At 61.5% G+C, this 113,947-nt stretch carries 101 protein-coding genes, 4 tRNA genes and 1 pseudogene (2 of these 106 only partly in view); 68 read left to right on the forward strand and 38 right to left on the reverse strand.

The features are described 5' to 3' along the window. From ACM6IP_RS21985 to ACM6IP_RS22050, 14 genes are all read left to right on the forward strand, one after another. Positions 1-30 carry the 3' portion of an electron transfer flavoprotein subunit beta/FixA family protein gene (locus tag ACM6IP_RS21985; protein ID WP_003226982.1) on the forward strand. It extends 720 nt beyond the left edge of the window, so 30 of the gene's 750 nt are visible here — the last part of the coding sequence; the start codon falls outside the window, past its left edge; it ends in the stop codon at positions 28-30. Between the two features lie 2 nt (positions 31-32). Further along, positions 33-962 (forward strand): electron transfer flavoprotein subunit alpha/FixB family protein, encoded by a 930-nt coding sequence (locus ACM6IP_RS21990; protein WP_401126698.1) that lies wholly within the window; start codon positions 33-35, stop codon positions 960-962. A gap of 81 nt (positions 963-1,043) precedes the next feature. Continuing rightward, positions 1,044-1,868 (forward strand): substrate-binding periplasmic protein, encoded by an 825-nt coding sequence (locus tag ACM6IP_RS21995; RefSeq protein ID WP_414862274.1) that lies wholly within the window; start codon positions 1,044-1,046, stop codon positions 1,866-1,868. 9 nt (positions 1,869-1,877) lie between these two features. After that, positions 1,878-2,234, forward strand: a complete 357-nt coding sequence (locus ACM6IP_RS22000; protein WP_095167678.1) for a DUF4398 domain-containing protein — start codon at positions 1,878-1,880, stop codon at positions 2,232-2,234. Next, positions 2,231-3,034, forward strand: a complete 804-nt coding sequence (locus ACM6IP_RS22005) for an OmpA family protein (RefSeq protein ID WP_095167679.1) — start codon at positions 2,231-2,233, stop codon at positions 3,032-3,034. The genes ACM6IP_RS22000 and ACM6IP_RS22005 overlap by 4 nt, the downstream gene beginning before the upstream one ends. A 201-nt stretch (positions 3,035-3,235) precedes the next feature. Beyond that, entirely contained in the window at positions 3,236-4,675 is a 1,440-nt protein-coding gene (locus ACM6IP_RS22010) for a PLP-dependent aminotransferase family protein (RefSeq protein WP_095167681.1), read from the forward strand. 90 nt (positions 4,676-4,765) lie between these two features. Continuing rightward, the gene (locus ACM6IP_RS22015; protein ID WP_401126779.1) at positions 4,766-5,269 is read left to right on the forward strand and encodes a translation initiation factor 2; all 504 of its coding nucleotides are present in this window, start codon (positions 4,766-4,768) and stop codon (positions 5,267-5,269) included. A 159-nt stretch (positions 5,270-5,428) separates the two neighbouring features. Further along, entirely contained in the window at positions 5,429-5,683 is a 255-nt protein-coding gene (locus tag ACM6IP_RS22020; RefSeq protein WP_095167692.1) for a YkgJ family cysteine cluster protein, read from the forward strand. Positions 5,684-5,724: 41 nt separating this feature from the next. Next, positions 5,725-6,330 (forward strand): START domain-containing protein, encoded by a 606-nt coding sequence (locus tag ACM6IP_RS22025; RefSeq protein ID WP_414862275.1) that lies wholly within the window; start codon positions 5,725-5,727, stop codon positions 6,328-6,330. Between the two features lie 149 nt (positions 6,331-6,479). Beyond that, the gene (locus ACM6IP_RS22030; RefSeq protein ID WP_401126693.1) at positions 6,480-6,716 is read left to right on the forward strand and encodes a hypothetical protein; all 237 of its coding nucleotides are present in this window, start codon (positions 6,480-6,482) and stop codon (positions 6,714-6,716) included. 203 nt (positions 6,717-6,919) lie between these two features. Next, positions 6,920-7,261 carry a ribonuclease E inhibitor RraB gene (locus tag ACM6IP_RS22035; RefSeq protein WP_095167696.1) on the forward strand — a complete coding sequence of 114 codons (342 nt, stop codon included), beginning with the start codon at positions 6,920-6,922 and terminating at the stop codon, positions 7,259-7,261. A 389-nt stretch (positions 7,262-7,650) separates the two neighbouring features. Further along, positions 7,651-9,060: a circularly permuted type 2 ATP-grasp protein gene (locus tag ACM6IP_RS22040; protein ID WP_095167698.1), complete on the forward strand. Its 1,410-nt coding sequence runs from the start codon at positions 7,651-7,653 to the stop codon at positions 9,058-9,060. A 12-nt stretch (positions 9,061-9,072) separates the two neighbouring features. Continuing rightward, on the forward strand, positions 9,073-10,023 hold the full coding sequence (locus tag ACM6IP_RS22045) for an alpha-E domain-containing protein (RefSeq protein WP_095167700.1): 951 nt from the start codon (positions 9,073-9,075) through the stop codon (positions 10,021-10,023). Beyond that, the gene (locus tag ACM6IP_RS22050; protein ID WP_414862276.1) at positions 10,020-10,829 is read left to right on the forward strand and encodes a transglutaminase family protein; all 810 of its coding nucleotides are present in this window, start codon (positions 10,020-10,022) and stop codon (positions 10,827-10,829) included. The genes ACM6IP_RS22045 and ACM6IP_RS22050 overlap by 4 nt, the downstream gene beginning before the upstream one ends. A 113-nt stretch (positions 10,830-10,942) precedes the next feature. Here the strand turns inward: ACM6IP_RS22050 and ACM6IP_RS22055 are convergent, their stop codons facing one another. Next, complete coding sequence (locus ACM6IP_RS22055) at positions 10,943-11,749, reverse strand: c-type cytochrome (protein WP_414862277.1); 807 nt, start codon at positions 11,747-11,749, stop codon at positions 10,943-10,945. A gap of 583 nt (positions 11,750-12,332) precedes the next feature. On the opposite strand from ACM6IP_RS22055, the gene ACM6IP_RS22060 reads away from it, so the two are divergent. From ACM6IP_RS22060 to ACM6IP_RS22105, 10 genes are all read left to right on the forward strand, one after another. Then, positions 12,333-13,538 (forward strand): acetyl-CoA C-acetyltransferase, encoded by a 1,206-nt coding sequence (locus ACM6IP_RS22060; protein WP_095167706.1) that lies wholly within the window; start codon positions 12,333-12,335, stop codon positions 13,536-13,538. Between the two features lie 27 nt (positions 13,539-13,565). Then, positions 13,566-15,710, forward strand: coding sequence for a 3-hydroxyacyl-CoA dehydrogenase NAD-binding domain-containing protein (locus tag ACM6IP_RS22065; protein ID WP_095167707.1), 2,145 nt, complete (start codon positions 13,566-13,568; stop codon positions 15,708-15,710). Positions 15,711-15,806: 96 nt separating this feature from the next. Beyond that, positions 15,807-16,535, forward strand: coding sequence for an amidotransferase (locus tag ACM6IP_RS22070; RefSeq protein WP_095167709.1), 729 nt, complete (start codon positions 15,807-15,809; stop codon positions 16,533-16,535). 489 nt (positions 16,536-17,024) lie between these two features. Then, positions 17,025-17,741, forward strand: coding sequence for an MgtC/SapB family protein (locus ACM6IP_RS22075; RefSeq protein ID WP_095167711.1), 717 nt, complete (start codon positions 17,025-17,027; stop codon positions 17,739-17,741). Positions 17,742-17,823: 82 nt separating this feature from the next. Further along, positions 17,824-18,450, forward strand: coding sequence for a response regulator transcription factor (locus tag ACM6IP_RS22080; protein ID WP_095167712.1), 627 nt, complete (start codon positions 17,824-17,826; stop codon positions 18,448-18,450). Between the two features lie 9 nt (positions 18,451-18,459). Then, positions 18,460-22,086 (forward strand): transporter substrate-binding domain-containing protein, encoded by a 3,627-nt coding sequence (locus tag ACM6IP_RS22085; RefSeq protein ID WP_414862278.1) that lies wholly within the window; start codon positions 18,460-18,462, stop codon positions 22,084-22,086. Positions 22,087-22,226: 140 nt separating this feature from the next. Next, positions 22,227-23,429: an EAL domain-containing protein gene (locus tag ACM6IP_RS22090; protein ID WP_414862279.1), complete on the forward strand. Its 1,203-nt coding sequence runs from the start codon at positions 22,227-22,229 to the stop codon at positions 23,427-23,429. A 125-nt stretch (positions 23,430-23,554) separates the two neighbouring features. Then, entirely contained in the window at positions 23,555-23,989 is a 435-nt protein-coding gene (locus ACM6IP_RS22095; protein WP_401126680.1) for a response regulator, read from the forward strand. 135 nt (positions 23,990-24,124) lie between these two features. Next, a complete protein-coding gene (locus tag ACM6IP_RS22100) occupies positions 24,125-24,772 on the forward strand; it encodes a response regulator transcription factor (protein ID WP_159994541.1) in 648 nt (215 codons plus the stop codon). A 12-nt stretch (positions 24,773-24,784) separates the two neighbouring features. Continuing rightward, positions 24,785-28,021: a transporter substrate-binding domain-containing protein gene (locus tag ACM6IP_RS22105; protein ID WP_414862280.1), complete on the forward strand. Its 3,237-nt coding sequence runs from the start codon at positions 24,785-24,787 to the stop codon at positions 28,019-28,021. 52 nt (positions 28,022-28,073) lie between these two features. Here the strand turns inward: ACM6IP_RS22105 and ACM6IP_RS22110 are convergent, their stop codons facing one another. Next, positions 28,074-28,982 carry a LysR substrate-binding domain-containing protein gene (locus ACM6IP_RS22110; RefSeq protein WP_095167722.1) on the reverse strand — a complete coding sequence of 303 codons (909 nt, stop codon included), beginning with the start codon at positions 28,980-28,982 and terminating at the stop codon, positions 28,074-28,076. Between the two features lie 104 nt (positions 28,983-29,086). Between ACM6IP_RS22110 and ACM6IP_RS22115 the strand changes: the two genes are divergently transcribed. The 5 genes from ACM6IP_RS22115 (at position 29,087) to ACM6IP_RS22135 (ending at position 35,823) form a co-directional block, all read left to right on the forward strand. Then, complete coding sequence (locus ACM6IP_RS22115) at positions 29,087-29,953, forward strand: pirin family protein (protein ID WP_414862281.1); 867 nt, start codon at positions 29,087-29,089, stop codon at positions 29,951-29,953. Between the two features lie 93 nt (positions 29,954-30,046). Next, positions 30,047-30,730, forward strand: coding sequence for an isochorismatase family protein (locus ACM6IP_RS22120; RefSeq protein WP_095078858.1), 684 nt, complete (start codon positions 30,047-30,049; stop codon positions 30,728-30,730). A gap of 57 nt (positions 30,731-30,787) precedes the next feature. Continuing rightward, complete coding sequence (gene ycaC, locus ACM6IP_RS22125) at positions 30,788-31,414, forward strand: isochorismate family cysteine hydrolase YcaC (RefSeq protein WP_095167725.1); 627 nt, start codon at positions 30,788-30,790, stop codon at positions 31,412-31,414. A gap of 170 nt (positions 31,415-31,584) precedes the next feature. Next, the gene (locus tag ACM6IP_RS22130) at positions 31,585-33,027 is read left to right on the forward strand and encodes a mechanosensitive ion channel domain-containing protein (RefSeq protein ID WP_414862282.1); all 1,443 of its coding nucleotides are present in this window, start codon (positions 31,585-31,587) and stop codon (positions 33,025-33,027) included. Positions 33,028-33,222: 195 nt separating this feature from the next. Continuing rightward, positions 33,223-35,823: a putative mucin/carbohydrate-binding domain-containing protein gene (locus tag ACM6IP_RS22135; RefSeq protein ID WP_414862283.1), complete on the forward strand. Its 2,601-nt coding sequence runs from the start codon at positions 33,223-33,225 to the stop codon at positions 35,821-35,823. Positions 35,824-36,183: 360 nt separating this feature from the next. On the opposite strand, the gene ACM6IP_RS22140 is transcribed toward ACM6IP_RS22135, so the two are convergent. Together ACM6IP_RS22140 and ACM6IP_RS22145 are read right to left on the reverse strand one after the other, a co-directional pair. Beyond that, complete coding sequence (locus tag ACM6IP_RS22140; protein ID WP_159998756.1) at positions 36,184-36,573, reverse strand: VOC family protein; 390 nt, start codon at positions 36,571-36,573, stop codon at positions 36,184-36,186. A gap of 138 nt (positions 36,574-36,711) precedes the next feature. Then, the gene (locus ACM6IP_RS22145) at positions 36,712-37,476 is read right to left on the reverse strand and encodes an AraC family transcriptional regulator (protein WP_095167732.1); all 765 of its coding nucleotides are present in this window, start codon (positions 37,474-37,476) and stop codon (positions 36,712-36,714) included. A 98-nt stretch (positions 37,477-37,574) separates the two neighbouring features. Between ACM6IP_RS22145 and ACM6IP_RS22150 the strand changes: the two genes are divergently transcribed. From ACM6IP_RS22150 to ACM6IP_RS22170, 5 genes are all read left to right on the forward strand, one after another. Beyond that, positions 37,575-38,720, forward strand: coding sequence for an MFS transporter (locus tag ACM6IP_RS22150; protein WP_414862284.1), 1,146 nt, complete (start codon positions 37,575-37,577; stop codon positions 38,718-38,720). A gap of 201 nt (positions 38,721-38,921) precedes the next feature. Then, positions 38,922-39,302: a type 1 fimbrial protein gene (locus tag ACM6IP_RS22155; RefSeq protein ID WP_414862285.1), complete on the forward strand. Its 381-nt coding sequence runs from the start codon at positions 38,922-38,924 to the stop codon at positions 39,300-39,302. Between the two features lie 115 nt (positions 39,303-39,417). Next, positions 39,418-39,918 carry a sigma-70 family RNA polymerase sigma factor gene (locus ACM6IP_RS22160; RefSeq protein WP_414862286.1) on the forward strand — a complete coding sequence of 167 codons (501 nt, stop codon included), beginning with the start codon at positions 39,418-39,420 and terminating at the stop codon, positions 39,916-39,918. Positions 39,919-39,958: 40 nt separating this feature from the next. Further along, positions 39,959-40,933 carry a FecR family protein gene (locus tag ACM6IP_RS22165; RefSeq protein ID WP_414862287.1) on the forward strand — a complete coding sequence of 325 codons (975 nt, stop codon included), beginning with the start codon at positions 39,959-39,961 and terminating at the stop codon, positions 40,931-40,933. Between the two features lie 97 nt (positions 40,934-41,030). Beyond that, positions 41,031-43,481 carry a TonB-dependent siderophore receptor gene (locus ACM6IP_RS22170; RefSeq protein WP_414862288.1) on the forward strand — a complete coding sequence of 817 codons (2,451 nt, stop codon included), beginning with the start codon at positions 41,031-41,033 and terminating at the stop codon, positions 43,479-43,481. A gap of 63 nt (positions 43,482-43,544) precedes the next feature. On the opposite strand, the gene ACM6IP_RS22175 is transcribed toward ACM6IP_RS22170, so the two are convergent. After that, positions 43,545-44,696, reverse strand: a complete 1,152-nt coding sequence (locus ACM6IP_RS22175; protein WP_414862289.1) for an MFS transporter — start codon at positions 44,694-44,696, stop codon at positions 43,545-43,547. A 159-nt stretch (positions 44,697-44,855) separates the two neighbouring features. On the opposite strand from ACM6IP_RS22175, the gene ACM6IP_RS22180 reads away from it, so the two are divergent. Beyond that, positions 44,856-45,848 carry a diaminopimelate epimerase gene (locus tag ACM6IP_RS22180; RefSeq protein ID WP_414862290.1) on the forward strand — a complete coding sequence of 331 codons (993 nt, stop codon included), beginning with the start codon at positions 44,856-44,858 and terminating at the stop codon, positions 45,846-45,848. Positions 45,849-45,894: 46 nt separating this feature from the next. Here ACM6IP_RS22180 and codA read toward each other — a convergent pair whose 3' ends face one another. From codA to ACM6IP_RS22200, 4 genes are all read right to left on the reverse strand, one after another. Continuing rightward, on the reverse strand, positions 45,895-47,139 hold the full coding sequence (gene codA, locus ACM6IP_RS22185; protein ID WP_414862291.1) for a cytosine deaminase: 1,245 nt from the start codon (positions 47,137-47,139) through the stop codon (positions 45,895-45,897). Between the two features lie 13 nt (positions 47,140-47,152). Continuing rightward, positions 47,153-48,424, reverse strand: a complete 1,272-nt coding sequence (gene codB, locus ACM6IP_RS22190) for a cytosine permease (RefSeq protein WP_414862292.1) — start codon at positions 48,422-48,424, stop codon at positions 47,153-47,155. A 234-nt stretch (positions 48,425-48,658) separates the two neighbouring features. Beyond that, a complete protein-coding gene (gene queD / locus ACM6IP_RS22195) occupies positions 48,659-49,015 on the reverse strand; it encodes a 6-carboxytetrahydropterin synthase QueD (protein ID WP_007955941.1) in 357 nt (118 codons plus the stop codon). Between the two features lie 94 nt (positions 49,016-49,109). Further along, positions 49,110-50,189, reverse strand: a complete 1,080-nt coding sequence (locus tag ACM6IP_RS22200; RefSeq protein ID WP_414862293.1) for a patatin-like phospholipase family protein — start codon at positions 50,187-50,189, stop codon at positions 49,110-49,112. A 166-nt stretch (positions 50,190-50,355) separates the two neighbouring features. Between ACM6IP_RS22200 and ACM6IP_RS22205 the strand changes: the two genes are divergently transcribed. The 4 genes from ACM6IP_RS22205 to ACM6IP_RS22220 are packed head-to-tail and all read left to right on the forward strand — an operon-like array spanning position 50,356 to position 52,957. Then, entirely contained in the window at positions 50,356-50,664 is a 309-nt protein-coding gene (locus ACM6IP_RS22205; RefSeq protein ID WP_095167752.1) for a PepSY domain-containing protein, read from the forward strand. Beyond that, positions 50,664-50,975: a PepSY domain-containing protein gene (locus tag ACM6IP_RS22210; RefSeq protein WP_095167754.1), complete on the forward strand. Its 312-nt coding sequence runs from the start codon at positions 50,664-50,666 to the stop codon at positions 50,973-50,975. Before ACM6IP_RS22205 ends, ACM6IP_RS22210 begins: the two co-directional genes overlap by 1 nt. 3 nt (positions 50,976-50,978) lie before the next feature. Then, positions 50,979-51,647: a response regulator transcription factor gene (locus ACM6IP_RS22215; RefSeq protein WP_095167756.1), complete on the forward strand. Its 669-nt coding sequence runs from the start codon at positions 50,979-50,981 to the stop codon at positions 51,645-51,647. Continuing rightward, positions 51,644-52,957, forward strand: coding sequence for a sensor histidine kinase (locus ACM6IP_RS22220; RefSeq protein WP_401126652.1), 1,314 nt, complete (start codon positions 51,644-51,646; stop codon positions 52,955-52,957). The genes ACM6IP_RS22215 and ACM6IP_RS22220 overlap by 4 nt, the downstream gene beginning before the upstream one ends. Before the next feature lie 49 nt (positions 52,958-53,006). On the opposite strand, the gene ACM6IP_RS22225 is transcribed toward ACM6IP_RS22220, so the two are convergent. Both ACM6IP_RS22225 and ACM6IP_RS22230 read right to left on the reverse strand, forming a co-directional pair. Continuing rightward, positions 53,007-53,762, reverse strand: coding sequence for a methyl-accepting chemotaxis protein (locus ACM6IP_RS22225; RefSeq protein ID WP_371917584.1), 756 nt, complete (start codon positions 53,760-53,762; stop codon positions 53,007-53,009). A gap of 102 nt (positions 53,763-53,864) precedes the next feature. After that, positions 53,865-55,340, reverse strand: a pseudogene (locus tag ACM6IP_RS22230) (HAMP domain-containing protein); the annotation flags it as partial. 47 nt (positions 55,341-55,387) lie between these two features. Here ACM6IP_RS22230 and ACM6IP_RS22235 point away from each other — a divergent pair. Continuing rightward, positions 55,388-56,704 (forward strand): Na+/H+ antiporter family protein, encoded by a 1,317-nt coding sequence (locus tag ACM6IP_RS22235; RefSeq protein WP_162530224.1) that lies wholly within the window; start codon positions 55,388-55,390, stop codon positions 56,702-56,704. A gap of 183 nt (positions 56,705-56,887) precedes the next feature. On the opposite strand, the gene yegQ is transcribed toward ACM6IP_RS22235, so the two are convergent. After that, a complete protein-coding gene (gene yegQ / locus ACM6IP_RS22240; protein ID WP_159994571.1) occupies positions 56,888-58,213 on the reverse strand; it encodes a tRNA 5-hydroxyuridine modification protein YegQ in 1,326 nt (441 codons plus the stop codon). Between the two features lie 156 nt (positions 58,214-58,369). Between yegQ and ACM6IP_RS22245 the strand changes: the two genes are divergently transcribed. Next, positions 58,370-59,431, forward strand: coding sequence for an AI-2E family transporter (locus tag ACM6IP_RS22245; protein WP_159994573.1), 1,062 nt, complete (start codon positions 58,370-58,372; stop codon positions 59,429-59,431). Here the strand turns inward: ACM6IP_RS22245 and ACM6IP_RS22250 are convergent. The 3 genes from ACM6IP_RS22250 to ACM6IP_RS22260 form a co-directional block, all read right to left on the reverse strand. Next, positions 59,428-59,610, reverse strand: coding sequence for a hypothetical protein (locus tag ACM6IP_RS22250; RefSeq protein ID WP_095167766.1), 183 nt, complete (start codon positions 59,608-59,610; stop codon positions 59,428-59,430). The genes ACM6IP_RS22245 and ACM6IP_RS22250 overlap by 4 nt on opposite strands. A gap of 96 nt (positions 59,611-59,706) precedes the next feature. After that, a complete protein-coding gene (locus ACM6IP_RS22255) occupies positions 59,707-59,901 on the reverse strand; it encodes a hypothetical protein (RefSeq protein ID WP_095167768.1) in 195 nt (64 codons plus the stop codon). A 247-nt stretch (positions 59,902-60,148) separates the two neighbouring features. Next, positions 60,149-60,502, reverse strand: coding sequence for a hypothetical protein (locus tag ACM6IP_RS22260; protein ID WP_159994577.1), 354 nt, complete (start codon positions 60,500-60,502; stop codon positions 60,149-60,151). Positions 60,503-60,747: 245 nt separating this feature from the next. Here ACM6IP_RS22260 and ACM6IP_RS22265 point away from each other — a divergent pair, with 245 nt between their 5' ends. After that, a complete protein-coding gene (locus ACM6IP_RS22265) occupies positions 60,748-61,566 on the forward strand; it encodes a shikimate 5-dehydrogenase (RefSeq protein WP_095167771.1) in 819 nt (272 codons plus the stop codon). Positions 61,567-61,602: 36 nt separating this feature from the next. Here ACM6IP_RS22265 and ACM6IP_RS22270 read toward each other — a convergent pair whose 3' ends face one another. Then, positions 61,603-62,250, reverse strand: a complete 648-nt coding sequence (locus tag ACM6IP_RS22270; protein ID WP_095167773.1) for a YceH family protein — start codon at positions 62,248-62,250, stop codon at positions 61,603-61,605. Positions 62,251-62,379: 129 nt separating this feature from the next. Between ACM6IP_RS22270 and ACM6IP_RS22275 the strand changes: the two genes are divergently transcribed. Further along, complete coding sequence (locus ACM6IP_RS22275; RefSeq protein ID WP_159994581.1) at positions 62,380-62,889, forward strand: DUF1993 family protein; 510 nt, start codon at positions 62,380-62,382, stop codon at positions 62,887-62,889. 65 nt (positions 62,890-62,954) lie between these two features. Here ACM6IP_RS22275 and sstT read toward each other — a convergent pair whose 3' ends face one another. Continuing rightward, positions 62,955-64,187 carry a serine/threonine transporter SstT gene (gene sstT / locus ACM6IP_RS22280; protein WP_159994583.1) on the reverse strand — a complete coding sequence of 411 codons (1,233 nt, stop codon included), beginning with the start codon at positions 64,185-64,187 and terminating at the stop codon, positions 62,955-62,957. 301 nt (positions 64,188-64,488) lie between these two features. On the opposite strand from sstT, the gene ACM6IP_RS22285 reads away from it, so the two are divergent. Then, entirely contained in the window at positions 64,489-65,643 is a 1,155-nt protein-coding gene (locus ACM6IP_RS22285) for an MFS transporter (RefSeq protein ID WP_414862294.1), read from the forward strand. Between the two features lie 4 nt (positions 65,644-65,647). On the opposite strand, the gene nhaR is transcribed toward ACM6IP_RS22285, so the two are convergent. Beyond that, a complete protein-coding gene (gene nhaR, locus ACM6IP_RS22290) occupies positions 65,648-66,544 on the reverse strand; it encodes a transcriptional activator NhaR (protein ID WP_095167780.1) in 897 nt (298 codons plus the stop codon). Between the two features lie 133 nt (positions 66,545-66,677). Here nhaR and ACM6IP_RS22295 point away from each other — a divergent pair, with 133 nt between their 5' ends. Then, positions 66,678-66,929, forward strand: coding sequence for a hypothetical protein (locus tag ACM6IP_RS22295; RefSeq protein WP_095167782.1), 252 nt, complete (start codon positions 66,678-66,680; stop codon positions 66,927-66,929). Between the two features lie 29 nt (positions 66,930-66,958). Further along, entirely contained in the window at positions 66,959-67,708 is a 750-nt protein-coding gene (locus ACM6IP_RS22300) for a TerC family protein (RefSeq protein ID WP_159994587.1), read from the forward strand. A gap of 73 nt (positions 67,709-67,781) precedes the next feature. Here ACM6IP_RS22300 and ACM6IP_RS22305 read toward each other — a convergent pair whose 3' ends face one another. Continuing rightward, a complete protein-coding gene (locus ACM6IP_RS22305) occupies positions 67,782-67,985 on the reverse strand; it encodes a hypothetical protein (protein WP_095167786.1) in 204 nt (67 codons plus the stop codon). Positions 67,986-68,160: 175 nt separating this feature from the next. Here ACM6IP_RS22305 and ACM6IP_RS22310 point away from each other — a divergent pair, with 175 nt between their 5' ends. Next, on the forward strand, positions 68,161-68,838 hold the full coding sequence (locus ACM6IP_RS22310) for a hypothetical protein (RefSeq protein WP_095167788.1): 678 nt from the start codon (positions 68,161-68,163) through the stop codon (positions 68,836-68,838). Between the two features lie 39 nt (positions 68,839-68,877). On the opposite strand, the gene pbpG is transcribed toward ACM6IP_RS22310, so the two are convergent. Next, a complete protein-coding gene (gene pbpG / locus ACM6IP_RS22315; protein ID WP_095167790.1) occupies positions 68,878-69,816 on the reverse strand; it encodes a D-alanyl-D-alanine endopeptidase in 939 nt (312 codons plus the stop codon). A 238-nt stretch (positions 69,817-70,054) separates the two neighbouring features. Then, positions 70,055-70,909 carry a bifunctional methylenetetrahydrofolate dehydrogenase/methenyltetrahydrofolate cyclohydrolase FolD gene (gene folD, locus ACM6IP_RS22320; protein ID WP_095167791.1) on the reverse strand — a complete coding sequence of 285 codons (855 nt, stop codon included), beginning with the start codon at positions 70,907-70,909 and terminating at the stop codon, positions 70,055-70,057. Positions 70,910-71,185: 276 nt separating this feature from the next. Between folD and ACM6IP_RS22325 the strand changes: the two genes are divergently transcribed. From ACM6IP_RS22325 to ACM6IP_RS22370, 10 genes are all read left to right on the forward strand, one after another. Then, positions 71,186-71,262 (forward strand) — tRNA-Arg (locus tag ACM6IP_RS22325). A 32-nt stretch (positions 71,263-71,294) separates the two neighbouring features. Further along, positions 71,295-71,370: transfer RNA gene (locus ACM6IP_RS22330), tRNA-His, on the forward strand. 57 nt (positions 71,371-71,427) lie between these two features. After that, positions 71,428-71,512: transfer RNA gene (locus ACM6IP_RS22335), tRNA-Leu, on the forward strand. Positions 71,513-71,590: 78 nt separating this feature from the next. Further along, positions 71,591-71,666 (forward strand) — tRNA-His (locus ACM6IP_RS22340). A gap of 404 nt (positions 71,667-72,070) precedes the next feature. Then, the gene (gene tig / locus ACM6IP_RS22345) at positions 72,071-73,381 is read left to right on the forward strand and encodes a trigger factor (RefSeq protein ID WP_095167793.1); all 1,311 of its coding nucleotides are present in this window, start codon (positions 72,071-72,073) and stop codon (positions 73,379-73,381) included. A 91-nt stretch (positions 73,382-73,472) separates the two neighbouring features. Beyond that, positions 73,473-74,108, forward strand: a complete 636-nt coding sequence (clpP, locus tag ACM6IP_RS22350; RefSeq protein WP_095167796.1) for an ATP-dependent Clp endopeptidase proteolytic subunit ClpP — start codon at positions 73,473-73,475, stop codon at positions 74,106-74,108. A 113-nt stretch (positions 74,109-74,221) separates the two neighbouring features. Next, positions 74,222-75,505: an ATP-dependent Clp protease ATP-binding subunit ClpX gene (gene clpX, locus ACM6IP_RS22355; RefSeq protein ID WP_095167797.1), complete on the forward strand. Its 1,284-nt coding sequence runs from the start codon at positions 74,222-74,224 to the stop codon at positions 75,503-75,505. A gap of 182 nt (positions 75,506-75,687) precedes the next feature. Further along, positions 75,688-78,084 (forward strand): endopeptidase La, encoded by a 2,397-nt coding sequence (gene lon, locus ACM6IP_RS22360; protein WP_095167799.1) that lies wholly within the window; start codon positions 75,688-75,690, stop codon positions 78,082-78,084. Positions 78,085-78,231: 147 nt separating this feature from the next. Further along, on the forward strand, positions 78,232-78,504 hold the full coding sequence (locus ACM6IP_RS22365; protein ID WP_002552737.1) for an HU family DNA-binding protein: 273 nt from the start codon (positions 78,232-78,234) through the stop codon (positions 78,502-78,504). 231 nt (positions 78,505-78,735) lie between these two features. After that, positions 78,736-80,595 (forward strand): SurA N-terminal domain-containing protein, encoded by a 1,860-nt coding sequence (locus tag ACM6IP_RS22370; protein WP_320334032.1) that lies wholly within the window; start codon positions 78,736-78,738, stop codon positions 80,593-80,595. Between the two features lie 71 nt (positions 80,596-80,666). On the opposite strand, the gene ACM6IP_RS22375 is transcribed toward ACM6IP_RS22370, so the two are convergent. Beyond that, the gene (locus ACM6IP_RS22375; RefSeq protein WP_320334033.1) at positions 80,667-81,872 is read right to left on the reverse strand and encodes an MFS transporter; all 1,206 of its coding nucleotides are present in this window, start codon (positions 81,870-81,872) and stop codon (positions 80,667-80,669) included. Positions 81,873-81,997: 125 nt separating this feature from the next. On the opposite strand from ACM6IP_RS22375, the gene ACM6IP_RS22380 reads away from it, so the two are divergent. Together ACM6IP_RS22380 and ACM6IP_RS22385 are read left to right on the forward strand one after the other, a co-directional pair. Beyond that, complete coding sequence (locus ACM6IP_RS22380) at positions 81,998-82,897, forward strand: LysR substrate-binding domain-containing protein (protein WP_095167804.1); 900 nt, start codon at positions 81,998-82,000, stop codon at positions 82,895-82,897. Positions 82,898-82,988: 91 nt separating this feature from the next. Then, positions 82,989-83,912 (forward strand): DUF2242 domain-containing protein, encoded by a 924-nt coding sequence (locus ACM6IP_RS22385; RefSeq protein ID WP_414862295.1) that lies wholly within the window; start codon positions 82,989-82,991, stop codon positions 83,910-83,912. Between the two features lie 338 nt (positions 83,913-84,250). On the opposite strand, the gene ACM6IP_RS22390 is transcribed toward ACM6IP_RS22385, so the two are convergent. Then, entirely contained in the window at positions 84,251-85,291 is a 1,041-nt protein-coding gene (locus tag ACM6IP_RS22390; protein ID WP_095167808.1) for an AraC family transcriptional regulator, read from the reverse strand. A 3-nt stretch (positions 85,292-85,294) separates the two neighbouring features. Next, entirely contained in the window at positions 85,295-86,425 is a 1,131-nt protein-coding gene (locus ACM6IP_RS22395; protein ID WP_401126631.1) for a carbon-nitrogen hydrolase family protein, read from the reverse strand. A 211-nt stretch (positions 86,426-86,636) separates the two neighbouring features. Here ACM6IP_RS22395 and ACM6IP_RS22400 point away from each other — a divergent pair, with 211 nt between their 5' ends. Together ACM6IP_RS22400 and ACM6IP_RS22405 are read left to right on the forward strand one after the other, a co-directional pair. Further along, on the forward strand, positions 86,637-88,676 hold the full coding sequence (locus ACM6IP_RS22400) for an NADPH-dependent 2,4-dienoyl-CoA reductase (RefSeq protein WP_320334037.1): 2,040 nt from the start codon (positions 86,637-86,639) through the stop codon (positions 88,674-88,676). A 189-nt stretch (positions 88,677-88,865) separates the two neighbouring features. Then, positions 88,866-89,798 (forward strand): 1-aminocyclopropane-1-carboxylate deaminase/D-cysteine desulfhydrase, encoded by a 933-nt coding sequence (locus ACM6IP_RS22405; protein ID WP_414862296.1) that lies wholly within the window; start codon positions 88,866-88,868, stop codon positions 89,796-89,798. Here the strand turns inward: ACM6IP_RS22405 and ACM6IP_RS22410 are convergent. From ACM6IP_RS22410 to ACM6IP_RS22420, 3 genes are all read right to left on the reverse strand, one after another. Beyond that, positions 89,795-90,343, reverse strand: coding sequence for a cytochrome b (locus tag ACM6IP_RS22410; protein ID WP_159994605.1), 549 nt, complete (start codon positions 90,341-90,343; stop codon positions 89,795-89,797). The two genes, ACM6IP_RS22405 and ACM6IP_RS22410, sit on opposite strands and share 4 nt — an antisense overlap. A 198-nt stretch (positions 90,344-90,541) precedes the next feature. After that, a complete protein-coding gene (phnX, locus tag ACM6IP_RS22415; RefSeq protein ID WP_095167817.1) occupies positions 90,542-91,369 on the reverse strand; it encodes a phosphonoacetaldehyde hydrolase in 828 nt (275 codons plus the stop codon). A 79-nt stretch (positions 91,370-91,448) separates the two neighbouring features. Next, positions 91,449-92,558 carry a 2-aminoethylphosphonate--pyruvate transaminase gene (locus tag ACM6IP_RS22420; protein WP_414862297.1) on the reverse strand — a complete coding sequence of 370 codons (1,110 nt, stop codon included), beginning with the start codon at positions 92,556-92,558 and terminating at the stop codon, positions 91,449-91,451. Between the two features lie 109 nt (positions 92,559-92,667). On the opposite strand from ACM6IP_RS22420, the gene ACM6IP_RS22425 reads away from it, so the two are divergent. After that, positions 92,668-93,528 carry a LysR substrate-binding domain-containing protein gene (locus tag ACM6IP_RS22425; RefSeq protein ID WP_159994607.1) on the forward strand — a complete coding sequence of 287 codons (861 nt, stop codon included), beginning with the start codon at positions 92,668-92,670 and terminating at the stop codon, positions 93,526-93,528. 282 nt (positions 93,529-93,810) lie between these two features. Here ACM6IP_RS22425 and ACM6IP_RS22430 read toward each other — a convergent pair whose 3' ends face one another. Continuing rightward, positions 93,811-94,683: a LysR family transcriptional regulator gene (locus tag ACM6IP_RS22430; protein WP_095167822.1), complete on the reverse strand. Its 873-nt coding sequence runs from the start codon at positions 94,681-94,683 to the stop codon at positions 93,811-93,813. Positions 94,684-94,974: 291 nt separating this feature from the next. On the opposite strand from ACM6IP_RS22430, the gene ACM6IP_RS22435 reads away from it, so the two are divergent. Then, a complete protein-coding gene (locus ACM6IP_RS22435) occupies positions 94,975-96,285 on the forward strand; it encodes an MFS transporter (protein ID WP_159994609.1) in 1,311 nt (436 codons plus the stop codon). Positions 96,286-96,319: 34 nt separating this feature from the next. On the opposite strand, the gene ACM6IP_RS22440 is transcribed toward ACM6IP_RS22435, so the two are convergent. Next, the gene (locus tag ACM6IP_RS22440) at positions 96,320-98,176 is read right to left on the reverse strand and encodes a type VI secretion system Vgr family protein (protein ID WP_414862298.1); all 1,857 of its coding nucleotides are present in this window, start codon (positions 98,174-98,176) and stop codon (positions 96,320-96,322) included. 219 nt (positions 98,177-98,395) lie between these two features. Between ACM6IP_RS22440 and ACM6IP_RS22445 the strand changes: the two genes are divergently transcribed. Beyond that, entirely contained in the window at positions 98,396-99,100 is a 705-nt protein-coding gene (locus tag ACM6IP_RS22445; RefSeq protein ID WP_095167828.1) for a YebC/PmpR family DNA-binding transcriptional regulator, read from the forward strand. 118 nt (positions 99,101-99,218) lie between these two features. On the opposite strand, the gene ACM6IP_RS22450 is transcribed toward ACM6IP_RS22445, so the two are convergent. The 3 genes from ACM6IP_RS22450 to ACM6IP_RS22460 form a co-directional block, all read right to left on the reverse strand. After that, complete coding sequence (locus tag ACM6IP_RS22450) at positions 99,219-100,532, reverse strand: leucine-rich repeat-containing protein kinase family protein (protein WP_414862299.1); 1,314 nt, start codon at positions 100,530-100,532, stop codon at positions 99,219-99,221. 83 nt (positions 100,533-100,615) lie between these two features. Continuing rightward, a complete protein-coding gene (locus tag ACM6IP_RS22455; RefSeq protein WP_414862300.1) occupies positions 100,616-101,368 on the reverse strand; it encodes an anti-sigma factor family protein in 753 nt (250 codons plus the stop codon). Next, a complete protein-coding gene (locus tag ACM6IP_RS22460; RefSeq protein WP_401126618.1) occupies positions 101,365-101,871 on the reverse strand; it encodes a sigma-70 family RNA polymerase sigma factor in 507 nt (168 codons plus the stop codon). The genes ACM6IP_RS22455 and ACM6IP_RS22460 overlap by 4 nt, the downstream gene beginning before the upstream one ends. A gap of 158 nt (positions 101,872-102,029) precedes the next feature. On the opposite strand from ACM6IP_RS22460, the gene ACM6IP_RS22465 reads away from it, so the two are divergent. After that, entirely contained in the window at positions 102,030-103,115 is a 1,086-nt protein-coding gene (locus ACM6IP_RS22465) for a catalase family peroxidase (RefSeq protein WP_414862301.1), read from the forward strand. Next, entirely contained in the window at positions 103,112-103,654 is a 543-nt protein-coding gene (locus ACM6IP_RS22470) for a cytochrome b (protein WP_414862302.1), read from the forward strand. The genes ACM6IP_RS22465 and ACM6IP_RS22470 overlap by 4 nt, the downstream gene beginning before the upstream one ends. 66 nt (positions 103,655-103,720) lie before the next feature. Here ACM6IP_RS22470 and ACM6IP_RS22475 read toward each other — a convergent pair whose 3' ends face one another. Next, complete coding sequence (locus tag ACM6IP_RS22475) at positions 103,721-104,872, reverse strand: M14-type cytosolic carboxypeptidase (protein ID WP_095167837.1); 1,152 nt, start codon at positions 104,870-104,872, stop codon at positions 103,721-103,723. Between the two features lie 523 nt (positions 104,873-105,395). Continuing rightward, entirely contained in the window at positions 105,396-105,737 is a 342-nt protein-coding gene (locus tag ACM6IP_RS22480; RefSeq protein ID WP_095167838.1) for a DUF6124 family protein, read from the reverse strand. A gap of 130 nt (positions 105,738-105,867) precedes the next feature. On the opposite strand from ACM6IP_RS22480, the gene ACM6IP_RS22485 reads away from it, so the two are divergent. Next, complete coding sequence (locus tag ACM6IP_RS22485) at positions 105,868-106,524, forward strand: LexA family transcriptional regulator (protein WP_095167840.1); 657 nt, start codon at positions 105,868-105,870, stop codon at positions 106,522-106,524. A gap of 42 nt (positions 106,525-106,566) precedes the next feature. On the opposite strand, the gene ACM6IP_RS22490 is transcribed toward ACM6IP_RS22485, so the two are convergent. The 4 genes from ACM6IP_RS22490 to ACM6IP_RS22505 all read right to left on the reverse strand — a co-directional run bounded on the left by ACM6IP_RS22490 (position 106,567) and on the right by ACM6IP_RS22505 (position 112,219). Next, on the reverse strand, positions 106,567-108,516 hold the full coding sequence (locus tag ACM6IP_RS22490) for an acetyl/propionyl/methylcrotonyl-CoA carboxylase subunit alpha (protein ID WP_095167842.1): 1,950 nt from the start codon (positions 108,514-108,516) through the stop codon (positions 106,567-106,569). Next, positions 108,516-109,331 carry a gamma-carboxygeranoyl-CoA hydratase gene (locus tag ACM6IP_RS22495; protein ID WP_095167844.1) on the reverse strand — a complete coding sequence of 272 codons (816 nt, stop codon included), beginning with the start codon at positions 109,329-109,331 and terminating at the stop codon, positions 108,516-108,518. Before ACM6IP_RS22495 ends, ACM6IP_RS22490 begins: the two co-directional genes overlap by 1 nt. Before the next feature lie 105 nt (positions 109,332-109,436). After that, the gene (locus tag ACM6IP_RS22500; protein ID WP_320334048.1) at positions 109,437-111,044 is read right to left on the reverse strand and encodes a carboxyl transferase domain-containing protein; all 1,608 of its coding nucleotides are present in this window, start codon (positions 111,042-111,044) and stop codon (positions 109,437-109,439) included. An 11-nt stretch (positions 111,045-111,055) separates the two neighbouring features. After that, on the reverse strand, positions 111,056-112,219 hold the full coding sequence (locus ACM6IP_RS22505) for an isovaleryl-CoA dehydrogenase (protein ID WP_095167847.1): 1,164 nt from the start codon (positions 112,217-112,219) through the stop codon (positions 111,056-111,058). A gap of 218 nt (positions 112,220-112,437) precedes the next feature. Here ACM6IP_RS22505 and ACM6IP_RS22510 point away from each other — a divergent pair, with 218 nt between their 5' ends. Further along, positions 112,438-113,947, forward strand: partial view of an AMP-binding protein gene (locus tag ACM6IP_RS22510; RefSeq protein ID WP_159994632.1) — the 5' portion only. Its footprint extends 188 nt past the window's final position; the window shows 1,510 of its 1,698 coding nt (coding positions 1-1,510); the start codon lies at positions 112,438-112,440; its stop codon lies beyond the right edge, outside the window.

Genomic DNA, 113,947 nt, shown 5'->3' on the forward strand with positions numbered 1-113,947 from the left:
AAACTGAAAAACGAAGCGAAGGTAATCTAATCATGACTATCTTGGTAATCGCTGAACACGACAACAAGGTTGTGGCCCCGGCCACCCTGAACACCGTGGCTGCCGCTGCGAAGATCGGTGGCGACATCCACGTCCTGGTCGCTGGCCAGAACGTTGGCGCGGTGGCTGAAGCCGCTGCGAAAATCGCTGGCGTGGCAAAAGTGTTGGTGGCCGACAACGCCGCCTACGCACACCAACTACCGGAAAACGTAGCGCCATTGGTTGCCGAGCTGGGCGCTGGCTACAGCCACATCCTGGCTGCCGCCACTTCCAACGGTAAAAACATCCTGCCGCGCGTTGCCGCGCAGCTGGACGTTGACCAGATCTCCGAGATCATCTCGGTAGAAAGCGCTGACACCTTCAAGCGCCCGATCTACGCCGGTAACGCGATCGCCACCGTGCAATCGAACGCCGCCGTAAAAGTGATCACCGTGCGGGCCACCGGTTTCGACCCGGTTGCAGCTGAAGGTGGTTCGGCTGCTGTTGAAGCGGTTGCTGCTGCTCACGATGCTGGCACCTCCAGCTTCGTTGGCGAAGAGCTGGCCAAATCCGATCGTCCGGAACTGACCGCTGCCAAGATCGTCGTTTCTGGCGGTCGCGGCATGCAGAACGGCGACAACTTCAAACACCTGTACGCCCTGGCCGACAAGCTGGGCGCTGCTGTCGGCGCTTCCCGTGCCGCGGTTGACGCAGGTTTTGTACCCAACGACATGCAGGTCGGCCAGACCGGCAAGATCGTTGCTCCACAGCTGTACATCGCCGTCGGTATTTCCGGCGCGATCCAGCACTTGGCCGGCATGAAAGACTCCAAAGTGATCGTTGCGATCAACAAGGACGAAGAAGCGCCGATCTTCCAGGTGGCTGATTACGGCCTGGTGGCGGACTTGTTCGAAGCCATCCCTGAGCTGGAGAAGCTGGTCTAATCCAGCGGCTTCACTTATAAAGAGCCCGGCCTTTTGGCCGGGCTTTTTATTGTCCGCGAGTTGAGAGTGGAGACATACGCCATGGATTTGCGTCGCTTGAGCGGTTGGTCGATGTTCCTCGGCCTGACCCTATTGCCCCTTGTATCGAACGCTGCCGGCAAATGCGAACGCCTGGTGGTGACCGGCAGCCCCGATGCGCCGCCCTATCTGTGGCAAGACCCGCAGGACCCTGTGCACCTGATCGGCGCCAATGCCGACTTGCTGCAGCAGGTGGTGGCGGAGTTGGGGCTCAAGGTCGAGTTGCGTTTTGCCGGCAAGCGCTCCCAGGCGCTGGAGGAGGTGCGCAGCGGGCGCATCGACATGCTGGCGGACGCTCCGCTGGCGACCGGGCAACTGGAGGCGCTGGACTACATACACCCGGCACTGGCCAGCAATGACTACCTGGTATGGACCCGCAATGGTTCGACGCTGGACTACAGCGAGGCCAAGGATTTGAGTGGGCATCTAGGCGCAGTGTCGCAGCAGGCACGGCTGACCCAGGATTTCGCAGCGTTCGCGCAATCGCAACTGACCCTGGTCAGTACGCCGAACCTGACCCAGGCGTTTCAGAAATTGCTGCTGGGCGAAGTGGAGTTTGTGTTGGCGGGGCGGTACGCCGGGATGGCCATGACACAGACCCTGAGTATCGCCAACGACGTGCAGGCTTACGCCCAACCGGTGGATAAACCCGGGCTGTTTCTGGCTATTTCCCACAACTCGGCGTGCAACGATCCATGGTTGCGCGGACAGTTAGCCAAAAAGATGACAGAATTGCCCGCGTCCGGTCTGACTGAGGCCGTGCTACAGCGCAATCTGGAGCGCTGGAAAGCACAATTGAAACAGCCCGTCAGCACCCCAAAACAGTAGGGATTTTTAGTGACTATTCGACCTCTTTTCGCTGCCCTGGCCGTCACGGCTCTGGCGGGTTGTGCAGCCGATCCGGCGCCGAATGAACAAATGCGTTTGACCGGGCAGGCCCTGGAACAGGCGACCGCGGTGGGGGCCACCGCCGAGGAAGTGCCGGAGCTGAAGCTGGCAGAAGGCAAGTACACCCAGGCCAAGGCCGATATGGCCGACCAGTCATTCAAGGATGCCCGTGTGCAGGCCGAGCAGGCCGAACTGGATGCACGCCTGGCCGAGGCCAAGGTCCTGACGCTTAAAAGCCAGGAGCAACTGAACGTTCTCAACACCCGCATCGCGCGCTTGCGCAAGCAGTTGGGAGACGCCCAATGAAGCTTGCGAATGGCGTCCTCGGCGGCCTGCTGCTGGCCAGCCTGTACGGGTGTGCGGGCCAGCACAGCGATGTGGCATTGCAACAAGCCTATAACGACTTCCAGAAGGTCAAGGAAGACTCCAACGTATTGCGCATCGCGCCCAAGGACGTGATCCGGGCCGGTGAATCCCTGGCCCGGGCCGATCGCCTGTCCAGCTATTGGGGCAGTGGCGCCGATGTGCAGCACTATTCCTACCTGAGTCAGCGTTACAGTGAGATTGCCCGGCAACACAGCGAGAAAGTGCTCAACGAAGAGCGCGCAGCCAAGCTCGAGCTGGAGCGCCAACGCCTGCAACTGGCATTGCGCGAGGCCAAGTTGCTCAGCGTGCAGCAGCAGGGCAAATGGCTGGAAGAGCAGATCATCAGCCTGGCAACTACCCAGACCGATCGCGGGCTGGTGATGACCCTTGGCGATGTGCTGTTCGACACTGGTGAGGCGGAGCTCAAGAGTTCGGCCAATCGCACGGTGCTGAAAATTGTCCAGTTCCTGCAGCTCAACCCCAAGCGTGTCGTGCGCATCGAGGGTTACACCGACAGCACGGGCGGCAAACAGGAAAACCGCAAACTGTCCCGGGACCGCGCCCAGGCGGTGGCCGACATGCTGATGGACCTGGGTGTTGACGATAAACGTATTCAAGTCGAAGGTTATGGCGATGAATACCCGGTAGAGGCCAACGCTTCCGAGCGGGGCCGGGCGCAGAATCGCCGGGTGGAAATTGTGTTCTCCGACGAAAAAGGCCAGCTCGGCGCTGCCCGCTAAGGTCAGCGTTACTGGAAAGCCCGGCACCTGTAGAGGTGCCGGGTTTTTTTTGGCCTGCCAATCGGCGCACAAAACAGTACAGTTTTTACTGACACTGGGCTGTACGGTCGACTATTGTGGCAACTGTCCCCGTACACTTCTAAACTGTGCCGGTATAGTTCTCTACAAAAATAAAATGCCCGTGAAATCGAGTGCTGCGTCATGACCAATCTTTTGCTCTATCAACGTATCGCTCAGCAGCTGGCTGAGGATATCCGGCGCGGCGTGTATCAGCCTGGCGAGCGTGTGCCTTCGGTGCGCAAGATGAGCTCGCAGCTCAATGTCAGCCATGCGACGGTGCTCCAGGCCTATGCCAACCTGGAAGACCAGGGCCTGATTCGCGCACGTCCGCAGTCGGGTTACTACGTTCACCAGACCCCGGCCCTGACCGCGCCGACCCCGGATATCGCCCGGGTCGAGCGCCCGGGCCTCGTGACCCGCAGCAGCATCATCCAGCAAGTGTTGGTGGAGTCACGCCGCGAAGGGGTGTTCCCACTGGGCGCCGCTGTGCCCAGTGTCGACTATCTGCCGGTGCGGGCGCTGCATCAGCAACTGGCCAAGGTCACGCGTTTTCACAGTCCGCGGGCGTTCAGCTACATGTTCAGTCCCGGTTTCGAGCCCTTGCGCCGCCAGGTGGCGATTCGCATGCGCGACGCCGGGGTGGTGGTCGACCCATCCGAAGTAGTGATCACCCACGGTTGCGTCGACGCCCTGCAGATGTCCTTGCGCGTGCTGACCCGCCCCGGTGACCTGATTGCCGCAGAGTCGCCGACCTATTACGGCCTGTTGCAACTGGCCGATCTGCTCGGCCTCAAAGTCATCGAGATTCCCAGTGATCCGTCCACCGGCATGAGCCTGGAAGCCCTGCAACTAGCCGCCAACCAGTGGTCGATCAAGGCCCTGGTGCTGACCACCCGCCTGAGCAACCCCCTGGGTGGCACTATGCCGGAAGAGCGGCAGAAACAACTGCTGCGCCTGGCCTCGGACTTTGATATCCAGGTGGTCGAAGACGATATCTACGGCGAGTTGATGTTCGAGCAGGGGCGCACCAAGTCCCTCAAGGCCTATGACCGCCTGGATCGGGTGATCTACTGCTCGAGCTTTTCCAAGACCCTGTCCCCCGGGGTGCGCATCGGCTGGATGATCGCCGGCAAGTACCAGCAAGAAATCCAGCGCCTGCAGACCTTCAGTACCCATTCGGCCTGCAGCGTCACGCAGATGGGCATCGCGGCCTACCTGGAGAACGGCGGTTACGATCGACACCTGCGCTACATTCGCCAGGAATATCGCAAGAACCTCAGTGCGTTCCAGCTGGCAGTGCAGCAGTATTTCCCCGAAGGCACCCAGATGACCCGACCCACTGGCGGTTTCATCCTGTGGGTCAGTTTGCCGGGACGGGTCAATACCCAGGAATTGCACGTGCGGGCTTTGCAGCAGGGGATCAGCATCGCCCCAGGACTGATTTTCAGTAACACCGAGCAGTTCAACCACTGCATTCGCTTGAATTGCGGCATCCCCTGGAACCGTGAAGCCGAGCGAGCCTTGATGACACTGGGCATGCTCGCGACCCAGCTGTGTCAGGAAACCGCCAGCGGTTTTTGAGGCATCGCCGGGGCTGATCGAGATGGGCGCTTGTCAGCGCCCTTGCAACAGGCGAGCATATGGCCCTCTGCCGTTAGTGCTGTAGGGGTTATGAAAGCGATTTTTCCTGTTGGTCTGGTGTTGGTCTGCTTGCTGAGTGTGTTCAATTGGGGGAGCGCGATGGCGGCGGCGACCCCGGATAAAGCGGTTTCCAGTACGTCAACGACTAAGGTGGCCCCCACCACGCCGGTCAAAAAAGTCGCGCCCGTGAAAAAAACGGACGCTGCGAACAAACCCGTTGCGCACAAGCCACGCCCGCCGATTGCCTCAAAATCCAAGGCCGCCAGCGAAGTGGTGCGCACCACTGAGTTACCGTCCACCAATATCGACCTGAGCCTGCCTCCGGAAATGGTCCGCCAGTTGCAACCCATTGGCACCGTCCCGATCGTCAAGCGCGCACCCTTGTTGCCGCCACTGTTCGAGGAAAAACCCAAGGAAGAAAGCAAGTTCCAGCTTAACGGCCGGCTGATTTCCAACGAAATGCAATTGCAACTGCGCAACGAAGAGCGCCGGGAAATCGAAGGCGCGGCCCTGGAATTCCAGTTCAATCAGTAAAACCCGACGGCAGGTGTGACCTGGCGAGCCGACGCTTTGTCGCAAGACTGATCAGTCACGCGTATTTGCGCGAAAAACCCCTGGGCGGCCAATTTCAAACGGCTGTTTAAGCGGGTACTCTAGTCTCCGTCATTCCACACTCCCGAGGAGCTTGTCGTCATGAAATGCCGAGAAGGCTGTGGCGCCTGCTGCATTGCCCCTTCCATCAGTACACCGATTCCCGGCATGCCCCATGGCAAGCCCGCGGGCGAACGTTGTGTGCAACTGTCTGTCGATAATCTGTGCAGTATCTTCGGCCAGCCCGAGCGTCCTGCCGTCTGTGGTGCGTTCCAGGCGGATATCGAGGTCTGCGGCAGCAGCCAGGAACAAGCCATCACACTGATCGGCTGGTGGGAACAAATGACCGCGGCGTAGTGTGTTCAACGAACGGAACTTCAACAATAAGGAACAAGACTATGGGTTCGCTGCATCGTATCGCTGTGCTGTGTGGGTTGAGCGCTGTTCTGGCCTCCACCGTGGTTCAGGCCGAAGACTGGAAAGTTGCCAAGAACGAAGACGGGATCAAGATCTCCCTGAGTGAAGTGCCGGGCTCCGACTACAAGTCCTATCAGGGCGTTACCCTGATGAAGACCACTGTTGCCAAGCTGCGGGCGCTGCAGGAAGACGTGGCCGGGGCCTGTGCCTGGATCCACGAGTGCAAGAGCCAGAAACTGCTCAAGCACGAAGGTGACCAGAGCTGGACCTACACCCAGTTCAATACCCCTTGGCCGGTGACTGCGCGTGACTCGGTGCTGCATATCACCACCGTCGATGGCGCCGATGGCAGCCTGACCCGCAACCTGGAAGGCGTGCCGAAATACATTCCGGAGGAAAAGGGTTTTGTCCGGGTAACCGAGGTCAAGGGCTTCTGGAAGTTCGTGCCCAAGGGCGATCAGGTCGAAGTGACCTATCAAGTGCACACAGAGCCAGGTGGTAGCGTGCCGGCGATGGTCGCCAACAAGTTTGTGGTCGATGCACCTTTCGAGACCCTCAAGACCCTCAAGGAACGTGCCGAGAAGTAAGCACGCCTGTTCCAGGCCATCGGAACAACAGGGTTGGTGATAGCAACCCTGTTGCCAGGGCAGTTCTTCGAGGGGCAGGGAACGAATGCCCGGCGACCCGGGTCGAGATGGAAGTAAGCCCATCTACGGGTTTTATCGAGGAGGCACCGATGCAAAAGTGGGAAATCACCTTTGTGGATGATCATGGTGTGCAAAGCGTCGAACGCTTCGACTGCGAGCAGCAACCTGACATGGAAAAGGCCGCGCAACTGATTCGCGCCAAACTTCTCCCGGTCCCGGCCGAGCTGGATCTCAATGACCTGGAAGGTCGCACCGACGACCCGACGCTCAAGAGCCTCAAAGATCAGAACAGCATTCAAATCCTCAGCATCTCCCCGATTCCATAATCCCTTCTGTAACCAGGCCTTGGCACGCGCTCCGAGTTGGAGCTACTCTGCAAGCGAGATCAGCGAATGGATCGCTAAGGTCTGGTCTTGTCAGCTACATGCTTGTGTCCCGGCGGCAATCTGATTGCCGTAGCGCTTGCACCATTCGGTTGCCGGCGCGTGGAGTACGGAAAGTCTATCCATTGGAAGTAGGAGGACGTTTCATGAGCACAGCCTATCAAGAAGACATCAGCAGCAGCGTGCTGCGCCGCATGAAAGAAGGCGGTTTTGATTTTTCACGGTTCCATCCCATCGAGTTCTACGCCATTTTCCCCGACGAGGAGGGGGCACGCAGGGCGGCAGGACAATTTCGCGGTGAATCCTTGAATGCACAGATCAGTGTGCGCGACGACGGTGCCTGGTACCTGGAACTGAGCAAGGTGATGTACGCCACCTACGGCGGCATTGGCGATTTTGAACAGGACTTCGAGGCGGTGGTCGAGCCTTTGGGGGGAATCATCGAAGGTTGGGGCGTCAAGCAGGAGGTACGAGGGCAACTCGCATAACACTATGAATAGCGACATCACTCAGCGACGGCTGACCTTTTGGGTCGGCCGTTTTCATTTGGGTTGGGGCAAACGCCAGGCAAAAAAAAGCCACCTGAGCAGGTGGCCAAAAGGGAAGAGGGGTAGCCAGCAAGCGAGCGGTGCCGCTTGCTGCGTGATGGGCCAATTATCCGCGTGCCTGGGCGGGCAGTGAAATGAACTATGGCTATGCTGCTAATAGCCATAAGCATTGCTTCGCAATGAAGCGCGGGCGATCAGGTGGGGGCGTTTGCTGCACGGGATTGGTGCGAAGCCTTCGGGGTGAAAATCCAACTGATTGATACTAAAGGGTTTATGCCGCTGGCACGGGCCTTGCGATGCCAAGGTGTCCGGGTGACAAGGAGTACGGCATGATCCGCACCTATTTTGATGAGATGTACGATGCCAGCGGCCAGGTCCGCGCGCATTATCGAGAATTCGCCCGTTGGTTGGCCCAAACGCCTGACGAGCTGCTGGCTCAACGCCGACGCGAGGCCGATCTGTTGTTTCATCGCGCCGGGATTACCTTCACTCTCTATGGCGACGAGCAGGGCACCGAGCGCCTGATTCCCTTCGACACCATTCCGCGCAGCATCCCCGCCAGCGAGTGGCGGATTGTCGAGCGTGGCTGCATCCAGCGGGTCAAGGCGCTGAACATGTTCCTCGCCGACCTCTATCACGAACAACGCATTATCAAGGCAGGCATCATCCCGGCCGAGCAGGTGCTGGCCAACGAACAGTACCAACTGGCCATGCAGGGCCTGGACCTGCACCGCGACATCTACTCGCACATCTCCGGGGTCGACCTGGTGCGCGATGGCGACGGCAGCTACTACGTGCTGGAAGACAACCTGCGCACCCCCAGCGGTGTGAGCTACATGCTCGAAGACCGCAAGATGATGATGCGCCTGTTCCCTGAGCTGTTCGCGGCCCAGCGTATTGCGCCCATCGACCACTACCCGAACCTGCTGCTCGACACCCTGAAAAGCTCCAGCCCCATCGATAACCCGAGCGTGGTGGTACTGACCCCGGGACGCTTCAACAGTGCGTTTTTCGAGCACGCCTTCCTGGCCCGGGAAATGGGCGTGGAACTGGTGGAAGGCGCGGACCTGTTTGTGCGTGACGACAAAGTCTTCATGCGCACCACCGATGGCCCCAAGGCCGTCGATGTGATCTACCGGCGGCTCGACGACGCCTTCCTCGATCCGCTGGCATTCAACCCGGACTCGATGCTCGGGGTTCCCGGCCTGCTGGCGTCCTATCGCAGCGGCAATGTGGTGTTGGCCAACGCCATCGGCACGGGTGTGGCGGATGACAAGTCGGTGTATCCGTTCGTCACCGAGATGATCCGTTTCTACCTCGATGAGGAGCCGATCCTGAAAAACGTGCCGACCTGGCAGTGTCGCAACCCGGCGGAACTGTCCCACGTGCTGGCCAACCTGCCCGAGCTGGTGGTCAAGGAAACCCAGGGCTCCGGCGGCTACGGCATGTTGGTCGGACCGGCAGCGACGGCGGCCGAGATCGAACAGTTCCGCGCACGGATCAAGGCCAAGCCCCATGCCTATATCGCCCAGCCGACGTTGTCCCTGTCGACCTGTCCGACCTTCGTCGAGAACGGCATCGCCCCGCGGCATATCGATCTGCGCCCGTTCGTCTTGTCGGGCCGTGAAACCCGGGTGGTGCCTGGGGGCCTGACCCGCGTCGCCCTGCGCGAGGGCTCTTTGGTGGTCAACTCCTCCCAGGGTGGCGGTACCAAGGACACCTGGGTTGTCGAGGATTAAAGGAAGCTTGCCATGTTGAGTAGAACTGCCTCGGATCTGTACTGGATGTCGCGCTACCTGGAGCGGGCGGAAAACCTCGCGCGGATGCTCGACATCAGTTATTCGCTGTCGTTGATGCCGCAGGACGGCCGCGGCGATGGCTTGCATGAACTGGCGATGCCCTTGTTGATCACCGGCACGCTGGACGACTACCTGGAGCGCCATGGCGCGTTGCACGCCGAGCGTTTGCTGCACTTCTTCGCCCTGGACGCCGCCAACCCGGCCAGCATCTATAGCTGTCTCGGGGCCGCGCGGGCTAGCGCCCATGCGGTGCGTGGGCGGATTACCGCCGACATGTGGGAAAACATCAACGCCACCTGGCTGGAAATTCGCGGGATAGCCGAACAGGGCCTTGGGCGTTATGGCATGAGCCGGTTCTGCGAGTGGATCAAGGAACGTTCCCATCTGTTCCGCGGGGCTTCCTACGGCACCATCATGCGCAATGATGCGTTTCGCTTCATTCGCCTGGGCACCTTCATCGAGCGGGCCGACAACACCTTGCGCCTGCTGGATGCGCGCTACGAAATGGCCGGCGATCAGGGCGAGGCGGTCAGCGATGGCACCGCCCACGCCTACTACCAGTGGAGTGCGTTGCTGCGGGCCTTGTCGTCATTCGAGGCCTACACCGAAATCTATCGTGACGCGCCCGGCGCCCAGCAGGTCGCCGAGTTGTTGTTGCTGCGAGCCGATGTCCCCCGTTCGTTGCGTGCCTGCACCGAGGAAATCGACCAGATCCTTGCCCAGTTACCAGGCGCCAACGGCCGTCCAGCCCAGCGCCTGGCGGCGGAAATGGACGCGCGCCTGCGCTACACCGGCATCCAGGAAATCCTCGACGAAGGCCTGCATGCCTGGTTGACCGAGTTCATCCCGCTGGTACGCCAGTTGGGCAATGCCATACACAGTTCCTACCTGGAGGCTGCATGAGACTTTCCATTAGCCACGAGACCACCTATCACTACGAGGACCAGGTGCGGGCGAGCATCCAGTATGTGCGGTTGACCCCCCACGACAGCGAGCGCCAGCACGTGCTCAGCTGGCAACTGGAGTTACCGCGACCGGTGCGTGCGCAGCTCGACCCGTTCGGCAACATCCTGCATGTGCTGACCCTGGACGAGCCCCACGAAGCCATCATCATCGGGGCGCGCGGGCAGGTGGACATCGATGAGTTGCGCGAGGCCGAACACGAGAGCCAATCGGCCCTGCCATTCCTGCGCTTCACCCGCCTGACCGAGGCCGACGAGGCCCTGCAGGCCTTTGCGACACAACAGTGTCGGCAACGGCGCGACCGCAGCGCGTTGATCGACCTGATGCATGGCCTGAACCAGTACATCACCTACACCCCAGGCGCCACCGAAGTGCAAACCAGCGCCGCGCAAGCCTTCGCCGGCCGTGCCGGGGTCTGTCAGGACCATGCCCACACCTTCATCGCCTGTGCCCGCAGCCTGGGGATCCCGGCGCGTTATGTGTCGGGCTACCTGTACAGCGAAAGCAGCGAACACCTGGCCAGCCATGCCTGGGCCGAAGCCTGGCTGGAAGACGCCTGGTACAGCTTTGACGTGACCAACCAACTGGCCCGTCCCGAGCGCCACCTGAAGCTGGCAGTGGGCCTGGACTACCTCGACGCCTGCCCGGTACGCGGCATGCGCCGCGGTGGCGGTTTTGAACAGATGCACGCCAAGGTCTTCGTCTCGCCGCTGCCGGCGCCGGTGATGTCGGTGCAACAGCAGTAGGCGGCGTGCCTGCATCGCGAGCAGGCTCGCTCCCACAGTGGCTCTTGCGGTGATCAACAGACCTTGTGGGAGACATCCGCGCGCGCTCCGCCTGCTCGCGATGGGGCCACCCGTCAGGGCTTCACCTTGCGCCCCGCCATATGCCGCAAGTACGCCACCAACTGTGCCAACTCTTCATCCTTCAACACCGCCTGGGAGAACCCCGGCATCTTCGCCTGGGGCCATTGGCGCAGGCTTTGCGGGTCGCGGATGTAGCGTTCGAGAAACTGCGCGCCAAAATATTCGGTGGGGCTGAAGGGGATGTTCAGGTCGGGTCCGAACTGCGCGTCACCCGCGCCGTTGAGGCGATGACAGGCCAGGCAGTTTTTCTGGAACAGGGCAAAGCCCAGGTTGATCGGGTCACGGGTGGGGAGGGCAGGGTCCGGCAGCAGGGCCGGGAAACGCTCGGCGACGGCGGCCAGGCGCTTGATGGTCGCGACCTGGAACGGCCATTGCTCCGGGCTGATCCCCGCAGCCTGGGGCTGAGTCCAGACCAGGTAGAACGGACCCGCGCTGGGTTTGCCAGGCGCCAGTGCCGGCCACGGATGCGCCGGGTCTTCAATGGCCAGCCAGGCCTGGGCGCCCTGTGTCGCAAGCAAGGGGGCCGCCGCCAGTTCGGCGGCGAAACCATCCAGGGCCACGGCCTGCAAGTGATGGTCGGCCTTGACGCCCGTCAGCAGCGCTGCCAGTGGCACCGCTCGGTAGTCCATGTCGCGCTTGTAGGAAACGTCGTCAACAACACGGATGGTCTGTGCCAACGGATGGTGCAGCAGCTCCTCGGTCTGCCAGGTGCGGCTGTCGGCACCCAGGTCGAGCACCAGTTGTGCGGCATGCAAGTGCGTGCCGAGGAGCAAGGCTGCAAGCAGAATCAAAGCTTTCACGTGATAGCCATCCGGTCGTGGTCATGCCGCCAAGGTTGGCACAAGCACACGAGGGCGAACAGCAAGGTGTCGCAACACTTGGCGTTGGATCAGCCAATCACCTTGGTCAGGTTCGGCAGAATCAACAGCAGGGTGGTGGCGAAGAGAATGAGCCCGGCTTGACGCACTTTCGATTGTTTGAACATGGCTGACCGCCTTTTTTGTTATTTCCTGAGCGTCGAATGCTTGCCTGCAAATCTCCATCGGCAAAGCGCTGTAGGGTCCAGCTACCGGGTGCCTCGGCAAAACCCGACGACAACCTCGTAAGCTTTACCTTAGGGGCCACGCGGGCTGTGGCTTAGATCCATTTCATATCAGCTAAGCGCAAAAGGCAGCTAAAAAGGCATGAGGCCTATTGCCACCTGCTTGGTCGACCTTTTGCTAGACAGTTCGCTGACCTGAAACGGTTAACCCAAATGCTGACGACCGTTCGTCTGAGCATGAGCGTCAAGGGCATTGAGCGTATCGGTCATTGAATCCCTCACCCGTCGGCCTAAGGTGGACACTCATTGATCTTTTACCTGCCCGCCAGTACGAGGATGTCATGACCCAAGCTTTGATTTTCGATGCGATACGCACGCCCCGTGGTCGTGGCAAGGCCGATGGTGCCTTGCACAGCGTCAAGCCGGTGAACCTGCTGGCGGGCCTGCTGGGGGCGCTGCAACAACGTAGCCAGCTCGATACCAGCCAGGTTGATGACATCGTGCTCGGGTGTGTGACGCCGGTCGGCGACCAGGGCGCCGACATCGCCAAGACGGCCGCCCTGGTAGCCGACTGGGATGTCAGCGTCGCTGGCGTGCAGATCAATCGCTTCTGCGCCTCGGGTCTGGAGGCGGTGAACCTGGGGGCCATGAAAGTGCGCTCCGGGTTCGAGGACCTGGTGGTGGTCGGTGGTGTCGAGTCGATGTCGCGCGTGCCGATGGGCAGCGATGGCGGCGCCTGGGCGCTGGACCCGCAAACCAACCTGCACACTCACTTCACGCCACAGGGCGTGGGCGCCGACCTGATTGCCACGCTCGAAGGCTTCAGTCGCGAGGATGTCGACACGTTTGCCTTGCAGTCACAACTCAAGGCCGCCCGGGCGCGCGCAGCGGGGGCGTTCAACAAGTCGCTGATACCGGTGCAGGACCAGAATGGCATCGTGCTGCTCGAGCAGGATGAATTCATCCGCGCCGACACCACCCTTGAAGGCCTGGGCAAACTCAAGCCGAGCTTCGAGATGATCGGGCAGATGGGCTTCGACGCGACTGCGTTGCGGGTCTACAGCCATGTCGAGCGGATCCGTCACGTGCACACCCCGGGCAACAGTTCCGGCATCGTCGACGGGGCGGCGCTGATGCTGATCGGCTCCGAAGCCAAGGGTAAGGCGCTGGGCCTGCAGCCACGGGCGCGGATCGTCGCCACCGCAGTCACCAGCACCGACCCGACCATCATGCTCACCGGCCCCGCACCGGCGACCCGCAAGGCCCTGGCCAAGGCCGGGTTGCGGGTCGAAGACATCGACCTGTTCGAGGTCAACGAAGCGTTTGCCTCGGTGGTGCTCAAGTTCATCAAGGACATGGCCATCGATCCGGGCAGGGTCAACGTCAATGGCGGCTCGATTGCCATGGGGCATCCGCTGGGCGCTACCGGCTGCGCGATTCTCGGCACCTTGCTTGATGAGCTGGAAGCGCGCCAGCAGCGTTATGGCCTGGCCACGCTCTGTGTCGGTGGCGGCATGGGTATCGCCACCATCATCGAACGCCTCTGAGCCCCCTGACTTCAAGGAAACATGTTCATGACTGATGCCATTCGTTACGAAAAAGGTCAGGACCAGATCGTGGTCCTGACCATCGATATGCCGGGCCAGAGCGCCAACACCATGAATGCGCTGTACCGCGAGGCCATGGCTGGCTGTGTCGCGCGGCTGCTCGCCGAGCAGGACAGCATCGCCGGGGTGATCATCACCTCGGCCAAGAAAACCTTTTTTGCCGGCGGCGACCTCAATGAATTAATCAAGGTCGGCAAACCCGAGGCCAAGGCGTTCTACGCCATGGTCCTGGAACTCAAAAGCCAGCTGCGCAGCCTGGAGACTCTGGGTAAACCAGTGGTCGCGGCGATCAATGGCGCGGCGCTGGGCGGTGGCTGGGAAATCTGCCTGGCCTGCCATTACCGGGTCGCCCTGGACCACAGTGCGGTGCAGATCGGCCTGCCGGAAGTGACCCTCGGCCTGTTGCCAGGCGGTGGCGGAGTGGTGCGCATGGTGCGCCTGCTGGGCCTGGAGAAAGCCCTGCCATACCTGCTCGAAGGCAAGAAAGTCCGCGCCCAGCAAGCATTGCAGGCCGGGCTGATCGATGAGTTGGCGCTGGATCACGCTGACATGCTGGCCAAGGCCCGCGCCTGGATCCTGGCCAATCCGGCGGCGGTGCAACGCTGGGACGTCAAGGGTTACCAGATCCCTGGTGGCACGCCGGCCCATCCCAAGGTCGCGCAGATGCTGGCCATCGCCCCGTCGATCCTGCGCAGCAAGACCCAGGGTTGCCTGCCGGCACCGGAGAAAATCCTCTGCGCGGCCGTCGAGGGCGCCCAGGTGGATTTCGCCACGGCACAGTTGATCGAAACCCGCTACTTCACCGAGCTCACCACCGGCCAGGTGGCGAAGAACATGATTGGTACCTTCTGGTTCCAGCTCAATCAGATCAATGCCGGCGGTTCGCGGCCGGCGGGTTTTGCGCCGTACCAGACACGCAAGGTCGGGGTGCTCGGTGCGGGCATGATGGGCGCCGGCATTGCCTACGTCAGCGCGGTGGCGGGCATCGAGGTGGTGCTCAAGGACATCAACCTGGCGGCAGCCGAGAAGGGCAAGGCGCATTCGGCGACATTGCTCGAGCAGAAAGTCGCCCGCGGCCAGTTGAGCGCCGAGCAGCGCGACGCCACGCTGGCGCGGATCACGCCCACCGAGCAGGATGCCGACCTGGCCGGTTGCGACCTGGTAATCGAAGCGGTGTTCGAAGACCGCGAACTCAAGGCCCGAGTTTCGGCGGCCGCCCAGGCGGTGGTCGGTGCCGACGCGGTGATCGCCTCCAACACCTCGACCCTGCCCATCGGCGGCCTGGCCCGGGCAGTGCCGGACCAGGGCAAATTCATTGGCCTGCACTTCTTCAGCCCGGTGGAAAAAATGCCCCTGGTGGAAATCATCAAGGGTGCTCACACCAGCGATGAAACCCTGGCCAGGGGCTTCGATTTTGTCCTGCAAATCAACAAGACCCCGATTGTGGTCAACGACAGCCGGGGGTTCTTCACTTCGCGGGTATTTGGCACCTTCACCAACGAAGGCATTGCCATGCTCGGCGAGGGTATCGCCGCGCCCATGATCGAAACCGAGGCCCGCAAGGCCGGGATGCCGATTGGCCCCCTGGCGATCTCCGACGAGGTCTCCCTGAGCCTGATGAGCCACATCCGCCAGCAGACCGCCAAGGACCTGCAAGCCGAAGGCAAGCCATTGCCAGAGCATCCGGCGTTTGCCGTGATCGATCTGCTGCTCAATGAGTACAAACGGGCGGGCAAGGCTGCTGGCGGTGGTTTCTACGACTACCCGGCCGGCGCGCCAAAACATCTGTGGGCGCAATTGAAAACCCGCTTCGAGCAGACGGATGGGCAGATTTCGCCACAGGATGTGCGCGATCGCCTGTTGTTCGTGCAGGCCATCGAGACCGTGCGCTGTGTGGAAGAGGGCGTGTTGATGTCGACGGCCGACGCCAACATCGGTTCGATCTTCGGTATCGGCTTTGCCCCGTGGACGGGCGGGGCACTGCAGTTCATCAACCAGTATGGGCTCAAGGATTTTGTCGCCCGTGCCCGCTACCTGGCCGAGCAGTACGGTGAGCGCTTTGCGCCGCCGGCGCTGTTGCTGGAAAAAGCAGCCAAGGGCGAGCTGTTCTGAGGCGGTGAGGGCGCATCTCGGGGCTTGCCTTGCCAGGGTGTTTCAAGGCAGGCTCTGGGGTGTCAATTATTCCCATCATCGTGTCAGGTATTTTTTATGTCGCTACGCATCTGCATTCTGGAAACCGACATCCTGCGTCCAGAACTGGTCGATCAATACCAGGGTTACGGGCAGATGTTCCAGCGCCTGTTTTCCCAGCAACCGATCGCCGCCGAGTTCACCGTGTACAACGTAATGCAGGGCGAGTATCCGAGCGATGACCTGACATTCGACGCCTACCTGGTTACCGGCAGCAAGGCCGATTCGTTCGGTACCGACCCCTGGATCGAAACCCTCAGGACTTACCTGCTGGCGCGCTATGAGCGCGGCGACAAGTTGCTGGGCGTGTGCTTCGGCCATCAACTGCTGGCACTGTTGCTGGGTGGCAAGAGCGAGCGTGCGAGCCAGGGTTGGGGCGTGGGTATCCACAACTACAAAATGGCGGCCAAGGCCCCCTGGATGAGCCCGGTGCGCGAGGAGCTGACGCTGCTGATCAGCCACCAGGACCAGGTCACCGCGCTGCCGGAGAACGCCACGGTGATTGCTTCCAGCGATTTCTGCCCCTTTGCGGCGTATCACATCAACGATCAGGTGTTGTGTTTCCAGGGGCATCCCGAGTTCATCCACGACTACTCGCGGGCGTTGCTGGACATTCGCCAGCAGTTTCTCGGCGAACAGATCTACCAGCAAGGCGTTGCCAGCCTGGACCAGGACCACCATGGCAGCACCGTGGCCGAGTGGATGATGCGGTTTGTCGCGCACAAGCCTGACGCCCAGGCGTCCTGAGTACGACGTTAGTGCGGGGGTGGTTTAGTCCCACCCTCAGCCTGAATCGGTACTGAACGGCTGGGGAATCGCCCCGCATAATCGGCCATCAAGGTTTACCCTGCGCAACGCGAGGCGTAAGCTGCGCGCGTTTTCAACCTTTACGGAGACCCACAGTGGGTACTTGTTCGAGCGACAGTCGTCGGCCGGTTACGCTAACCGGCACCTTCTCGGCAAGATAACGCGCAGCCCGCTTGTGCCGTTGTCTCGCCGATAAACAGCGAGCAGCGGTTTCCTCCGGTCAAGGCCAGTCCTGGCCGACGTGTGACACCCCTCTCATCGACACTGAACAGCCTGTGTTGGCCACCTTGGGTGGACCAGACCCGCTGTCGACACGCCAGTCTTTTGCCCGGCGCGTCACCCCTGTCCCGGTTGGTTTGCGGGGCAGCGCTCGGTCGTACCGGCTTGAGGGTCTTCCTGCACTTGGCAACCCAGTCAGGAAATCTACCTATGCAAGCACTCAACAACATCAATCTCGACTCACTGGTCGACACCTTGGTCAGCCTCAGCGCCGCCTTCATCCTGGGTGGGCTGATCGGCTTCGAGCGCCAGTACCGCCAACGCACGGCGGGCCTGCGCACCAACGTACTGGTGGCCGTTGGCGCGGCGATATTTGTCGACATGGCCAACCGCCTGGCCGGCGCCGAGGGGGCCGTGCGGGTGGTGGCCTATGTGGTTTCCGGGATCGGCTTTCTCGGCGCCGGGGTGATCATGCGCGAGGAGGGCAATGTCCGCGGCTTGAACACCGCCGCTACCCTCTGGGCCTCGGCAGCAGTCGGCGCCTGTGCCGGCGCTGACCTGGTGCTCGAGGCGCTGCTGGGCACCTTGTTCGTGTTGGCGGCGAACACGTTGCTTCGGCCGATCGTCAATAACATCAACCGCCAGCCGCTGGATGTGGTCTCGGCCGAAGTGACCAATATCGTCTATGTCATCGCCCAACGCTCTCGGCAAAAAGCCGTGCTGGCCCTGCTCGAAGCTGAGCTGGAACGCAGCAACTACCCGGCCAGCGACGTCGACGTGCACGCCTTTGGCAGCGATGAAGTGGAGATCGAAGCGACCCTGGCCACCACCTCGGTGGACGGCGACGAACTGGACGCCCTGGTGGCGCGCTTGAGCCTGTCGCCGCTGGTGCAACAAGCCTTCTGGAGCCCGAGCACCACCGAGTGATGGCGCCACCGCGTGCACTGGGCGGGGAATGTTGCGGCCAGACGGGATATCATGGCGTTTTGCTTGGTCTGCAGGGGTCCCCATGTACAAGGCACTGATCGTGGACGATCACCCGTTCATTCGGTCTTCAGTGAGGGTGCTGCTGGAGCAGGAACAATTTGCCGTGGTGGCCGAGGCGGGCAACGGTGCCGATGCCGTGCAACTGGCGCGCGAGCACGTGCCCGACCTGGTGTTGCTGGACATCGCCATGCCCAAGCTGGACGGCCTGGAGGTCATCAGCCGGATCAGCGCCCTGCGCCTGCCGATCAGAATCCTGGTGCTGACCTCCCAGGCCCCGCAGTTCTATGCCATGCGCTGCATGAAGGCCGGCGCTGCCGGCTACCTGTGCAAGACCGATGACGTCGGCGAACTGCGCAAGGCCATCGCCGCGGTGATGCACGGCTACACGTTTTTCCCCAACCTGGCCGACAGCTCGGTACGCCGCAGCGACGGCCAGACCAGCGAGCTGGAGCTGATCCAGAGCCTGACCGACCGAGAACTGAGCATCCTCCAGCAACTGTCCAACGGCTTGAGCAACAAGCAGATCGCCGAGGCAATGCTGCTGAGCAGCAAGACTGTGAGCACCTACAAGACCCGCCTGATCGAGAAGCTCAACGTCAAGTCGGTGGTGTACCTGGCGGACTTCGCCAAACGTAACAACCTGCTGTAGATGAGATCCATGGGAAGGTACCTGGGCGCGCTCGGCGTCGTGCTCCTGTCGCTCGCGAGCAGTCTGCTGGCGGCCGAGCCCTTGACCTACAAACTGCTGGGGCGCTCCACGGTCGAGGGTTATCAGGTCGAACTCGACGACAGCGACCGGCAGTGGTTGCACAAGCAGGGCACGCTGGTGCTCGGGGCATCGGAGCCGGAGTACCCACCGTTCGGAATCACCAGCAATGGCCGCGATTATGAAGGCATCACCGCCGACTATGCGCACCTGCTCGGGCAATTGCTGGGAGTCGAGGTCAAGGTCCGCAGCTACGGCTCGCGGGGCGAAGTGATCGCGGCACTCAAGGCGCGCCAGATCGATTTTCTTGGCACCTCCAACGGCTTCGAGGTCGCCGACCCGCAGGTGGTGCTGTCCAACGCCTATGCCGATGACCAGCCGACCCTGGTCAGCCGGATCGATGCTCCCCGGGAAGTCACCCCGGACCTGGCGGGCAAGCGCCTGGCCATGGTCTATTACTACCTGCCTCCCGACCAGGTGCAGGCCTTCTACCCCAAGGCGCAGTTGCAACTGTACCCCTCGACCCTGAGTGCGATAGGCGCGGTCGCGTTTGGCCAGGCGGATGTCTACATCGGCGACGCCATCGGCGCCAACTACCTGATTCTGAAAAACTACCTGAACAACGTGCAGTTGGTCGATTTCTCGCGCATGGAGGTCAACGATTTTTCCTTCGCCCTGGCCCGGAACAACCCGCGCTTGCTACGCCTGATCAATGCCGCATTGGCCGCTATACCCGCGGAAGAACGGCAGACCATCCTGCGGCGTTGGAATGCCGGCAGCGCCAGTCTCTCGGGGAAAAATCGCGTGCAATTCACGGCCAGCGAACAGCGCTGGATGGACGCTCATCCCCGGGTGCGGGTGGCCGTCGACAGTAGCTTTGTACCGCTGTCGTTCTACAGCAGCGAGGGTGAGTTTCGTGGGGTAACGGCTGATCTGCTGGCCAAGATCAGCCTGCGCAGCGGCTTGAAATTCGACATTCAACGAGGCTTTGCCGTGCCTGAGCTGGTCCAGCGGATCGAATCGGGCCAGGCCGATCTGCTGGTGTCCCTGACCGCGAGTGCCGAGCGAGAAGGCAAGCTGCGCTTCACCCGCCCTTATCTCAATACCCCCTACGTGCTGGTCAGCCGCGCGACCGACAACGCGGCGGCGACCCTGGATGAACTGGACGGTCGGCGCTTGGTCCTGACCCAGGGCAGCGCCGTCAAGGACATGATCGCCGCGCGTTATCCGGGCATTCAGCTGCTCGAGGCAGACAACGCCCTGAAGGCCATGGCGATGGTGGCCAGCGGCGAAGTGGATGCTGCGGTCAGTGCGTTGATTACCGCGCGCTACATGATTTCCTGGCAGTACCGCGACCAATTGCAGATCACCAGTACCGTCGGCACGTCTGCGGCTTATATGGCCTTTGCCACGGGGCGCGAGGCGCGGGAGCTGCATTCGATCCTGGACAAGACCATGTTCAGCATCCCCCCGGAAGAAATGGACGAACTGACCAATCGCTGGCGCAGCGAGGTGGTGGTCGATGACAGTTACTGGCTGCGCTACCGTTCGACGATCATCCAGGGTTTTGCCATTGCCGGCCTGCTGTTGGTGGTGGCGCTGGTATGGATCGGCTACCTGCGCCGCCTGATTCACAAACGCGAGCAGGCCGAACAGGCGCTCGGCGATCAACTGGAGTTTATGCGCGTGTTGATCGACGGTACGCCGCACCCGATCTATGTGCGCGATCGCCAGGGCTGCCTGATGGTCTGTAACAACGCCTATTTGCAGGTATTCGGGGTTGAACGCGAGTCGGTCATCGGCAAGACCGTGATCACCGGCAAGCTCAAGAGCGTGGTCGAAGCCAGGGTTTTCCACGAAGAGTATCTGCAGGTGATGGCGCAGGGGTTGCCGCGAGTGCTCGATCGGCAGTTGACCCTGTCGGCCACGGATGTGCGCACCATCTATCACTGGATGCTGCCCTACCGGGGCAGCGCCGGTCAGGTCAAAGGCATTATCGGTGGCTGGATCGACGTCAGCGAGCGCCAGCAGTTGCTGGAACAGTTGCGCGAAGCCAAGGACGAGGCCGACGCGGCCAATCGGGCCAAGACCACCTTCCTGGCGACCATGAGCCACGAGATCCGCACCCCGATGAACGCGGTGATCGGCATGCTCGAGCTGGCGATGAAAAAGGCCGAGCAAGGGATCATGGACCGCTTTGCCGTCGAGGTGGCCTCAGGCGCGGCGCGAGGCCTGCTGGAGTTGATCGGCGACATCCTCGACATCTCGCGTATCGAGTCCGGGCACCTGTCGCTGGCGCCCGAGCGCGCCAATCTGCGCGCCCTGGTGGAGTCGGGTGCACGGATTTTCGAAGGGCTGGCCCGTCAGAAGCAGTTGCACCTGCACCTGGAGGTGGATGCCGCCGCCAACCAGGATGTGCTGGTCGACCCGCTGCGCTTCAAGCAAATCATTTCCAACCTGCTGAGCAATGCCATCAAGTTCACTGAAAAGGGCCAGGTGCGCCTGCGGGTGCAGGTCACGCCGGGCGATGACGGCCAGGGGCTGACGGTGCTCGTACGGGTGGAAGATTCCGGCAGCGGGATTTGCCTGGCAGACCAGCAACGCCTGTTCAGTCCCTTCAGCCAGGCCAGCAACAACCTGCAGTCGGCGCGCAGCGGCTCCGGCCTGGGCTTGATGATCAGTCGCACGCTGTGCGAGATGATGGGCGGCACGCTGCAACTGTCCAGTGTGCTGGGCCAAGGCACACAGATTGAGGTGGGCCTGCACTTGCCAGTTCTCGAGCCCCTGGCTACCGCCCTTGAGGACAAGGAAGCGCCCGCAGCGCAGGGCCAGGAGCTGAATATCCTGGTGATTGATGACTACCCGGCCAATCGCCTGTTGTTGTCCCAGCAACTGACTTACCTGGGGCATCGGGTCAAGGAAGCGCAGGACGGCGCCCACGGCCTGTGTGTCTGGCGCAGTCAGCATTTCGATGTGGTCATCACCGACTGCAACATGCCACTGATGAACGGCTATGAACTGACCCAGGCGATTCGTGCCGAAGAGCGCGCCAGGGGCATTGAGCCCGGTCTGATCCTGGGCTTCACGGCCAACGCGCAGCCGGAGGAAAAAGTCCGTTGCCGCGAGGCCGGGATGGATGGCTGCCTGTTCAAGCCCATCAGCCTGCGGGACTTGAGTGCGTGCCTGGCGTCCGTGGCCCCGGATACCTTGCCGGTCCCGACCCTCGAGGAGCGTCGCGAGCCCACCGATGCCATCGACCTGGACAACCTCGAACAGCTGACCCGGGGTGACCGCACGGTTATCCGCAACCTGCTCGGGGACCTGGCCAGCAGCAACGAAGAGGACATGTCGCGGCTACTGAAGTTGTTCAGCCGTCATGATGTCAACGGTTTGGCAGACCTGGCGCACCGGGTAAAGGGCGGGGCGCGGATCATCAAGGCGCAAGGGCTGATTCTCTGTTGTGAACGTCTGGAGGCGGCCTGCGAGGGGTTCGATGAAGCGCAACTGACGGCTGCGGTAGATGCATTGCAGCAGGCCATGGAGCGCCTGGGCGAAACCCTGGAGCAACAGGTGGGCTGAGCGGCAAGGGGGGCAGCGCGATTGCGAGGGCAAATGGGTAACTCTGGGAAATTTCCTACAAGTTTTAGGACGTTTCCTAATTAAGTTCAGGAAGCGGGCGGTGATAATCAGGTGTCTTTTTTACGCAGCGGGCCGCCCAAATGATACTGCCGATCAGGGTTCTGGTACTTGAGGATCACCCCTTTGTCCTCGCTGTAGCGGTCAAGATGCTCACGCAATTGGGCTGCGAGGCGGTATTCCAGGCCAGTGATGGCGAGCAGGCGCTGGCGGTCCTGGATGAAGTAGGTGCCGTGGACATTGCCCTGTGCGACCTGTGCATGGAGGGCATGGATGGCCTGGAGTTCTTCCGCCAAGTCGGGCAATCCGGGTTAGTCGGCTCGATCATCATCAGCAGCTCGCTGTCGGCGGACCTGCGCCGCGCGGTGCGGCAGATCGTGGCGTTGTCGGGGCTCAGGCTGCTGGGGGATGTCGGTAAACCCTTGCATCCGCAGGCGCTGGGCCAGTTGCTGGAAAAACACCTGATCAGTCCCCGCGAAGAGCGAGTGCCGCCGCCAGCACCGCCGCCAGTCTGTGCCAACGAAGTGCGCCACGCCCTGCACGATGGTCAGTTCCAACCCTACTACCAGCCTAAAGTCGACCTGTTGAGCGGCGCGGTCTGTGGCGTGGAAGTGCTGGTGCGCTGGAATCACCCGTTTCGTGGGCTGCTGTCGCCCGTAGCGTTCCTGCCGGAGCTTGAGCGTGCCGGCTTGCTGGATTCGCTGTTGTTCACCCAGATCGACCAGGCCCTGACCCTGCAACGCCAGGCGCGTGAGCAGGGCTTTGCGGTCAACGTTGCGTTCAACCTGCACGCCCAGCAATTGGCCAATCCACAACTGGTCCCCACCATCCGCGGCATTCTTGCGCTGCAGGGCACGCCAGGCTCGAGCCTGACCTTCGAACTGACCGAAAGCGGCCTGCTGGAAGCCCCGGCTACCAGCCTTGAGAGTCTGGTGCGCTTGCGCATGATGGGCTGCCAGCTGTCGATCGATGACTTCGGTGCCGGCTTTTCCTCGTTGCAGCGCCTGTGCCAGCTGCCGTTCAACGAGATCAAGCTGGATGCCGAGTTCGTCCGCACCTTTGAGGATCAGCCGCGTTGCCGGGCAGTGATCAGCAGCACCCTGGCCCTGGGGGAGGCCTTGGGCATGTCGGTGGTGATCGAAGGGGTCGAGACCGAGCAGCAGCGTCAGCAGTTGCTTGATTTGGGCTGTACCCAGGCCCAGGGCTATCTGTTTGCCCGCCCCATGAACGGCCCCGATCTGTTGCGCTGGCTGCAGGCGTCTGCGCTCGGGCAACAAAAAACCTGATCGAGAATGGAACTGTTTCTTTAGGAATAGTCCTACAGAAACGTCGCGATGTTGCGCTTAGTCTTGCAGCCTCTTGAAAGGGCTGGTTAAAGACCGGTCGCATTGTCTTTGCAGAGTTAGTCACCATGCCAAATAAAGCCTTACGCATCCTGATCGCCGATGAGCAGCATTTTCATCGCATGAAAATCGAACGTGGCCTGAACCAGCTCGGTTACTACCGGATTGCTCCCGTGCACTCGCTCGAAGAACTGCTGATTGTGGTGGAGTACGGCTGCGAGCCCTTTGACCTGGTCATCCTCAATGCCAACCTGACCACCAGCGGCGGGCTGGACCCGTTGGGTTTGTGCCAGGACAACCTGCAGATCCGCCATGCCTTGATCTACGATGCCGAGCAGGCCGGGCTGCCCGCCCTGTATGCCGTTGCACAGCGCAAGGTGCGGCTCCACCAGGCCCGTCTACCCGACCAGGAAACCCTGGAGAGCCTGATGCGGCGGGTCGATACACCTATTCCACTGTCCGAGCGTGGACATGGCTGGCCGCGTGACAGTTTGCGCGCCTGAACAGCCTTGAACTGGACTACCGTTCGTCGGAACTGTCAGATCTGACAGGTAGTCCGGGCGTCATCCCCCGTGCAATAGTCTTGGCGCAGCCGTAGCGCCTGCGTTGGCGCACGCCGTGTACATCAGGAACTATCCATGAGCTCACTGTTGATCATCGATGATCATCCGGTAATTCGTGCCGCTCTGAAAATGATGCTTGGAGCCCTCAAGGACGCCCGCGACCGGCCGGTCTTCACGACCATCCTGGAGGCTTCCAGCGGGATTGAGGCCCTGCAGATGATTCATCAGCACGCGCCCTCGCTGCTGGTGCTCGACCTCAATATGCCAGGGCTCAGCGGGCTGGACTTTCTCAGCCGCCTGCAGCGTGAACAGATCCCTACGCGGGCGGTGGTGTTCACCGCCAACGAACCGCGGTTTTACATGGAGCGCTGCACCCGGGTCGGTGCCATGGGCTTCGTCGAAAAAACCAACGACCTGCAGGAGCTGCGCAAAGCTGTTCAAGCGCTGCTCAGTGGCTACACCTATTTCCCCCGGCTGGATACCAGCACGGTCAATCTCAGCAGCGTGCAACTCGACGAGCAGAAGATGATCGACACGCTCTCGGACCGCGAGCTGAGCATTTTCCAGGCGCTCGCCCGGGGTGTTAGCAACAAGGAAATCGCCGAGCGCCTGCACCTGAGCCACAAGACAGTCAGCACCTACAAGACCCGCCTGATCGATAAACTCAACGTGAAATCCCTGGTCCACTTGAGGGATTTTGCCCAGCGCAATCATCTGATCTGAAGGGCTATCGACATGCGCGCCTGGCTGCTGCTGTTGACGTTGCTCAACCTGTGGTGGTCGGCGAACAGCCCTGCCGCCGGACCGCAACCCTTGCAGTTGTTGGGGCGCTCGAGTGTCGAAGGTTATCGGGTCGAGCTCGCGGCAACCGACTGGCGCTGGCTGAGGACCCAGGGCCGTTTGCGGTTGGGCGCTTCGGCGCCGGATTACCCACCTTTCGAAAACACGATCAATGGGGATAATTTCGAGGGTATCACCGCCGATTTTGCCGGGTTGATCGGCCAGTTGCTGCATATCCGGGTGGAAGTCCAACGCTACGATTCGCGTCAGGCGGTGATTGCCGCGCTCAAACGGGGCGAGGTCGATCTGCTGGGGGCGGCCAATGGTTTTGAAGCGGCCGACCCGCAGTTGGTGATGTCCCGCGCCTATGCCGAGGATGCGCCCATCCTGGTGACCCGCCGGGGCGACAATGCGCGCCTGGCCCCCGATCTGGCAAACCTGCGGGTGGCGATGCTCGACCATTACCTGCCGCCGCAGACTATCCGGGCCGCTTATCCCAAGGCGCACCTGGAGTTGTATCAGTCGACCTTGAACGCAGTCGGCGCGGTGGCGTTTGGCGGAGCGGATGTGTACCTGGGAGACTCCATCAGCGCCAGTTACCTGATCAACAACCACTACCTGAGCAACGTGCAACTGGCTCAATTCGCGCGGCTGGAAGTCAACCCGTTCGGCTTTGCCCTGAGTGTCGACAACCCGCGGTTGCGGCGCATCATCGACGCCGCGCTGGCGGCGATTCCCGAGCAGGAGCGCACCAGCATCCTGCGCCGCTGGAGCGCCGGCAGCAGTTTTGGCGACAACCAACAGGTGCAGTTGAGCGCGAGCGAGCAGCGATGGCTGGAGCAACACCCCCAGGTCAAGGTTGGCTTCCTGCGCAACTTCGCACCGCTATCGTATGAGGACGAAAATGCACAGTTTGCGGGGCTCGGCGCCCAGGTCCTGGACCGTATCAGCCTGCGCACCGGGCTGAAGTTCCAGGCGCTGGCGGGTGACTCCCTCGGTGGCCAGATCGCCCGGCTCCAGGCCGGCGAGCTGGACGTACTGGCCGGAATCACCCCGACCCTCGAACGCCAGGCCTTGCTGCGGTTCACTCGACCCTATCTGATCAACCCTTATGTACTGGTCTGCGCGATCGGCAACCAGCCCCCGGTCACGCTCAAGGATCTGGCGGGCAAGCGGGTGGCGGTGGTCAGCCGCAACCCGCAACGCGAGCTGATCCGCAGCCAGGCCGCCAACGTGCGCTTCATCGAGGTCGACAGTCCCGCCCAGGCGATGGCGCTGGTGGCCAGCGGCGGGGCGGAGGCGGCGTTGAATACCTTGATCAGCGCACGCTACATCATTGCCCGGCAATACCGTGACCAGCTCCAGGTGGCCAGTACCGTGGGCGCCGAACCGGTGCACATCAGCTTTGCCACGCAGCGTGGGGCGGTTGAGCTGCAGTCGATCCTGAACAAGGCGTTGCTCAGTATTGCGCCGGAAGAAATGGACGAGTTGGCAAACCGCTGGCGCACTGGACAACCGGTCAACGACAGCTATTGGGCGCGCTATCGCACCTCGATCATCCAAGGCTTTGTAGCCGCCAGCCTGCTGTTGCTGCTGGCGCTGGGCTGGATCACTTATCAGCGGCAGTTGATCCGCAAGCGGCAACTGTTGCTGGATCAAGTGCAGCAGGCCCGGGCCGACGCCGACGACGCCAACCGCGCCAAGAGCACCTTCCTGGCAACCATGAGCCATGAAATCCGCACGCCGATGAATGCGCTGATCGGCATGTTGGAGCTGGCGAGCAAAAGTGCCGAACAGGGGGTGACCGACCGCGTCGCGATCGAGGTCGCATCGAATGCCGCGCAGCACCTGCTGGAGCTGATTGGCGACATCCTCGACATCTCGCGGATCGAGTCCGGGCATTTGACCCTGGTGCCGGAGCGGACCAACCTGCGGTTGCTGGTGACATCGTTGGGTGCAGTTTTCGAAGGCCTGGCGCGGCAGAAAAACCTGGAGTGGCAGGTGGAACTGGACGTGCACTGCCAGCGTGATGTGTTGATCGACCCGATGCGTTTCAAACAGGTTCTGTCCAACCTGTTGAGCAACGCTATCAAGTTTACCCACGCCGGCTACATTCGCCTGAGGTTGCGGGTGGTACCAGGCAACATTGCCGGGCATGTGGCGGTCAAGGTGCTGATCGAGGACAGCGGAATCGGCATCAGCGCCACTGACCAACAACGCCTGTTCAGCCCCTTCGTGCAGGCAGCCCAGGGCTCGCAGCACGGGCGCAGTGGCTCGGGCCTGGGCCTGGTGATCAGCCGCTCCTTGTGCGAAATGATGGCGGGGCAACTGCACCTGAGCAGTGTGCTGGGCAGTGGTACCCGGGTCGAAGTCACCCTCAACCTACCGACGCTGCCATCCTTGAGCGAGTTGCCGCCCGGCAGCGACGTGACGACAGCGGAACCAGGGCGTTCGTTGAATGTGCTGGTGGTGGATGACTACCCGGCCAATCGCCAGTTGCTCGCCCAACAACTGCGCCACCTGGGGCATCAGGTGCAGGTCGCCAACGATGGCGCGCAAGGGCTGCAAGCCTGGCGTGACCAGGCGTTCGACGTGGTCATCAGCGACTGCCACATGCCCGCGCTCAACGGTTATGAATTGGCGGCCGCGATCCGCGACGAAGAGCGCCGCCTGGGCTTGCCTTGCTGCCTGATCCTGGGCTTTACCGCCAACGCGCAGCCCGAGGAAAAGATCCGTTGCCTTGAGGCCGGGATGGATGATTGCCTGTTCAAGCCCATTGGCCTGCGCGACCTCGGTGCCGCCCTTGCGCGGGGCACACTCAACACCGACGGGCCGTTGTCGCCTGTGTCAGTCGGTGATGCCGCGGCTGGTATCGACCTTAGTGGGCTGCGGCAGATGAGCGGGGATGATCCAGCGATGATCGACGCTCTGCTGGTGCAATTGGCGGCCAGCAATGCCGAGGACATGGCGCGCCTGCAGGAACTGCATGCACGAGGCGATGTGCCAGGCTTGCTGGAGCTGGCTCACCGCATCAAGGGCGGGGCAAACATGGTCAGGGCTTGGCAACTGATTCACGGTTGCGAGCTGCTCGAGTCCGCCTGCCAGGAATCCGCCGGCAGTGCGGCCCTGGAGCAGGCGGTGCAAGATCTAGGGTCCGCTATGCGGCGTCTGGACCAGTCCCTCAAAGGCTGAGCCGCGCGAGTTAATCCCAGTCCGGAGCAATGCCTTTGGGCCAGCCTTGCTCCTACGCGATGTCGCTGTGGCTGAATTCTTCTCCCAGGAAGTCGATCAGGGCGCGCACCGACGGCAACAAACCGCGACGCGACGGGAAGATCGCATGGACAATCCCGCACTTGGGCGCCCAGCCCGGCACCAGTTCGATCAGGCGCCCGGCGGCCAGGTCGTCGCGCACCACCACGGCCGGCAGATGAGCAATTCCCAGGCCTTGCAGGACGGCCGTGCGCAGGGCGATCAAGTCGTCGGTTACCAGGCGCGGATGATGGCGGATCAGCGCAGTGGCGCCTTCCGGGCCGAACAGCTCCCACTGGTATTCCCGTTGCGCCGCGCCCCAGTGCAGGCTGGGCAGTCCGCTCAGGTCGGCGGGCAGGGCGGGCGCCGACAAGCGCTGGGCAAACGCCGGGCTGCCCACCAGCACCTGGGTGCTGTTGCCTAGCACTTTCATCACCAGGTCGGTGTTTTCCAAGGGCGGAAAACGCACGCGCAGGGCGATATCAAACCCCTCGTGGATCAAGTCGACGCGGCGGTTGGTGCTCTCGATGAACAACTCCACCAACGGGTACTTGAGCATGTAGCGAGTCAGCATTGGCCCGACCCAGGAGTTGAGCAGCGCGGTCGGGCAACTGATGCGCACCAGGCCCTGGGGTTCGGAGCGATTGCGCTCGATCAGTTCGGCGGCGCTTTCTGCTTCCACGCGCATCGCCAGGCAGCGCTGGTAATAGGCCTGGCCGATTTCGGTGAGCGAGCAATGCCGGCTGGAGCGGTGGATCAGGCGCACGCCCAGGCGCTCTTCGAGCTGGGCGATACGCCGGCTGAGCTTGGATTTCGGCATGTCCAAGGCACGCCCGGCCGCGGCAAATCCGCCGTGTTCAACCACCTCGGTGAAGTAATACAGGGTGTTCAGGTCTTCCACTATCGTTCCTCAAATAGAACGCTAAGAGCGATTTTTGCAGTCTATCCCATCAAAGGTGGCGGATTTAAGCTTTGTCCATGTTCTGACTCAACCCATTCGGAGGCACCATGAAAAACATCATCGGTATCTACACCAGCCCCAAAACGCACTGGGTGGGCGATGGTTTCCCGGTTCGCACACTGTTTTCCTACGACAACCTGGGCAAGCACATCAGCCCATTCCTGTTGCTCGACCATGCCGGTCCTGCGCAATTCACCCCCACCAGTGCCCGGCGCGGCGTTGGCCAGCACCCGCACCGCGGTTTCGAAACCGTGACCATCGTCTACGACGGCGAAGTGGAGCACCGCGACTCCACCGGCAGCGGCGGCAAGATCGGCCCTGGCGACGTGCAATGGATGACCGCAGCGTCCGGGATCCTGCACGAGGAGTACCACTCCGAGGCGTTCGCCAAGAAGGGCGGCACCCTGGAGATGGTCCAGCTGTGGGTCAACTTGCCCGCCAAGGACAAAATGGCCGAGGCCGGCTACCAGACGATCCTCGATGCAGACATCCCCAGCATCGCCCTGAAGAACAAGGCCGGCAGCCTGCGTCTGATTGCCGGTGAGTTCGACGGTCACAAGGGGCCGGCGCGCACTTTCACCCCGATCGACGTCTGGGACATCCGCCTGAATGCCGGCAAGGTGCTCAACCTGGACCTGCACGAAGGTCGCAACACCGCCCTGGTGGTGCTGCGCGGCACGGTTCAGGTCAATGGCCTGGAGCTGGTGCGTCAAGGGCAGTTGGCGCTGTTCGAACGCAATGGCGACCAACTTAGCCTGGAAGCCAACGGCGATGCCGTGGTGCTGCTGCTCAGCGGTGAGCCGATCGACGAGCCGATCGTCGGTCACGGCCCGTTCGTGATGAACACCGAACAAGAGATTCACCAGGCGTTCGCCGACTTCCAGTCCGGACGCTTCGGCCAGATGCAGGGTTAAGCAGTACCGGTTCAACCACCCGCTCTACACAGGATGCGTAGGCCGGTTCCTGGGCCAGGGATGGCTATTGCCTAAACGAAAGAGGAAACGCACATGAGTACCCACAACGCGGCCAACTTCAACGGCCTGAAACCGACCATCGACCCCAACGACAGCGCGCTGCTGTTGATCGACCACCAAAGTGGCCTGTTCCAGATCGTCAAGGACATGGACGTGCCGCAACTGCGTGCCAACGCCATTGCCCTGGCCAAGGCGGCGACCTTGTTGAAGATGCCGGTGATCACCACTGCCTCGGTACCTCAGGGGCCGAACGGGCCGCTGATTCCGGAAATTCATCAAGAGGCACCGCACGCCCGGTACGTGGCGCGCAAAGGTGAAATCAACGCCTGGGACAATCCTGAATTTCGCGCGGCGGTCGAAGCTACCGGCAAGAAAACCCTGGTCATCGCGGGCACCTTGACCAGCGTCTGCCTGGCGTTCCCGTCGATCGCGGCGGTGCATGAAGGCTACAAGGTGTTTGCGGTGGTCGACGCTTCCGGTAACCACTCGAAACTGGCCACTGATCTGACCATTGCTCGCTTGGCGCAAGCCGGGGTGGTGCCGATCGACATCATGGCTACGCTATCTGAGCTGCAAGGCTCGTGGAACCGTCCAGATGCCGAGCAGTGGGCGGCTGTCTACGCCCAGGCCATGCCGCATTATCAATTGCTGATCGAGAGCTACATCAAGGCTCAACAAGTGGCGAACGAACACGAAGTGCTGGACTCCCAGCGCTAACCGGGTACCCCCACGCCGACATTCACTCGGCATCGATAACACGCGAGGACTACTGCAATGACTACTTCTTACAAGCGTCTGGACAAGGATAACGCCGCCGTTCTGTTGGTGGATCACCAGGCAGGCCTGCTGTCGCTGGTACGCGACATCGACCCCGATCGTTTCAAGAACAACGTGCTGGCCCTGGCCGACCTGGCCAAGTACTTCAAGCTGCCGACCATCCTGACCACCAGCTTTGAAACCGGCCCCAACGGTCCGCTGGTGCCCGAGCTCAAGGCACTGTTCCCGGATGCGCCGTACATTGCCCGTCCTGGCCAGATCAACGCCTGGGACAACGAAGACTTCGTCAAGGCAATCAAGGCCACTGGCAAGAAGCAACTGATCATCGCCGGTGTGGTGACTGAAGTCTGTGTGGCGTTCCCGGCTCTCTCGGCCCTGGCCGAAGGTTTTGAGGTGTTCGTGGTGACGGACGCGTCCGGCACCTTCAACGAATTGACCCGGCAATCGGCCTGGGATCGCATGTCGTCCTCAGGCGCCCAACTGATGACCTGGTTCGGCCTGGCGTGCGAGCTGCATCGCGACTGGCGCAACGATGTGGAAGGGCTGGGCACCTTGTTCTCCAACCACATCCCGGACTACCGCAACCTGATGACCAGCTACAACACCCTGACCAACAGCAAGTAACCTTGCCCGGGTGGCGTACCCCGATTCCGTACGCCATCCCTCACCCCCTGTAGGAGCACGCTTGCTCCTACAGGTTTTTCTGCGGTCGCTTCTTTGCCTGCCCTCAATAGCTCCTACACTGTGCCCAATCCGTGCAGTCGTCACGGCATTGGCTTGGCTGGAGTGGTTCGATGCTGTCCTTTTTTACTGATCATCCGCTGATCTGCGCCTTGGCCCTGATTCTTCTCGACATGCTGTTGTGGCGGTTGCTCAGCGCCAGTAGCAGCTATTGGAAGCTGTTGGTGCGGGTGCTGATTTTCTCGCTGTTCAGCATGGTGCTGTTCAACGAAGGCCTGAACCCGCTGCAGACCGCGCCCTGGCCGGACAATGTGCCGTTGCACCTGGCGGCGACCGGCCTGCAGATCGGCTGGTGGCTGTTCGCTGCGAGAACCCTGACGGTGCTGATCGGCGCGCTGATGATGCAGCGCGTCGGGCATACCGGGCGATTGTTGCAGGACCTGCTGGGCGCGGTGATTTTCCTGATTGCGGTGATTGCCGCGCTGGCCTATGTCCTCGACCTGCCGGTCAAGGGGGTGCTGGCCACCTCCGGGGCGGTGGCGATCATTGTCGGCCTGGCGCTGCAAAGTACCCTCAGTGATGTGTTCTCGGGGATCGTGCTCAACACCACCAAACCCTATCAACTCGATGACTGGATCTCCATCGACGGCATGGAAGGCCGGGTCATCGACATCGATTGGCGTGCCACGCGCCTGCAGACCTCCCAGGGCAGCATGGCGGTGATTCCCAACTCCCTGGCGGCCAAGGCCAAGATCATCAACTTCAGCCGCCCGAGCGACATTTTCGGCATTGCGGTCAGCGTGCAGGTCAGCCCCCATGCCCGCCCGCAAACAGTGATCGAAGCATTGGAGCGGGCGATGCAGGGCTGCCGGCAATTGCTCGCGAAACCCGCCCCCAGCGTGGCATTGAAAAGTGCCAGCAGCAGCGGCGTGGAGTACGAGATCAGCGCTTTTGTCAGCTCCATGCTGCACAAGCGTGAAGCGCGCAATGCCTTGTTCGACCTAGCCTTCCGGCACTTGCAGGCTTCGGGTGTGAGTCTTTTGTCCAGCGCGGAAAACCAGGCACCAGAAGGCTACTCGCGGCCGCGGGCACTGCTGGAAAGCTCGAGCATATTCTCCACCCTGCGCCCGGACGAAAAAGACACCTTCAGCCAGAACATGCAGCTCGTAACCTTGCGTGCCGGCGAGATGATCCTGCCCGCGGGCGAGGTCAGCGATCATTTGTTCATCATCGAATCGGGCGTGGTCTCGGTGAGCCTCACTCGCGACGGCAGCCCGTTCGAAGCCGGACGCATGGGGCCGGGGGAAGTGATTGGCGAAGCCGGCATCCTTTCCGATGCCTCGCTGCCGGCAGACTTTTCGGCCAAGACCTTCTGCACCCTGTACCGCATCGAGAAGGCCTACCTCAAACCCTGCCTCGACGCCCGCCATGACATCAGCGAAGCAATCCAAGCTTTGCTCGACTACCGCCTGCACAGCGCCCAGGCCCTGAGCCGCGAAGTGCCGCCGGTCGCGGTGAAAAAGGGCTTCTTACAGTGGCTGCGTCGCCGCGCATAGCCGGATGCGGCCCCATCGATACCGCCGTCCTGCTGACGGCCTTGTATTGATCGTTTTCACGTACTTGAAATAGTCCGAATAGCGTGCATGTTTATGAGGTTTTCTACTATAGAACTGTCAGTTCTGTCAGTAGTAGGCTTTATCGACTTCACGTAACTTCTACTCTTGCTGTCTTTCTGGGCAGGAGACGTGGAAATGGCTGTTGAAGAAATCCAAAGATCGACTCATCGCTTCTACAGCCTGGAGCGCCCTGAGTGGATGTTCAGGGCAGGTCTCGATAAAGGTATTCATCATGATCGAATAGACCTGGGGACAATACTTTTAGCAGGAACAAAGATACGGGTTAGGCAAATTACCCCGACCTCGAATGTGGGGGTGACACTGAGCTTATTGAATAATGATCAAAAAACCGAAACCCACACCGAAATAAAAACGCAATGGCGCGAATTGATTGCGGGCGTTGCTTCGGTGCCTTTTGTTTCTACGCGCTACACGGCTCAGGCGGGAGAGTTACTTGAGATTGAAGTCGAGATTTGGGGGGGGGCGAAGTCCCTGCCGATTTATCGGCAAGGGCTAAACATTGATTTGTTTTTTTCTGATTGGGATTCTTGGAATGCAGAGTACGCATTGTTCAGTTCTACCTATGCTAATGTCCTGATTCCGGCAAAGGATAAAGGCGTTGTCAAAACATTGCATCAGGCAAGCGGGCTGCAAAATCTGACGAGCTACTATAATCGCGTTTTTGAGTACTTTAATTACCTTGCCGGGCTTTCATTTGAACCGGCAGTGCCCACGGATAAGAATATTCCCAATCGTTACTTCATGAAGGCTGACAAGTCTGGTGTTGGTGCTGCCTACTATGGCGGAGGGTGGACCGCTGAAACTTCGGACTCGGTTGCTGCCTTCTGGCTGGATATACGGGCGGAAAATTGGGGGAGCCTGCATGAGATAAGTCATGGCTATCAAGGGGGGTTCTTCAGTGATGATATTATTCAGGTGAGTGAGATTTGGAATAATATATTCTGTCAGTTGTATCAGGAGAAGTGGTTGGGGCAGGATGTTTACAAGGTAGGGTGGTTGTATGGTGCAGGTGAGGACGTACTTTATGCGGATGCTCGACGGGTATTTGATTTGGGGCTGAGTAGCGCAGGTGCTGCCGGCCACCTCATAATGTTCTTTTATATGCTCATATTGTGGAAGACTGGAGAGCGTGGCCTTGTCGAGTTCTATCAACGTTATCGCCGGATAAGCAACAGTGTCGGGTTTAAGGTCGCCGATTATCCAGCAATGGATTTGTTGAGCCATGTCTCTATTGATGTTGCAAATGTTGATGTGTCTGCATTCATGGATTATGTGAAGGTAGCGCTTACCGGACGTCAGGCGATGGCGAATGCCTATAGCAATGCCCTGCTGGTTTATCCGTTGTATCGACTCGTTCGACAGAGCGAACTGGCCCAGGCCCAGGCGTTGTTGGGGGTGAGAAGTCCATTGCATCTGGTCAGTGCTGATCAACTTGCGGTGACGGGGTTGACGGGCGGCATTACCTTCTCATTCGATGAAGACACCTACCCCATGATCGCCGGCAAGGTCCTGCTGATAAAAGATGCTATTGGCCAAGCCAGGATTATAAGGATTACCAGTAAATTGGTTCAGGCTGGGAGGTTACCCATTGGCGCCTACAGGTTGCAATTGCCCTGCGCAATGGACGGTGAATATCAGGGTGTCAATTGCTATGTGGCGAATCATAGTGATGAGACTCGCTTGAATTGTACTTATGTCAGGAAGTACGCAAGCGTACTCGCGGATCAACGGATATATTTAGGGGGGCTGTCCGGAGTTTTTTGTACGCTGACTGTGGATGTGTCGACAGGGCGCTTGCTGATTCAGTTGGTTCAAGAAGATCCACATGTGTACTTCGAAGATCAGGTCTACGCGCAGGTGTTGGTGAGAAATGCATCGGGGTTCCACGTTTTTGACCGACAAATACGGGGTAGAAACAACGTGCGGTTTCGGCATGAGCTCCCAATCGAACAGGGCTATACTATCGAAATCCTGCACAGGGAGCCCTCACGCTTGAAAGTGTCTAATAGTTCAGCTTCGCCCGTGATAGATGAAAGTGCGCAAATCAACCCAATGAAGGTGACGGCACAAGGGCTGGTTAATCCGATCCTGGGCACCTTGGCGAATATAAATCTGATTGAAGAAATGCAGCGAACTGCTGAGCTGCTTGAACGTTCACCTCACTGGGCTCTGCACGATGAGTTCCCTTTGAAACAGGACTTCAGGCGGGCAATCAATACCTTTTCCGGATCCATACGCGCTTATCTGTTCGAGCGTTTTCGCACCCTTGAATTCACCCCTCCCATCAATGGACGGGCCATCGCTGGCAACCGTATGAAATGGTCATTGCAGGGGAATGGCGCGAGAGGGCTTGGAGACATCACATTTGACCTCAATGAACGGACTGTGAGGTTGGCGTTCGCAGAGGCGGTCCCTCACGAATACTTTGCCTCGGTGTACATGTCAGTGGTGTTGAAGTCCAGTACGGGGGAGGTGCGCTATCTTCGAGAGTTTCGCGGAGATGCGTTAGCGAAAGCGCAAATTTCGGTATTACCGTTGAGCCTTGGCGATACCCTGAGTGTCATGCACAGGGAACCCACTCGCACTGGCATCGAGGTCAACAGTGACGGTCGGAAAATTCCGCTCGGTCTTGTGCAGCATGCAACTTATAGTGCACCAGGCATCCTGCAACTGAGCAGTTATTGGCCGGCTTCGATAGTGGAGGACAGCGAATAACGATAAGGCGATTCACTAAAAATCCACTGTCGTTGACGCTTCCACGGCATGTACTACAAAACGATATCCAGTGGCCCGGCCAGCAGCGACAAACCCAGGCGGCTAGCCCGCTGCCTGGTCATAGTCTGTTCGACACGGCGGCAAGCGCCGAATTGGCTTGCGCAACTGCGCAACTATTGGTCATTGGTGGTCGACCCAAGGGGGGCTAACGCGCCGGATGAAGATCAAGCGCAGTTTGGTGTCGCCAAGGTTCAACTGCGTCAGGTTACGTTCGGCGCGCGTCTAGCGAATCCAGCCGCACAGGCAGCCGCCGTTATAAGTCGTCTCGCTCATTGCCAGTCTCCGTGATGGGGGTGTTCGTCAGGCAATCGGCGAGCAGAGTTCCACCAGCGTGCCGTCCGGGCAGCGCACGTAGGACACGGTTTGTCCCCAGGGTTTGTGCACCGGCACGGCGATTTCCCGGGCGCCGGCCTGCAATGCACGAGCATGGGCCGCCAGCACGTCGTCGGTGACCAGGGCCACTTCCATGCCCAGTGGTTTGGCGCTGGCGTGGGCCGAGACGTGGCCAGCGCTGAAATTCATCCCGGCCAGTTCATCGGCGGCGAAGGCCAGGGCGGTCTCGCCGGTTTCCAGTTCGCCGTAGGTGCCCGACTCATGGATGAATCGTGTGGCCAGGCCGAAGGCCGAGGAGAAGAACTCGAGGGACGCGCGAACGTCGGGGACGTAGATAATCAGGTAGCCGAACTTCATCGGTGAACACTCCTTGTTGTCGTGCCGGTTGAAGCGCGAATCTAGCATGTTGCTCTGCGGACCTGCGAGGTTCTTGCTGACGCCGTAGCGCTGCGGCAGGTCGCTACCGGTATTTGCCGTTCTAGTGTGCAACTCCCGTTATCGGAAGTAGACGCCGGGTGTCGTGCCGGTCATGGCTTTGAAAAATGCGATGAACGCGCTGTCGCTGGCAAACCCCAACTCGAAGGCGCTGTAGCTGATGTTGCGACCGGTGGCGAGCAATTCGATGGCGCGCATCAGACGCCACTGTTGGCGCCATTGCTGATAGCCCATGCCCGTTTCCCGCTGGAATATCCGTCCAATGGTTTTGCTACTGGCACCCACTCTTGTGGCCAATACGTCTAACTGTGGCGGCAGGTCCTCGAGCGTGGTCAGCAAGGGCGCCAAACGATGATCCCAAGGCAGGGGCAATAGCATCGGCTGGAGGCTGGCCTCACGGATTTCACCCAGACACAATTGCAGCAGATGCATGAACTTGCCCTGTTGCCAGTCGGTGTCGAACGGGGCCATGGCAATCGGTTCCAGCACCGCCTGCAGCAACGGGCTGACCTCGATCACGCAGACCTTGCGGGGTAACGATGCAGACAGCTGCGCAGTCAGGTAAACGGATCGGTAATCGACGCTGTGTTGCATGACTGCGCGATGGCTGACCCTTGGCGGGATCCATGCCGCGCGCGATGGGGGCAACAGGCACAACTGTCCGGCCAGGGTGATCCGGGTGCAGCCCTGGCGGGTGAACAACAACTGCCCGCGTTCGTGCTCATGCAGGCCTGAGTCATGGTTGCCCAGGCAGGCTGCAATGCCAATGACCTCGGCGGGATATACGTCCGGGTCGAAAGATGCCTGGGCTTCAAGCCATGCCATACATTGTCCGATCTTAGTGGTTTTTTGTCCTGATCAAGATAATACGTCAACAACGCTACTTTAAAATCACCACCATTCCTTTAGGTGAGTGAGCCGTCATGGACACCAGTAATTTGCTACGCCTGGCCATTGCCCTGTTGATGTTTGGGCAGGTCGCACAAACCCTCTACAGTCCGGCGTTAACCGATATCGGACAAGTATTTCGGGTGACGCCTGCCGTCGCCGCCCAACTTCTATCAGTGTACTTTCTGGCATTCGCCGCCGGCGTGGTGGTGTGGGGGCGAGCCTGTGACCAGATCGGTCGACGACCCACGATGCTCGCGGGCCTGGCAGTGTATGCCGTCGCCTCGGTCATGGCCCTGGTGGCCAACACCTTCAGTGTTCTGCTGGCGGTGCAAGCACTGGCAGCCTTCGGTGCTGCGGTCGGTTCGGTGGGGACACAAACAGTGTTGCGGGACCTTTTCGAGGGGGCGGCGTTGGCGCGCGTGTTCTCTCTGGTCGGCATGGCCCTGGCAATCAGTCCGGCGCTGGGTCTCTTTGCCGGTATGACGCTGGTTAGCGAATTTGGCTATCGAGGTGTGCAGGTTTGTCTTTTGGTGTTGGCATTGGCCCTGGTCGCCTGGTGTGCCTGGACTTTGCCCGAGACGCGACCTGAGCGCCGTTGCGCACCCCCCCTGTTCGCAACCTTGTGGCTGATGCTCAAGGACATCGCGATCTGGCGTTCAGCATTGTTGGTGGCGGTATTCAACATTGCGCTTTTGAGCTACTACAGCCTCGCGCCCTTCGAGTTTCAACGCCTGGGACTGAGTCCGGAACTGTTTGGCTATAGCGGAGTGATTCTTGCCCTTGGATCGGGACTGGGGGCGGTGTTGAACACGCAGTTGCTCAAACGCTCAGTTAAGGGACCACGCCTGATCGCGATGGCTGGGATGGTGGCGTTGCTGGGGGCGATAGGGGTACAAGGACTGCACGCCAGTGTCTGGTTCCTAGCGCCGATGTTGTTGGTGGTTATGGCGTTTGGCATGGCGATCCCCAATATCCTGGGTTCAGCACTGGCGGCTTATCGCGATCGCTTGGGGACTGCCGGCGCCTTGTTTGGCTTGATGTATTACATGTTGATAGGCAGTGGCCTGATGCTCGCGGGTTGGAGTCAGAACCTGGGCGGCACGCTGCTGGCCTGCGCTGGGGTGGCGGTACTGTTGAGCTGGCAGGCCCAGCCGCTTGACCTGATCTACGACCGATAGCAGCTGTTTTTACTGGTTCGTGGGGGGATAGAAGCTGGAGGCACGCGAATGATCGTGATTGTCATATTTGTCGTGGACCTGGCTGGCAAGCACCGTGAAATCTTCCCCCCCGACCCTCCACAAAAAACGCTGTGGCTTTAAAACTCAAGATTTGAGCCAGACTTGCCGATGCAGTCCTTAACCCCCTAAGGAGTGTTGACCATGAACGGCAAGCAGCTATTGCTCGGAATCAGTTTGTACGCTGTATTCAATGGCTCGTGTGTGGCGGCCAGCGCGCCTTTGCAGGGCGTTATCCACTTTCAGGGTGCGATTGTCGAACCCGCCTGCACCTCGAGCATGGGCGCGGGTGCCGTAGTGGCACTGACGGGGTGCCCGGCGCAGAGCCGGGGTACGACTATCGAGGCACGACGGGTGATGCCGGTGAGTCATGTCACGGCGCGTGACGCTTCGGCGGTCAAGGCCAAGTTGCTGTCCGATACTGGGCGGGACAGTCGGTATTTCGATCAGCAGTATCAGTTAGTGGACGAAACCGGCAAGCCGCTACGCTCGGGCAATTACCTGATCACCCTGATCATGCCTTGAGAGCGGGTACAACGAATGCAGGCAAGGGTTGAGAGGATGAGTGGTCTGGGCGGTGCATTGCCGGCATTAATAGGAAGCATTACTATTCACGCCCTCGCCACCACAGCGCACCGTGATGACCTCCAAGCTGCCCCGCAGACCCGGATTTTTCGAGCACTACGAAGAGTTGGTCGGAACCTGGACGCGCCGGTTGAGAAATCGCCAGCAAGCCGAGGACCTGGCCCACGACACCTTCGTGCGGGTGCTGGAATCCGACTCGAGCCAGGTGCAGCAGCCGCGGGCCTATTTGCACCAGACTGCGCGCAACATCGCGGTGGATGGTTATCGGCGTGAGGACCGGCGGGGCGCCATGGAGTCCGAGGCGCTGGATCCTCGTGGGTCGTCGAGCGATGACCCGGAGCACTACATGCACGCGATCCAGCTGGCAGACTGCATCGAGCGGGCGCTGTCCGAGTTGCCCGCCAACTGTCGCAAGGTGTTCATCTGGCAGAAGCTCGAAGGGCTGACCCAGGCGGAAATCGCCGAACGCCTGGGACTGTCTAAAAACATGGTGGAAAAGTATATGATCCGCACCCTGCGGCATCTACGTGAGCGCCTCGACGGGGCTGCGCCATGAACAGCCAGCCATTTCCAGCCACCGCCCGACAGGACCTTGCATGATGGATAACCGGGATTGCGCGTGCGGACAGACCACGGTTCGCGACGAGGCGGCGCTGTGGTTTTCCCGTGTGCAGGATGCACCGCTGAACCCAGGCGACCAGCAACGGTTCAACGCCTGGCTGGAGCAACACCCGCAGCACCGCGACGAATATCAACTGCTGCAAGGCCTGTGGCGTGCCACCGAGCTGGTGCCCAAGGCGCGCTTGCAAGCCCTGTGCGCAACCCCACCCACGCAGCTCAAGCGCCGACCACTGCTGCAGTATGCGGTGGCAGCCAGTGTGCTGGTGGTGGCGGTGGGTTTCGGCCTGTTCAATGGCCTGGGTGGTCCGGCCAGTTACCGTGCAGAGTTTTCCACCGCCTTGGGCGAGCGACGCCAGGTGAGCTTGCCGGACGGCTCGCTGATCGAGCTGAACAGTCGCAGCCAGGTCCGGGTGAATTTCCAGGGCGACCAGCGGGGCATCGAACTGACCCAGGGCGAAGCCATGTTCAACGTCGAACACGACAGCAGCCGGCCCTTTGTGGTGGCGGCGGGCACGGGCAAGGTGACGGTCACGGGCACTCGCTTCGATGTACGCCGCGACGCTCAGGAAACGCGGGTCGTGGTGGAGCAGGGCAGGGTCAAGGTGCAGGGACACGACAGTGACTTCGTCAGCCTCTCGGCGGGACTGGCGACCCGGGTGGACGCTCAGGGTCGGGTCGCTCCGGCCGAGGCGGTCGATGCCCAGGCGCTGACCGCCTGGCGCAGCGGCAAGCTGGTATTCAACGATGCCAGCCTCAGTGAAGTGGCAGCAGAAGTCTCGCGCTATCGGCAGCGGCCGTTGACCGTGGGCAGCGCAGCGGTGGGCAATCTACGCCTGAGCAGCGTGTTCAAGACTGACAACACCGAGGCCTTGCTCAAGGCCTTGCCGAGCATCCTGCCGGTGGCGATCCGGACCCGCGATGACGGCAGCCAGGAAATAATTGCGCGATAGATTCAGGTTTTTTTCGAGTTCTTCGTCTTCTTGTCCAACTGCAACTGGTTTGCATTAACAGCCGCACCTATTTGCGATCAACAGGACAAGGTTCGACGTGAAAAACCCCCGCGCGAAAAACAACAAACCCGCCACGCTTTCTTCCCGTTGGCTGCCCCTGGCGCTGGCACTGGCCGTCAATGCGGGCCTGCCGCTGGCGTATGCCGAGGCGGCTGGCGGCAACATCCAGATTCAAGCGCAACCCCTGGGGGCGGCCCTCAGCCAACTGGGTCAGCAGACCTCCCTGCAGGTGTTTTTCGATCCGCAACTGGTGGCCGGCAAGCAGGCGCCGGCGGTGGACGGCAACTTGTCGCCGGAGCAGGCCTTGCGCCAGTTGCTGCAGGGCAGCGGCCTGGAGTATTCGATCGACCAGGGTTCGGTGACCCTGAGCCCGGCCGCCACTTCGACATCCGCAGCGGGTCCGCTGGAACTGGGGGTGACCGACATCACCGTGGTCGGCGACTGGCTGGCTGACGCCAATGCGGCGGTGGTGCAGAACCACCCTGGTGCACGCACGGTGATCCGTCGTGAGGCCATGGTCGAGCAGGGCGCGATGACCGTCGGCGACGTGCTCAAGCGTGTACCCGGGGTGCAGGTCCAGGACGCCAACGGCACGGGCGGCAGTGACATCTCCCTGAACGTCGGTGTGCGTGGCCTGACCTCGCGCCTGTCACCGCGCTCCACGGTGTTGATCGATGGTGTCCCGGCTGCCTTCGCCCCTTACGGCCAGCCGCAGCTGTCGATGGCGCCGATCTCCTCCGGCAACCTCGACAGCATCGACGTGGTACGGGGCGCAGGGTCGGTTCGTTATGGCCCGCAGAACGTCGGTGGGGTGATCAACTTCGTGACCCGGGCCATCCCGGAGAAAGCCACCGGGGAAATCGGCAGCACCCTGGAAACCTCCCAGCGCGGTGGCTGGAAGCACATCGACACGGCGTTTCTCGGCGGCACCGCGGACAACGGCATGGGCGTGGCACTGTTGTACTCCGGGGTCAACGGCAACGGCTATCGGGAAAGCAATAACGACAACGACATCGACGACGTGATCCTCAAGACTCACTGGGCGCCCACCGATGTCGACGATTTTTCGCTGAACTTCCACTACTACGACGCCAAGGCTGATATGCCCGGCGGGCTGACCCAGCAACAGTACGACGAAGATCCCTACCAGTCGGTGCGCGACCACGACAACTTCGCCGGCCGGCGCAAGGACGTGTCCTTCAAGTGGGCGCGGCTGATCGGCGATCGTACCCAGGCCGAAGTGCTGACCTACTACTCCGACAGTTTTCGCGGCAGCACCATCGCCGCCCGCGACCAGAAAACCCTGAGTTCCTACCCGCGCACCTACTACACCTTCGGCATCGAGCCACGGGTGTCCCATGTGTTCGATGTCGGTCCGACTTCCCAGGAAGTCAGCGTCGGTTATCGCTACCTCAAGGAGGGCATGCACGAACAGGCCAGCCGCCTGGCGCTGGTGAACAACCAGCCGGTGCAGACCCCGACCTCCGACGGCCACGTGTACCAGGACCGCACCGGCGGCACCGAAGCCAACGCGTTCTACGTCGACAACAAAATTGATGTCGGCAACTGGACCGTGACCCCGGGCATTCGTTTTGAAGACATCCGCACCGAGTGGCACGACCGCCCGGTGCTCGATACGTCGGGCAAACCGGTGCAGGAGAAACGCCGCAGCATCGACAGCCATGAACCGCTGCCGGCCTTGAGCGTGATGTATCACCTGTCCGATGCCTGGAAGCTGTTCGCCAACTACGAAACCTCGTTCGGCGCCTTGCAGTATTTCCAGCTGGGCCAGGGCGGTTCGGGTGACGAGACCGCCAGCGGCCTCAACCCGGAAAAGGCCAAGACCTACGAAATCGGTACGCGCTACAACGATGATGTGTGGGGCGCTGAAGTGACGCTGTTCTACATCGACTTCGACGAAGAGCTGCAATACATCAGCAACGATGCCGGCTGGACCAACCTGGGCGCCACCACCCACCAGGGCATTGAAGCCTCGGTGCACTACGACATGGCCGCGCTCGACCCACGGCTCGATGGCCTGACCGCCAATGCCGGGGTCACCTACACCCGCGCCGTATATGAAGGCGAGATCCCGGGTTTCAAGGGCCGTGACCTGCCGTTCTACTCCCGTCAGGTAGCCACCGTCGGCCTGCGTTACGACGTCAACCGCTGGACCTACAACGTCGATGCGTTCGCCCAGTCCAAGCAGCACTCACCGGGCACTGCGGTGAATGCCGATGGCAGTTTCAGCGGCGACTACATCACCGAAGGCACTGCCGACGGACAGTACGGCGACATCCCGGGTTATGTGACCTGGAACGTGCGTGGCGGCTATGACTTTGGCGCGCAACTGTCGAACCTGAAGCTCGGCGCCGGGGTGAAAAACCTCTTCGACAAGCAGTACTTCACCCGCTCCAGCGACAACAATGCGGGGATGTACGTGGGTGCGCCAAGGACCTTCTTCGTCCAGGCCAGCGTCGGTTTCTGATAGGCCGCAGTGCTTTCATCGCGAGCAGGCTCGCTCCCACAAACGAGCCAGCTCGCGATGCTGTCACACCTTCAACACTTTCCCGCCAATGGCCACTGCCACCAGCAACAGCGCCATCAAGCCAAAGGCAAAACTCAGGCTGCTGGCGTGGGCGACAAAACCGATCACTGCGGGCCCGGCGAGAATGCCGGCATAACCCAGGGTGGTGATAGCCGGCACGGCAATGCTTTCGGGCATCACCGTCTGTTTGCCGACCGCGGTGTACAGCACCGGCACGATGTTCGAACAGCCCACGCCCAGTAGCGCATAGCCCACCAGGGCCGCTTCCCAGCTCGGGGCAAAGGTCGCCAGGAACAAGCCCGCGGCGGCGGTCAGGCCACCGAACACGATCACCCGGGTAGCGCCCAGTCGGCGGACAATCCGGTCGCCGGTCAGGCGTCCGATGGTCATGGTCAGGGCGAACGCCGCATACCCCAATCCCGCATACGCCGTGTCGATCCCACGCTCCTGGGCGAGGAATACCGCGCTCCAGTCCAGTGCCGCGCCTTCAGCCAGGAACACGATGAAGCACATGCCACCGATGAACAGCACGATCCCGTGGGGCACCGCAAACGCCGGCCCGGTGCTTTCGCTGCCGTAGGTCAGCAGATGGGGCGCGGCCTTGAACAGGGCCGCAAGGAGCATCAGGATCACCACGGCCATCGCCCCCAGCGGAGAAATGCCCAGGCCCAGCAGGGCGCTGACCCCCGCCGCGCCGACAATCCCACCGAGGCTGAACATGCCATGAAAACCCGACATCATGGTCTTGCCGCTGGCGCGCTCGACAATCACCGCCTGCAGGTTGGTCGTCGAGTCCACCGTACCCAGGCCGGCACCGAACAGGAACAGTGCAGCAATCAGCAGGGGCACCGTGGACACCGTCGCCAGCAACGGCAGCGCCAGGCAGATCAGCAGCGTGCCGCCGGTCAGCACGCGCCGACAGCCGAAGCGCGTCGCCAGCACGCCGGCCAGCGGCATCGCCAGGATCGAGCCGACCCCCAGGCTCAGTAGCAGCAGGCCGAGGGTGCCTTCATCCAGCCCGGCCCGTGCCTTGGCGTAGGGCACCAGCGGCGCCCACGCGGCAATGCCAAAGCCGGCGATGAAGAATGCGATGCGGGTCGACATCTGCTCGAGGCGCCCAGGGATTACCTGGGCGGGTGACGTGATGGCGGTCATGGAAAATCCTTGGTCTTTCAATGGAAGCGACAAACAGGGGCACATCCTTGCACATCAGTGACCGTCAGACGACCTCGGGGTTCGTCACCAGGCGGTTCGTTGATCCGAGGAAATCGCCTACAGTGGGCAATCACTCCAGACTCAACCCAGGATCTGTTCATGACCTCGTTGTTTGATGCACGCGGGAACATCTATGCGGTGGTCAGCCCCCAGCAATTGCGCGAACTGGGGATCGACCTGCCTGACACCGCCGCCGAGGCGGCGCAACAACGAATGGCCTGGACTTCACGGGCGATCCTGGCCTGCTGCAGTTGGGCGCCGGGCACGCAGCCAGACGGGGCCAAGGCGCATTGCAGCGATGGTTTGCTGGTCGGCCCATTTCAACAGGCCGCGCCCTTTGACCTGTTGATCGTCAACACCGACGGGACCCTGGCCGAGCGCAGCGGCAATGGCTTGACCATCTTCGCCCAGGCGTTGACCGAGCAGGGCTTGATGCTGGCCGAGGGCTGCAGTCTGCTCAAGGTCCATCATGACCAGGGCAACGCCCGGTCGCCCGTGCAAACCTCGGTACACGCGGCCGAAGTCGAGGCTGTGCAAGGGTTTTGGCTGGACCTGGGCAAGCCTCAGTTCGGCCCGCCGGCGGTGGCGGCTCAGGGAGTGTCAGCGGCGCAGTTGAATCAGCGACCATTGAGCCATGTGCCGCAGCTGGCCCGGGTCAATCCTCAGTGGCAACACAGTCAATTCGTGCGCATCGGCAACCCCCATTGCGTGACGTTGGTGACCCAGGCGGACGGGCTGCCGAGCAACCTGCAGATGGCCGCTCCCGGCCTGGCGGACGACCTGACTCGCATTGCATTCGCCCCACCCAGCGGCGGGGGGCAGCCCTGTGCCGCCGGGGTCAATCTGCAATGGGCAATGCGCGAATCGGCCAACCGCCTCAGTGCCCGGGTGTTCGAACGCGGTGAAGGCCCGACCGCGTCCTCGGGCACCAGCGCCAGCGCGGTAGCCTGTGCCGCGTGGAGTGTCGGCTGGGTGACCGCGGGCAGGGTAGCGGTGGTGATGCCCGGCGGCACGGCCCCAGTGTTGCTCGAAGAGCAGGACGGTGAGTTGAACCGGGTCAGCTTGTTCGGGACGGCGCGCTTGATCCGGTGAATTCAGATCCGCCATCGCGAGCCTGCTCGCGATGAGGCCGATCGGATCAAGCCGAGCCAAACATCTCGACCACTGGCATCTGGCGTTTCATCAACACCTTGCCGCCGCGGATCGAGTACAGCGGCAGTCCCTGGCTGCGGATCACTTCGTAGTCACTGTCGGCCGAGAGGATCAGCAGGTTGGCTGGCCGCCCCGGTTCCAGCCCGTAGCGGTCGCCCAGGGCCATGGCCTTGGCGCTGTTGTCGGTCACCAGGTCCAGCGAGCTTTGCAGGTTGCGGTAGCCGAGCATGTGGCAGATGTGCAGGCCGGCTTCCAGGACCCGCAAGATGTTGCCATTGCCCAGTGGGTACCACGGGTCGACGATCGAGTCCTGGCCAAAACACACGTTCATGCCGGCTTCGAGCAACTCGTTGACCCGGGTCACGCCCCGGCGTTTCGGGAAATTGTCGAAGCGCCCTTGCAAGTGAATGCTCTCGGTCGGGCAGGAGACAAAACTGATCCCCGAGTGCCCCAGCAGGCGAAACAGCTTGGCGCAGTAGGCGTTGTCGTAGGAGCCCATGGCCGTGGTGTGGCTGGCGGTCACCCGCGCACCCATGTCGCGGCTGCGGGCTTCTTCGGCCAGCACTTCGAGAAAGCGTGAGTGCGGGTCGTCGGTTTCGTCGCAATGCACGTCCACCAGGCAGCCGGTGCGCTCGGCCAGGTCCATCAGGAACTTCACCGAGCTGACACCCTGGTCGCGGGTGTATTCAAAATGCGGAATGCCCCCCACCACGTCGGCGCCCAGGCGAATCGCTTCCGCCATCAGCTCGCGGCCATTGCGGTAGGACTCGATGCCTTCCTGGGGAAAGGCGACGATCTGCAGGTCGATCAGGTGCCGGCTCTCTTCGCGCACTTCGAGCATGGCCTTGAGCGCGGTCAGTTGCGGGTCGGTGACATCGACGTGGGTGCGCACATGCTGGATGCCATGGGCGGCGAGGGTGTCAATGGTCTTTTTCGCCCGGGTCTTGGTGTCTTCCTGGGTAATGGTCGCCTTGCGCTCGCCCCAGCATTCGATGCCTTCGAACAGCGTGCCGCTCATGTTCCAGCGCGGCTCACCGGCGGTCAGCGTGGCGTCGAGGTGAATGTGCGGCTCGACGAAAGGCGGCACCACCAGGTTGCCGTTCGCGTCGAGGTCGTCGGGGCCCAGGGTCGGTGCCTCGGTCTGGCGGGCGATCCCGCTGATCAGGCCGTTTTCCAGGTGCAGCTCATGCAAGCCTTCACGGTTGCGCAGGCGGGCGTTGATGATGTGCATCAGGCGAATCCCTTTATAGATCTGGTAGTGCTGCGCTGGAGGTACGGGTCCCCAGGACGCAGGTCAATGCCACATACGTTAGCGCGGCAGCGCCGATCCCTACCAGCGGCGCGACCCACGGCGAGCCGAACGCGGCGACGGTGCCGACTGCATAGGCGCCGAGTCCGGCCCAGTTGAAGGCCGGCAGCCGGGCATCGGCCAGGCGCGGATAGTGGCCACGATAACGGTAGAAGAAGTCCGCCATGATCACTCCACCAATCGGCGGAATCACCGTGCCCAACAGGATCAGGTAAGGGACCAGCATGTCGTACATGCCCAGCAGCGCCAGCAGAGTGCCGATCACGGCGCCGGCCAGGGTCACGGTTTTGCGCCGCCGGGTGCGCAACAGGTTGCAGCCGGCCACGGCGAAGTTGTAGATGGTGTTGTCCTGGGTGCTCCAGATGTTGAGCAGCAGCATGGCCATCGCAGCGATGGCGAACCCTTGCAACAGCAGGACCTCGACCACATCCGGTTGCTGATAGACGATGGCCCCATAGGCACCGATCAGGACCATCAGGCCGTTGCCAAGGAAAAACCCGATCAGGCTCGCCAGCACCGCGACCCGGGCGGAACGGGAAAAGCGGGTCCAGTTGGTGGCCTGGGTCGCACCGCTGACAAAGGTGCCGAACACCAGGGTGATGGCGGTCGACCAGTCCATGTGGCTGCTCGGCACCACTGCCAGCAGCGCGTCGAGGCCACCGATCTGCAGCGTGGAAACCCACATCGACAGCATCAGCAGCATCATCATCGCCGGCACCGCGATGTAGGAGAGGATTTCCAGGCCGCGATAGCCGACATAGGCCGTGGCGCAGAACACCAGGCCGAACAGCACCATCAGCCCCAGCACCGTACCGTCGCTCAACTGCAAATATTTGCCCAGCACCACGGCAGCCGTGGCCGTGCCCCAGGCATACCAGCCAATCTGGGTGAAACCGAGGATCAGGTCGCTGAGCTTGCTGCCCAGTTCACCAAAGCAGAAACGTCCCATCAGCACCGAGTTGAGGCCGCTCTTGAAGGCGATGTAGCCCAGGCCTGCGGCATACATGCCCAGCAGCAGGTTGCCGAGGACAATCACCGTCATCATTTCGGCAAAACTGAATGCCACCCCGAGTTTGCCGCCGGCAAACATGGTCGCCGTAAAAAAAGTAAAGCCCAGCAGCACCATGGCCGTCGACATCAGGCCCTTGCGGGCATGCATCGGCACTTCACTGAGAGGGTAGTCGTTGCCCGGATCGTTCTGCGTCATGTGGCGTTCCTTGCGAGAGAGGAGGACGCGGGGGTGTTGCAGTGCTCATGCCAAAGCCGGTGATGGCCCTATTACTTATAGTCGAGCGCGGGTATTTGGCCCAAGACGGGCTCGAAAGCGGTGCGCCTGACCAAACACCGGACCCAAGTGGGAGCGCGTCTTCAGTCACAAGGAGCGCCAAACTACAGGCATAAAAAAACCACCGGGGACGGTGGTTTTTTTCGACTGCCTGGCTCACTCGCCGCGATAGATGCAACCGCTGGTGCAAGTCTCGTGGATGCGGATTGCACTGAGTTCCGGCAGCAGTGGCTTGAGTTCATTCCAGATGAACTTGGCCAGCACTTCACTGGTCGGGTTTTCCAGGCCAGGGATGTCGTTCAGGTAGTTGTGGTCCAGGCGCTCGTACAGCGGCTTGAAGATCGCCTTGATTTCCGAGAAGTCACGGATCCAGCCAGTGTGCGGGTCGAGGTCACCGCTCAGGTGGATCGCCACTTTGAACGAGTGGCCGTGCAGGCGCCCGCACTTGTGGCCGTCCGGAACGTGGGGCAGGCGGTGGGCGGACTCGAAGGTGAATTCTTTGAAAATTTCCACAGTGGTTTGAGCTCTGTCAGGTGGCTATCGCCCGCGGCGATGGGGCAGGCCGCGAGTTTAACAGCTTGAAATAACGCTTGCGGGAAAACACTGACTAAAGGGTCAGCAAGTGCTCGCCCAGGCGGCCGCTGGCGGCCAGTTCGAGGAACTCGTCGCCCAGGCGCTGGCTTTCCTGCATGGTGGTGCGCCAGTATTTCTGGCGGCCGGGGGCATCATCCATGAATCGCTTGAAGTCGTTGCGGTCCGGGAGTTTGCCGTAGGGCAGGCGGGCCAGGTAGTCCTTGGACGGTGCCAGCAACAGTACATCCTGCAAGCGCTGGGGGCAGGCGCGACGCCAGGGCAGGGTCTTGTCGAACCAGCCAGGAATTACCCGGTCGGTAAAGTGCGGATAAAGCACGATGTCGTCGCCGCTGTAGGGCAAATCGAGGTGGTAGTCCAGCAGGCCACCGTCGCGAAAGGTCCCGGCTCCGGCCCCCGGCAAGTCACGCACGCCCTCCATGACCATCGGGATCGAACCCGACGCGAGCAAGGCCTGGCGCAAGTTGCCGGCATTCAACGCGACATAACGCGAAGGGAAGTCGTGCAGGGCATTGAGCGGCGGCGCGAGGCGCGGATCATGGATGATCAGCCGTTCGAAATGTCGCGACAAGCGTGCGCGTCCCCGCAGGTTATCGGCGATCACCGACGACAGCCCCAGGCCGAGGCGGCCGCGGTGATCGTCCGCCAGCAGGCCGTGGCTCCTGACCACCATGATGTTCAAACGGTAGTGGGGGTTGTCGAGGATCCGCGCATCGCGGCCATCGAGCAGTTCATCGAGCATGCGCCGCGAGCTCTGGCTGATCTGCGCCATGCTTACGCCTTTGCTGAAATGCTGTTCGGTGTAGAGCTGGCCCAGGCGCTGGATACCTTCGGCGGCGTCCGGCAAGCAAGCACTGGCGAAGCGCCAGGAACCCACCGAGGCGCCAATCAGCGAGCGCTCACGGGGCGCGGCCGGCAACCACTCGCCGAACAGCGCCAGGTCCAGGCCCTGGATGCCCAGGGCTTTGGGCCCACCGGCGGCACCGGGCAGCGTGCCCACTTGCATCGCGTTCAGGCCCTGTTGCCGAATCCGCGTGAAAGCCCGCGGTCCGGCCTTGAGGGTCAGGGCCGGGAATTTGATATGGATAGCGCTCATACAGCTCTCGCTTAGTGCAGCCAGGCTTGCGGGGCATCCTGGGGACGCCATCGCCGGCAAGCCGCGCTCCTGCTGGGTTGGTGTACGTCGTCCATCAATGATGGCGATTCAGTTTGAATTAAGTTGCTGCCGTTAGTCTGGGCCCATACCGATCTGGAGACCGCCCATGAAAACCCTGACCACCCTGTTCACCGCCAGCCTGATCGCCCTGACGGCCAGCCTGGCCCACGCCCGTGACCTGGGACCGGATGAGGCCCTGAGATTGCGTGACGCTGGTACCATTGTGTCTTTCGAGAAGCTCAATGCCAGCGCACTGGCCAAACACCCCGGCGCGACCATCACTGAAACCGAACTGGAAGAAGAGTACGGCAAGTACATCTACCAGATCGAGTTGCGTGATCAACAAGGCATTCAGTGGGACCTGGAATTGGACGCTGTCAGCGGGCAGCTACTCAAGGATCATCAGGATACGTAATGAAGGTTAATCTGCGCGCTTATGGGCTTGGTGCCCTGGCGCTACTGGCGGTCTGCTCACTGGCAGTGGCCCGCGATCTCGATCAGGACGAAGCCCTGCGCCTGCGCCAGCAAGGGGTGATCCTGCCGCTGGAGCAACTGCTGCAGCAGGCGCTGGACCGCTACCCTGGCGCCAAGCTCCTGGAAGCGGAGCTGGAAGAGAAGCATGACGTCTACATTTATGAAGTCGAACTGCTGACCCCGCAGGGCGTGGTGCGTGAGCTGGACCTGGACGCCAGGACCGGCCGTTTACTCAAAGACAAGGAAGATTGATCGATGCGTTTGCTTCTGGTGGAAGACCACGTGCCGCTGGCCGACGAGTTGTTGGCCGGACTCAATCGCCAGGGTTACGCGGTGGACTGGCTGGCCGATGGACGCGATGCCGTGTACCAGGGCAGCAGCGAGCCCTATGACCTGATCGTCCTCGACCTCGGCTTGCCGGGCCTGCCGGGTCTGGAAGTGCTCAGCCAATGGCGCGCGGGTGGCCTGGCCACGCCGGTGCTGGTGCTGACCGCGCGCGACTCCTGGGCCGAACGCATCGAGGGGCTCAAGGCGGGCGCCGACGACTACCTGACTAAACCTTTTCACCCCGAAGAGCTGCACCTGCGGATTCAGGCGCTGCTGCGCCGTTCCCACGGCCAGGCCAATCAGCCGACGCTCAAGTCCGCCGGCCTGCACCTGGACGAGGGCCGGCAGTGCGTGGTTCGCGATGGCGCCGATATCCAGTTGACCGCCGCCGAATTCCGCCTGTTGCGCTACTTCATGCTGCACCCGCAGCAGATCCTGTCCAAAAGCCACCTGGCCGAACACCTCTACGACGGTGAAACCGAGCGCGACTCCAATGTCCTCGAAGTCCACGTCAACCACCTGCGGCGCAAGCTGGGGCGCAGCGTGATCGAAACCCGTCGAGGCCAGGGCTACCTGTTCGGTGGGCAGGCGCAGTGAGGTCGATCCAGCGGCGCTTGAGCCTGGGCCTGATCAGCGTGTTGCTGATCGTCGGCCTGGTGCTGGTGCAGACCAGCCTGTGGTTGTTCGAACAGGGGCTGCAACGCTACCTCGAAGCGGGCCTGCGCAACGACAGTGAAAACCTGCTGGTGGCCCTGGTGCGCGGCCCGCAAGGCGTGCAATTGGACGAGCGTCGCCTGTCGCCGGCCTATCAGCGGCCATTCTCCGGGCATTATTTCCGCATCGACTTTGCCGACACACACTGGCGTTCGCGTTCGTTGTGGGACCAGGAACTGCCGTTGCTCGAGCAGCCGGGCCTGCACAGCAACCTGCAATTAGGGCCTGAGGGTCAGCAACTGCTGGTGTTGCGTTCGGACTACCGGCGCCTGGGCCAGTCGATCTCCATCAGCGTGGCCCAGGACTACACCCCGGTGCAGGAGAGCTTCCGGCGCATGCGTCAGATCGGCCTCGGCCTCGGCCTGGCCTGCCTGCTGCTGATTCTGCTATTGCAGCGGATCACCGTGCGCCGCGCGCTGCGCCCGCTGGAAAGCGCGCGCGAGCAGATCGCCCAATTGCAACAGGGGCAACGCTCGCAACTGGACGCCCAGGTCCCCGAAGAACTGGAACCCCTGGTGGCGCAGATCAACCATCTGCTGGCGCACACCGAGGACAGCCTCAAGCGCTCGCGCAATGCCCTGGGCAACCTCGGCCATGCGCTGAAGACCCCGTTGGCGGTGTTGCTGAGCCTGGCTTCCAGCGACAAGCTGGATGCCCATCCCGAGCTGCGTAAAGTCCTGCAAACGCAACTGGAGCAGGTGCAGCAGCGCTTGAACCGTGAACTGAACCGTGCGCGGCTGGCCGGTGACGCCTTGCCCGGCGCGTTGTTTGATTGCGATGCCGAGCTGCCGGGGTTACTGGCTACCTTGAACATGATTCACGGGGAGCACCTGGACCTCAGTTACGTCGCGCCGGCCGGTCTGCACCTGCCGTGGGATCGCGAGGACTTGCTGGAATTGCTCGGCAACTTGCTGGACAACGCCTGCAAATGGGCCGACGCCGAGGTGCGCCTGAGCGTGGCGCTGGCGCCAGAGGGCTTTGTGCTGGCGGTCGAAGACGATGGCCCGGGGATTCCCGAAGCCCAGCGCGACCAGGTATTCAGCCGCGGTACACGCCTGGATGAACAGACCAACGGGCATGGCCTGGGCTTGGGCATCGTGCGCGATATCGTCGAGGCGTGGGGCGGGATATTGCGCTTGGAAGAAAGCCAGTGGGGCGGATTGCGGGTAGTGATCGAGTTACCCAGGATCTGATAGCTGATCAGGCCAGTGGGGCGCGTCTGTTCGCCCCACTGGCGCTGGATTACACCCGGAACTGATCCATCAGGCTCTGCTGCTGGTTGGCCAGAGTGTTGAGCGACTGGCTGACCCGGGCAGATTCATTGGCCTGGCCCGATAGCGACTCGGTCACGTCGCGGATGGTTGCCACGTTGTTGTTGATCTCTTCGGCCACCGCGCTCTGTTCTTCGGCGGCACTGGCAATCTGCAGATTCATGTCGGTAATCACCGTCACCGCGTCGCCGATCTGGCGCAGTGCGGTCACGGCCTGGCCAACCTGCTCGACGCTGCCCTGGGCTTGGCGGTGGCTGTTGCCCATGGCGCCGACCACTTGCTGGGTGCCACTTTGCAGTTGCTCGATCACCTGGCGGGTTTCCTCCACCGACTCTTGCGTGCGGCGGGCGAGGTTGCGCACCTCGTCGGCCACCACCGCAAAACCGCGCCCGGCTTCCCCGGCGCGCGCGGCTTCAATGGCGGCGTTGAGCGCCAGCAGGTTGGTCTGCTCGGCGATGGCGCGAATCACTTCCAGCACCGAACCGATTTTCTCGCTGTTGGCCGCCAGGCCTTCGACCTGGACCATGGCCGTGCTCATGTCGGCGGCCAGGCTGTCGATGCTGGCGGTGGTACGGTCGATCACGGTCAGGCCCTGGCGGGTAGCCTGGTCCGCGTCGCGCGCCGCTTGTGCCGCCTGCGCTGCACTGCGGGCGACGTCCTGGGCGGTGGCGCTCATTTCGTGGGAGGCGGTGGCCACCTGATCGACCTGGCGGTACTGCTGCTCCATCCCGGCGCTGGTCTGGGTGGCGATGGCCGAGGACTGGTCGGCGGTGCTGCGGGCGTCCTGCACCGAACGTTTGACCTCGGCGATGATCGGTTGCAGCTTGTCGAGGAAGCGGTTGAACCAGCCGGCCAGTTGCCCGAGTTCGTCCTGCTTGTCGTAGGCCAGGCGCCGGGTCAAGTCGCCTTCGCCGCTGGCGATGTCTTCGAGCATCTGGGCCACGCCGAGAATCGGCCGGGTCACGCTGCGGGCCATCAGCCACACCAGCAGCAGGCCGATGACCGCGGCTATCAGGCCCAGGCCCAACTCGATCAGGGTGCCGGTGGTGTTGGTGGCGTCGAGTTCGGCCTGCAGGGCCTGTGCCGGGCCGACCACGACCTGTTGCGGCACGTCGAGCAACACCCCCCAGGCCTTGCCGCCGGGAATCGGTTCGAACGGCGAGAGCACCTTGAGTTGCTGCTGGCTACGCAGGCTCTGGGTCTGGTTACTGGTGCCCAGCATGCGCAGCAGTTCGCTGCCGTCCTGGTCCACCGTGCCCAGGCGCTGGCTGAGTTTGCTGGCGTCCGGGCTGTAGCCGGCGAGCAGGCCGACGGGGCTGAGGATGCTGACGCTCGTCTGGCCGTCGTAGAGTTCGCGGCTCGCCTGCTGGCTGACGGCCTGCAGGCTGTTGAGGTTGATGTCCACCGACAGCGAGGCGATGACTTTGCCATCCGCCAGCAAGGGGAAGACGATGCTGGTCATCAGCACGTTCTGGCCATCGATCACATAGAAGTAGGGTTCGATCACGCAGGGCTTGAGGGTTGCGCGCGGGCAAGTGAACCAGGCATTGGCCGGTTCGCCGCTGGGGCCGGTGCTGGTGTCGGCCATGTCGCTTTCGGGCAGCGCCATCGAGTTCAACTTGCCGGCGGTCGGCTGCGACCAGTACAGGGCAAAGCGGCCCTTGTCGTTGCTGCCCAGTTCTTCCTGGCCGGCAAACAACTCGTCCTTGCCATCCAGGGCGTTGGCTTCGAATACCAGCGACAGTCCGAGTAGTTGCGGGTTGGCCTGCAGCGCCGACTTGACCTGGCGGGTCAGGTCTTCGCGCAGATCGAAGGCGTCGAGGAAACGCTTCTCGGCCTGTTCGCGCAGGAACAGTACCTGGCGCGAGAAGCCATGGCCATATTGATAGGCGTCCATGAACTGCTGGCGAATACCCAGCGCCTGGACTTCGCCCTGGGCTTCGATGCGCGACTGGGCCGCTTCATTGAGCATGCTCATGCTCGACGCCTTGACCAGTTCGGAACTGTGCTCCATGCGATACAACGACAGGCCCACCAGCAAGGTCACGATGCCGGCCAGGCACAGCCCGGCCAGCAGGGTGATTTTCCATTGAATCGACAGCTGTCTGAGTGACATGGAGGCGCCCTTAATCGATAAATATCCAAGACCTGGACCTGTAACGGCCTCATCAGCGCTTTCTTGAGTCCTGTACCAACTGCCGCGTAGTTTTTGACAAGCGCGGCGGGCTGCGGCACAGTGCGCGCCCTCTAATAAAACCTCTATTTCATCCGGTGTCGGCCCTTGCAGCTGGCAGGCCGGACTCATCCCGTTTGCGCCGCGTTCGGCGGCGACTGTGCCTTGAGGTAACGATGATTAATGCAGTAATTGCCGCGGTCGGCATCATGCTGGTACTCAGCCTGTCCCGCGTGCATGTGGTGATCGCGCTGATCATTGGCGCCCTGGTGGGTGGCCTGACCGGCGGCCTGGGTATGCAAGCGACGCTCAAGGCCTTCAACAGTGGCCTGGGCGGCGGCGCGACCGTGGCGTTGTCCTACGCCTTGCTCGGCGCCTTTGCGGTGGCGATTGCCAAGTCTGGCCTGGCCCATGCCTTGGCAGACAAGGCCCTGGCCCTGGTGGATCGGCAGGACGCCAATGGCGGCGGCCAGGTCAAGTGGTTACTGATCGGTTTGCTCTGGGTGGTGGCAATCGCCTCGCAGAACATCCTGCCGATTCACATTGCCTTTATCCCGCTGCTGGTGCCGCCGCTGCTGTATGTGTTGACCAAGTTGCAACTGGATCGCCGCTTGATCGCCTGCGTCATGACCTTCGGCTTGATCACGCCGTACATGTTCCTGCCGGTGGGTTTCGGCAATATCTTCCTTAATGAGATTCTGCTGGCCAACGTGGCCAAGAGCGGCGTCGACATCAGTGGCGTCAACGTCACCCACGCCATGGGTATTCCGGCGTTGGGCATGGTGTTCGGGTTGTTGCTGGCGTTTGTCAGCTACCGCAAGAAACGCGTGTATGACCTGGAGAAAATCGAGCGGGTCGAGCAGGTGGCAGTCCAGTACAACCCGCTGACCTTGATGGTGGCAGGGCTGGCGATTGCCGCCGCCTTCATCATCCAGTTGCTGCTGGATTCGATGATTATCGGCGCTTTGGCCGGGTTCCTGATCTTCTCGGTATCGGGGGTGGTGCGCTGGCGCGAGACCGACGATCTGTTCACCGAAGGCATGAAGATGATGGCGATGATTGGTTTCATCATGATCGCCGCCTCTGGGTTCGCCGAGGTCATGAAGGCCACCGGCGAGGTGCAGACCCTGGTTGAGACGTCGGCGGCGTGGATCGGCCACAGCAAGGGCGTCGGTGCGTTGCTGATGCTGCTGGTCGGGCTGCTGGTGACCATGGGTATCGGCTCGTCCTTTTCCACGGTGCCGATCCTGGCGGCGATCTTTGTGCCGCTGTGCGTGCAACTGGGCTTCAGTCCGTTGGCCATCGTCTGCATCGTCGGCACCGCCGGCGCCTTGGGTGACGCCGGTTCACCAGCCTCGGACTCGACCCTGGGCCCAACCTCGGGCCTGAACATCGACGGCCAGCATCACCATATCTGGGACACCGTGGTCCCGACGTTCCTGCACTACAACCTGCCGTTGCTGGCGTTTGGTTGGGTGGCGGCGATGGTGTTGTAACCCGGCAATCACGCTTGTTGCAGGGGCGGCGCTCGCTTGCGGCGCCCGCTTGCGGTGCTTGTATTCATCCTGGATGGGCGCGTTATCGTTGACGTTCTTCGCGAGCAAGCCGCAAGCGGGCACCCGCTCCTACAGGGGGCTGGGTGTGTGCCTAGAGGGATTGTGTAGGTGCGAGGGCCACGATCAGCCCTTGTTCACGTCTCGCATCAACAGCCCATATTGCAAGTCCACCGCATCCGGAATCGGCAGGTAGACGATGTGGCCGTCCCCCGGTGCCACTTCCAGCGGCTCGCCCTTGGCGTTCTGCAACTGCTGCAGGTCGAAGTGGAAATTGCCTTTGGGGGTCATCAGTTCCATGTGGTCGCCCAGGGCAAAGCGGTTTTTCACTTTGACCTCGGCCAGGCGCTCACGGCGCTCGCCGGTCAGCTCGCCGACGAACTGCTGGCGGTCGCAGACCGAACTGCCGTTCTGGTAGTTCTGGTATTCGTCATGGACGTGGCGGCGCAGGAAACCTTCGGTGTAGCCGCGCTGGGCCAGGGATTCCAGGTCAGTCATCAGGCTGCGGTCGAACGGGCGGCCGGCGACGGCGTCGTCGATTGCACGGCGGTAGACCTGGGTGGTGCGTGCGCAATAGAAGTGCGACTTGGTCCGGCCTTCGATCTTCAGCGAATGCACGCCCATGTGCGTCAGACGCTCCACGTGCTGCACGGCGCGCAGGTCCTTGGCGTTCATGATGTAGGTGCCGTGCTCATCTTCAAAGGCCGGCAGCAGTTCGTCCGGGCGATTGGCTTCCTGCAACAGGAACACCTGGTCGGTCGGTGTGCCGAGGCCCAGGGTCGGTTGCGGCGCAAACTGCTGGACGATCTGGCCCACGTGGTTTTCCGTCGCCGGCTGGGCTGCGTACTTCCAGCGGCAGGCGTTGGTGCAGGATCCCTGGTTGGCATCGCGCTTGTTCATGTAGCCCGACAGCAGGCAGCGCCCGGAATAGGCCATGCACAGTGCGCCGTGGACAAACACTTCCAGCTCCATGGCCGGTACCTGCTGGCGGATCTCGGCGATTTCCTCCAGGGATAACTCGCGCGAGAGGATGATCCGGCTCAGCCCTTGCTGTTGCCAGAACTCGACACTGGCCCAGTTGACGGTATTGGCTTGCACCGAGAGGTGGATCGGCATCTGCGGGAAATGCCGGCGCACCAGCATGATCAAGCCCGGGTCGGACATGATCAGCGCGTCCGGGGCCATGGCAATCACCGGTTCGAGGTCCTTGAGAAAGGTCTTGAGCTTGGCGTTGTGCGGGGCGATGTTGATCACCACGTAAAAGCGCTTGCCCTGGGCCTGGGCCTCGCTGATCCCGAGGGCCAGGTTGGCGTGATCGAACTCATTGTTGCGCACCCGCAGGCTGTAGCGCGGCTGGCCGGCATACACCGCATCGGCACCATAGGCGAAGGCATAACGCATGTTTTTCAGGGTGCCGGCAGGGGCAAGCAGTTCGGGCGTGGCGAGAGTCATGGCAGCGTCGATCGCAAAAGGGCGCGAGGGTAGGGCAGGTGCGCCGGACGTTTATTGATCTGGATCTATGCTCGATGAAGAAATCACGGCACTCGCGCGTTGCGTGGCTGACTAACCTGTAAGGCGCAGTCGGCGTTTTTCAGACATGGATCGGACATGAACCACTCCTCGATACAGAACAAATCACTGATGGTCCTGCTGGTCCTGGTCACCCTGGCGTTTATCTGGATTCTCCTGCCGTTCTACGGTGCGGTGTTCTGGGCGGTGATCCTGGGCATCGTGTTTGCCCCGTTGCAGCATCGGCTGCAATTGAAGTTTGGCTGGCAACGTAACCTGGTCTCGCTGTTTACCCTTAGCGTGTGCCTGGTGATCGCGATCTTGCCGGTGATCATCATCAGCGCCTTGCTGGTGCAGGAGGGAGCCACGCTCTACAAGAACATCGAGAGCGGCGAACTGGACATTGCCGGCTACCTGGCGCAGTTCAAACACAGCCTGCCGCCGTATTTCCAGCACCTGCTGGATCGTTTCGGCATGGGCGACTTGAGTGGCTTGCGGGAAAAAATCGTCAAGGGGGCGATGCAGGGCAGCGAGTTTTTTGCCACCCAGGCGTTCAGCTTCGGTCAGGGCACGTTCGAGTTCCTGGTGAGTTTTTTCATCATGCTGTACCTGCTGTTCTTCTTTTTACGCGACGGCCCGGAGCTGGCGCGCAAGCTGCGCACGGCGGTGCCTTTGGAAGAGCATCAAAAACGCCGCCTGCAGCTCAAGTTCAACCGCGTGGTGCGGGCCACGGTCAAAGGCAACCTGCTGGTGGCCGTCACGCAGGGCGCGCTGGGTGGGCTGATCTTCTGGTTCCTGGACATTCCCAGTGCGCTGCTCTGGGCGGTGTTGATGGCGTTTCTGTCGCTGTTGCCGGCGGTGGGGGCGGGGATTGTCTGGGCGCCCGTCGCAGCCTGGTTCCTGCTCAGTGGTGCGGTCTGGCAGGGGGTGGTCCTGGGGTTGTACGGGGTGTTCGTGATCGGCCTGGTGGATAACGTGTTGCGCCCGATCCTGGTAGGCAAGGACACCAAGATGCCGGATTACCTGATCCTGATCTCGACCCTGGGCGGCCTGGCGGTTTTCGGGCTCAATGGTTTTGTCATTGGTCCGTTGATCGCCGCACTGTTCATCTCCAGCTGGGCGCTGTACGTCGAAACCAAGCCGCGGGTGCAGTTGCCTTAAGCGCTCAGGGTAAAACTGCCGATGCGTTGCGACAGGGCCTGGGCGGCGGGCAGCGAGGTCAGCGGGCCACTGATGGCCTCGCCGTCCTGCACCACATACCAACAGGCGAGCAATCCCAGCTCTCTGAGGGGCGCGGGGACGGCGCTACCAATCACGGACATGATCTGAACCTTGGGCATAAGTACCTCCATCAATCGATGGAGCTACCTTACCGGCGCGCTGATTCCTGGGACAATCAACGCGCTCGATAGTGGACATTGACGGCGTTGGGGCGGTCAGTCGACGACCTGGTCGAGCATGTTCATGACTTCGTGTTCATTGAGCAGGCCTTTGCGCACCAGGTTCTCGGCCAGTAGCGAAAGAAACTTGGCACTGCGATGGCCCTCAAGGTGCTTGAGTTCGGTCAGTGCGCTATAGACCTTGCTGGAGGTGCAGAGTCCGACAATGCGGTGCGGGTTTTGCGTGGGCATAGAGGGTCGTCCTTGTTTTTATTAACCGTTTGTGACGGACAGAATAGAGATTGCGGTCCTGTCATGACATAAATATGACACCTGGGCGACGCAAGCCAGGCTATTCGTCGGATCCATCATGCGCCATCTTGCCGCAGGCATTGTCCCGGCAGCGACCTTGGCGAGATTTATTCAGACATGCAATCGGCTGCAAAACGGCAACAGGCCCCGCAGCGATGCAAGGCCTGGGGTTTTTTTCGGCCAGCGCTTACCAGCGTGGACCGTAGTAGCGGGGTGGGCCGTAATAACCATGGGGCGGGCCGTAGTACACCGGTGCCGGGCGGTAGTAGACCGGTTGTTGCACATACACCGGCTGCGGCTGGTAGTAGACCGGCGGCGGTTGCTGGATGTACACCGGTTGCGGCTGGAGGTAGACCGGTTGCTGGACATACACGGGGCGTTGCGAGTTGGCGATCACCGAGCCTGCGACCACGGCACCGACAACCGCGCCGACTGCCGCCGGCGCACCCCATCCGTAGTAACCACCACCGTGGGCCTGGGCCTGTCCTGCGACAGCGAAGGCTCCGATCAGCAAGGCAATTGCAGGGAGTTTACGGAGCATGATGGTTCCTCGTTGTGTCTCCCCGGCGCCTGGTTCTGCGATAGAGCCAGCAAGTGTCGCGGGGATATCTCTCAGACAGCGTTTTTTGGCGATTTCACGAGGCGCCTGGGTAAATTTTGTGTAAGGTCTGTAGCGCCGTCCGGACCCGGCTACGCCAACAGGGCCGGGCACCTTGTCATGATTGATCAACGTTTGCGGGCTGGCTAATCCCGTTGGTCTGAAAGTGCTTAGCGAAGGAGTTCCACATGCTGATGAACCCGAACAAAGACACCCAACTGTGCATGTCGTTGTCGGGGCGCCCCGGAAATTTCGGCCTGCGTTTCCACAACCATCTGTACGAGCAACTGGGCCTGAACTTCTACTACAAAGCGTTCAGCAGCCAGGACCTGCCGGGGGCGGTGGCGGGGATTCGCGCCCTGGGTATCCGCGGTTGTGGGGTGTCGATGCCGTTCAAGGAAGCCTGCATCGCCCTGGTCGATGAGCTGGACGCATCGGCGGCGGCCATCGCCTCGATCAACACCATCGTCAACACCAACGGTCATCTCAAGGCCTACAACACCGACTACATCGCGATCGCGCAATTACTCAAGAGCCACGCCGTGCCGCAGGCTTCAAGCTTCGCCTTGCGCGGCAGCGGTGGCATGGCCAAGGCGGTTGCCAGTGCCCTGCGCGATGGCGGCTACAGCAACGGCCTGATCGTGGCCCGCAATGCAAGTGCCGGGCGCGCCCTGGCCGACTCGCTGGGGTATCGCTGGCAAGCGGAACTGGGCGAGGAGCGCCCGCAGATGCTGATCAACGTCACGCCCATTGGCATGGCCGGTGGCAGCGAGGCCGAGCAACTGGCGTTCCCGGCCGAGGTGATCGATCAGGCGCAGATCGTCTTCGATGTGGTGGCGATTCCCTCGCAAACTCCGCTGATCGTGCAGGCCCAGGCGGCTGGCAAGCAGGTGATCACCGGCCTTGAAGTCATCGCCATCCAGGCGCTGGAGCAGTTTGTGTTGTACACCGGCGTGCGCCCCAGCGAAGCGCAATTCCAGCAAGCGGTGGCGTTTGCCCGCGCCTGATCAGGCGGCGGGGCAGGGTAGACGGGCCTGGCAGGGTTACTCGAGTCGGGCCAGGCGCTCTTCAAGCGCGGCAATTCGCGCTTCCAGCTCTTCAATGCGCTCCAGAGACACACCGCTGGCGCTGCCGCGCTCCACTGGGTTCTGGCGCGCCGCGAGGATCGCTTCGATATCCGCCGGGTCGCCCAAGGCGTGCATGTAGCGGTCTTCGCGCTGGCCCGCCTGGCGCGGGATGAGCAGCGCCAGGTTACGGGCGATCAGGCGTTCCAGTTGATGCACGACTTGCTCGGCATCTTCGAAGTCGTGCATGCGGCCGCTGCGGGTCAGCAGTTCGTTGACCGTCTGCGGACCTCTTAAAAACAACAGCCCGGTCAGGATCACCTGCGCCGGCACCAACTCCAGCGCCTTGTCCAGGCGATGCTCCCAGCGATCGGCGCGGCTGCCCATCACCAATCGGGTAAAACCGCGCCCTTCAAGTGCGCGCAGGCTTTGCCCGACCTGACCCTGGCTCAGGTTCATCACCGGTTCGCGGCTGGTTTTCTGGTTGCAGGCGATAACCACGGCATTGAGGGTCAGCGGGTAGGTTTCCGGGCTGGTGGCCTGCTTCTCGATCAAGCAACCGAGGATGCGCAGCTCGGTGCTGCTCAGGCGCAAGTCTTCGGTGGAGGTCTCTTGTTCTGTGCTCATCGCGCTTTCCCTATGCAGTCGAAGCCGTCTAGCCTAATCCTTGCACAGTAAAAGACAAGCCGCACGGCGCCTCAGGCATGGCTATAATCGCGCCATCCTTCACAGCCCCCACTCTCCAGCGAGACTGCCATGACTATTTCTCTGTACGCTGCATCCGTTCCTGTCTTCAAGCAAATGCTCAACGCCCTGAGCGATGTGCTGAACAAGGCCGAGGCCCATGCCACGGCCAAGAACATCGACCCTAATGCCCTGCTGCAGGCGCGCCTGTTCCCGGACATGTTCCCGTTGGTACGTCAGGTGCAGATCGCCGTCGATTTCGCCAAGGGCGTTTCGGCCCGCCTGGCTGAAGTCGAGCTGCCGAAGTACGACGACAGCGAAGTGACCTTCGCCGAGCTGCAAGCGTTGATCGCCAAGGTCCTGGCCTTCATCGACGGCATCCAGCCTGCGCAGATCGATGGCAAGGAAGGTATCGAGATCGTTACCCGTCCAGGCACGCCTAAAGAGAAGCGCTTCAGCGGCCAGTCCTACCTGCTGACCTACGGTCTGCCGCAGTTCTTCTTCCATGTCACCACCACCTACGCGATTCTGCGTCACAACGGTGTGGAAGTCGGCAAGCGCGATTACATGGGCGCGTTCTAAACCCCAGCGCAACAAAAAAGCCCGCCCCGGTGTGAACCTGGGCGGGCTTTTTGTTGAGGCGGATTTTACACGGTCTGCTCGCTGTTGGTTTCCTCGGCCATACAGGCCGCAGCGGTGAAGAGCACGTCGGTGGAGGAGTTCAGTGCGGTTTCCGCCGAGTCCTGCAACACACCGATGATGAAACCGACCGCTACCACTTGCATGGCGATTTCGCTGGGGATGCCGAACAGGCTGCAGGCCAGGGGAATCAGCAGCAGCGAGCCGCCGGCGACACCCGAGGCGCCACAGGCGCAAATGGCCGCGACAATGCTCAGCAGGATGGCGGTGGGGATGTCCACGGCAATGCCCAGGGTGTGCACAGCCGCCAGGGTCAGCACGGTGATGGTGATTGCCGCGCCGGCCATGTTGATGGTGGCGCCCAGCGGGATGGAGACCGAGTAGGTGTCTTCATGCAGGCCCAGGCGCTTGCTCAACTCCAGGTTGACTGGAATGTTGGCCGCCGAGCTGCGGGTAAAGAAGGCGGTGATCCCGCTTTCACGCAGGCAGGTCAATACCAGCGGGTAAGGGTTGCGGCGCAGTTTCCAGTAGACGATGGCTGGGTTCATCACCAGTGCCACGAACAGCATGCAGCCTAGCAGCACGGCCAGCAGGTGCAGGTAGCCGACCAGCGCGCCGAAGCCTGAGGTGGCCAGGGTCGAGGCCACCAGGCCAAAAATCCCCAGCGGCGCAAAGCGGATCACCAGGCGCACGATCAGGGTCACCCCGTTGGACAGGTCGCCCAGCACGGTGCGGGTGGTTTCGCCGGCGTGGCGGATAGCCACGCCCATGCCGATGGCCCAGGCCAGGATGCCGATGAAGTTGGCGTTCATCAGGGCGCTGACCGGGTTATCGACCACGCTCAGCAGCAGGCTTTGCAGGACCTCGGTGATCCCGCCGGGGGCGGTGATCGCCACATCATGGGTCGCCAGTACCAAGTTCGACGGGAACAGGGTGCTGGCCACCACCGCAACCACGGCCGCGGCAAAGGTGCCCAGCAGGTAGAGGAAGAGGATCGGGCGGATGTGGGTTTCCTGGCCGTGCTTGTGGTTGGCAATCGAGGCCATGACCAGCACGAACACCAGGATTGGGGCGACGGCCTTGAGCGCCGAGACAAACACCTTGCCGATGAACGCGGTGGACTTCGCCGCATCAGGCGCAAGCAGGGCCAGGGCAATCCCGGCGATCAGGCCGATGACAATCTGGGTGACCAGGCTGGTGCGTTTGAGTCTTTGCAAAAGAGTAGGCGGGGCAGCAGTCATAGCGGTATCTCTGATTTTTTTAGGGTGCCGTGAATCCATGTGGGGCCGCCAGCAACAAACGGGCAGGCTGGCGGAACCGGCAGGCAACGCGAACTGTCCAGTCTTTCGCGGGCGCGGACTTTAGCACAGCGTAGGCCGTATCCCGCAGACCTGTGACGATCTGACGCCAGCCTGGAAGGCGGTTCTGCACGTGTTGCTGCGGTACGGGGACGCATTCTGTTAAGATTCGCCATCCTTTTTTTCATCTCTGTGCAGTGAGCCCCCGGGCTATCGCTGGCGTTGTCGTTTTCTGGAGTTTTCCATGCTGTTGCCCATCCTGCTGTTGTCAGCCGCCGGATTTACCGTGCTGACCACGGAATTTGTCATTGTCGGGCTGTTGCCCTCGATTGCCCGCGACCTTGAGGTCAGTGTGTCCCAGGCGGGGCTGCTGGTGACCCTGTTCGCATTTACCGTCGCCGCCTTTGGTCCGTTCCTGACCGCGTACTGCGCGCGGTTCGAGCGTCGTCGACTGTTTATCAGCGTGCTGATTCTGTTCGGCCTGGCCAACACCCTGGCGGCCTTGGCGCCCAACATCGGGGTGATGGCCCTGGCACGGCTGATACCGGCCCTGGGGTTGCCGGTGTTCTGGGCGCTGGCCAGCGAAACGGCGGTGGACATTGTCGGGCCGCAGTACGCCGGCCGGGCGATTGCCAAGATCGGCTTCGGGATCGTCTGCGCCACGGTGTTCGGCATCCCCGTGGGCACGCTGATCTCGGATGCATTTGGCTGGCGCAGTGCGTTCGCTATCCTCGCGGTGATTGCCTTCGCCAAGGCCTTGCTGCTGTTTATCTACTTGCCCCGCACCGATCTGCACCAGCAACAGGTGAGCTTGCGCGCGCAGTTCAAGATCCTGCGCAGCCCGTTGATGCAAGGCCATGTGCTGTTGTCGATCCTGGTGTTCAGCGGCATGTTCACTGCTTACACCTACCTGGCGGATATTCTTGAGCGCCTGGCCGGCTTCAACGGCACGCTGGTGGGCTGGTGCTTGATGGGCTTCGGTGCAGTTGGCCTGATCGGCAATTCGCTGGGTGGGCGCATGGTCGACCGCCATCCGTTGATCGCTTCCATGGTGTTTTGTGGCTTCATGATCGGCGGCATGGTGGCGCTGGTGCCGAGTATCCACTCGACACTCGGGCTGGCGGCGGCGATGGGCGTGTGGGGCGTGACCCAGGCGGCGTTGTTCCTGGTCAGCCATGTGCGCCTGATGAAGGCCGCACCCCAGGCCCCAGCCTTCGCTGCGTCACTGAACATCGCCGGGGCCAACCTGGGGATCGGCCTGGGTGCGCTGGTGGGCGGGCGGGTGATCGATACCCTGGGCCTGGGTAGCCTGGGCTTTGCCGCAGCCGGGTTCATTGTGCTGTCGATCGTGCTGGCCCTGCTGCTGATGAAGTTCAAGGCGCCGGTGGCCTGCGCCTGAAGCCCTAGAGACTGGTGAACAGCTCGCGCCCCCCTTCGGTGATGGCGACGATGCCCGGGTGCTTGACCTTGCGCTCCACTGAAATGGCGTAAAACGACTCCGTCACCGCATCGGTCTGGCCGATCAACTGCACACCGTACTGGCGCCGGACCTCATCGGCGATCACGCTGGGGCCGATAAAAATCCCGCTGCCGGATTGGCCAAACGCCTGCATCAGGGCGCTGTCATCAAACTCGCCGACAATCCGCGGCTGGATTTTCTGCTCGGCGAACCAGCGTTGCAAACGACTGCGCACCACGGTTTCCTGGCCGGGAATCAGCAACGGGGCGCCGTGCAGGCAATGGGGGAAGTCGCTGCCGTAGCGTTGCGCCAGCTCCCGGGTGGCAAAAAAACTGATGCCACATTCACCGAGTTTCTGGCTGTAGCCCTTGATGTCCAGGTGCGAGGGCATGGGGCTGTCGGAAATCACCAGGTCCAGGCGCTGGATCGCCAGGTCGGCCAGCAGACGCTCCAGCTTGTCCTCACGGCAAGTAATGCGCAGCGGCTCGGTCAACTCCATGGTGGGCGCGATCAGGCGATAGACGATGGACTTGGGCACCACGTCCGCGACGCCGACTCGAAACACGATCTGCTGTTCATTGGGCTGGGCCCGCAGCAGGGCTTCCAGTTCACCTCCCAACTGAAACATCTGCTCGGCGTAGGGCAGGGCCTGGCGGCCGGCCTCGGTCAACTCCAGTTGACGCCCGACCCGACGAAACAGCTCGATGCCATAGGTCTGTTCGAGCAGGCTGATCTGGCCGCTGATGGTCTGTGGCGTGAGGTTCAGTTGCTCGCACGCACGCACGATGCTGCCGGTCTTGGCCACGACCCAGAAGTAATGCAATTGCCGATAATTGAGCATGACGAGCGCCGATTCGTAAAAACCGAAGTATAGACGCTAAAAATACGAATTTTCCTGAAGTGTCAGTCTCCTTAGAATGCCTCGCTATCGACGGGCCGCTGTGACGGCCGTCTCTGTTCTAACGAGGAAAACCATGAAGACCTTCAAGACCCTGACGGCAGCGTCCGTACTGGCCGTTTCCGCACTGCTGTTGACGGGCTGTGACCAGGCTGAAAAAAGTGCCCAGCAATTGATGGGCAAGGCGGCCGAGTCGGCCAAGCTGGCGATCGACGAGACCCACAAGGCGGCGGAACAGGCGCTGAGCGATGCCACCGGCAATATCATCGGCAAAAAAGACAGCCCGGCCGATAGCGATAAAGAACAAAGTTCGTCGCAGGAAATCTAATCCGTTTAACACCGAGTCAGGACTGACCCATGGAATACCTTTTACAACTTGCTGCAAGCCCCACTGCCTGGGTCGCCCTGGCTACCCTGATCGTCATGGAAATCGTGCTCGGCATCGATAACCTGATCTTCATCTCGATCCTGACCAACAAACTGCCCGAGCAACATCGGGCCAAGGCGCGCCGGATCGGTATCAGCATGGCCTTGGTGCTGCGCCTGGGTCTGTTGAGCACCATCGCCTTCATTGTGCAGTTGACTGCGCCGGTGATCGAGGTGCTAGGCCACGCGTTCTCCTGGAAAGACATGATCCTGATCGCCGGTGGCCTGTTCCTGTTGTGGAAGGCCACCACGGAAATCCACCACAGCATGGACCCGGCGCCGGATGATCCGACGTCGAAAACCTCGGGTGTGACCTTGGGGTTTGCCGCGGCTATCGGCCAGATCCTGATGCTCGACCTGGTGTTCTCTATCGACAGCATCATCACCGCCGTCGGCATGACCGAGCATTTGCCGATCATGATCATCGCGGTGCTGGTGTCGGTGTTGGTGATGTTGTTGGCGGCTGAGCCTCTGGCCAAGTTCATCAATGACAACCCGACCGTGGTAATGCTGGCCCTGGGCTTCCTGATCATGATCGGCATGACCCTGATCGCCGAAGGTTTTGGCGCCCACGTACCAAAAGGCTACGTCTATGCGGCAATGGCGTTCTCGGCGGCAATCGAGGTGCTGAACATGCTGTCGCGTAAAGCTCGGCAGAAGAAGCTGGCCCAACAGGCGTAACGTCTGAAGGCAACAATCAACGGTCGTCTGCACCCAGGGTGCAGGCGGCCGTTTTGTTTTATGGGGGGGGCGCTCAATGGGCAGAGGCGTGGGGTTGCTCGGGTTTGTGCTCTGGCGTCGGGGTTTGCGGCGCACGGTAGGCGTGGTGATGCCGGCGGGTTATGCGCAATACGCCCCACAGCATGGCCGCCGCTACGGCTAGCCAGCCAATGATCAGCAGCGCAACGGTGGTGATCAGGCTCATCAGTGCCTCCTCTTTGCCCTGCATCGGGCACATGCTTCTCGCAGGTGTCAGTCTAGCCGCTGTGATGTTGCAGGCTATTGACCAATGGTCGTGAGTCACCAACCAGTTTGCTCTATCAGCCGCAGCCGACTGCCGTTTAAGGCTATACCGCTGCTATGATCAGGGGCGAAGCCGGGACGCTGACGCCTGGCACCTGAACAAGTGAGTGATGATGTTGCCGGTACTTCCTCGATTTCGCTTTGCCTTGCTGGCTACCGCCTGCGTCTTGAGCCTGGCCGGGTGTGCCGGGAGTGTGCAGCCGGAAATCAAACGCCTGCCCGAGCGTGTCGAGCTCAGTGGCCGCTTCTATCGGGGCGACGCCTATCAGGGCGGCCCGCAGACCCTGGCCAGCCTGCTGTCGCAGCAGGGCGTGACGATTACCCCGGGATTGCTGGAAAAACCCTTGCGATTGCCCGGCGCCGAGGCGCAGTTGCAGCACAATATGCAGAAACTGGCCCGTGAATACGGGATGGTGGTCTATCCGCTGGACAGCAACCTGCCGGCACTGTTGACCCAGGTGGCCGCGGGTTATCCGGTGTGGCTGCGCTACACCGAGGGTTCGGCATTCTGGAAAGAGCCGAGGTATGCCTTGCTTGCCGGCTACAACCAACAGAAACAAACGGTGTTGCTGCGCTCGGGCCTGGAAAAGCGCCTGTTGATGGACTTCAAGTCCTTTGAGTCGGCTTTCCAAAGTGCAGGTGGCTGGGCGGTGCTGGTACAGGCACCGACGCAGATACCGGCCAAGGTTGATCGCCAGCGCTGGCTGCAGGCGGCCAATGAGCTAAGCCAGGCAGGGCGCGAAGAGGCGGCCGCCCAGGCGACCCAGGCATTGAATAGCCAGAAATGAAAAACGGCGCCCTTGGGCGCCGTTTGACTGTGGGGCGGATCAATCCGCCGTTTGTGCCACACCGCTCTGGCGGCTCTTGAGGTTCTTGTCGGCTTTGTACTGCAAGGCCACTGCCGGTACCGTGCTGCTCTTGCCGGTTTCGACCCATTGGCGGATCCGGCTGGCGTCGGCGAAGTGCGTGTACTTGCCGAAGGCATCGAGGATCACCAGCGAAACCGGGCGACCACCCATTCGGGTAATCAGTACCAGGCAATGGCCGGCCTGGTTGGTAAACCCGGTCTTGGTCAGTTGGATGTCCCAATTATCCTTGCGCACCAGGTGATCGGTGTTGTGAAAGCCCAGGGTGTAGTTGGGCTTGCGGAACGCCACGGTTTTTTCCTTGGTGGTGCTCAGTTCGCTCAGTAGTGGGTACTTGCGTGCCGCCTGCACCAGTTTGCTCAGGTCGCGGGCGGTGGAGACGTTGCTGGTCGACAGGCCGGTGGGCTCGACATAGTGGGTGCTGGTCATGCCCAGCGCCTTGGCCTTGGCGTTCATGGCTGCGATAAAGGCCACGTAGCCGCCCGGGTAGTGGTGAGCCAGGCTCGCGGCGGCGCGGTTTTCCGAGGACATCAGGGTAATCAGCAGCATTTCCCTGCGTGGCAGCTCACTACCAATCTTGACCCGCGAGAACACGCCTTTCATTTCCGGGGTGTCGCTGATCGACACGGAAATGTATTCCTCCATGTTCTGTTTGGCTTCCAGCACCACCAGGCCGGTCATCAACTTGGTGACCGAGGCGATGGGTACCACCACGTCCGGGTTGCTGGCGTAGATCAGCTTGTTGGTCTGCAGGTCGATCAGCATCGCGCTGCCGGAGGCAATATGCAGTTTCGAGGTGTCGCGAGGTACTGCGGTGGTTTCTGCCGCGTTGACGCTCGGCGTCAAGACGGTGCCTGAAAATGCCAAAAAGAGACTCAGGATAGAAAGACGGATTTTCACGCGAGTGGACTCGATAAATGTGGGTATGCCGTTGTGCAACGGGCTTTTTCCAGAAAAACGTTACATTTTATGAGCGTAGCTGAGGAACTGTCGAATGTTCTTCGCTGGGCAGCGCAAAGCCCTTGTTTTCGAGTAAAAAACAGGGCTTTTCGACGAGTAGCCGCTGGCGGTGCCCAGAAACGACAAACCCCGCCAAGGGACGGGGTTTGCATTTTGAAACACCAGCTCGAGCCCAGAGTTACCCGTGCAGGGTTTCCGCGGCATACAGGGTGTTTTCCAGCAGGCAGGCACGGGTCATCGGGCCGACGCCGCCTGGCACCGGGGTGATCCAGCCAGCGCGGGGCAGGGCGGTTTCGTAGATCACGTCGCCGACCAGCTTGCCGTCGTCCTGGCGGTTGATGCCGACGTCGATCACGATCGCGCCTTCCTTGATCCACTCGCCCTTGACCAGGCCCGGCTTGCCGGCGGCCACTACCACCAGGTCGGCGCGGCCGACGTGGCCGGCCAGGTCCTTGGTGAAGCGGTGGGTCACGGTCACGGTGCAGCCGGCCAGCAGCAGTTCCATCGCCATCGGGCGACCGACAATGTTGGATGCGCCGACAATCACCGCGTCCATCCCGTAGAGATCGGCCCCGGTGCTTTCCAGCAGGGTCATGATGCCTTTAGGGGTGCACGGGCGCAGCAGGGGGATGCGCTGGGCCAGGCGGCCGACGTTATAAGGGTGGAAACCGTCGACGTCTTTGTCCGGGCGAATGCGCTCCAGCAGTTTGGAGGCGTCCAAGTGTTCCGGCAGGGGCAGTTGCAGCAGCACGCCGTCGATGTTCGGGTCTTCATTGAGACGGTCGATCAGGTCGGTCAGGGCTTGCTGGGTGGTGTCAGCGGGCAGGTCGTAGGCTTGGGAGAGGAAGCCGACCTCTTCACAGTCTTTACGCTTGTGCGAGACATAAACCTGAGAGGCGGGATCGCTGCCGACCAGGATCACCGCGAGGCCTGGCGTGCGCAGACCTTGCTGGCGACGCTCGGCAACACGTTTGGCGATCTGCTGGCGCAGGCTGGCGGCGATCGATTTGCCGTCGATTAGTTGTGCAGTCATTGCGCGTGATTAACCATCGAGAGGGGGAAGAAAAGAGAGCGCATTCTCGCATGCCAGGACGTGAGGGCAAAGGCGCTTGGTCTGCAAATTCCCCTAAGCCCTTTAATTAAATGAATTTTTCTCAAAAATCATTTGACGACCTGTAGGTGGCTCTATACTATTCGTCGCACTTGTCGGGCACAGCCTAGCACTGGTTAGGAAGGTCGAGCGGAATCAACATTCTGCAAGACTGGAAAGCACTTAGTTTGTAGTCCTCCAAGAGTACAGATTAATAAGGCGCCCGTAGCTCAGCTGGATAGAGCATCCGCCTTCTAAGCGGATGGTCGCAGGTTCGAGTCCTGCCGGGTGCGCCATTAGGCAGCTTTGGCACAAGTAACGCGATATGGTGGGCGTAGCTCAGTTGGTAGAGCACGGGATTGTGACTCCCGTTGTCGTGGGTTCGATCCCCATCGTCCACCCCATATTTCGAAAGGCGCCCGATTAACAGTCTGGCGCCTTTGCTTTAAAGGCTTCAACTCGCGGATGTGGTGGAATTGGTAGACACACTGGATTTAGGTTCCAGCGCCGCGAGGCGTAAGAGTTCGAGTCTCTTCATCCGCACCAAATAAAGCTTCATTCATGTCGGTTGGCATGGGCGGGGTTCAACGAAGAAGTGATTTGGCTTCTTTGTTACGCAATATGGTGGGCGTAGCTCAGTTGGTAGAGCACGGGATTGTGACTCCCGTTGTCGTGGGTTCGATCCCCATCGTCCACCCCATATTTCGAAAGGCGCCAGATTTAACAGTCTGGCGCCTTTTTTGTTTTTGCTGGCTAGAAAGTTCAGCGGCTGCAGGTACTGGGCCGTAGGGGCAGGGCGTTTCGTCGTATTTGTGTTTCTCGATGATGCTGCGCTGCCCGCTGTTCCTGCTCGCAGGATCGGCTGTCGGGGTCATGCCCAGTCGCCTCTTCTATATAAAGGAAGGGTTGGCGCAGAGCCCTGGCGTGATTGGCTGTATTTGCCATGGGGGCGAGGTGCTTTGGTGTATCCGCCCTTATAAATTGCCTGCTGCTTTTTTACCCGTTCTCAGTAGGGTGACTTCTTGAGTTTGACCCACTAGAATGCATGCCCTTGATTCTGGGGTCGGAAACGGCCGGCTAACGTCTGTGCAACGAGGAATATCCATGCAAGTTTCTGTTGAAAATACTTCTGCTCTTGAGCGCCGCATGAGCGTCACCGTGCCGGCTGAGCGCATCGAGACTCAGGTCAACAAGCGTCTGCAGCAGACTGCCCAAAAGGCCAAGATTGCTGGCTTCCGTCCAGGCAAAGTGCCAATGAGCGAAATCAAGCGCCGTTTCGGTGCTGATGCTCGCCAGGAAGCTGTAGGCGACGTGATCCAGTCCTCCTTCTACGAAGCTGTGGTTGAGCAGAAGCTGAACCCGGCAGGTTCGCCATCGATCGAGCCAAAATCGCTCGAAGCTGGCAAGGACCTGGAATACGTTGCTGTGTTCGAAGTGTTCCCTGAGTTCACCGTTGCCGGTTTCGAATCCATCGCAGTCGAGCGCTTGAGCGCTGACGTGGCGGACGCTGATCTGGACAAGATGCTGGACATCCTGCGCAAGCAGAACGTGCGTTACGAAGCAGTCGATCGCGCTGCCCAGAACGATGACCAACTGAACATCGATTTCGTTGGCAAGGTTGACGGCGAAGTGTTTGCCGGTGGTTCCGCCAAGGGTACTCAGCTGGTGCTGGGCTCTGGCCGCATGATCCCGGGCTTCGAAGAAGGCCTGGTAGGCGCCAAGGCGGGCGAAGAGCGCGTTCTGAACCTGACCTTCCCGGAAAACTACCAGAACCTGGACTTGGCTAACAAAGCAGCCGAGTTCACCGTAACCGTGAACACTGTTTCCGAGCCGAAACTGCCTGAATTGACCGAAGAATTCTTCGCCCAGTTCGGTATCAAAGAGTCTGGCATCGACGGTTTCCGCGCCGAAGTTCGTAAGAACATGGAGCGCGAGCTGCGTCAGGCGATCAAATCCAAGGTCAAGAATCAGGTAATGGACGGTCTGCTGGCCGCCAACCCGATCGAAGTGCCTAAGGCCCTGCTGGAGAACGAAGTGAACCGTCTGCGCGTGCAGGCTGTTCAGCAGTTCGGTGGCAACATCAAGCCTGATCAACTGCCTGCCGAGCTGTTCGAAGAACAAGCCAAGCGTCGCGTTGTGCTGGGTCTGGTCGTGGCTGAAGTGGTCAAGCAATTCGACCTCAAGCCTGACGAAAACCGCGTACGTGAACTGATCCAGGAAATGGCTTCGGCCTACCAGGAGCCAGAAGCAGTAGTGTCCTGGTACTACAAAAACGACGAGCAGCTGAACGAAGTTCGTTCGGTTGTGCTGGAAGAGCAAGTTGTGGATACTGTTCTGCAGAAAGCTAGCGTGACCGACAAATCGGTCTCTTACGAAGAAGCGGTCAAGCCGGTAGAAGCTCCACAAGCCGACTGATTGTTTTTGCGTTAGAAGCACACACATAAGCCAGCCTTCGAGCTGGCTTATGCGTATTCAAGACATAACTATTTGGGAGTGACTGCAGAGCATGTTCCGTAATTCGTATATTCAGCAGAACTCTGATATCCAGGCCGCAGGCGGCCTGGTCCCGATGGTTGTCGAGCAGTCTGCTCGTGGCGAACGCGCCTATGACATCTACTCGCGCCTCCTCAAGGAGCGGGTGATTTTTCTGGTTGGTCCGGTAGAGGACTACATGGCCAACCTGATCTGTGCGCAGCTGCTGTTCCTTGAAGCGGAAAACCCGGACAAGGACATCCATCTCTATATCAACTCCCCGGGCGGTTCGGTGACAGCGGGCATGTCGATCTACGACACCATGCAGTTCATCAAGCCAAACGTGTCGACTACCTGTATCGGTCAAGCGTGCAGCATGGGTGCATTCCTGCTGACGGCCGGTGCTGCCGGCAAGCGTTATTGCCTGCCGAACTCGCGTGTGATGATTCACCAGCCACTGGGTGGTTTCCAGGGCCAGGCCTCGGATATCGAAATCCATGCCAAGGAAATCCTCTTCATCCGTGAGCGTCTCAATACGCTGATGGCCAAGCATAGCGGGCACACGCTGGAAGAAATCGAGCGTGACACCAACCGCGATAACTTCATGAGTGCAGAAGCCGCGCGTGAGTACGGCCTGATCGACGAAGTGATCGCCCAGCGCCCAGCTTAAAAATAAGCAGCTCAAAATAGGCTTGGTGGGCTGGTCTGATCACCGGCGGGCTTGAAAAAGCCCGCAATAGCCTTCATCTTGTGTTGCAAGCCTATCGGATTTGGATCGAACGAATGACTGACACCCGCAACGGCGAGGACAACGGCAAGCTGCTCTATTGCTCCTTCTGTGGCAAAAGCCAGCATGAAGTGCGCAAATTGATTGCCGGCCCCTCGGTCTTTATCTGCGACGAGTGCGTCGACCTGTGCAATGACATCATCCGTGAGGAGGTGCAGGAAGCCCAGGCCGAGAGCAGCGCGCATAAATTGCCTTCGCCTAAAGAAATCAGCGGCATCCTTGATCAATATGTGATTGGTCAAGAACGTGCGAAAAAGGTTCTGGCCGTAGCGGTATACAACCACTACAAGCGCCTGAACCAGCGTGACAAGAAGAATGACGACGTCGAACTCGGCAAGAGCAACATCTTGCTGATCGGCCCGACAGGCTCGGGTAAAACCCTGCTTGCCGAAACCCTGGCTCGTCTGCTGAATGTACCGTTCACCATCGCTGACGCGACCACCCTCACCGAGGCGGGTTACGTAGGCGAAGATGTCGAGAACATCATTCAGAAGTTGCTGCAGAAGTGCGATTACGACGTAGAGAAAGCTCAAATGGGCATCGTCTACATCGATGAAATCGACAAGATTTCGCGCAAGTCTGACAACCCGTCCATCACCCGGGATGTTTCCGGTGAAGGCGTGCAGCAAGCCTTGCTCAAGTTGATCGAAGGCACGGTCGCTTCCGTTCCACCACAAGGTGGTCGCAAGCATCCGCAGCAGGAATTCCTGCAGGTCGACACTCGTAACATCCTGTTCATCTGCGGTGGTGCGTTCTCCGGTCTGGAAAAGGTTATTCAAAACCGTTCCACCAAGGGCGGCATCGGTTTCAACGCAGAAGTTCGCAGCAAGGAAGAAGGCAAGAAGGTGGGTGAGTCCCTGCGTGAAGTCGAGCCTGACGATCTGGTCAAGTTCGGTCTGATCCCGGAATTCGTTGGCCGTCTGCCGGTGCTGGCGACGCTGGACGAGCTCGACGAGGCTGCTTTGATGCAGATTCTCACCGAGCCGAAAAATGCTCTGACCAAACAGTATGCCAAGCTGTTCGAGATGGAAGGCGTTGATCTGGAGTTCCGCTCCGACGCCCTGAAATCGGTCGCCAAACGTGCCCTGGAGCGCAAGACCGGTGCCCGTGGATTGCGCTCGATCCTCGAAGGTGTACTGCTCGACACTATGTACGAAATCCCCTCGCAGTCCGAGGTGAGTAAAGTAGTGATCGATGAAAGCGTTATAGAAGGCAAGTCCAAGCCACTGTATATCTATGAAAACAGTGAGCCGGCTGCCAAGGCAGCGCCAGACGCGTAAGCGTCGCACTGCTGGATAAAGAAGGGGCCTTCGGGCCCCTTTGCTTTTGTACAGGCTGTTGCCGGCTGCGATCTTTATCGAGCGCTGCTAATCAGCTTGTTTTTTTGCAAGGCAGCCCCCATCTTGGTTTCAAGCTTACTTCCATCTGTTTACGGCCTTATGGCCGCCGTAGAGGCGAAATCATGAAGACAACCATCGAATTGCCTCTCCTGCCATTGCGTGATGTCGTGGTTTATCCGCACATGGTTATCCCGCTGTTCGTGGGGCGCGAGAAATCTATCGAAGCCCTCGAGGCCGCGATGACGGGCGACAAGCAGATCCTGCTGCTGGCCCAGAGAAACCCTGCCGACGACGATCCCGGAGAAGACGCGCTGTATCGCGTCGGGACCATCGCCACCGTGCTGCAATTGCTCAAGCTGCCTGATGGCACCGTCAAGGTGTTGGTCGAGGGTGAGCAACGTGGTGCTGTCGAGCGTTTCATTGAAGTGGACGGCCACTGCCGTGCCGAAGTTTCCCTGATCGACGAAGTCGACGCGCCAGAGCGCGAGTCGGAAGTGTTCGTTCGCAGTTTGCTGTCGCAGTTCGAACAGTACGTTCAACTGGGCAAGAAAGTCCCTGCCGAAGTCCTGTCGTCGCTCAACAGCATCGACGAGCCAGGTCGCCTGGTCGATACCATGGCCGCGCACATGGCGCTGAAAATCGAGCAGAAGCAGGAAATCCTCGAGATTCTCGACCTGTCGGCCCGTGTCGAACACGTGCTGGCGTTGCTGGATGCGGAAATCGACCTGCTGCAAGTCGAAAAACGCATTCGTGGCCGGGTCAAGAAACAAATGGAGCGCAGTCAGCGCGAGTACTACCTGAATGAGCAGATGAAGGCCATTCAGAAAGAGCTCGGCGACAGCGAAGAAGGCCACAACGAAGTCGAAGAGCTGAAAAAGCGCATCGATGCCGCCGGCCTGCCAAAAGATGCACTGGCCAAGGCCCTGGCTGAGCTGAACAAGCTCAAGCAAATGTCGCCGATGTCGGCCGAAGCGACCGTAGTGCGCACCTACATCGACTGGCTGGTCCAGGTGCCATGGAAGGCGCAGAGCAAGGTCCGCCTGGACCTGGCGCGTGCCGAAGACATTCTCGACGCCGACCACTATGGTCTGGAAGAAGTCAAAGAGCGGATCCTCGAATACCTCGCCGTGCAAAAGCGCGTGAAGAAAATTCGTGGTCCGGTGTTGTGTCTGGTCGGTCCTCCTGGGGTCGGTAAAACTTCCCTGGCCGAGTCGATTGCCCACGCCACCAACCGTAAATTTGTCCGTATGGCCCTGGGTGGCGTGCGTGACGAAGCGGAAATCCGTGGTCATCGCCGTACTTACATCGGTTCGATGCCAGGAAGATTGATTCAAAAGATGACCAAAGTAGGGGTGCGCAACCCGCTGTTCCTGCTCGATGAAATCGACAAGATGGGCAGCGACATGCGAGGCGATCCGGCATCGGCCTTGCTGGAAGTGCTCGACCCCGAGCAGAACCACAATTTCAACGATCACTATCTGGAAGTCGACTACGACCTGTCCGATGTGATGTTCCTGTGCACCTCGAACTCGATGAACATTCCCGCGGCGCTGCTCGACCGTATGGAAGTGATCCGCCTGCCGGGTTACACCGAAGACGAGAAGATCAACATTGCGGTCAAATACCTGTCGCCCAAGCAGATCCAGGCCAACGGCCTGAAGAAGGGCGAGTTGGAATTCGAAGCCGAAGCGATCCGCGACATCATCCGCTACTACACCCGCGAAGCCGGTGTGCGTGGGCTGGAGCGCCAGATTGCCAAGGTCTGCCGCAAGACTGTCAAAGAGCACGCGTTGGAAAAACGCTTCTCGGTGAAAGTCACGGCCGACATGCTCGAGCACTTCCTGGGCGTGCGCAAATTCCGCTACGGCCTGGCCGAGCAGCAGGACCAGGTGGGCCAAGTGACGGGTCTGGCATGGACCCAGGTGGGCGGTGAATTGCTGACCATCGAAGCGGCCGTGGTCCCGGGCAAGGGGCAATTGATCAAGACCGGTTCGCTGGGCGATGTGATGGTCGAATCGATCACCGCAGCCCTGACGGTTGTACGCAGTCGGGCCAAGAGCCTGGGGATCCCCCTGGACTTCCATGAGAAGCGCGACACCCACATCCACATGCCGGAAGGGGCTACGCCCAAAGACGGTCCTAGTGCGGGTGTAGGCATGTGCACGGCACTGGTGTCGGCACTGACCGGGATCCCGGTACGGGCGGATGTCGCCATGACCGGCGAAATCACCCTGCGCGGTCAGGTCCTGGCCATCGGTGGCCTGAAGGAAAAACTGCTGGCGGCACATCGCGGCGGGATCAAGACGGTGATCATTCCTGAAGAGAACGTACGCGATCTGAAGGAAATTCCCGACAACATCAAGCAAGATCTTCAGATTAAACCGGTTAAATGGATTGACGAGGTCCTGCAAATTGCGCTGCAATACGCGCCGGAGCCCTTGCCCGATGTGGCTCCCGAGATAGTTGCAAAGGATGAAAAACGCGAGTCTGACTCTAAGGAAAGAATTAGCACGCATTAGTACGTATTAGCCTGGGGGGCTTCCTTGACAGTTTTTTAGAGCCCTTGATATAAAGCGGCTCTTAAGTGTCTGTAGGCCATTCAGCACTCGTTTTTGCTTTCACCAAAAAACTTAGAATCATCTCAAATAGATATAAGGGGACTTAGAGTGAACAAGTCGGAACTGATTGATGCTATCGCTGCATCCGCTGATATCCCGAAAGCTGCTGCTGGCCGTGCGCTGGACGCTGTAATCGAATCCGTCACTGGTGCCCTCAAGGCCGGCGACTCTGTAGTTCTGGTAGGTTTCGGTACTTTCTCCGTGACTGACCGTCCAGCTCGTATCGGTCGTAACCCACAGACCGGTAAGACTCTGGAAATCGCTGCTGCCAAAAAGCCAGGCTTCAAAGCCGGTAAAGCACTGAAAGAAGCTGTCAACTAAGCCTCACTCGGTTTTTTGCCTATCCGGGTCGGGGTCATGCCTGACCTGGCAGCGGGGCGGTAGTACAGACGATTGGAATATTGCCTGGTACGCCGGGGATCGCGGGTTCGAGCCCCGTCCGCTCCGCCAGTTACGAGAAGGCGCATCCTCGGATGCGCCTTTCTTCTATCCGGATTCTACCCACGCTCCACGGTTGCCTAATTTTGAAGTTCAACCGTTTCTGGGGGACGCATGCTGCAAAATATCAGGGACAATTCACAAGGCTGGATTGCCAAGACTATTATCGGGGTCATCGTTGCACTGATGGCCTTGACCGGTGTCGATGCCATTTTCCAGGTCTCCAGTTCGAAAAACGAAGTGGCCAAGGTCAACGGTGAAGAAATCAGCCAGAACGAGCTGAGCCAGGCGGTTGATATGCAACGCCGCCAACTCATGCAACAGCTGGGCAAGGACTTCGACGCGTCCTTGCTGGATGAAAAAATGCTGCGCGAATCGGCCCTCAAAGGCCTGATCGATCGCAAACTGTTGCTGCAAGGCGCCCATGATTCGAAGTTCGCTTTCTCCGAAGCGGCTCTGGACCAAGTGATCCTGCTGACACCTGAATTCCAGGTCGATGGCAAGTTCAGTGCCGAGCGTTTTGACCAGGTGGTTCGTCAGCTGGGCTACAGCCGCCTGCAGTTCCGCGAGATGCTGGCTCAGGAAATGCTGATCGGCCAATTGCGTGCCGGCCTGGCGGGCAGCGGTTTTGTCACCGATGCCCAAGTGCTTGCCTTCGCCCGTCTGGAAAAACAGACCCGTGATTTCGCGACCCTGAACGTCAAGACTGATCCTGCATCGGTCAAGCTGACCGATGCCGAGGTCAAGGCTTACTACGACGAGCACGCCAAGGAATTCATGACACCTGATCAGGTAGTCATCGACTATCTGGAATTGAAGAAGTCGTCCTTCTTCGACCAGGTCACCGTGAAAGACGAAGCGCTGCAGGATGCGTATCAGAAAGAAATCGCCAACCTGGCCGAACAACGCCGGGCTGCGCATATTCTGATCGAAGTCAACGACAAGGTGACCGAGGCGCAAGCCAAGGCCAAGATTGAAGAGGTGCAAGCGCGCCTGGCCAAGGGTGAAAGCTTCGAGGCCGCGGCCAAAGAGTTCTCCCAGGATCCGGGTTCGGCTGCCAATGGCGGTGACCTCGGTTACGCAGGCCCAGGTGTCTATGACCCGGACTTTGAAACAGCGCTGTACGCGTTGAACAAAGACCAGGTCTCGGCGCCGGTTCGCTCCAGCTTTGGTTACCACCTGATCAAGTTGCTGGGTGTTGAAGCGCCGCAAGTTCCGAGCTTCGCCAGCCTCAAGGACAAGTTGACCCGCGACCTGAAAACCCAACAGGTCGAACAACTGTTCGTCGAGGCGACCAAGCAACTGGAGGACTCCTCGTTCGAAGCCTCCGACCTGGCCCAGCCAGCAGCTGATCTGAAGCTGACCGTACACACTTCCGCGCCGTTTGGCCGTGAAGGTGGCGAAGGCGTTGCGGCCAACCGTGCCGTGATCGCTGCAGCGTTCAGTCCAGAAGTGTTGGATGAGGGTGCCAACAGCACCGCCATCGAACTGGATCCGGAAACCGTGATCGTGCTGCGCGCCAAAGAGCATCGCAAACCTGAGCAAATGCCTCTGGCCAGCGTTGATACCGTGATTCGTGCGCAATTGGTCAAGGAGCACGCCAGTGCTGCGGCCAAGACCAAGGCCGAGGAGCTGGTTACCGGCCTGCGCGACGGCAAGACCGCGATTGACAGCCTGGGCTGGAAAGTTACCGAAGCGGCCACCCGTGGTCAGGAAGGTATCGAACCTGCTGTGCTACAAGCCTTGTTCCGCATGCCCAAGCCTGCTGCCAAGGATAAGCCGAGCTTCGACAGCGTGACCCTGGCTGATGGTAGCCTGGTGATCGTGCGCCTCAATGGGGTGAACGAAGCTGCTGCGCCTACTGACGAGGAGAAGGCTGAGTACCGCCGCTTCCTCGCGTCCCGCGTCGGCCAGCAAGACTTTGCCGCCTACCGCAAGCAGTTGGAAAGCGAGGCCGACGTCAAGCGTTACTGATGCCTGACTGACGCGTAAAGCTGCAAACAAAAACCCCGGCCACCAGGCCGGGGTTTTTTGTTGGCCGTCAATCAGCTCCGGGCGGGAAACCCATGCTGGCGGGCGTTGAAAACCACCAGCAGGCACAACAGCAGTAAGGCGCTGACCAGCCAGGGGAATGTCACTGCGCCCAGGTGCTCGAGCACCACGCCGCCGGCCAGGCCACCACCGGCCATCCCCAGGTTCCACATGGTCACCAGCATCGACTGTGCGGTATCCGCCGAGTCGCCGGCCGCTTTCGCCAGGGCGGTTTGCAGCAGGGTGCCCAGAGCGCCAAAGCCCAGGCCCCAGATGGCCACCGCGGCATAGATCAGCGGCGCCGACTCGCTGGCCGTCGCCATCAGCAGCGCCGCCACGATAAACAGCAAGCAACTGAGCAGCATCAGGGGGCGCAGCCAGCGGTCGATCAGCAGGCCAGCGATCCAGATACTCAAAAGCGCCGCGAGGCCAAACACTAGCAGCACCTGATCAGTTTGCCCGGTGAGGCCGGCGGGCTCGAGGAATGGCGCAATGTACGTGTACAGGATCGTGTGGGCCAGCACGTAGGCCAAGGTCACGAACAGCACCGCCTTCAAGCCGGGCAGGGCGATGACCTGGCGGAGCGGCAGGCGCTTGTCGGCGCTTTGTCCGGGGAAGTCCGGGACCTGCCAGCGGACCCAGGCGATCAGCGCCACGGTGATGACACTGATCAGGGCGAAGCTCGTGCGCCAACCCAGCATATTTCCCACATAGGTGCCCGCTGGAACGCCTAGGGACAGGGCCAGCGGTGCCCCCAACATGGCCACGGCGATTGCCCGTCCCTGCAGGTGAGGCGCCACCATGCGGCTGGCGTAACCGGCCAGCAGCGCCCAGAGCAACCCGGCGAAGACCCCGGCAAAAAAGCGCGCTACCAGGGTCAACCCGTAACTTTCGGACAGGGCGGTGACGCTGTTGACGATGCTGAACCCGGCAATGGCGATCAGCAGCAACGGACGGCGGCGCCAGCCGCGTGTGGCGATCACCAGCGGAATGGCTGCCAGCAACGAACCCACGGCATACAGCGTGACCAGTTGTCCGATCAGTCCGTGCGAGACATTCAGGCCCTCGCTCATGGGCAGCAGTAGACCAGCGGGCAGGGCTTCGGTCATCACGGTGATGAAGCCGGCGATGGCCAGCGCCAGCAATCCCCCTAAGGGCAGGCGTTCGGCGCGCTCCGGCGCCACCGAGGGCAAGGGCGCGAGCAGTTCGGGTTCGTTCATGGGCATGAGGTCCGTTTCAGAGGGTGTGTAGATGGCGCCAAGGGTAGTGCGCTGCACGCTCTGGAAAAACAGGCTAAGGTTCCGAACTTATCGGACCTGGATGTCCGCAATGGGGGGATGGAAGAATGGATAGCCTGGGCAGTATCTCGGTGTTTGTGCAGGTCGCCGATGTTCGCAGCTTCACTGAAGCGGGGCGGGTACTGGGGATTTCGTCATCGGCGGTGGGCAAAAGCATCGCCCGCCTCGAAGAGCGGCTGACGGTACGCCTGTTTCATCGCAGCACCCGCAGCATCACCCTGACCGCCGAAGGCGCGTTGTACCTGGAGCGCTGCCGGCGCATCCTGGCGGAAGTCGAGGCGGCCGAGTTCGAGTTGTGCAGCGCCGCCAGCGCGCCGAAGGGCAAGCTCCGTATCAGCGTGCCCCAGGTGCACAGCCTGGTGATGCCGGTGCTTACCGAATTCATGCAGCGCTACCCCGAGATCGAACTCGACATCGACCTCACGGACCGCATGGTGGACGTGGTCGAGGAGGGCTTCGACGCGGTGGTGCGCACCGGCAATCCCAAGGATTCACGCCTGATGGCCCGGGCCCTGGGGCGGTTTCGCCAGGTGCTGGTCGGTACGCCGGAGTACTTTGCCGAGCATGGCACCCCGCATGTGCCCCAGGACCTGGCGACCCATGGCTGTCTGCGCCATACCTTTCATGCCAGCGGCAAACTCGAACCCTGGCCGTTGCACGGCGAGGAGGATGGCAGCGACCCGGTATTGACCACCCGCTTCATCAGCACCTCCATCGAAGCCTTGTTCCACGTCGTGCAGCAAGGCCTGGGGATTGCCTGCCTGCCGGACTTCATGGTGCGCGAGGCGGTGGCGCAGGGGCGTTTGGTGCGCGTGCTGGACACGCACCTGGAGCACCAGGGCACTTTCTGGATCCTCTGGCCGTCCAGCCGTTATGCGGCCGCCAAGGTCCGGGTGTTCATCGATCACCTGGGTGCGCGACTTTTTCCGCTAAACGATGGTCAGTAGAGGGGTCAGGTGTGCAACTCACTAATCCATGCGCCGTCACGGGGTGAACTGTTGCACAATACGCCCCGTACCGATTTCCTCAGGATGTTCAATGTTCACATCATTCCCTATGCGTACCGCGGGACTGGCGCTGGTGCTGGCTGCCGCAGCTGGTTGCGCGAAGGACCAGGCCATTTATGAGCATGAGAACTTCGACGACTCCGGAACCTTCTCGCGCAAGTATCCGGTGACCGACACCGCTTCCTGTGAAGCTGCTCGCCGGGCCTTGTTGAGCCAGGGCTACATCATCACCAGTTCCGATCCGAAACTGATCAGTGGCCACAAGAGCTTCCAGCAGACCGGCGACACCCACATGGAGATTAGTTTCAGCGTGGTCTGCGCCGAAGACAGCAGCCATCACGCGACCATGTTTGCCAACGCCTTGCAGGACCGCTACGCGTTGAAGAAGACCAACAACTCCGCCAGCCTCGGGGTAGGGGTGCTGGGGTCGGTATCGATGCCTATCGGCTCCTCCGATGATTCGATGGTCAAGGTTGCGAGTGAAACCGTCACGTCGGGTAAGTTTTATGAGCGCTTTTTTGCCCTGGTGGAATTGTTCCTGCCACCGGATGTAAAAAAGGCCGCCCATATCACCGAAAAACCCAAGACGGACCTCGGCGTACCAGAAGCCAAGCCCGCGCCAGTCACACCGACGCCTGCCGCACAACCTGCGCCAGAACCTGCGCCAGAACCTGTGCCAGTGCCTGCCGCCGAACCCGTTGCCCCTGCGACGCCTGAGCCAACGCCCACTGCGCCGGCGGCATCCGAACCGGTAGCACCACCGCCCGAAGCCGCACCGATCACGCCTGCGAATGTCATCGAGCCCGCCCCGCAGACCGCCCCGCAACCAGCGCTGGAGCCAACACTGGAATCCATGCCGCAAGCCGTGCCGCCAGTGATCTCACCCCCGGCCAACCCAGATTCGCTGCCCGCCCCGAGCGAGCCGATCACACCTATGCCGTCCTCCGGCCAGTAACCTGTCAGCCAGCGCTGCGGCCCCTGTGGGGTAGCGCAGCCGGGCGCTTGACCTGCATCAAACTGCGCTATCCGGCGCCCATGATAAATTCTTCAGGGTCTGCTACGTTTTATTGGCAGGAGCCACCGTGTACCCGCGTCATTTTTCTTTCATGCGGGCACTTTATGCTGATGGCGTAGGTCATTGGTGCAACGGTTTTCGACACGACTAAAAGGGAATTCGCAATGGACGATTATCAAGAAGAGCTGCTGGAATATCAGGCATTCGAACTCGACCCGCTAGAGCCTGCGGACGACGCTACCGAGTTGTAGAGGAGCAACTGCAAGTTTGCAGGCGCTTCAGGCCGATTGCCGATGGCTGCGGCGAAACTCGCCGGGCGTCTGGCCGTTCCAGCGTTTGAAGGCGCGTTGAAAGGCTTCGGCCGAGGCAAACCCCAGCAAGTAGGCGATTTCGCCAAAGGCCAGTTCCGTGTCGCGGATATAGGTCATGGCCAGGTCGCGACGCGTGTCGTTGAGAATCGCGCGAAACTGCGTGCCCTCTTCAGCGAGCTTGCGGCGCAAGGTCCAGGTCGGCAACTTCAAGCGTGCCGCCACTTCTTCCAGGTCGGGTTCACGACCGCCATTGAGCAACGGCCCCAGTAGCTGCGTGATGCGTTCGCGCAGGCTCCGGGTGCGGGTCAATTGCTCCAGCTCCCGCTCACACAGCTGGAGCAGCAGGCGCCAGGTGCTGGGGCAGTGCTCGGGGTTGCGTTGCGCCAGGCTGGCCTGGCTCAGGCGCAACTGGTTATGCTCGGCGCCAAACTGCAAGGCGCAGTCCCCCAGCACGGCATAGCGCTCGGCGTAGTCGGGTGCCAGGAATTCGATCTCGATGCGCTCGGCCCGCAGTGGTTGGGGGCAGAGACTGGAGAGTTGCTGCAACCAGCCGGCGATGATCGAGTCCACCACAAAACGGTTGTAGGCGTTGTACGGGCTGATGGAGTAGAACCGCAGCCAGGCCCCTTGGGTATCCTCATGGAAGCTCGACTGGCCGCGATAGTTGGAGCCATACAAGGCCTCGAAGCGAATCAGGCAGCGCGCCGCTTCGCGCACCGTCGGTGCCTGGGCGGCAGTGACCCCGGCCAGCCCCGCCTGACCCAACCGACTGAGCTGGCCCATGCGCAGGCCCAGGGCTGGATCTCCCGTCATCTGGATGGCCGCGTGGCCCAGGCGCATGTAGCGCGGAATCGACAGCCGAGCGCCGGCCTCGGCCAGGCGCGCAGGGTCCAGGCCGTATTGCTCCAGCAGCGGTTGTGGGTCGCAGCCGTGACTGCGCACGGCATCCGCCAGGCTATGGACAAAGCCGACGGACAGGTCCCCCAGGCGCATCGGCAGCGGTTTCATGGGTTACAACCAGATATTCAGCAAACGGGCACCGCGGGCTTCGCCATCGGCGAAGTGCTGGCCGTTGCTGCTGAGGAAACTCTGGCCGGCGCTGCCCTGGTTCCAGAACTGGCCACGCAGGAACACGCTGACCCCGGCATTGGCCAGGCTGCTAGGTGGCTGTGCGGTAAGGGTCAGGCGGTGCCAGGCCTGGCCTTCGCTGAGTTCGCCGGGCTTGAGGCTGATTTCACTGGGAGTGGAGGGCCCCTGGTAACCGCGCCAGGGTTGATCCCAGGTACTGCGGCCGGTGACGAACGCCGGTACCGCGATCAATTCGGCACCTTGGTCGTTGAGCTTGCGGTAGTTGTCCGGGTACCAGCTGTCGTTGCCGATCAGCACTCCCAGGCGTCCGGCGGGCGTCTGGATCACGTTGACGGCCCGGTCGCCACTGGGCCGGATAAACTCTTGCTCGGTGAGGGTCGGGCTCAACTGCCGTTGCGGCTGGCCGATGGGCGCACCGTCCCGGCCAAACACCAGGCTGGTGTTGTACAGCGGACCCCGGCCAATGCTCAGGGCGCCGTCTTTGACCGTCGGCTCCGGCAGCACGATGCTGCCCGCGACCAGGGTAATGTCGAATTCCCGGGCCAGGCCGCCGAACAGCGCCTGGTACTGGCGGGCCATGCTCTTGGCCTTCATGCGCAGGTGGGCATCCTCCAGGCGGCTCTCACCCTGGGCGCCGATCAGCGCCCGCAGGAACGGCAGGGGGTTGCTCACCGCCAGCCAGTTCATGGCTTCCTCGAACGTGCTGGCCTGGTACAGCTCGTCCTTCTCGCCGCTGACCATCAACCAGGTGCCGATGTGCTCAGGCAGCACGACGATGGTCTTGGCGTTGAGCAGGCCTTGATCGCGCGCTTGCTGCAAGTAGGCCGCGAGCTTGCGGTGCAGGCGTTCGGGACTTTGATAGTCGGTGGGGAACAGCTCTGGCTGGATCCCCAGCAGGTTGCCCCGGTCACCGGGTACGCCCTGATCCACTGCGAGCTGGATGCGCAGGTCGGACAGGTAATGGCCCACCGGTCGTTCGGCGGTCCACATGGCGTAGGTGGTGAGGGCGGCGAGCAGGGCCATGGCGAATGTCAGGTAAAGAAGTTTGCGCATGAGAAAACTAAAGATCAGCCGTGTGCAGGGTTCGTCGACTAGGGTAGGCCCCATGCCGGCGAATGCCAAGGGGGGCTGCACATTTGGATCAGTAACTTGTCAGTTACGGTCATTGAGTGCAGGCGGGCCGGCTCTTAGTCTGTGACCCATAACCGATGGACGCCCAAGAGCGTTCGCACTTTTTCCGTGATCACTCGTTGTGGAGTTACCGATGGCCGCCGCTCACTACCCGCACCTGTTGGCCCCGCTGGACCTGGGTTTTACCACGTTGCGCAACCGCACCCTGATGGGTTCGATGCACACCGGGCTGGAAGAGAAACCGGGCGGTTTCGAGCGTATGGCGGCCTACTTTGCCGAGCGTGCCCGTGGCGGCGTTGGCCTGATGGTCACTGGCGGTATCGGTCCGAACGAAGAGGGCGGGGTGTACGGCGGCGCGGCCAAGCTGACCACCCTTGAAGAAGCGCTAAAACACCAGATCGTCACCCGTGCGGTGCATGAGGCCGGTGGCAAAATCTGCATGCAGATCCTCCACGCCGGGCGTTATGCCTACAGCCCGAAACAGGTGGCACCGAGCGCGATCCAGGCGCCGATCAACCCGTTCAAGCCCAAAGAGCTGGACGAGGAAGGTATCGAGAAACAGATCAGCGATTTCGTCACCTGCTCCGCCCTGGCGCAAACCGCCGAATACGACGGCGTCGAGATCATGGGCTCGGAAGGTTATTTCATTAACCAGTTCCTCGCCGCCCACACCAACCACCGTACCGACCGCTGGGGTGGCGCCTACGAAAACCGCATGCGCCTGCCGGTGGAAATCGTGCGCCGCGTGCGTGAAGCTGTCGGCCCGAACTTCATCATCATCTTCCGCCTGTCGATGCTCGACCTGGTGGAAGGCGGCAGCACCTGGGAAGAAATCGTGCAGTTGGCCAAGGCCATCGAGCAGGCTGGTGCAACGATCATCAACACCGGGATCGGCTGGCACGAAGCGCGGATTCCAACCATCGCCACCAAGGTGCCGCGTGCAGCCTTCAGCAAGGTCACCGCCAAGTTGCGGGGTTCGGTGGGTATTCCGCTGATCACTACCAACCGCATCAACACCCCGGAAGTCGCCGAGCAGATCCTCGCCGAAGGCGATGCCGACATGGTCTCGATGGCACGGCCGTTCCTCGCCGACCCGGAGTTCGTCAACAAGGCGGCTGCCGGGCGTGGCGATGAAATCAACACCTGCATCGGCTGCAACCAGGCCTGCCTGGACCACACCTTCGGCGGTAAGCTGACCTCCTGCCTGGTCAACCCGCGTGCCTGCCACGAAACCGAACTCAATTACCTGCCGGTGCAGCAGATCAAGAAGATCGCCGTGGTCGGCGCCGGGCCTGCGGGGCTGGCGGCCGCCACTGTTGCCGCCGAGCGCGGGCACCAGGTGACGCTGTTCGATTCGGCCAGCGAAATCGGCGGTCAGTTCAACGTCGCCAAACGTGTGCCGGGCAAGGAAGAGTTCTTCGAAACCCTGCGCTACTTCAACCGCAAGTTGCAGACCAGCCATGTCGAGCTGTGCCTGAACACTCGCGTCGATGTGCCACAACTGGTCGCCGGCGGCTACGACGAAGTGATCCTGGCCACCGGTATCGCGCCACGGCTGCCGGCGATTCCCGGCATCGACAATGCCAAGGTGCTGAGCTACCTGGATGTGATTCTGCAGCGCAAGCCGGTCGGTAAAAAAGTCGCGGTAATCGGCGCCGGCGGTATCGGTTTCGACGTGTCGGAATTCCTAGTGCACCAGGGTGTGTCCACCAGTCAGGACCGCGAAGCCTTTTGGAAGGAGTGGGGCATCGACACTCACCTGCAAGCGCGCGGTGGCGTGGCCGGCATCAAGGCCGAGCCGCATGCCCCGGCCCGCGAGGTGTTCCTGCTGCAACGCAAGAAATCCAAGGTCGGCGACGGCCTGGGCAAGACCACCGGCTGGATTCACCGCACCGGTCTGAAGAACAAGCAGGTGCAGATGCTCAACAGCGTCGAGTACCTGAAGATCGACGACGCCGGCTTGCACATTCGCATTGGTGAGACTGGCGAGCCGCAACTGTTGCCGGTGGACAACATTGTGATCTGCGCCGGCCAGGACCCGCTGCGTGAACTGTATGACGGCCTGCTGGCCGCTGGGCAGAACGTGCACCTGATCGGCGGTGCGGACGTGGCGGCGGAGCTTGATGCCAAGCGCGCGATCAACCAGGGATCGCGTCTGGCGGCTGAGCTCTAAGTCAACCCACGTTGGCCCTGTAGCAGCTGTCGAGCCCGCGAGGCTGCGTTCGAGGACGCAGTCCTCGCCGGGTTGGCGTGGGTCCTTGGCGCCTGCTTCGCAGCCGAACGCAGCCTCGCAGGCTCGGCAGCTGCTACGAGGTGCATGGCTGGTAGACTGACGTTCCACTTCTGGTGAACGATGTTGCCGATGTTTTGCGTACCTGCCGATTGGTCTCCCCGCGCTCCCCTCGAACCCCTGCACCTGGACTGGCTCGACCGTGCCGGTGTCGAGGTCGCGGTGCTGCGCCTGGACCTGATCGACCCGCTGATCTGTGGCAACAAGTGGTTCAAGCTGATGGATCACCTCCGGCTCGCCAGCGAGGCGGGAGCACAGGGCGTCATCAGCCTGGGCGGTGCCTGGTCCAATCACCTGCACGCCCTGGCGGCGGCCGGCAAGCGATTTGGCTTTGCCACCGTCGGTCTGTTGCGCGGGCATCCCCAGTCCAATGCCACGGTGCAAGACCTGCAGGCGTTCGGCATGCACCTGCACTGGCTGGGTTACGGCGGCTATCGAGCCCGGCATGAACCTGGGTTCTGGCAGCCGTGGTTGGCGCAGTACCCGGGGTTTGCGCCAATCCCCGAGGGCGGTGGCGGCTTGGCGGGTGCGCGGGGTTGCGGGCAACTGCTGGACCTGGTCGCTGAGCAGTTGCCTGGCCTGGGCTGGACCGATCACCACGGTTGGTGGCTGGCCTGCGGGACCGGTACCACCCTGGCGGGCCTGGTGCTGGCCGAGGCGGGCAGGCATGCGGTGCAGGGTGTGTTGGCGGTGCCGGACGACCACGGAGTGGCCGGGCAGGTCGCAGCGATCCTGGCGCAGGGCGGCTGGTCAGGTGGCGACTATCGGCTGATCGATGGCAGCCGTGGCGGTTTTGCCAAGGTCGACCCGGTGCTCCTGGCGTTCATCGAGGCCACCGAGCAGGCCAGCGGTCTGCCGCTGGAGCCGCTGTACACCGGCAAGGCCTTGCTGGCGCTCAAGCAACAGGTCGAGGCGGGGCACGTGGCCCCCGGCACACGCTGGATCTTTGTGCACACCGGCGGCTTGCAGGGCCGCCGGGGATTTACCTCCCAGGCAGGTGGTTAACCGCGCTTGGGCATCATCCGTAGCAGGGTGTTGTCGCGGTAGAAATAATGGTGCGCCAGTCCGGCCACGGCATGCAGGCCGATCAGCCAGTAACCGATGGTGCCCCCCAGCACGTGCCAGCCTTCGATCTGCTTGGCCAGCTCCTTGTCTTCGCCGATCAGCATTGGCAGGTCGATGCCATAGAACATCACTTGATGGCCTGCGGCGCTGGTGATCAGCCAGCCGAGAATCGGCATGCCGATCATGAATACATACAGCGCGACGTGCATCAGGGTCGCCAGCAGGCTTTGCCAGCGCGGTGGAGTGGGTACGATTTTCGGTGCCACCCCCAGGCTGCGGGCGAACAGGCGCAACCAGACCAGGACGAACACGGTCAGGCCGAGCATGAAGTGCGCTTCCTTGATCAGGGTCCGACCGCCACTGCCTTTGGGAAAGATCCCCCGCAGTTCGATGGTGGCGTATACCACGGCCAGCAGCACCAGCATCAACCAGTGCAGCGCGATCGATACGCTGCTGTAGCGTGAGACAGAGTTCTTCCAGGGCATAGGGTTTTTTCCTCACTGTTCAGGTCACAAATCTCCATTCTTGTGCGACGGAGTGCCTTCACTGTAATCCTGTTAGGAAGGAATTGCCTGAGCCAGGTCAGGCTTTTGTCCTACGTATAGCGCTCTGTCACAGGGCTTTACCCAAAAAAAAGCGCCAGCCCCGGTCAAGGGCTGGCGCTTTGTCGGGCGCGAGGGTGATCAGCTGCTTTGTGGCATCTCACCCTGGGCCAGGCGTTTGTTGATGTCGGCGATCACCTGCGGCAGGTCGGTGATGGTGTCGATCATGTAGTGCGGGCGCGAACCTTCGAACAGGCGATGAATGCGCTCGCGCTCGATAGCCAGGGTGTCGCTGCCCAGGGCGCGATAGCCCTCGTACGTCAGGCCCAGCGCGTTGCCGGAGCAGATCAGGGCGACGGTCCACATCCCGGCGCTTCGGCCTTCGAGGATCCCGGGTACGGTGTCATCGATCTTCACGCAGGCGGCGACGTCGTTGATGCCCAGGGCGATGACGTTGGCCAGGGCCTGGGCTGGCCATGGGCGACCGTTGGGCACTTCGTCGGTGGCGACCACGTGATCGGCGATGTAGCCGTTGGTGGCTGCCAGCTCGACCACCTTGTCCATCACCTGTTTCGGATAGCCGGAGCAGGAACCGATCTTGATGCCTTGCTGGCGCAGGTTGGCAATGGTCTCCAGGGCGCCAGGGATCAGCGCCGAGTGCTCGGCGATCTTTTCGATCTGCAGCGGCATGAAACGTTGATAGATGGCGGTCACGTCATCGTCGGTCGGGGTGCGGCCAAACACCTTGCGATAACGCTCGGCCACTTGTGGCTGGTCACACAGGGTGCGGATGTGGTCCCACTTGCCCATGCCCATCGGGCCACGGGCTTCTTCGATGGAGACCTGCACGTCGAATTCGGCGAACGCCTCGACAAAGATCTGGGTCGGCGCGAACGAGCCGAAGTCGACTACGGTGCCGGCCCAGTCGAGGATGGCGGCTTGCAGTTGAGTTGGGTTGTTGTAGTTCATGGTTTGCGAATCCTGTATTTGGGAAATAGTGAACCCTGCAGCAGCTGGCGTAGCCTGCGTCCGGCTGAGCACTGAACAGTCAGATGTCGAGCACTTCCATCTCGCGCAAGACCTCGGCCACGGCGGCCACTGCGGCGCGCATCTCGGCCTGGTTGACGTGACCGATGCAGCCGACGCGGAAGGTTTCGACCTGGGTCAACTTGCCCGGGTAGAGGATGAAACCCTTGGCCTTGACCCGTTCGTAGAACTCCTTGAATTGATAGCGTGGGTCCTGCGGGGCGTGAAAGGTGACGATGATCGGCGCCTGGATGGCCGTCGGCAGGAAGCTGCGCAAGCCAAGCCTGGCCATTTCTTCGAGCAGCACCTGGCAGTTGTCGGCGTAGCGTTGGTGGCGAACCGCCAAGCCGCCTTCTTCGTTGTATTGCAGCAGGGCTTCGTGCAGCGCCGCGACCACGTGGGTCGGCGGGGTGAAGCGCCACTGGCCGGTCTTGGCCATATAGCTGTGCTGGTCGAACAGGTCCATGGCCAGCGAATGGGAGTTGCCGGCCGCATTGGCCAGGGCGTCCTTGTTGGCGAAGACAAAACCCATGCCGGGCACGCCTTCCAGGCACTTGCCGCTGGCGGCGATCAACGCGTCGAAGGGCACTTGCCGGGCGTCGATCGGTAGCGCACCAAACGAACTCATGGCGTCGATGATCAGGCGTTTGCCGTGCTCGGCGATGACCTGGGCAATGTCGGCCAACGGGTTGAGAATCCCGGTGCTGGTTTCGCAGTGGATCAGCGCAACGTGGGTGATGCTGGTGTCGGCCCGCAGCAGGCGGTCGACGTCGGCGGCGGTGGTCGGCTCGTCTTCAGCGGTTTCGAAGGTGCTGAACGAGCGGCCCAGGTATTCACAGATTTTCGCCAGGCGCTTGCCGTACGCGCCGTTGATCAGCACCAGCACTTTACCGTCGCGGGGCACCAGGGTGCCGATCGCCGCTTCGACGGCGAAGGTCCCGCTGCCTTGCAGGGGCACGCAGTGGTGGCTGTCGGCGCCGTTGACGATGCTCAGCAGTTGTTCGCAGAGGCTGGCGGTCAGTTGGTTGAAGCGGTCATCCCATGAACCCCAGTCGACCATCATCGCCTGGCGGGTGCGGGCCGAAGTCGTCAGTGGGCCGGGGGTGAGCAGGATGGGTTCGGCAGTGCTCATTCGCGTGTCCTCGTTATCGATGGGATGAAGCTACGGGAGATAAATTGCAATTTGCCGCGCCATCAATCAAATTGTTTGTTGTTATGCCAATCATCAGTAAGGCTTATTCATGAACCTGTTCCAGCTGCGCGCATTCGATGCGGTGGCCCGTGAGGGCAGCTTTACCCGGGCCGCTGCCCGTCTGTTCATCAGCCAGCCGGCAGTCACCGGGCACATCAAGGCGCTGGAGGAGCACTACCAGATCACGCTGCTGCGGCGCACCGCACGGCGGGTCGAACTGACGGAGGAGGGCACCAAGCTGGCGGCGATCACCCGGGCGATGTTCGGCCTGGCCGAAGAAGCCCAGGTGATGCTCGAGGCCAACCGGCAGTTGCTGACCGGGCGCCTGGAAGTGGCGGCGGACGGGCCGCACATGGTCATGCCGATGCTCGCCAGCCTGCGGGCGCGCTACCCGGGCATCACGGTCAACCTGCGCTTGGGCAACGCCCAGGAAACCCTCGCGGCGCTGCTGTCCGAGCACGCCGACGTGGCGGTCCTGACCGAAGTCGAGCCGCGCAAGGGCCTGCACCTGCAAGCCCTGAGCGAGTCGCGCATCTGCGCGCTGGTGCCCGCCGGTCACCCCTGGTCGAGCCTGGACCAGGGCATCAGCCTTGAGGCGCTGGACCAGGTGATCATGGTCCTGCGGGAGCCGAGTTCGATCACCCGCCGTACCTTCGATGAGGCCTGCAGCCAGGCGCGGATCACCCCTCGGGTGCTGCTGGAACTGGACAGCCGCGAAGCGGTGACCGAGGCGGTGGCGGCGGAACTTGGGGTCGGGGTGGTGTCGTCGGTCGAGGTTAGTCACGACCCACGGGTGCGCGCGGTGCCGATCATCGGTGAGGGGCTGGTCAATCGGCACTTGATCGGCTGCATGGAGCGGCGCCGGGACCTGCGCCTGATCCAGGCGTTTTTTGCCCTGGCGCCCGCCTGATGGAATGTGGCGCGTCTATCGCTAGCAGGCTCACATTGATGGAGCTGAGTGGATGTCCCCCAAATCTGCGAACACCCAGAACCACTGTGGGAGCGGGCTTGCCCGCGATGGGGCCGGACCATTCAACATCGATGGTGCCAGACATACCGCTATCGCTGGCAAGCCGCAAGCGGGCGCCGCAAGCGGGCGCCAGCTCCCACAGGCTGAGTGGATGCCCCCCAAATCTGCGAACACCCAGAACCACTGTGGGAGCGGGCTTGCCCGCGATGGGGCCGGACCTGCCTACTCCAGGCTCTCACGCACCATCTGCAAAAACGTCGCCACTACGCGCCGTGAACTCTGTTCGCGCAGGCACACCAGGGTTTCGGTCAGGCGCCGGGTGCAATCGATAATCGGTAGAGCGCAAACCCGGGAGTCGGCGCCGAACTCGGCGGCCGAGACCACGCCCACGCCAATCCCGACCACTACGGCTTCCCGTGCAGCCTCACGGCCCTCCACCTGGATCGCCGGGCGAATGCGCAGGCCGGCCCGGGCCATTTCTTCTTCCAGGGTCTGGCGGGTCACCGAACCGATTTCGCGTAATACCAGCGGAGTGTCGTCCAGGTCCGCCAGGCAGATCGATTCGCGGTCGGCCCAGGGGTGGCTGCGGGAAACGAATGCCACCATCGGGTCGTTGCGCAGCGGTAGTGTCAGCAGGCGCGCATCGCTGACGTCCCGTCCGAGCAAGGCCAGGTCAGCCTGATAGTTGAACAGGCGAAACAGTGATTCGTCGGTGTTGCCGGTTTCGATCTTCACGCTGATGCCGGGATAGCGCTCGCAGAACCGGGCGATTTGCGGCAGTACGTGGACCGGGGCATCCACCGCCAGGATCAGGCTGCCGGTCTGCAGTGCCTGGGAGTCGTGCAGCAGTTCCTGGGCCTCGGCTTCGATCACGAACAGGCGTTGTGTGATGCTCAACAGGCGCTCACCCAGGTCGGTCAGGCGCACTGAGCGCTTGTTGCGATGAAACAACAACACACCAAAACGCTCTTCGAGTTTGCGCACCTGGTCGGAGATTGCCGGCTGAGTCAGGAACAAGCGTTCGGCGGCTTTGGTGAAGCTGCCGTGTTTGGCCACGGCATGGAAAGCTTTGAGCTGGGCGTGGGATACCGACATCGCGTGACCTCTTACAGGCTGAGCGTATATTTGAAATACGATAAATCGATTTCTCTTATTCAACAGTAACTGTTTTTATCGTACCTAGCCCCGCAGGTCGGTCAGTCGACCCACGGCGGTGGCCATGATCCTGGCGCGCATGGAACATCTCGAGACAGGGATGGAGCAGGACTCATCTGACCGGTAACGCCCGCCCTCCAAGGGGCCCTGGCGCAGCGCTGAACAATAAAAATACAGGCGTTTGGCTTTCGGAATCTGCCGGCACACTCACACCCTGAGGTCAGATCCACCATGCAAAAGCACATCGGCACCCTCAAGCGTTGGCGCGTGCAAATCTTCGCCATTACCTGGCTCGCCTACGCGGCCTTCTACTTCACTCGCAAAGCGTTCTCCGTGGCCAAGCTGGGGATCGGTGAAGACCCTACCTTTCACCTCGACAAAATGGCCATGGCCAACCTCGACGGGCTCTACCTGGCAGCCTATGCCGTCGGCCAGTTCACCTGGGGCATCCTCGCCGATCGCTATGGGCCGCGGGTGGTGGTGTTCGGCGGATTGTTGATCTCAGCCTTGGCGGCGTTGGTGATGGGCAACTTTGCCACCTTGCCGATCTTCGCTACCTGCATGGTCATCCAGGGCCTGGCGCAGGCCACCGGGTGGTCCGGTCTGTGCAAGAATCTCGGCAGTTTCTACCCCGCCGAACAACGCGGCCGGGTGCTGGGCCTGTGGAGTTCGTGCTACGCCTTTGGCGGCCTGGTGGCTTCGCCTTTTGTCGGCTGGTGGGCCTATACCCTGGTGGGCAGTTGGCATGCGGCGTTCATTTCCAGTGCCGCGGTGGTGGCAGTGGTGGCGCTGCTGTTTTTTATCTTTCAGCGCAACCAGCCTGAAGACGTCGGCTTGCCGGCAGTGGAGCCGCAGCCGCAACTGACAGCTGCCGAGGCAGATGCGCAAAGCCGGATCAGTATGTGGGCGCCGCTGCGCGAAATTCTGCGCAACCGCACGGTGCTGACCCTGGGCCTGGCGTACTTCATGCTCAAGCCAGCGCGTTACGCGATTCTGTTGTGGGGACCAGTGATCGTCTTCGAGCAAATGCCCTCCGTGGGCAAGGTGGGGGCAGCGATCATCCCTACCGCGTTCGAGCTGGCGGGGTTGCTGGGGCCGATCATGATTGGCCTGGCCTCGGACAAACTGTTCGGTGCGCGGCGCTTGCCGGCCTGCGTCCTGAGCCTGCTGGCCCTGACTGTCTCGCTGGCGCTGTTCATGGGCGCCTTGCAGACCGGTAGCGTGTTGCTGGTAGTGGCCTTGTTGTTTGTCATGGGCCTGACCCTGTACGGACCGGACTCGATGATCAGCGGTGCGGCCGCGATTGACTTCGGCACCGCCAAGGCCGGCGCCACCGCCGCTGGTTTCGTCAACGGCTGCGGTTCGGTCGGGGCGATCCTCGGCGGCCTGCTGCCCGGCTACTTCGACACGGTCACGGTGTTCATCGTGTTTGCCGGTTGCGCGTTGTTTTCCGCCCTGGTGCTGATCCCCCACTGGAACAGCCGCCCGGCAGGGCTGCAACCTAACCGTGCGCTTGTGCCGACGGTGCCGGTAACGATTTAGCCACTGCACAGCTGATTGCTCCCTGCCGCCGCTCTTAGCCTGACCGGGGCGCCTTGCCGGCGTGGGGCAGCAACCAGTCGAACAACAGTTGGTTGTGCCCCGTGCGTGCAGACGGGCTGGTGGGCCTGGCACTCTCAATGAAGCTCAGGCGTTGCTCGCTGTTCCAGTGTTGCTGGAAGTACTCGGCCAGCGCCACGCATTGCCCCGGATACAGCAGGCACAGTTGGTCCGGGGTGCGGGCGAACTCGCAGGCCAGCTGTTTTTTCTGCGCCGGTGAAAGCGCCAGGTTACCCGACGCCAGGCTGGTGCCCTGCATGACCACGTCGCTGCGATCCAGGCCGCTCAACTCCTTGAGGCCGGGGCGCGGCATACGCACGATGTACCAGTTGGCGTGGGCCAGGCGGTCAGTGGTCGCGGGCGGGCGTTCGAACAGCGAGATTTCACCGCTCCAGCCGCTGTGCTGGGGCTGAGGTAGCCTGGATTGTTCGAGGGGGTCCACGCCAGGGGTGGGTGTGGGGCTGAACAGTGGGCCGGCCAAGGTGATGCTGTCTGCAGTCAAGTGCAGCACGTTGCCATTGGCTGTGAGGCTGATGGGGTGTTCTTCAGCGTGCCGTGCCGGGCCATTGCGCACCACGCCGAGGTCGGTGTCATACAACACCGGTCGATCGGGATCACCATCAAGGAAGCTGACCTGGACTTCGCTACCGCCTGCGGGCACCTGCGTGGCGGCAGCGGCCACCTGGACCCTGGGCAACCAGAGCCCCGAGGGCGCATCACCCACGTCCTGCTCAGGCCACAACCGGACCTCCACTCGACCCAGTGCGTCGAGCACTGCCGGCTCTATCACCCGACCGATTTGCTGACCGTGGATGCGCGGTTTGGGGTGCTTGAGCGCCGGGCGGAATTCGCTGGACCAGGGAATGGCAGTGAACTGATTGCGGTAGTGGCTTGCGGAGCCTTGGTGCTCAACCTCACAGAGCAACCACTGGTCATTGAACACTGCGACAGGATGGCCGCTGACTTGCAGGATGCCGCCACTGCACAGACCCGGCTGGGTACTGTGCCCCTGGACTTGCCGGTGCAGGCACCGCAGCCGTTCGAGCTCGCGCCGGCTCAACTGGAGCTGGTGCTGCTGGGTTGTGGCCTGAGCGATTTGATTGGCGGCGTCTGCCGGCGCGGGGCGCGACTCCTGTGGTTCGCCCCGTGGCGGAACGCTGTGGCGCGGCGCGAAGTCGGGCGGGCTGTGACATTGAAACAACTGGCTGATCACCGGCTGGTCGGCACTGGGCGCAAAGGCGGTCTCTAGCGGGTGCTGGGTGAAGCTGGCGCTGTCCTCGGCGAACACCAGTACATGTCGCTCGTGCTGGTGTTCAAAGTGAAAGTGGATGCCTTCCTCTTCACACAGCCGATGCAGCAGGTGCAGGTCGGTTTCGTCGTACTGGATGCACAGCGCCCGCGGTGGGTACTCGCCATGGTGCAGCTCGAAGCGGTAACTGTCGGCGGGCAGGTTGTGCTCTTCGAGCAACTGGTGCAGCAGTTGTGGCACGCTCAACTCACGCCGCACACGCCGTCGTGGCGTTTGCTCCAGGGCTACCAGGCGAGGTGCCAGGGTCAGACGATAAGTGATCTGCCGTGCGCTTGCCTCGATCAGAGCGGCGCACTGGACGATCCCGTGGCGACCGCAATCCGCACCCAGGCTGAGGTAGGCCGGCTGGTGCAGCCACTGCTCAAGCCGAATCGCCGGTGCGGGGCCGAGCAATTCGATCTCCAGTTGGTACAGCTGGTTGAGGGCTTCGTGCCCTTTGAACTGACGCACCGCAAAACTCAAGGCGAGCTCGGGGAGGGTCAGGGTTGGGCTCAGGCCCGGCGGGCTTTCCATGTCGTTGTGCATCACACACCCTTGTGCCTTGAAGTTCGGGACATCGAGGGTACGAAACACTGAGGGTTAATAGTCAGCCCCTAAGCGCATTTCAGAAAGCCCCTACAAGCGCTTGTGGTGATGTCGCTCATCTACTGCAGTTTTTGGTCGATTGCCAACTTTTTGCCGTATAAACTTGCGCAAAGCGTCGGCCAATAGATGTCTCGGCGCCACAGATCAAGAGAGTGAGTTATGGGCGCACAGTGGAAGGTTAAACACAAAGAAGCGGCAGCCAACGCCAAGGGGAAAATCTTCGGCAAGCTGGTGAAGGAAATCACCATTGCTGCGCGTAACGGTGCCGATACCGCAACCAACGCGCATTTGCGCCTGGTGGTGGAACAGGCCAAGAAGGCCTCGATGCCCCGTGAAACCCTGGAACGGGCGATCAAGAAGGGTTCGGGTCAACTGGGTGAGACCGTGCAGTACCACCGTGTGACCTACGAAGGGTTTGCCCCGCACCAGGTACCGCTGATCGTTGAGTGCGTGACCGACAATATCAACCGCACCGTGGCGGAAATCCGCGTGGCGTTCCGTAAGGGTCAGTTGGGTGCTTCCGGTTCCGTGGCTTGGGACTTCGACCACGTGGGCATGATCGAGGCATCGCCGGACACCCCGGACGCCGATCCGGAGATGGCTGCAATCGAAGCCGGTGCCCAGGATTTCGAACCCGCCGAAGACGGCGCGACCCTGTTCATCACCGAAGCCACCGACCTCGATTCGGTGCAGAAAGCCTTGCCGGAGCAGGGTTTCACCGTGTTGTCGGCAAAACTGGGCTACAAGCCGAAGAACCCGGTCAGCGGCTTGACTGACGCGCAGATGGAAGAAGTCGAAGCGTTCCTTGAAGGCCTGGACAACCACGATGACGTGCAGGACATGTTTGTCGGGTTGGCGGGTTGATCTGATTCGCCAGTGACACCGTCATCGCGAGCAGGCTCGCTCCCACATTAGATCGCGTCCGACCAGGCAACTCGGTCAACTGTGGGAGCGAGCCTGCTCGCTATTGACCGCGCAGCGGTCACAGACTTTCCAATTGCTCCACGACTTCGTTGAACCCGGGCCGTGCCAGCACTTGGGGCTGACAGCACTGGCGCTGCAACCTCTCCAGTACCTCGCGTCGTGCGGCACTCAGGCCGGAGTCGATCCGCGCCAGTAACTCCCCCAGCAGAATCCCGAAGGCGCGCACTTCGATGCGTTGCAGTGCGCGGGTTTCCAGGGTCTCGGCGCGGGCATGGAAGGACGCTGCGCCGAAGTCCCCCAGCAGGCAGTCGCCCTGATCGTTATACAAAGTGTTGTGGCCATACAAGTCGCCGTGGGTGATGCCCTGTCGATGCAGGTGCGCAGCGGCCGAGGCGATGCCACGGGCGATGTTCAATGCCACTTCGGCGCTAAAGCGCGTGTCGGGCTCATACACGTCGCGGCTGCAGGAATCCAGGTTGGGCAAGGCGGCCAGGTTGCGATAACTGCGGTCGATCAGCCCCATCACCAGGCCGGCCTGTTGCTGTGGATGGTCGACGATGCGCCCCAGCACGCTGATCAGCTGCGGATGAGTGCCGGCGCTGAGGCAGGCGTTCATTTCATGCAGGGGCGAACCGTCGCTGGTCATCGAGCCTTTGTAGAGTTTCACCGCGACCTGGCGCTCCGGCAGTGATGACGGCTGCCACCGTGCCTGATGAATCACCCCCGAAGCGCCTTCGCCCAGGCGCTGCTGCAGCTGCAATTGCGCCCAGGGGATGTGTGCGGTGGCGGCCAGCGCGCTGGCATCGGCCTCGGTTTCCAGCGGGTTGCCGGCATACGCCAGCCAGGCCAGGGACGGCAAGGTCAGCAACCACTGGGGCAGTTCGCTGAGTTGGTTTTCGGCAATGCGGATCAATTCCAGCCGATGGCACTGGCCCAGGCTGGCGGGCAGGCTGCGCAACCGGTTGCCGGCGAGCATGAGTTTTTGCAGCAGGGGGCGTTGCCCCAGTTCGCTGGGCAATTGCTCCAGTTCATTGTCGGTCAGGATCAACCAGCGCAACTGTGGCGGCAGGGCCGTGGCCGGGACCCGCTGCAGGCGATTGCTCTTGCAGCCGATCATGCTCAGTTGCTGGCATTGACCCAGGCTGGCCGGCAGTTCGCGCAAGTGATTATTCGAACAGAACAGCACCCGCAAGTGGCGCAGTCGGTGCAGGTCGTCCGGCAATTGGCGCAAGGCGTTGCCGCTGAGGTTGAGCACCTCGAGCGAGTCCGCCAGGCTGTAAATTTCCTCGGGAAACTCCTCCAGGCCGCACGACAGGTCCAGTCGTTTGATCCCGGCCAACTCGCCGGATCGCAGTTGTGCAAGGGTATGCATGAACACATCCAGTCAATGGAAGAGAGGGCGGCGTCGAGCCTGCAAACGTTGGAATGATAACGGTAAACGTCCGGGTCTGGCGGCTAGAACTTCAGCGTTTGCTGGATGACCTGGGTAGCCGGGTCGCGGGCTTCGCTGACCATCGCATAGTTGTAGCCGGCCCCTGACCAGTATTGCGCCTGCAATTCTCCGTCGCTGCGACTGCCTTTGGGGAGCAGGTAGTTCCGCGGGCCGGGCGGGCGGATGTAGAAGCTGATCTTGCGCCCGCCTTGGTCTTCATACATCACCATGGCCGCCGGGCCCTGGTCGGTGCTCAGCAATCGTGCACTGACCGGCTGGAAACCCGCGTTGGCGAGGTCCGGCAGGCGGTTGGCGCGGGCAAAATAATGATCGAGCCAGCCCTGCATGTCGCCATCATCGCTGACCCGATAGTCGGCCGGCAGCAGGCCTTGCTGGGCGAACATCCGATACGCCTGCATCGCGTCAGTCATCGGCAGGGTGCCACCGCTGAGCGTCATTTGCCGTGCTTGCCAGCCACCCAGGCCGCCGACACTGACTGCGATCAGCAGCAGGGCGGCACTGGCCAGTTGGCGCCGGGACTGGCGCTTGCGGCGTTGGCGAATCAGCCCCGGGTCGAGGTCGGGGTTGTCCGGTTGTTGCAAGGCGCCGCCCAGGGCTGCCCGCAGTTGCTGGGTGTCCTGCTGCCAGGCGCGTACCTGCCCGGCCATCTGCGGATTGGCCGCCAGGTACGTCTCCACCAGGCGCCGGTCGGCATCGTTGAGCTGATGGTCGACGTAGGCGTGCAGGTCATTGACGCTGGGCGGCATGCTGATCATTTGAGTCTCCGCAGGGAAGGGCTACTGATTTCACCGTCGCTGAGCTGACGCAAAGCCTGGCGCGCCCGGGACAGACGAGACATCACGGTGCCGGTCGGGACCCCGAGGATCTCGGCGACCTCTTTATAACTCAAGCCCTCCACCGCAACCCAGAGCAACAGCGCCCGCTGCTCGGTGGATAACCGGTCGAAGGCTTCCAGGGTGGTCTGCGCAATCACTGTGCGCTCCAGCGAAGGCTGCGGCTCGTCGCGGCCGGTGAAAAACTCAAGCATCCGCGCATAACGCCGGGAGCGGCGATGGGCGTCGAGAAACTGCCGGTACAGAATCGCAAACAGCCAGGCCCGCAGATCGCCCTCCGGGTGTTTGCTGCCCCAACTCGACAGCGCGCGCTCCAGGCACGACTGCACCAGATCGTCGGCGCTGCTGGAATTGCGGGTCAGCGAGACCGCAAAGCGACGCAGCCTGGGGATCAGTTCACGTAACTGTTCGTCGAGAGGGTTCATGGTGGGCGGGCCAGTCACTACGCTTGGGACCAGAGAGACGCTTGGCAGTGGAGGTTATTCCCGTGGCGCAGAAATAAACATCGGGCCATGGAATAAACGTCGAAGGGCAACGTCTGCCTGATCCTTGCCACACGCCGTTCCCGGCCCTGGAGTGTTACATGGTAGATCGTTCCCCACCCCCCGACAGGCTTCCTTTAAGTCCCGTCAGCCTGGCCCTGCGCCTAGCAGCGATTGGCCTGGTGGTTGGCGCCATGGCCGTGGCCTTTGCCTACGTCAACGGTTCTCTCGACCCACAGCGCTTGACTCCCAAGGCACTGGTCAGCGTGCTTGAAACCAACAACGGCGTTCACCCAGGATTTCGCCGCAACCACGCCAAGGGGGTGTGCGTGATCGGCTATTTCGAGAGCAACAACGAGGCGCGTGCCTATTCCACCGCGCAGGTGTTCAACGCTGCACGAACCCCGGTGGTCGGGCGGTTTGCCTTGCCCAGCGGCAATCCTTACGCACCGGATACTAGCGTGCCGATCCGTAGCCTGGCGCTGCGCTTCACTCAGGCCGATGGGCAACAATGGCGCACGGGCATGAACAGCATGCCGGTGTTCCCGGTGGGTACGCCGCAGGCGTTTTATCAGTTACAGCAGGCGCAGAGCCCAGACCCTGCAACGGGCAAACCGGACCCAGCGGCCGCCCCGGCATTTTTTGCCGCGCACCCGGAAACTGCGCCGTTCCTGCGCTGGATCAAGAGCGCCAAACCCTCGGCCAGCTACGCCACCGAGACCTATAACGGCATCAATGCGTTTTATCTGGTGAATCCGGCGGGTCAACGCCAGGCCGTGCGTTGGGGGGTCGTTCCGCAGGCCCGGGACGGCGCAACCACCAGCGCCGCACAAGGCGCTGATGTTCTCGAACAGGACTTGCGCGAGCGCCTGCAGGCCGGGCCGTTGCGCTGGCAGTTGCTGATCACCCTGGCCGATCCGACGGACCCCACTGACGATGCCAGTCAAGCCTGGCCGGCTGAACGCAAGGTACTGAACGCCGGGACGCTGGTGCTGCAAAGCAGCCAGGCGCAAAACAGTGGCGAGTGCCGGGATATCAACTACGACCCGCTGATCCTGCCCAGTGGCATCGAGCCCTCGAAAGACCCGTTGCTGGCCGCGCGTTCGGCCGCCTACGCCAGTTCCTATCTGCGCCGGACCAGCGAAGTCGGTCAGTTGCCTGACGCTAAACAGGAGGCCGCCCAATGAGCGCGCAACCGAACCACTTCGCGCCCCTGGCGCGGCTGCTGCACTGGCTGATGGCGTTGCTGGTGATCGCCATGCTGTTCATTGGCGCCGGCATGGTCGCCTCGGTGTCCGAGCGCCATGAATGGCTGATCCACCTGCACAAGCCGTTGGGCGTGGCGATCCTGTTGCTGGTGATCGTGCGCCTGTTCGTGCGCTTCTCGACGCGTCAACCGCCCTTGCCGGCGGACCTGCCCGATTGGCAGGTGCTCGCGGCCAAGGCGTCCCATGGGCTGCTGTATGCCCTGATGCTGATCTTGCCAGTGCTCGGCTGGGCGATGATTTCGGCAGCGGGTGATCCGGTCACGCTGGGCATTGGCCTGCAATTGCCAGTAATCGTGCCGGCCAATGCCGCGCTGTTCGCCTTCCTGCGCAAGGCCCATGGGTACCTGGCCTACCTGCTGTTCCTCACGGTATTGCTGCACCTGGCCGCAGCGCTGTTCCATGGCTGGATCCGGCGTGACGGCGTATTGCAGAGCATGCTGTCCGGCAAGGATCACTGATCGGGCAGGGCGCTGCTGGCGAGGCCTGAGGGTCGCATGCGCTGTGGCATGCGGCCCGTTGAGCGATCAGCGCAGGGTTTTCACCAGTGCGGCGACGGTCGACAACACATCCTTGCCCAATTGCATCGAGCGCTTGCCGGACCAGCCGGTGTGGGGGTTCGGGGCGTCGTTGTGGTCCTTGAACGGCATCTCCAGGGTCAGTGACAGGCAGTCGAATTTCTGTCCGACGCTGTTGCAGGCCAGGGTCATGTTGGCTTTCCCCGGCAAGTCGCGGGTGTAGCCGTGGGTGGTCTGGAAGTCGCGGGTCTGGTGTTTCAGATGGCTGCGAAAGTGCTCCTCGAGCGCAGCCAGGCGTGGCGTGTAGCCAGGGTTGCCTTCGCAGCCGGCCGTGAATACGTAGGGGATTTCTTCATCGCCATGGATATCCAGGAACAGGTCAACGCCGTATTGGTCCATGTGCTGCTGCACGAACAACACTTCCGGACTGCTTTCCTGGCTTGCGCTCTGCCAGGCACGGTTGAGGTCCTGGCCCATGGCGTTGGTGCGCAGGTGGCCGTGGAACGCCCCGTCCGGGTTCATGTTCGGCACCAGGTACAGGTCGGCACTGGCCAGCAGGCTGTTGAGCTCTGGGTCATTGTGCTGTTGCAGGCGTTCGATCACTCCCTCCATGAACCATTCGGCCATGTGTTCGCCGGGGTGTTGCTGAGCGATGATCCAGACCTTGCGCTGGCCTTCGGCGCCACTGCCTTTGCGCAACAGTTGAATGTCACGGCCCTCGACGCTCTTGCCGGTGGCCAGTAACTCGGTACCGGCCTTGCCCAGCGCCTGCTCGATCAGCCAGTCATGGCGGCCGCGGCTGTAGGGCTCGAAGTAGGCGAACCAGGCGTGAGTCTCGCGGGCTTCCAGGCTGAAGCGCAAGCAGTCGCCTTCGAAAATGGTCGGCACCCGGAACCAGTTGACGTGGTCGTAGGAGGCCACCGCCTGGTAACCGTCCCAGGCCTTGTTGTAGGAGGACTTACTGGCGTTGCTCAGGCGAAACCAGTGTTCTTCGCCCACATGCAGGCCGCTGGCCTTGAAGTGGAACCACTGGAAATGCGGGCTGCGGGTGTCGGGCTTGATGGCCAGCAAGGCCTGTAGCGGATTGCTGAGGTCCAGCACTTCGATGTTGCCGCTGTCGAAGTTGGCAGTGATATCAAAGGAGCGTTGAGCCACGGTCATAATCTCATCCTGGATATGATTTTTATGGCGCTACTTTACACGGGCGAGGGGTAAAGCCGAGGGCAATTTACCGGGAAAGGAGGGGGGCGTCGTCCTTGACGCTGCAGCAGCTTAGTGGCTATGCGATTGATTCTCAAGTGCTATTTGTCAGTGTTTAATTCGGGTTTTTGTGAGTCGTGTTGCAAAAAGGTGGTCTTTTGATATCATGCGCGCCATCGAATTTAGCAGTACCAGTCTTCATTAGCCTGAAGCCAAAGCCAGAATAACTGGCAAAAAAAAGACCCGGCAAAAAGCCGGGTCAAAAACCGTGATTAGCCTGATGAGGAGATATTCCAAGAGTCCGACCTAAGGTCCCTTGGTCTATCGACTGATCTCGCGACCAGCTGCATGCAATAATAATCATTATCATTTGCAAGTCAACTATTTTTACCCGCCTCATAGGAAATAACTTTCCTGTCGTTTTGCCAGACGCCGCGACCTGCCTCAGGTTCCGACGTTTTACCTCGGTTTCAACCGCGTAATCTCAGTAGATCCGCTCTGCGTCCAGTGACCTGTCCACCATGGCTTTTGCCATGTCGATCATGTGCACCACCGAAAACGCCAGGTCGCGGCGTGGGCCCTGCAGGTTGTCCGCTGACTCATGGGCGGAGGCGGCCGCACAGCGCAACAGGTCCGAGGCATGTGCCAGGGCCTCCTCGCGACTGACGTGAGGGCTGACATCGAAGAAGCGTTCGATGACTTGGGGATCTGAAACAGCGGGTTTCAAGTAATAGTCCAGCGCGCGTTGGGCGGCGGCGCAGTTATTGAGTGAACTGAAGTCGCTGGTGGTTTCCGACGCGGGCAGCGTGTTATCGGTGAGATCCATGGTGAGTACCTATTCCGAGTGTGGGGCCGTTGGTGTTGGTAGAGAATAGTACTAACTGTATTCATGACCAAAAATTAAATACTACAATGTGTGTGTTGAGGGTCAGCCAGCGCGAAGTATTGTTCCGCCCATGGATAAATGGATTGAATTGGTCAAGGCCAAGATGAGTGAACTACGGATCACTCAGGAAAAACTCGCAGAGCGTCTCGCCATGTCACAGGGTGGCGTCGGGCATTGGCTGAACAAGCGCCGGCAGCCCAGCCTCGATGACATGAACCGGGTGTTGCAGGAACTCGGATTGGGTTTTCTCGAGGTGGCCATGGTGCTCAGGGAGGTCGAGCAGGCGCAGGACGAGGGTGCAGAACCGGGATCGCTGGCGCAAAAGTACAACCCATACTTTCGTTACCCGGTGAGCGATTGGCGGGTCCTGTCGCAGGTGCGCGAGGCCCAGGTGCCGGCCTACGGCAACGGGCGCTCCGAGATGACGGATTACCATGCCCAGGGCGCAGCTTTCTGGTTGGTGGTGGTGGGGGATGCGATGACCGCACCCACAGGCATCAGCATTGCCCAGGACATGCTGATCCTGGTCGACCCGGCGGTGGAAGCGGTACCGGGCAAACTGGTGATCGCGCAATGGGCCGACAGCGCCGAAGCGACCTTTCGCAAGTTGATCGAGGAGGGCGGGCAACGTTATCTGGTGCCCTTGAATCCGACCTACCCCAAAGCCCTGTTTACCGAGCAGTGTCGGATCATCGGCGTGGTGGTGCAGGCCACCGCGCGGTTTTAAACCGGCAGGTCCTGGCTCACAGGACCTGCCGGTGACTCGCGGTTACTCCAGCTCGACCAGCGCGCTGCCTTCGGTGACCATCTCGCCTTCCTGGCAATACAAGGCCTTGATCACGCCATCCTGGGGCGCCCGAATGCTGTGCTCCATCTTCATCGCTTCGAGCACCACCAGCGGCGCACCGGCTTCCACAGTCTGCCCAGGTTCGACCAACACCCGGACAATGCTGCCGTTCATCGGGGCGGTCAGGCCGCCTTGATGGCTGTGGCTGGCTTCAACCGCGGCAATCGGATCGTACTCGCTGATGCAACGCAACTCGCCTGCCCACTGCAGGTACAGATGCTGGTCCTGGCGAATCGCCCGCAACTGGCGGCGCAGCCCCTGATGTTCGACACGCAACTGCTCATCCTTGAGCTCGGCGGTGTGGGCGTTGGTCGGCGCCAGGGTAATGGCCCGGTCCTGGCCTTCACAGCACAGGTGCAGGGTGGTTTCAGCCGGCAAGCCGGCACGAAAGCCATTGCCGTTGGCCCAAGGTGAGCTCGGGTCGTCGCCGCGCACGTTGGGGCGCCGGCTTTGGGCGAAGGCCTGGGCGGCAGCGTGCCAGAACTCATCGCTGAGTGCCTGGGGCGCCGGCAGCAATTGTTCCTGGTAGCGTGGGATAAATCCGGTGTCCAGTTCGGCTGCGGCGAATGCCGGGTGTGCGACGATTCTGCGCAAGAAGCTGATGTTGGTCTTCAAGCCGCCAATGGCGAACTCATCGAGCATGCTCAGCAAGCGCAGGCGTGCCTGTTCGCGGTCCTCGCCCCAGGCAATCAGCTTGCCGAGCATCGGGTCATAGTACGGCGAAACCACGTCGCCTTCCTCGACGCCACTGTCCACTCGACGTCCCGGGCCCGGGGCTGATTCGCGGTACAGCGCCAGGTGCCCGGTAGCCGGCAGGAAGTCGTTGCTCGGGTCTTCGGCGTACAGACGCACTTCGATCGCATGGCCGATCAGCGGCACCTGCGCCTGGGTCATCGGCAGTGGCTCGCCCTGGGCGACGCGAATCTGCCAGGCCACCAGGTCCAGGCCGGTGATGGCTTCGGTAACCGGGTGTTCAACCTGCAGGCGGGTGTTCATTTCCATGAAGAAGAACTCGCCACGCGAGTCCAGCAGGAACTCCACGGTGCCGGCACCGACATAACCGATGGCCTGGGCAGCCCGTACCGCCGCTTCGCCCATGGCTTTACGCAGCTCGGCGCTGAGGCCGGGGGCCGGGGCTTCTTCCACCACCTTCTGGTGGCGACGCTGAATCGAGCAGTCCCGTTCGTTGAGGTACAGACAGTTGCCGTGTTGGTCGGCGAACACCTGGATTTCCACGTGGCGCGGCTTGAGCAGGTACTTTTCCACCAGCATCCGCGAGTCGCCGAACGATGACAGCGCTTCACGCTGGGCCGAGGCCAGGGCTTCGGCCAGTTGGCTGGTGTCCTCGACCACTTTCATGCCCTTGCCGCCGCCACCGGCCGTGGCCTTGAGCAGCACCGGGTAGCCGATGCGCTCGGCGGCAACGCGGAAGGTTTCCAGGTCCTGGGCTTGCCCGTGATACCCCGGGACCAGCGGCACGCCGGCGGTTTCCATCAAGGCCTTGGCGGCAGACTTGCTGCCCATGGCGTCGATGGCCGAGGCCGGTGGGCCGAGGAAAATCAGCCCGGCGTTTTCGATGGCGCGGGCAAAGCCGGCGTTCTCCGAAAGGAAGCCGTAGCCGGGGTGAATCGCCTGGGCGCCACTGGCCTTGGCCGCGGCCAGCAATTTGTCGATCTGCAGGTAGCTGTCGGCCGCTTTGCTGCCGCCCAGGTCCACGCGGATATCCGCTTCGCGGCTGTGGCGTGCGTCACGGTCAGTGGCGCTGTGCACGGCCACGGTGGTCAGGCCCAGGGCCTTGGCGGTGCGCATGACCCGGCAAGCGATTTCGCCGCGGTTGGCCACCAGCAGGGTGGTGAGTACAGGTGCGCTCATCAACGCGGCTCCTTGGTGGTGGATGCTGTCTGCCAGCTCGGCGGACGTTTGTGCAGGAAGGCACGCAAGCCTTCCTGGCCTTCGGGGCTGACGCGGATCCGGGCAATGGCGTTTTCGCAGTAGCGGCGCAGGGCTGGGTTCAGTGCGCCGCTGCCGACTTCACGCAGCAATTCTTTGCTCGAGCGCATGGCTTGCGGGCTGTTGAGCAGCAAGTTGCTGATCCAGCTTTCAACCTGTGACTCCAGCTCGCTGGCCGGATAGCTTTCGCTGAGCAGGCCCAGTTCCCGGGCCCGCTGGCCACTGAAGCGCTCGGCTGTCAGCGCATAACGACGGGCTGCACGCTCACCGATGGCTTGCACGACGAAGGGGCTGATCACCGCTGGCGCCAGGCCGATGCGCACTTCCGACAGGCAGAACTGCGCGTCGTCGGTGCCGATCGCCAGGTCGCAGCAACTGACCAGGCCCACCGCGCCGCCAAAGGCCGCGCCCTGGACCACGGCCAGGGTCGGCAGCTTCAGTTTGGCCAGGTTGTACATCAACTCGGCGAGCTCGCGGGCATCGTCCAGGTTGGTGTGGTAATCGAGCTCGGCCGATTGCTGCATCCAGGCCAGGTCGGCGCCGGCACTGAAGTGCTTGCCGCGGCCGCGCACCAGCAGGAAACGCAGGCTTGGATCGGCCTGGACCTTGTCCAGCGCCAGGATCAGTTCACGAATCATCTCGGCGTTGAACGCGTTGTTCTTGGCTTCGCGGCTGAGCCAGAGCGTGGCGAAACCACGGGGATCGGTCAGCAGTTCCAGGGTATTGAAGTCGCTCATGTGTAACCTCTGCACAACTCTTCGATGCAGGCGTCGGGCTTGCCGGCGAACGTCATTGCGCTTATCTCAAGCGCTCTTTTCGCGGGTAGCCTGGCGCCTGCGGGATCACATCCGGAACACGCCAAAGCGGGTCGGTTCGACCGCTGCGTTCAGCGAAGCGGACAACGCCAGCGCCAGCACGTCACGGGTTTGCGCCGGGTCAATGACCCCGTCGTCCCACAAACGCGCACTGGAGTAGTAGGGGTGGCCTTGTTCTTCGTACTGATCGAGGATCGGTTGCTTGATCTCGGCTTCCTGGGCTGCGCTGAAGTCCTGGCCGCTGCGTTCGGCCTGCTCGCGCTTGACCTGCACCAGCACGCCTGCGGCCTGCTCGGCCCCCATCACGCCGATGCGCGCGTTGGGCCACATCCACAGGAACCGTGGATCGTAGGCGCGCCCGCACATGCCGTAGTTGCCGGCGCCGAAACTGCCGCCAATGATCACCGTGAACTTCGGCACCTTGGCACAGGCCACCGCGGTCACCAGTTTGGCGCCGTGCTTGGCGATGCCGCCGGCTTCGTACTTCTGGCCGACCATGAAGCCGGTGATGTTTTGCAGGAACAGCAGGGGAATCCCGCGCTGGCAGGCCAGTTCGATGAAGTGCGCGCCTTTCTGCGCGGCTTCGGCGAAGAGGATGCCGTTGTTGGCGAGGATTGCGATCGGGTAACCGTGCAGATGGGCAAAACCGCACACCAGGGTGGTGCCGAACAGCGCCTTGAACTCATCGAATACCGAGCCGTCGACCAGGCGCGCGATCACTTCACGCACATCAAACGGTTGCTTGGCGTCAGCCGGAACCACGCCGTACAGCTCGTCGCTGGCAAACAGCGGGGCAATCGGCGTGCGCTGCTGCAGCTCGCCCAGCTTGCGCCAGTTGAGGTTGGCGACGCTGCGCCGGGCCAGGGCCAGGGCGTGTTCGTCGCTGTCGGCGTAGTGGTCGGCGACCCCGGAAATCTTGCAGTGCACATCGGCCCCGCCGAGGTCTTCGGCACTCACTACTTCACCGGTCGCGGCTTTCACCAGCGGTGGCCCGGCGAGGAAAATCGTCGCCTGCTCACGCACCATGATGGCTTCGTCGGCCATGGCCGGCACATAAGCCCCACCGGCGGTGCAGGAACCCATGACCACGGCGATCTGGGGAATGCCCATGGCGCTCATGTTGGCCTGGTTGAAGAAGATCCGGCCGAAGTGCTCACGGTCCGGGAACACCTCATCCTGGCGTGGCAGGTTGGCACCGCCGGAGTCCACCAGGTAGATGCACGGCAGGCGATTCTGCTGGGCAATGGTCTGGGCCCGCAGGTGTTTTTTCACCGTCAGTGGGTAGTAGGAGCCGCCTTTGACCGTGGCATCGTTGGCAACGATCATGCATTCGACGCCTTCGACCCGGCCGATGCCGGCAATCACACCCGCTGCCGGCACGTCTTCGCCATACACCTGGTACGCCGCCAACTGGCTGATTTCCAGGAAGGGTGAGCCGGGGTCGAGCAAGCGGTTGATCCGCTCGCGGGGCAGCAGTTTACCCCGTGAGGTATGCCGCTCCTGGGCCTTGGCGCCGCCGCCTTGCTGTACCTGGGCGAGCAGGGTGTGCAGCGCGTCGACCTGGGCAAGCATTGCCGCGCTGTTAGTGGCGAATTCCGCCGAACGGGGGTTGAGCTGGGTGTGCAGGATGGCCATGGACAGCTCCGTTAGCGGGTTTCGTTAAACAGTTCGCGACCGATCAGCATGCGACGGATCTCACTGGTGCCGGCGCCGATTTCGTACAGCTTCGCGTCGCGCAGCAGGCGGCCGGCCGGGAATTCGTTGATGTAACCGTTGCCCCCCAGGATCTGGATCGCGTCGAGGGCCATCTGGGTAGCGCGTTCGGCGCTGTAGAGGATTACCCCGGCGGCGTCCTTGCGGGTGGTTTCGCCACGCTCGCACGCCTGGGCCACCGCATACAGGTAGGCGCGGCTGGCGTTGAGCTGGGTATACATGTCGGCGACCTTGCCCTGGATCAGCTGGAATTCGCCGATGCTCTGGCCGAACTGCTTGCGGTCGTGGATGTAGGGCACGATCAGGTCCATGCAGGCTTGCATGATCCCGGTCGGGCCGCCGGACAGGACCACGCGCTCATAGTCCAGGCCGCTCATCAGGACTTTGACGCCACCGTTGAGCACGCCGAGGATGTTCTCCTGCGGGACTTCGACGTCGTCGAAGAACAGCTCGCAGGTGTTGGAGCCACGCATGCCCAGCTTGTCGAATTTGTTGCTGCGGCTGAAGCCTTTCCAGTCACGCTCGACGATGAACGCGGTGATCCCGTGCGGACCCTTTTCCAGGTCGGTCTTGGCGTAGATCACATAGGTATTGGCGTCCGGACCGTTGGTGATCCAGGTCTTGCTGCCGTTGAGCACATAGTGGTCGCCGCGTTTATCGGCACGCAGCTTCATCGATACCACGTCGGAACCGGCATTCGGCTCGCTCATGGCCAGCGCGCCGATGTGTTCGCCGCTGATCAGCTTGGGCAGGTACTTGGTTTTCTGCTCGTGGTTGCCGTTACGGTTGATCTGGTTGACGCACAGGTTGGAGTGGGCGCCGTAGGATAGGGCGACCGACGCCGAACCGCGGCTGATTTCCTCCATCGCGACCACGTGGGCCAGGTAACCCAGGCCGGCACCGCCGTACTCTTCCGCGACCGTGATGCCCAGCAGCCCCATGTCGCCGAACTTGCGCCACAGGTCCGCGGGGAACAGGTTGTCGATGTCGATCTGGGCGGCGCGGGGCGCGATCTCTTTGCTGACGAATGCGCGGACCTGATCACGCAGCATGTCGATAGTTTCGCCGAGGGCAAAGTTCAGAGACGGATAGCTCATGGGGCACCTTTAAACTTGTTTTTATCAATGGAGAATCGGCCTGCGATGCGCGCCGAGTCGACTGTCACCTTTACGTTAACGTAAACCTGAGACGAATGGCTGTCAATCTCCCTTTACGTTAACGTCAACTTGAGCGAGAGTAGAGGCAGTTCAGGTCGGGTCCGGCTGCATGATGCCGGGCTTCCACATACCCGCTAATAAAGACAATAGGGGTCGTCATGGATCAACACAGTGCTCACCCACAGCACAGCTACACCCGTGGCTCACAGGACAAAGCCTTGCTGGCGATGACCATTGGCCAGGCATTCGACAACACGGTCGCCCGCTACCCGCAGGGCGAAGCGTTGGTGGTCCGCCACCAGCAGTTGCGCTACAGCTGGACGCAACTGGCCGAGGCGGTGGAGCTGCACGCCAGGGCGCTGCTGGCGCTAGGCCTGCAGGCCGGGGACCGCCTCGGTGTCTGGGCGCCCAATTGTGCCCAGTGGTGCATCAGCCAGTTCGCCAGCGCGAAGATCGGGGTGATCCTGGTCAACATCAACCCGGCCTATCGCAGCTCGGAGCTGGAGTACGTGCTCAAGCAGTCCGGTTGCCAGTGGCTGGTATGTGCCGGCTCCTTCAAGACCTCCGATTACCACGCCATGCTGCAAGGCCTGGCGCCGGAGCTGGCGCAACACCCGGTCGGCCAATTGCAGTGCGAGCGCTTGCCGCAACTGCGCGGCGTCATCAGCCTCGACCCGCAGCCACCCGCAGGCTTCCTGCCCTGGTCGCAACTGACGGAGCTGGGGGCTGGGGTGCCGCCCGAACAGCTCAAGGCGCGGCAGAACAGCCTGCATTTCGACCAGGCCGTGAACATTCAGTACACCTCCGGCACCACCGGTTTCCCCAAGGGAGCCACCCTCAGTCACTACAACATCCTCAACAATGGCTACATGGTCGGCGAAAGCCTCGGGCTGACGGCAGACGATCGCCTGGTGATCCCGGTGCCGCTGTATCACTGCTTCGGCATGGTGATGGGCAATCTGGGGTGCATCACCCATGGCACCACCATGATCTACCCCAACGACGCTTTCGACCCCTTGCTGACCCTGGAAACCGTAGCCCAGGAACAGGCCACTGGCTTGTATGGCGTGCCGACCATGTTCATCGCCATGCTCGATCACCCGCGGCGCAAGGAATTTGACCTGTCGTCCCTGCGCACCGGCATCATGGCCGGGGCGACCTGCCCGATCGAAGTGATGCGCCGGGTCATCAGTGAAATGCACATGAACGAAGTGCAGATTGCCTACGGCATGACGGAAACCAGTCCGGTGTCGTTGCAGACCGGTCCTGCGGACAATCTGGAGCTGCGGGTGACCACCGTCGGCCGCACCCAGCCGCAATTGGAAAGCAAGATCATCGATGAGGCCGGCAACCTCGTGCCACGCGGCACCATTGGTGAACTGTGCACCCGCGGCTACAGCGTGATGCTCGGCTACTGGAACAACCCCGAAGGCACCGCTGAAGCCATCGACCAGGCGGGCTGGATGCACACCGGCGACCTGGCGACCATGAACGAAGAGGGCTATGTGTGCATTGCCGGGCGTAACAAGGACATGATCATTCGTGGCGGTGAGAATATTTACCCGCGCGAGCTGGAAGAGTTCTTCTTCACCCACCCGGCGGTGGCGGACGTGCAGGTAATTGGCATTCCGTGCGAGAAGTATGGCGAGGAGATTGTCGCCTGGATCA

It is taken from the genome of Pseudomonas sp. IT-P176 (assembly GCF_949767245.1).
Lineage (GTDB): Bacteria > Pseudomonadota > Gammaproteobacteria > Pseudomonadales > Pseudomonadaceae > Aquipseudomonas.

Bases quoted from the DNA above. Each gene is read 5' to 3' on its own strand.
- ACM6IP_RS21990 (WP_401126698.1), top strand. From the start codon at position 33: ATGACTATCTTGGTAATCGCTGAACACGACAACAAGGTTGTGGCCCCG.
- ACM6IP_RS21995 (WP_414862274.1), top strand. From the start codon at position 1,044: ATGGATTTGCGTCGCTTGAGCGGTTGGTCGATGTTCCTCGGCCTGACC.
- ACM6IP_RS22005 (WP_095167679.1), top strand. From the start codon at position 2,231: ATGAAGCTTGCGAATGGCGTCCTCGGCGGCCTGCTGCTGGCCAGCCTG.
- ACM6IP_RS22010 (WP_095167681.1), top strand. From the start codon at position 3,236: ATGACCAATCTTTTGCTCTATCAACGTATCGCTCAGCAGCTGGCTGAG.
- ACM6IP_RS22015 (WP_401126779.1), top strand. From the start codon at position 4,766: ATGAAAGCGATTTTTCCTGTTGGTCTGGTGTTGGTCTGCTTGCTGAGT.
- ACM6IP_RS22020 (WP_095167692.1), top strand. From the start codon at position 5,429: ATGAAATGCCGAGAAGGCTGTGGCGCCTGCTGCATTGCCCCTTCCATC.
- ACM6IP_RS22025 (WP_414862275.1), top strand. From the start codon at position 5,725: ATGGGTTCGCTGCATCGTATCGCTGTGCTGTGTGGGTTGAGCGCTGTT.
- ACM6IP_RS22030 (WP_401126693.1), top strand. From the start codon at position 6,480: ATGCAAAAGTGGGAAATCACCTTTGTGGATGATCATGGTGTGCAAAGC.
- ACM6IP_RS22035 (WP_095167696.1), top strand. From the start codon at position 6,920: ATGAGCACAGCCTATCAAGAAGACATCAGCAGCAGCGTGCTGCGCCGC.
- ACM6IP_RS22040 (WP_095167698.1), top strand. From the start codon at position 7,651: ATGATCCGCACCTATTTTGATGAGATGTACGATGCCAGCGGCCAGGTC.
- ACM6IP_RS22045 (WP_095167700.1), top strand. From the start codon at position 9,073: ATGTTGAGTAGAACTGCCTCGGATCTGTACTGGATGTCGCGCTACCTG.
- ACM6IP_RS22050 (WP_414862276.1), top strand. From the start codon at position 10,020: ATGAGACTTTCCATTAGCCACGAGACCACCTATCACTACGAGGACCAG.
- ACM6IP_RS22060 (WP_095167706.1), top strand. From the start codon at position 12,333: ATGACCCAAGCTTTGATTTTCGATGCGATACGCACGCCCCGTGGTCGT.
- ACM6IP_RS22065 (WP_095167707.1), top strand. From the start codon at position 13,566: ATGACTGATGCCATTCGTTACGAAAAAGGTCAGGACCAGATCGTGGTC.
- ACM6IP_RS22070 (WP_095167709.1), top strand. From the start codon at position 15,807: ATGTCGCTACGCATCTGCATTCTGGAAACCGACATCCTGCGTCCAGAA.
- ACM6IP_RS22075 (WP_095167711.1), top strand. From the start codon at position 17,025: ATGCAAGCACTCAACAACATCAATCTCGACTCACTGGTCGACACCTTG.
- ACM6IP_RS22080 (WP_095167712.1), top strand. From the start codon at position 17,824: ATGTACAAGGCACTGATCGTGGACGATCACCCGTTCATTCGGTCTTCA.
- ACM6IP_RS22085 (WP_414862278.1), top strand. From the start codon at position 18,460: ATGGGAAGGTACCTGGGCGCGCTCGGCGTCGTGCTCCTGTCGCTCGCG.
- ACM6IP_RS22090 (WP_414862279.1), top strand. From the start codon at position 22,227: ATGATACTGCCGATCAGGGTTCTGGTACTTGAGGATCACCCCTTTGTC.
- ACM6IP_RS22095 (WP_401126680.1), top strand. From the start codon at position 23,555: ATGCCAAATAAAGCCTTACGCATCCTGATCGCCGATGAGCAGCATTTT.
- ACM6IP_RS22100 (WP_159994541.1), top strand. From the start codon at position 24,125: ATGAGCTCACTGTTGATCATCGATGATCATCCGGTAATTCGTGCCGCT.
- ACM6IP_RS22105 (WP_414862280.1), top strand. From the start codon at position 24,785: ATGCGCGCCTGGCTGCTGCTGTTGACGTTGCTCAACCTGTGGTGGTCG.
- ACM6IP_RS22115 (WP_414862281.1), top strand. From the start codon at position 29,087: ATGAAAAACATCATCGGTATCTACACCAGCCCCAAAACGCACTGGGTG.
- ACM6IP_RS22120 (WP_095078858.1), top strand. From the start codon at position 30,047: ATGAGTACCCACAACGCGGCCAACTTCAACGGCCTGAAACCGACCATC.
- ycaC (WP_095167725.1), top strand. From the start codon at position 30,788: ATGACTACTTCTTACAAGCGTCTGGACAAGGATAACGCCGCCGTTCTG.
- ACM6IP_RS22130 (WP_414862282.1), top strand. From the start codon at position 31,585: ATGCTGTCCTTTTTTACTGATCATCCGCTGATCTGCGCCTTGGCCCTG.
- ACM6IP_RS22135 (WP_414862283.1), top strand. From the start codon at position 33,223: ATGGCTGTTGAAGAAATCCAAAGATCGACTCATCGCTTCTACAGCCTG.
- ACM6IP_RS22140 (WP_159998756.1), bottom strand. From the start codon at position 36,573: ATGAAGTTCGGCTACCTGATTATCTACGTCCCCGACGTTCGCGCGTCC.
- ACM6IP_RS22145 (WP_095167732.1), bottom strand. From the start codon at position 37,476: ATGGCATGGCTTGAAGCCCAGGCATCTTTCGACCCGGACGTATATCCC.
- ACM6IP_RS22150 (WP_414862284.1), top strand. From the start codon at position 37,575: ATGGACACCAGTAATTTGCTACGCCTGGCCATTGCCCTGTTGATGTTT.
- ACM6IP_RS22155 (WP_414862285.1), top strand. From the start codon at position 38,922: ATGAACGGCAAGCAGCTATTGCTCGGAATCAGTTTGTACGCTGTATTC.
- ACM6IP_RS22160 (WP_414862286.1), top strand. From the start codon at position 39,418: ATGACCTCCAAGCTGCCCCGCAGACCCGGATTTTTCGAGCACTACGAA.
- ACM6IP_RS22165 (WP_414862287.1), top strand. From the start codon at position 39,959: ATGATGGATAACCGGGATTGCGCGTGCGGACAGACCACGGTTCGCGAC.
- ACM6IP_RS22175 (WP_414862289.1), bottom strand. From the start codon at position 44,696: ATGACCGCCATCACGTCACCCGCCCAGGTAATCCCTGGGCGCCTCGAG.
- ACM6IP_RS22180 (WP_414862290.1), top strand. From the start codon at position 44,856: ATGACCTCGTTGTTTGATGCACGCGGGAACATCTATGCGGTGGTCAGC.
- codA (WP_414862291.1), bottom strand. From the start codon at position 47,139: ATGCACATCATCAACGCCCGCCTGCGCAACCGTGAAGGCTTGCATGAG.
- codB (WP_414862292.1), bottom strand. From the start codon at position 48,424: ATGACGCAGAACGATCCGGGCAACGACTACCCTCTCAGTGAAGTGCCG.
- ACM6IP_RS22200 (WP_414862293.1), bottom strand. From the start codon at position 50,189: ATGAGCGCTATCCATATCAAATTCCCGGCCCTGACCCTCAAGGCCGGA.
- ACM6IP_RS22205 (WP_095167752.1), top strand. From the start codon at position 50,356: ATGAAAACCCTGACCACCCTGTTCACCGCCAGCCTGATCGCCCTGACG.
- ACM6IP_RS22210 (WP_095167754.1), top strand. From the start codon at position 50,664: ATGAAGGTTAATCTGCGCGCTTATGGGCTTGGTGCCCTGGCGCTACTG.
- ACM6IP_RS22215 (WP_095167756.1), top strand. From the start codon at position 50,979: ATGCGTTTGCTTCTGGTGGAAGACCACGTGCCGCTGGCCGACGAGTTG.
- ACM6IP_RS22225 (WP_371917584.1), bottom strand. From the start codon at position 53,762: ATGGAGCAGCAGTACCGCCAGGTCGATCAGGTGGCCACCGCCTCCCAC.
- yegQ (WP_159994571.1), bottom strand. From the start codon at position 58,213: ATGACTCTCGCCACGCCCGAACTGCTTGCCCCTGCCGGCACCCTGAAA.
- ACM6IP_RS22245 (WP_159994573.1), top strand. From the start codon at position 58,370: ATGAACCACTCCTCGATACAGAACAAATCACTGATGGTCCTGCTGGTC.
- ACM6IP_RS22250 (WP_095167766.1), bottom strand. From the start codon at position 59,610: ATGCCCAAGGTTCAGATCATGTCCGTGATTGGTAGCGCCGTCCCCGCG.
- ACM6IP_RS22255 (WP_095167768.1), bottom strand. From the start codon at position 59,901: ATGCCCACGCAAAACCCGCACCGCATTGTCGGACTCTGCACCTCCAGC.
- ACM6IP_RS22260 (WP_159994577.1), bottom strand. From the start codon at position 60,502: ATGCTCCGTAAACTCCCTGCAATTGCCTTGCTGATCGGAGCCTTCGCT.
- ACM6IP_RS22265 (WP_095167771.1), top strand. From the start codon at position 60,748: ATGCTGATGAACCCGAACAAAGACACCCAACTGTGCATGTCGTTGTCG.
- ACM6IP_RS22270 (WP_095167773.1), bottom strand. From the start codon at position 62,250: ATGAGCACAGAACAAGAGACCTCCACCGAAGACTTGCGCCTGAGCAGC.
- ACM6IP_RS22275 (WP_159994581.1), top strand. From the start codon at position 62,380: ATGACTATTTCTCTGTACGCTGCATCCGTTCCTGTCTTCAAGCAAATG.
- sstT (WP_159994583.1), bottom strand. From the start codon at position 64,187: ATGACTGCTGCCCCGCCTACTCTTTTGCAAAGACTCAAACGCACCAGC.
- ACM6IP_RS22285 (WP_414862294.1), top strand. From the start codon at position 64,489: ATGCTGTTGCCCATCCTGCTGTTGTCAGCCGCCGGATTTACCGTGCTG.
- nhaR (WP_095167780.1), bottom strand. From the start codon at position 66,544: ATGCTCAATTATCGGCAATTGCATTACTTCTGGGTCGTGGCCAAGACC.
- ACM6IP_RS22295 (WP_095167782.1), top strand. From the start codon at position 66,678: ATGAAGACCTTCAAGACCCTGACGGCAGCGTCCGTACTGGCCGTTTCC.
- ACM6IP_RS22300 (WP_159994587.1), top strand. From the start codon at position 66,959: ATGGAATACCTTTTACAACTTGCTGCAAGCCCCACTGCCTGGGTCGCC.
- ACM6IP_RS22305 (WP_095167786.1), bottom strand. From the start codon at position 67,985: ATGTGCCCGATGCAGGGCAAAGAGGAGGCACTGATGAGCCTGATCACC.
- ACM6IP_RS22310 (WP_095167788.1), top strand. From the start codon at position 68,161: ATGATGTTGCCGGTACTTCCTCGATTTCGCTTTGCCTTGCTGGCTACC.
- folD (WP_095167791.1), bottom strand. From the start codon at position 70,909: ATGACTGCACAACTAATCGACGGCAAATCGATCGCCGCCAGCCTGCGC.
- tig (WP_095167793.1), top strand. From the start codon at position 72,071: ATGCAAGTTTCTGTTGAAAATACTTCTGCTCTTGAGCGCCGCATGAGC.
- clpP (WP_095167796.1), top strand. From the start codon at position 73,473: ATGTTCCGTAATTCGTATATTCAGCAGAACTCTGATATCCAGGCCGCA.
- clpX (WP_095167797.1), top strand. From the start codon at position 74,222: ATGACTGACACCCGCAACGGCGAGGACAACGGCAAGCTGCTCTATTGC.
- lon (WP_095167799.1), top strand. From the start codon at position 75,688: ATGAAGACAACCATCGAATTGCCTCTCCTGCCATTGCGTGATGTCGTG.
- ACM6IP_RS22370 (WP_320334032.1), top strand. From the start codon at position 78,736: ATGCTGCAAAATATCAGGGACAATTCACAAGGCTGGATTGCCAAGACT.
- ACM6IP_RS22375 (WP_320334033.1), bottom strand. From the start codon at position 81,872: ATGAACGAACCCGAACTGCTCGCGCCCTTGCCCTCGGTGGCGCCGGAG.
- ACM6IP_RS22380 (WP_095167804.1), top strand. From the start codon at position 81,998: ATGGATAGCCTGGGCAGTATCTCGGTGTTTGTGCAGGTCGCCGATGTT.
- ACM6IP_RS22385 (WP_414862295.1), top strand. From the start codon at position 82,989: ATGTTCACATCATTCCCTATGCGTACCGCGGGACTGGCGCTGGTGCTG.
- ACM6IP_RS22390 (WP_095167808.1), bottom strand. From the start codon at position 85,291: ATGAAACCGCTGCCGATGCGCCTGGGGGACCTGTCCGTCGGCTTTGTC.
- ACM6IP_RS22395 (WP_401126631.1), bottom strand. From the start codon at position 86,425: ATGCGCAAACTTCTTTACCTGACATTCGCCATGGCCCTGCTCGCCGCC.
- ACM6IP_RS22400 (WP_320334037.1), top strand. From the start codon at position 86,637: ATGGCCGCCGCTCACTACCCGCACCTGTTGGCCCCGCTGGACCTGGGT.
- ACM6IP_RS22405 (WP_414862296.1), top strand. From the start codon at position 88,866: ATGTTTTGCGTACCTGCCGATTGGTCTCCCCGCGCTCCCCTCGAACCC.
- ACM6IP_RS22410 (WP_159994605.1), bottom strand. From the start codon at position 90,343: ATGCCCTGGAAGAACTCTGTCTCACGCTACAGCAGCGTATCGATCGCG.
- phnX (WP_095167817.1), bottom strand. From the start codon at position 91,369: ATGAACTACAACAACCCAACTCAACTGCAAGCCGCCATCCTCGACTGG.
- ACM6IP_RS22420 (WP_414862297.1), bottom strand. From the start codon at position 92,558: ATGAGCACTGCCGAACCCATCCTGCTCACCCCCGGCCCACTGACGACT.
- ACM6IP_RS22425 (WP_159994607.1), top strand. From the start codon at position 92,668: ATGAACCTGTTCCAGCTGCGCGCATTCGATGCGGTGGCCCGTGAGGGC.
- ACM6IP_RS22430 (WP_095167822.1), bottom strand. From the start codon at position 94,683: ATGTCGGTATCCCACGCCCAGCTCAAAGCTTTCCATGCCGTGGCCAAA.
- ACM6IP_RS22435 (WP_159994609.1), top strand. From the start codon at position 94,975: ATGCAAAAGCACATCGGCACCCTCAAGCGTTGGCGCGTGCAAATCTTC.
- ACM6IP_RS22440 (WP_414862298.1), bottom strand. From the start codon at position 98,176: ATGCACAACGACATGGAAAGCCCGCCGGGCCTGAGCCCAACCCTGACC.
- ACM6IP_RS22445 (WP_095167828.1), top strand. From the start codon at position 98,396: ATGGGCGCACAGTGGAAGGTTAAACACAAAGAAGCGGCAGCCAACGCC.
- ACM6IP_RS22450 (WP_414862299.1), bottom strand. From the start codon at position 100,532: ATGCATACCCTTGCACAACTGCGATCCGGCGAGTTGGCCGGGATCAAA.
- ACM6IP_RS22455 (WP_414862300.1), bottom strand. From the start codon at position 101,368: ATGATCAGCATGCCGCCCAGCGTCAATGACCTGCACGCCTACGTCGAC.
- ACM6IP_RS22460 (WP_401126618.1), bottom strand. From the start codon at position 101,871: ATGAACCCTCTCGACGAACAGTTACGTGAACTGATCCCCAGGCTGCGT.
- ACM6IP_RS22465 (WP_414862301.1), top strand. From the start codon at position 102,030: ATGGTAGATCGTTCCCCACCCCCCGACAGGCTTCCTTTAAGTCCCGTC.
- ACM6IP_RS22470 (WP_414862302.1), top strand. From the start codon at position 103,112: ATGAGCGCGCAACCGAACCACTTCGCGCCCCTGGCGCGGCTGCTGCAC.
- ACM6IP_RS22475 (WP_095167837.1), bottom strand. From the start codon at position 104,872: ATGACCGTGGCTCAACGCTCCTTTGATATCACTGCCAACTTCGACAGC.
- ACM6IP_RS22480 (WP_095167838.1), bottom strand. From the start codon at position 105,737: ATGGATCTCACCGATAACACGCTGCCCGCGTCGGAAACCACCAGCGAC.
- ACM6IP_RS22485 (WP_095167840.1), top strand. From the start codon at position 105,868: ATGGATAAATGGATTGAATTGGTCAAGGCCAAGATGAGTGAACTACGG.
- ACM6IP_RS22490 (WP_095167842.1), bottom strand. From the start codon at position 108,516: ATGAGCGCACCTGTACTCACCACCCTGCTGGTGGCCAACCGCGGCGAA.
- ACM6IP_RS22495 (WP_095167844.1), bottom strand. From the start codon at position 109,331: ATGAGCGACTTCAATACCCTGGAACTGCTGACCGATCCCCGTGGTTTC.
- ACM6IP_RS22500 (WP_320334048.1), bottom strand. From the start codon at position 111,044: ATGGCCATCCTGCACACCCAGCTCAACCCCCGTTCGGCGGAATTCGCC.
- ACM6IP_RS22505 (WP_095167847.1), bottom strand. From the start codon at position 112,219: ATGAGCTATCCGTCTCTGAACTTTGCCCTCGGCGAAACTATCGACATG.